Below are 114446 nucleotides of genomic sequence, written 5' to 3' on the forward strand. Positions count from 1 at the left end.
GCCGCAATCTTTGCCAGCGAGCCGCCGAATTTGCCGACCGCGGTCCGCGCGGCCGATACGATCACTACATCCGTCATGTTCAATCCCTGCGTTGAAATCAGTTCGTCGTTCTGACGCCGGCACGAGGCGGCTGCACGTGGCGATGGCGTGCGCCGGGCCATCCGGCGCGAGCGCGGCCGCATGCCGCCGCATGGCGGGCAGCATCCGTTCGCACCGGCGGCACGGCACACCGCGGCACGGGCAACCGTGCACGGTCGTCTTGCGGCGCACCGGGCGTTCGCCGGACCCCGCGTGGCACACGCGGCGTCCGGCGTCATCCGGCGCCGGTCAATCGTGTCGCGCCTGCGCGCGACACGCACTCACGCGGTTACGCTGCCGATTCGCGCGCAGCCGCTGCGTCCTTGCGGGCGGCGGCCGCCGTCTGCTTGGCGCCGCGCGTGGCCGTTTCGCTGACCGCATCGAAGCCGCTCTGCGCCGCTTCGAGCGCCTGACCCGTCGCCGCACGCACGGAGTCGGCCGCGGCGCTCGCCGCGGACAGCGCCGAATTCAGCGCGGCTACTACCGGCGCCGAGCCGGCCGGCGCATGCTTCGACAGTTCGCCGAGCACGTCCTTCAGACGCTTGTCGTTCTGCTCGTACTGCGCCTGCGCGACCTTCGCCCATTCGGACTGGGTCGACACCGCGATGTCGAACAGATGGCGGCCGTACGACACGACCTTGCCGGCCGCTTCCTGCGGCGCGGCAACCTGCTGCGCGAAGCCTGCGGCCGGGTTGTTGCCGTTGAACGCGTTCTTCAGCTTGTCCTCGTATTCCTCGAGCGCCGTCCTGGCCGCCTGCAGGTTGAGTTCGACGACGGCCTCGAAACCGTGGATCGCCGGACGGGCGATCGCGAACCAGGCGGCGATACCGGATTGATAATCGGCGGCGAGTTTTTCGGGGGCAAATACGGACATCGGGCACGCTCCTGTTAGCAATGCGAGAGACGACTTGAGAAAAAATGGAAGCTTGATCGACACCCGCTTCCTTATTGACAACCCGTCACCCATTTGGGCGCAGGCAGTTGAAGGAAGCCATTCTAGAGCGATTAATTGTCAATTAAGTGGCATTAATGATAGGTATAAACCCTTATTACCCTTTAGAGCGACCGCCGAAGCTTGCGGGGCGCCAACCTCGCAACCCTGATCTCACCTGCTCCGACCCGCAATGCATTTTTACCTTTTGCAGCATAGCGTAACCTGGTGTCGCGCAATATTTACCAATTCATTATTCTGCTTATTAGAAAACCGGCCCTCTTTGGAAATCAAAAACCATCTGTGAAATCGTTTTTCTGGATTTTCCATGAAATCGTTTTCGGCCTTATTAATAACGAATTCAATAATCGGACGAATTACGGGACGCGATAAAAAAAGGCCGCTTGAAGCGGCCCCGGTCGACGCGGTCGGGCGCGGGATCAGCCGGCCAGTTCGCGATGCAGCGCGCGAAACTCCTGCGCGAGCTTGTGCGTCGGCTCGAGATGGATCACCGGCGTCGACTGCTGATGCGATTCGCGGATCTTCACCGACGCGGACAACCGCGACGCGAGTACCGGCAACCCTTCGTCGACGAGTTCGTCGACCAGCCGTTGCGGCAGGCTCGCGCGCGGCTGGAACTGGTTGATGACGATCCCTTCCACCTCGAGCGCCGCGTTGTGGTCCTGCTGGATTTCCTTCACGTTCTCGAGCAGCGTGTACAGCGCGCGGCGCGAGAAATCGTCGCAGTCGAACGGGATCAGGCAGCGTTCGACCGCGATCAGCGCCGAGCGCGTATAGAAATTCAGCGCGGGCGGCGTGTCGATGTATACGGCGTCGTACATGTCGAGCTCGTTCAGCGCATCGCGCAACTTGTAGATCTTGTAGCGCGATTCGAGCTTGCCGTGCAGCGTGTCGAGATCCGGATGCGCAGGCATCACGTCGAGCCCGTCGAACGGGGTCGCGTGGATGAACGACGCGATGTCCACCGGACGGAAGTTGAAGGTCAGCGCGGTTTCGAAGAAGCCGGCGACGCCCGGTTGCGCGTCGGCCGCGGCGTCGCCGAGCAGGTAGCGCGTCGAGTTCGCCTGAGCATCGAGATCGATGACGAGCGTGCGCAATCCTTCGCTCGCACTGATCGCTGCCAGGTTGCAGACGATCGTCGACTTGCCCACGCCGCCCTTCTGGTTGAATACGACCCGCCGCATGGTGTCCCCTCGATCGAAACGTCGAAACGGCCAGCTTAGCCGGTCAATCATGGCGGCGGCGTGACGCGGGTCGAATTGGGCGCGACTTGTGCGGCAGCCGTTACCTGCGCGGCACCACGCCCGATACGTACCGGCTGCCGGGCACGCTCCACCGCCACGGCAGATCCTGGCCGACGCGAATGCCGATGCGCGGCCCGCCCGCCAGATCGGCGGGCGGCGCCATCCCGTCGTCGACGATCGCGAACCCTTCATGCGCGCCGACCAGGTCGACGCCATCCTGCGCGCCGCCGATCCCCATCGCCTGCGTCAACCGCGCCGGCCCGCGGCACAGGTCGCGATCGCGCGTCCGCGGCGGTCGCGCCGCACGCATCCGCTCGAGCCCGTGCAGCGGCTCCAGCGCGCGGATCAGCACGCCCGTTCCCGCGCCGTCCGGGCCGCACACGCAGTTGCAGCACCAGTGCATGCCGTACGTGAAATAAACGTAGAGGTGCCCGGGCGGCCCGAACATCGTCTCATTGCGCGGCGTCTTGCCGCGATAGGTGTGCGCGGCCGGATCGAGCGCGCCCGCATACGCTTCCACTTCGACGATGCGGCCGGCCCGGCCGTCCGCGGCCGCGAGGATCTTGTTGAGCAGCTGCGGCGCCACCTCGGTGGCCATGCGGTTGAAGAATGCGCGCGACACGATGGTGCCGGGCCATGGAGCCGCGGTCTTACTGCGTCGCATCGTGCTTCTCCGTCATCGCCGCGAGACGAAGCTCACGATACGCATCGACCAGATCGTCGAGCGCGAATGCGAGGTTTCTCCCGCTGGGGTTGGGCAGCACCCACACCCGCGCTTGCCGGATGCGCGATGGCTGCGATCCCCACGCGACTTCGCGCTGCCCCGACAGCGCCGAATACGCCGCCTTGCCGAGAAACGCGACGAAGCGCGGCGCATGCTGCGCGACCTTGTGTTCGAACGCGGCGGCCGCGGCCATGAATTCCGCGCGCGAAAGCTGATCGGCACGCGCGGTCGGTCGCGGCACCACGGCCGTCAGCCCGCAGCCGTAACGGAGTATCGCGCGATCGTCCTGCGGCGCAATTTCCGTCGGTGTGAAGCCTGCGAGATGGATCACGCGCCAGAAGCGGTTGTTTCTTCCCGCGAAGTGATGGCCGGTCGCGGCCGCGATCAGGCCGGGATTGATCCCGCAGAACAGGACGTCGAGACGGGGAGCGATGAGGTCGGGAAGTGCGTCAGCCACGTTTCATCCCGAGCGCGGCGGGCAGGCGCGACGTAAACGAAGCAAGGCCCGAAAACCCGGGCCAAGCGACTGGCTTGACTCGGACATTCGGGCCCATCGTGATGCGGGGGTGCGACTTGCGATCAGAACGGTTATACACACTAAAAATCGTTGGTAGGCCCCAGATGTGGCCGAGTGAATGGGTTTCAGCGGTCCGTAATACGTCGGAATGTTGGTAATTCCATGCCCCCCCTTTTTTGGGGCGAAAACCTGTCTCACCGTGCAAAGTTGTGGGTAGAGGCTTTGACGATGTCCAAGAGTAGACATTAAGCAAGAACGTGTCGGTTTTGCATTGCTGGAATGCCTGGGTCGGCCCTGCCCAGGGGACGGAAGGCTATCGCTTAACGCCTTTTGTGCGGTCTCGCCCGGGCTTCGGAAGTGGCGCGTTGAGCATAGTCAGAGTGACGCCCTTACGCTCTGCGTTCGTGGCCCACGTGACGAACTGCTCAAGCAGAAGCTGGTTTTCCTCCTCAAGCCGCTCGTTCTTGGCCTTGTATCGGTCCACTAATTCTAGCGCGGCCCGCAGGCGGTTATCCCGGGGCCGGCTGCCTGGGCTCGTCCGCGTGCCGCGTAGGGCGTCCTTTTTGAGCGAGAACGCGTTTGCAATCTCAGGGTACTCCGCGAAGGTGAAGCGCGAGTAACGAATACCTAAGGACTTTTCCACGACGTCTAACAGCAACTCCCATGTAAGTTTGCCGCTCCAGTCATCAAGGATGTCGATTACGGCCTTGATGCGTTGTTCGGTCAAGTCGGGGGAGCGAATCTTCCTCATTTCAGCGCCTCTCGTCCTGAAGTCGGGAGTACCTCGATACGTTGGCCGCATTCAGCAGTAATGAGCGGAGCGTTTGCCAAGTCGAGTTGAATTCGAGCTCCGGCAACCACCGACGCGTCCTCTAGGATGGACAGCAAGGCATTGACCCGCTCGAGCGTTGCTGTCTGATGCTTAACCCAATTGTCGGCGCCGTACTCTCTGTCATCCAGGGCTTCGCGAGCTTCCCTCAAGAGATATTCTGTCTCACTTCTCAGCAGACGCAGATTGGCCTCCTTATGCGCTTCGCCCTTGACGCACTCGTGTTCCTCACAGTTGATGCAATCCCGGTACATCTGACACGGTTCGCTGGCGAAGTTATGACTGCACCAGCCATATTCCGTCGTGTGCGCTGAGGCGATGCGCATCTCCTCGAATTCGCAACGCGCAATCAGGTCGCGGTCGCAAGCCGCTACCAGATTCACGGTAAATCCGGCCTTCAACGCCTCACTTATAGGCGCCTGCACCTCGTCCGAACTCATGTGGTCGTATGCTCGATTCTGCCTAATGTCCTTGCGACCAGAAAAGATTGCAATCTCTGTGCTGGTAAGGCCACCCATCTGTGCGAGCATATTCAGGTAATGTCTCAAACTATGGCTCTTGACCCGTATGGGTGAGCCGTCGTCCTCGGTGTAACCGAAGCGCTCAAAGATGGACGCCATCCTATTCTCGCCTCCGAGGTGATTCACGATGACGGCGTAGTCGACGCAACTGAACATGCAAAGGTACGGCGCCTTACGAGAATGCATCTCACTGGTCCTGACAACACCGACAGAGTCTTCACATTTGAGTTCGGGGTCTCCTGGAACGTAGGGGAACGTTGCTGGCAACATCGCGACAACCGTACGTTCAACGTCATCAAAGCGAAAGCCAATCCGCCGTCCATCCAGTTCCACTTTCGCAAGCGTGTGAGTGACCCGCCCCCAAAGAGAAGCTTGGTCGGTCAAGGTCTCATCGCCCCACAAGACCAGCGCCAATTCACGCATCGTCAGCACATCTTTGCGACGGAGGTGCGACGCAGCTGGATGCAGATAAATGGTCGTTGGATTAGCCGTGTACCAAGCAGCAAGCTGCTGAGCAGGCGTGGACAACCGAAGAAGATTTGCGAGCGCGTCTCTCGCGACCGGTACCATTTCGGAAGGAAGCCATTTCGTCGTGTCCGCAAACCCCTTTGACCCAGTCCAGCGTAGCCCCAGCTTTCCACGAAACTCGCCGTCGCCCTCAACGAGACAGTTACGCCGCAGCCGCACCACCTCATTTATGCGCTCCGGCGCGCACATCAATAACGCCATATAGCTGGAGACGAGCACATCCCGCGGTTCGATAGCCAGGCGGAAGATGTTGGCTAATGCGCGCAGTGCAGCCGCCGACGGCAGTCTCTCTTGTCGCGCCTCCAGTGCATGCTTCGAAATTCTGGACCCAAGCTCCTCCGGCTTCTTCATCCCATGAACCCATAGTTGCCGCAGTGAGATGAAGCCCTTGTCAGTCATCAGTTCCGCTATTAACTCAAGCTGCCCGGCGACGTGATGCGCAACTTTTGCGGTGAACTGCTTTTTGGCCAACTCGAGGGCTGTATCCAACACACCCGCATCAACGGCGGTCGGCCTGGAACCTCTACTCCATTCCCTCAAAGCCGCCTCGAGGCATCGAAGGGCGGCTATACGACAGCCGTGCGAAACAACTGGGCGCTTGTCTTGCAGGTAAATTAACGCCGCCTTGGCGAAGTCGAGAAACGGCTGCGGCATAGACGGCTCGCGAGCGCGAACACTGGCAGCCTCTAGGGTACTGAACACAACTCTTTGGACAACGTTATGGCCCTTCCGATATCCCACCTCCCAGATGTTCAATCCGAATTGCTTGTGAGCGCCTAGTACCTCGGCCTGGTTACACAACTCTACGAATGCCTTCAGGTTTGCTAAAGGGTCTAGCTCCGCACAAGGAGTGAAATGAAGGATGGTTGTGCTCACGAGTTCGCCTCCCCCCTGCGTTGCTCCCAAACGTAGGCACATTCGGCAATGACTTCCTGCACTGCAAGTATGGCGTCATCATTGACTGCCGCGAGCCGCTCGTCGCTTGCCCACTTTTTGCGTTCCACTTGCAGACGCAGGAGCACTTTGTCATGCGGAGCATCAAGCCACGGCTCGAACTTGAAGCAGGTATAGCAAGCGACCGGCTTGTTAAACGCGCACCCACCTCCCTTGCCCGCGCAACTGCCGACCGGCATCTTCGATACTCGAAAGTCAACAATGCGGCTACCCAGCGCGCCTTGGTGCGTTGAGTGCTTTTCGTCCTCCACCAACTGGCCTTTGAACGCGCGGGCAAGAGGGGCTAGCTGCTTACCCATGGCTTTGTCAATATTTTCGACAATCTTAGGTGACGCCTGAACATAGACGTCTACGTGTTGAAGGTCAACATGCCCCAGCCTGTCCGCAATGGTCGCCTTACTGGCACCTTCTTCGGCGAGACGGACGCCGAAGGTATATCGAAACCGCCTAGGAGCCACCGGAATAGGCGCGAACTGAAGGCGCTCGGTAGGCGGTGCAATCGCATTCAAAGTGGAACTGAACACCTGCGAGAGTGCCGAGCTAACACAGTGACCATAAAACAGGTCATCGTCGGCACGTCGGGCCTCTGTAGGTCCAAGCGGCATAACCACATCTGCCGGAAATAAGGCCGCCTCGTCACCGTGTCCCAACGCTTTGAGATTGTCGATGTAGTCTTTGGCGAGGCGCCCCGTCTGAGGGCTTAAGTCGAACTCTTTGAAAGACACGCGCGAGTGAACCTCTCGCGTCTTGACTTGAGGGAGGGAAAGGACGAAAAACCCATCGCGAATCGCCAGGTCCATCACTTTCAGGGACGCATATTGGGAGATACGGCCTCCGCAAGCAAACAGTAGTCGTGCCAGGAGGGCAACCCATTGCGATACTTCCCCGGTGCCATACGCCGTGTCAACTGCTTTGTACAGAGCCGTGTACTCCGCTTCGCTGAAGGGGCCTTTGGCCGGGTCTCGATTTAGGACGGCTCTTCCCCTTGCATTTCCGGGCTTACGTCGCTCACGAAGATACTTGATGCATTCTGGCTCGACGCCATACAGACCGAGCGCGCCCCATTTCTGAAGCAAGGTGTTCAAAACGCCCAGACGCCATTTCTCGTGGCTCCCGAGACGCGCCGCGTAATTCGATACCTCGGCAACCGTGATGGACGATAGCGACACTGACTGGTCTCGACGCACAAGGAAGTGATTGAACGCCTTAAATAAGTTAGATAGATGGCTAGTAGAGCTTCCTCTCGCAAAAATCAACAGAGTTTGCTTGAGTGGCTGTCGGAACGGCGCCAAATACCCATCGATACGGCGAAAGTCGATGTGTAGCCTGAAAGGCCCGTCAACCCATTCCCATACGTCCTCGTTCGGGTGGAACGCAACGCCCCGCTTCGTATACGCAGTTTCCGGCAGACCTATTGGCACGAGAGCGCCTACAGGCTCTCTACTCGTCTTGACCAAGTTGTGCATCGAGTCGCTCCTGTAGCTTCAACGCGACCTGCCGCCCCTTACGGGCAGTATGTCGACGAGTGTAGGTGGCTGCCATTGCCGAGTTGTCGCTCCAGCCCTGTTGCTCGTTGCGCGCCTTTTCCTCGACAGCATCGCTAAGCCCGAGTGCCTCCGCCTGCTCGGAGAATCGGTCGTTCCAGGTGTGACGCATCACGTGGCTTGTCATCCGCACCGATAACCCAGGACATGCCGTGCGCAATTGTGCGAACAGCTTATCGATACTCGACGGTGAGAGCGCCTCGCCCTCGTCAGAGACAAAGATTTGCGGGATTTTCCGGGCCGCCTTGATTGCACGACGCTCGGTGTTGATGAAGTTCCATAGCCTCTTCATGATGGCGGGCTTGAGCTCAATCTCCCGGTCGTACGTTTTCGTGTTGGGCTGAATTCGGCGAAGGTCTTCGGCGGCGTCCGCACGACGGATGATGCGCAGCTTCGGCTGATTGGAGTGCAGGTCTCCAATCTGCAGGCCCAAAAGTTCTCCGCGCCGCATCCCTGTTGCCAGAAGGAGTACAACAATCAGCCAGTTGCGCCGGCGGACGAACCGTCGCTCCCACGGGTTATCCGGAGAATCAGGGTGGACAATGGCCATAAGTCGGTCCTCCTCATCGTGAGTGAGGCCCACGCGGGCATTCAACTTGGCTCGCTTTGAAACTTCAGGGATATTTGCGCGGAATGCGATGAGAGCGTGTTTACTCTCCGCCTTGAGAGTCTCACGTTCGGACGCGGGAAACGAGCTTCCGACATAGTCGGACAGGAACGCTAGATAGTCAGCCATATACCTCAGCCGCGAGGCTTGGGTGGCGACATCAACCGCGTTGCGTTCCGCCTCGCCCCCCTTCCGACGCAGTCGAACACGCCGCAGGTTTATGACGTTGGGCGTGCCGTTGTCCGCTACCTCCTCGTCGAGGTCGTCCACCCGGAACTGCGCGGCAGACGCGAGCCGGTTAAGTTCGGGAATATCGAGAAATTGGCCCTTGGCCAAGCGGCCGAGCAGGTCCACCTTTGCTCTATCGAGCTCGCGGTACAGCAACGCCAAGGTCAGGCAAACAAAGTGGATGGTGTTTGCGGCTCGCCCTTTCTTTCTATATTTGTCCAGATACAGAGTGACTTCGTGAACCGGAAGACCATTCCGAATCTGCAAAACCGAATGACGTTCTCCGTTGCGAAAGCGAATACGCTTTGCGACGTACTTGGGCGTCAACATTTGATGGCCGACTGCTGAAAGAGCGAACTGCTTGCAGCACATCCAAGACGATTCCGGCCTTTCAGGTCGATTGCTTGCCACATCACATCCTCGCAAATGTACCCTCTCACAAATAGGCGAGGTGCCCTTCGGCAAAGAGGCCGCTTACAGCTTAAATTTCGACATAACTCGAATGAACGTTGCACCCACCGACCAATATAGCAAATACACGGCCTCAGTTCAAATATTTCAATTACTCTACAGCGAAGTGCTGACCGCGTGCACATGTCCCGACTTTAGGCGAACACTTCATGGTTCGGCGGGAGGCTTGTTAACTCATTAACGATATCCACGCCCGCTCGTTAATTAACATCCAGGTAGACATCGACGGCGAGAAATAGAGATTTTTCTCCAACGTATCAACAGGTTACCAATTGCTCATATCTATTGCCCGGTCATACTCGACTTGACGATGTTCGAAAGCCAATGAAACCACATTGACGAACGTATCGGATTAAAACCCATCAGAAACAGCAGCATGTCAACAGCCCCTTGCGTTTTGAATAAAAGAAGCTATATGGTGAGCGCTAGAATCCGACCCGCGATGATGCAGCGCTCTAGATTGACTGGCTCCAGTTCGTGACATCCGAGCCAAGCTCTTGTTGAGCCTCAGACAGGTCGGCTAAAGAGTTTCTCTCCCCGGCCGTTATCTTCGAAAGGCGCAAGTAGGACAATGTCGCCAAAACAGCCTCCTTAGGCCATACCGAGCTGCGGCAACTCGATGAGGAAATGCACTAATGAGCAACAACAATGCTGCGCGAGGATTCGAGACGATTGGCTTCAATTTCGGCCGTCTGATGTCACGTATCCTTTCGCTCGGGCACAAAGTGGTAGGCCGCGTGCTGGACTGGTGGATTTCCACGCCTGTGCAACGCGTGGCATTCATATGCTTCGCGCGCGTGAACGCCCTTTACATTACGCTTGCTTGTATGGTGACGACAAGCGCATATGCGTGGCTGAACCCCGGAAGCAACCTTGCAACAGCACTGCTGCTGGTGACCTTCTTGCCGCTGCAGAGCATGTACTTCCGGCTGAACCCCGGCAAGGCGTCGATGATTGTGACGTCCTGCTACGGCCGCGAGTTGCGCGTGCATCTGCCCGATACGAGCGTGCGCCCTCGCGATGTCGCGGTACTTCGCGCGCAGGTCGACGAACTAGTGCGCATCGCCCGGATATGCCATGCGCGTACGTTGACGTTCAATTCGCCGCTTTTGGCAGCGAAGTCCACGAGCATCCTCCTGGCGCGTACTCTGGCGCGGGCCGCGGCGAGCGCGAATGCGGACGTGCGCGTCGAGGTCGAGGAGCCGAGGGAAGTTCACGTCGTCTCACATGGCAACCTTTCGGTCTACGCGAACCGGTATGAGGCGCTGCGCGATGGACGCCTTGCCGTTGGCCCGCGTGGTAGGCTGATGAGCCGCAAGATGCAAGTGCGATTTAAGTAGCTCTCGAAACGCCACATCTCCAACTGCGGGGTGAGCGCATGGCATTTGCCGTCACCGCCGGCCGACGAGTCCCAACTTCCCAAGCTGAGAAGCCCGCCCGCGCCGCTCGGTGGAGCTACGCCTTCCCGAAAACGAGCAACTGTCTGCGTAAGCTCCGGAGTCGTTCGCGTCAGGTTATCGAACTCTGAGAGACTGACGGCAGGATTTGAAGCGGGGGCACGAAGCCTACATCAGCCGCCGCTACGGCAACGCGCCCCTGTGGTCCTTGCTCAACTATTCCGACGGCGATGCAGGGATTACGGTATAGCGAAGCTGTATCAGGTCGTCGTAAGAGTGCACCTTCTCACCGCCTCCGAAGCGACGATGCTCGCGTTTACTCCGAACGCGAACAGATATGTCGCGCTCCTCACCTATGTCGTCTGCAGTGAATTTATAACTCCACGTGTTTGAATCGGTCCAGCCGCTATCGGTGGTCTGGTGCAACGTCTTAAACTGGTACTCCAACGGTTCCTCTTTCGGGTCAATTGCCAGTGCCACGAAGTCGATACGTTGGCCAACTTGAACAGTTTTGCCCGTTGCACGAGGGTGTGGCCGCAGATTCCCATCAAATGCTATCGTCGTACCGAGACTGTCCTGCACCGACAGCATCTGTGCGTAGGGACTGTCGTCGGCGAAGAGCGTGCTTCGCTGATTGATGGACCCATCCAACTCGATGACTTGCTGGACGACCGACTTGAATTGAACGCGAATCGCAGAAAAGAGGCGGTCGATTTCTACGTCCTCTTCACTTCCACCAGGCAAGAAGTTGACCGATTCAGTCCAGACATCGGTGGGCGGTCGATTATCTCGGGATATTTGATAATTTGCCGATATCTTTGCGGAAGTCGCGTCGCTGAAATCGCAACCGATGGTCATTTTCAGACGCGCAAACTCGCGAATTTCATCTCTGCGTGGAACGGTCGCCTGCAACTCGCCGCCCCAATAGTAGTTGTCGACCTGCACGCCCACTCCAATGAAATTTGCATTTGTCAAGGCCTCACTGAGTCGAAGGAATATAGGTCGGAGCTTTTCGCGGATGCGCTCGCCGGTTTCGCTTAAACGCTGTTGATGCTCATTGCTCGCCGCTTGCGCCGTCTCCATCTGATATTTTGGTACGGCAAGGACCGGTGCAAGGTCGGACAGGTCGAGTTCTGCGGCGTCGGTCTTTAGCACGGGAGGGGATAACCATGCGTCAAGCTCGCGAGCAAAGGCAGCCATAGTTGGTCGTTCGCTCGCCACGTGCTTGGTTGCAGCTTCCAGAATTGCGTCAAGTAACGATGCACGAGCGTCCGATACATATGAACTTGCGCGTAGCGCTTCAACTGTTGTCGACAAAACTCCCGGAAGTGGGAAGTTCTGACCAGTTATTAGGACCCAGAGGGTTTTTGCAAGCGAGTACACATCTGCGGGCTCTCCGTCCGAGTCAGACGCGTCATTGAGCATCTCTGGCGCCATGTAGAAGACGGGGCCGATACGTTCACCTTCTAGCGTCAGAGACTCCTTACCCTCGAAATCCGCGAGACCGAAATCGCCTACCGTCCATTTCCCAGCGTACTTGAACAGATTATCGGGCTTGATGTCACGATGGGTGACTTCGAGTGCATGAATCTCAGTCAGAAGGTGTGCGATGTCCCGAATGCTAGTGACGACCTCCGCGAGAGTTGGCTTATCGCCCAATGCATCCATCATGGGTTGGGCTAGCTGCATCGCGAACCAAGCCGGACGTTCATCTGACGGCCTCTCAGGGATATCAAAATCGATAACTGGGATGCATCCAAGGTGCTCACATTTCTGCATCGCTGAGATTTCGTCACGGAACCGGGCGAGGCGCTGGGTGTCCCAACTTCTTGTTAGTATTTTGACGGCTGCGGTTTGTCCAGCATTCGTAGCCTTTACTACCCTGCCGTTTCCGCCTTTCCCCAATCTCTCGCCCAATTGCCAATTGCCTACCTTGGTCAGCGGTTTCCGTCTCGACGACATTGCTGTTTAGTCCCTTAGCTGTGGTTGAAGACGCAATGAATCTGCACGTTCGCCGAGTTTGATGTTGGCGTGCGTGTGTGATACGTTCCAAGAAATTATGCGCTCGTTCCACTATTCGACGTAACGAATTTGGCACCCTCCACGTGAGATGGGCGTAGTGTCTGCTGCGACTGGCCCGGGGCGGAGCTCTACATCGTGAGACGTTAGAGCCGAAGCGGCAATTTCCCGATATTTGCCGCAGCGACAATGTCGAGGTGTCACCGACGCAGGCCGTTTGTCCAGATGGTTCTCCGGGGCGGCTACGCGTGCTGGCACTTGACGGATGCGTACTTCAGTGAGTGAGAACGGCGACGTTCGGCGCAACTGCCTTGCTCCGTACCGCACACCAGAGGGGTTAGACCTTCCTGCAATCGATGGTAAGTCCATTAACTCTAGAACTACTTCGCCCTCGACGAAAAACGTTTGCGAGCGTTCGCGTTGGCCCGCGGGTGAAAACGAGGTGCGGAATACGTCGAAAGTGCAGAAGCGAGGGGCTAGAATCAAGTGCCATTTGCCTCCCTTCGACGTGATGCCATGACCATTTCCGAAGTTCTCGCAAAGCAGCTGCACGCACACAGTTCGGGGCCGTTTCTTTTCGCAGGTTCTGGTCTTTCTCGCCGATACCTCGGTCTAGATGACTGGGCAGGATTACTCCGCCGTTTCTGCAAGCACATCAAGCCATACGAGTACTATCTTTCGTCCGTAAATGGTGACCTGCCCGCCGTCGCTGCCGCAATGGCCGAAGACTTCCATGAGCTTTGGTGGACTCACGAGGCTTACGCGGTTAGCCGAGAGAAGCACTCGAAGAAAATCGGTGAGAGAACGGGGCCGCTTCGGGTCGAAATTTGCGACTATCTAAAGGGCGTCGGCGTTCCAGACCTTAGCCAGAGCGAGTTCGCGGATGAGCTCGACGCGCTAAGCCGCCTGAACGTTGACGGCATCATCACCACCAACTGGGATACGTTCCTTCAGACACTTTTTCCCGACTACAGGGTGTATGTCGGACAAGACGAGCTTTTATTCTCGAATCCGCAATCCATCGGTGAAATATACAAAATTCACGGCTGCGTCAATACGCCGCGAAGCTTGGTGCTTACGAGCGATGACTATGAGGATTTTAACGAGCGCAATGCATATCTGGCGGCGAAGCTCATCACGATTTTCGTCGAGCACCCCGTTATCTTCATGGGCTACTCACTAAATGACGAGAATATTATTTCACTGCTCAGAGCAATCTGCGCCTGCATCGGACCCGACAAGCTTCAGCAGCTCAACAACAACCTGATTTTTGTGCAGCGTGCTCGGGAAGGCGAGGATGACACGATTTCGCAAACCGTTATCGCCCTCGAGAAGACCCAAATCCCTATCACCTTAATTAGGGCGGGTTCATTCGTGGGAATCTATGAGGCTATCGAGTCGACGAAGAGAAAGATTCCTGCCCGCGTGCTTCGTTACTGCAAGGAGCAGCTATACGAACTCGTAAAATCGACCGAGCCTCATGGTAAGCTTGTTGTGGTCGACGTAGACCAGGTCAATGGGCGCGAAGACATCGAGTTCGTTGTAGGCGTCGGCGTGGCGGCGGAGAGAGAGGAAGAAGAGAGACGTCGCCTTGGGGATGTCGGCTATCGTGGCATTAAGCCAATCGACCTGTTCGAAGACGTCATTTTCAGAAACAAGGGTTACGAGGCGCGGCGTGTGCTTCTTGAGGCGATGCCGCAGGTATCGAAGGGCCTGAAGTATCTTCCGATTTTCTTTCTTTTGCGAGCCGCAGGCATCAATGATAGAGACGAATACCAGCTATCTGAATACGATGTGGACCGCTACGTCGACTTGACGCCCGCAGACTTCAAGGCAAAGAGTTTGGCAAAGGGGTACATGCGGAACTACCGCGGGTTGAGTGTCTCCGAGATGATTCAGAGGTTCACGCCGGAAATCGTTGCGCAGTATCTGCCGTTCGTTGACTGGAAGCGCGAAGACTACGCTGCTATTGGGCAGTTTCTTGCCGCGAACATTGACCGCTTCCAGACCTCGAACTATTCCACGGCGTTTCGTAAGCTGGCTTGCCTGTACGACCGTGCTATGTACGGATGGGAATAGGCGGGTAACAAATCCCGCATGAGCGAAGCGCTGGCGCACGTGGTGGGGGGGCGTAGGTTTTGTGTCTCGTTGAGCGTATGGCCCACTACGGTAGCACCGGACCATCAAGGGCCGTTGTATCCAGTTTCATCGGTCTAGCCCGGATTATTGATAAAATCTGCGAGAAGCATGTGTCATGATTCTCGAGCCGACGGCTCACAGTCTCGTAGAAGCTTGCACAATCCGTAAAGACAGGCGATGACGCTCCCCATGTAAGCGTTACGTAGGCTGGCTAACCTATCGGCCGCCGGCATAGTTCATACGATGCCCATAAAACTGGCGTTTAAAGACGAGAAGGTCCGAGCGGTGTGTGAGAGTCCGCGTTCGGCGAAGCTGAAGTACGGGGAGGTAGCTGGGCGGACAATTCATAGTCGGCTAGCGGACCTGCGCGCGGCCGATTCTCCGCTCAAGTACGTTGAATGGGGCTTCGGCAGATTCGACGAGGCAGCGCATGACCGAATTGTCATTCCAATCGACGACGAGTACCGTATGGTTGCCGAGGCCAACAATCGTCCTCCGCCAGGTGAGCCGGGAGCCCTAGACTGGGCGCAGGTAACGCGCGTGAAAATCTTGTCTATCGAGCGTACCAATGAGAGCTGACGCCGAATTTTCTCCCATGTGGGCCATTCCGCCTGGACGAACAATCAGCGATTTGATGAAGTCGCGAGGAGTTGCTTCAACGCACTTAGCGCAATCGGTCGATATGTCCGAGGACGACTTCGATGACCTCCTAGAGGGGAAATGCGCTCTCACGGCGCGTATCGCCAAAGGTTTAGAAGCGGAGCTTGGCGCGTCTGCCGGTTTTTGGTTGTGTCGAGAGGAACAGTATCGCGAGCAGCTTGCTATGCTGACCGATGGTGTCGACCCAGACAACGTCGAGTACCAAGGCTGGCTTAAAAGTCTTCCGCTCAAGCAGATGCAAGAGCTTGGCTGGGTCGAGCCGACTAGGGACAAGCGGGAGAGGCTTCGCCGATGCCTTGCGTTCTTCGATGTGCCGAACTTGGATGCTTGGCGTCGTTCGTATTCTGATACGAAAGGCGCGGCCGCGTTTCGTACGAGTGACACGTTCGAGGAGGACGAGGTCGCGACCGCAGCATGGCTTCGGCGGGGTGAACTCGAAGCAGAAAAAATTGAGTGTAAGAAGTGGAGTCCGGCACTCTTCAAAGCTCAGCTTCCGAAGATACGAGCACTGACCAATATTCCGAACCCTTCTGAATTTTTACCGAAGCTTCAGGAGCTTTGTGCTGAGGGCGGGGTTGCTGTTGTGATTGTGAAGGCCCCGAAGGGCTGTCGCGCGAGCGGCGCCACTTTCTTTGGTGGCCCCGACAAAGCTGTGCTGTTATTGTCGGTCCGATACCTCAGCGACGACCAGTTCTGGTTCTCTTTCTTCCATGAGGCGGGACACCTGGTTCTACATTGGGACGCCGACTTGATGATTCTCGAGACGTCGGACGGGCCCATGTCTCCCCAGGAAGAAGAGGCCAATAAGTTCGCCACGGAGCAACTTATTCCTCCTCACCTGCAGGCACGCCTGCCCGAGGCGTCAAAGTCGCTCAAGGGCATCATGAGGCTCGCTCGCGACGCCGGGGTATCGTACGGCATTGTCGTCGGACAGATGCAGTTTCGTGGCTTGGTCAGCCAAAAAATCTATAACAATTTGAAAAATCGCTACAAGTGGAATGCCATTTAGCCGCGGAACGGCTTGTACTTTGCGGGACTTTTTTGCCAATTGCAAAGTGAGTCCTCAATCACTTGCATGCCAACGCCCAGAGCCTTCTCGAGTTCGATTGCGAGTTCATCCAACTTCTTCTTCGAATAGGTCTTGTTGTCGACGGCGCCGCTGAAGAGTAGGCGCGCGCCGCGCTCCGGGCCCGTCGCATGAATGATGTACGCTGACGGAGGTTCGATATCTACAAGCCCAACTTTGGCAATCATCGTCAGGTAATCAAACTTGCCCGTTCGACCGAACTGCTGAACGGCCTTCATCTTTTTGTACAGGTAATCGAATAGCTTCTTGGGGTCGTCTCCCACCTCAGCTTTCGCATTTGCTATGAACGTCGCATGTGACCGCTTGGGGCCAATCCATGCGGCGTAGCTCTTGAGGACGATGTCTAGCTCTCCTCGACTTTCATACTTGCGGTGGTTTCCGAACGGGAAGTCACCCTTCTGAGCCTCGATGTCATCGAGGTGTTGATGAAGCCATAGAGTAAATTGATTTGGATTTCTTGAGAATTTATCCCAAGTCCAAGTGAATTTGTCATTGTAGGCACCGTAGACCATTCGCAAGAGACCATAGCCTTTCTTCAAGTGCTTGCCGCAGACTACGAAAAGAAATACCAGCCAAAACGCCTCGTCCACGTTACCATTGCGCATGTGATGAACCGCGGCACGCAGCGGGTCAAACATCTCCGCGTCCTTGGGGTCAAGACGTTTCAGAGAGATTGGCCGAGTTGCGATAGCCTTGATGTAGTCGATGCGCGCGACGCTATCGACGATTTGAGCGACCAAGGCTTCGCGCTCTTCCACTGTTGATATGCCGGGTAGAACCTTGCCGTTGATACGATACGCCGCAAGAATAGCGTCGAGCTTTTTGGTGAGAACTGGATTCTTCATGTTCGGGCCATCGACCGTGTTGGTTCTATCAACTATCGTTTGTTTGAGTCGGCGCTTGCTGGTTGCTGAGCATCGAGGGCAGCGCCATCAAACAACATCGGCGCAGAAGGCGCTGGCGCTTGACGCTGGCGTTTCGCAATGTGAATGTCGAAGACATTGGTCGTCATTTGCTCTTTGATGTCGACCAGCTTTTCCCGGTCTGTTTGACGAGCCCCTTTGCGAGAGTGGCGATACACCTGCAATAACCGGACAAGGTCGGCCCAATAGGGAGGAAGGTCGTCAAGCTTCGGTTGCTTCCCTTGCCGGACCTGGCGCTCGGCTTGTAGCACCTTCACTACCGTTGGCCAAGGGTCGCCTGCTGGCATGTGAGGCATTGAAACGCGTTCTTGGTAGCCCTCGTCGAGGTAGTCGAACACTGACTGGGTGTCTGTTACGTAGAGGTGAAGGCTGCCGACTGCGTGTTTGTATTGACCGACTTCGACTCCCAGGGAGCGAGCGATGAGTTCTTGCAGCATGGTGAACGCGAAGATGTCGTGGGGCAACCCCATGAAGGCATCATTCGAACGCATCATGACCATCGCATGTAGTTGATGGTCTCTGACGGTGAATTGCAGCGTGCACGTACAAGGAAGGTCTTTGCGCCTTTTCTCGAGGTTCTTGGCAAGGTCTTCCCCGTGGAAGAGCTGAATGACAGCCCGGCGCGACGGGGCGCTTGCCTGGAGTGTCCGGATTACGTTTTGTACTTGGTTGGGGGCGTTATCTGAGCCAAATAAGCGTGGGCCGTAGGCACCGAAAATCGTCTCATCGTCGTCAGAAAATTCCGAGTACGTCTTGATGTAATACTGGATGAAGTCCAGTCTGTCGGAGCCTGAGAGATACCAAAGGAATTCGCCTAAGCAACTGAAAACGGTATTTTTTCTTTCGCTTTGGCTTAGTCTGGCCCTCGGGTTTTTCAAGAGTAGAAGCGCACCATTTATTTCGGTTATGGCGCCTTTCGTTGGAACGATGTCACCTGCGCCGCGCTTTCTCAGAAGGCGACGATAAACCTTGTTCAGCAGGTCATCGATTGTGTCTGCGGTCAGGTACATGGCGAGAGCGGCACACCAGGCGTGGTCAGTCGCCTATGAAACCGCGAAAGTTGAGAAGGCGCAAAACTCAACGCTCACTCAAACAATCTTAACTGAGCGTTTGCTCTTGCGAGCGATTCTTGGAGTTCGAGTTTCAATTGGCGGCCACGCAAAACGAGCGTTCGTCGGTCGGCCTGCATCGCGCCTCGACTCAATGCTACGTCTCTAACTTCGACAGTGACGTCGTAATGCGGCAACGAGGCCTGCGCCTGGAACCAGCCCCGTTTCAGTCCCAGAGACGTCGCGAACCCGTGCAGTTCATCAAGCGAATCGGCAACCAAATGGCACCACTGGCGACCGCGCCACGCTATCCGAGCGTTGTCTACATAGACAGCCAAGGTCTCTCCTTCGCAAAAACCCTTTTACTTTTACTCTACTCCCCGAGGATGATACTCGAAATCACAACGGGACTGTTCTCGTGCTGTTCGCTGGTCGGTGCGGCGCACAATGCGTCTTCGGAGCTGCCGAGTTGATGAATTCCGGGTGCAAACTTCTGGTCAGGAAGCCTTCGGATACAGAGCCTCAGTAATTAGCATTCGATGCCGGCCCCTCGATGTACGCGTCTAGGCACACATCGCAGCCGGCAGAAAGTACTTTGGTACCTGGTAGTGCGCTACGACTTCTGACCCAAAGCCCAACCACGTGAAGGTTTGAATGAACCAGCCTCGGCGTCACCATTTCATCCCTCGCTTCTATCTCGATGGCTTTTGTGCCGATGACGCCCAACGACTCGCTGTCTATGACCGCGTTCGGAACGTGTACCGAGCTCAGCGCTCCTCAGAGGTTGCTCACCGGCGCGACTACTATGCGTACGAAGATGAGCAGGGCAACCGATTCTTTGATATCGAAGCGGCGCTTGGTGATGTGGAGACGGCTGCCAGTCACTCGATTCGGCGTGTCGATAATGGCGATGAGCTCACTGACGACCACCGGATGACGCTGGCAACGTATGTGGCGTTCCAGTACACACGAACACCAGCGTACGCAGCCTGGTTGGAGGCTTTTCGGGCGCATGGAGCTAGGCGTGAGGAGGTGGAGGCACTACCAGAACCGCCGGACCCGGGGGGTGACCGGGCGGAGGCCATTGGCGCGATGTTGCGGCATGCACCGAGATTTGCTCATGTTTTCCTGCGGCTGAACTGGACTATCTGGCATCGCGATTCGGAACGCATTTCCTTTGTTACTAGCGATAGCCCCGTTTGCCGGGTTTGGCGAGACCAGCCGGACGAGGGCGTATATGCCGGCGCTGGCTTCCTCGCGCCGGAGGTGATAACACTTCTTCCGTTGTCACAAGTGTCAACGCTGGCAATGTCTGGCATTGGCGACCGGCTTGACCGGAGGCATCTTACTCGCGACCAAGTGCGACGCGTGAATCTCGCGGTGGTGGACCAGGCACAGCACAACGTTTTTGGTAGAGACATGGCGCTTGTCGACAGCCTTGTCCGAGGAACTGGAATTAACAGACGTCAGTGGCGCCCTCCATTGGTCGCTGGCTAGACTTGGTTTGTGGAGCCGCGGATGCCTGCGCCGGCTCGTCCCGCGTGTCCGTGCGCGGCACGCTATGATTAGCGCCTAGGTGACTAGGTCGATTGGCTTTGTCTGTCTTCCCCTAGCGGAGCACACAGTGACTCGCCACAAGAAGAAACGTACGGCGCCTCAACCTCTCAAACCCGCCAGGCCGGTAAACGAGCGGGGTGCGACAAGCGAAACCTCGATTACCGTCGACGAGTTCACCCGGGAAGCAGAACTGCGGCGCAGTGAGGGCAACTGGGCGGGGTTGCTCGAACTGGGGGCGATGCCGATTTCGGCCTTTGCCCGGCAAGACCAGGAGCATGCGCATGTGCCGCTGCTTCTTTGCAAACTGCGTGGGCTGACCCAGCAGAAGGAATGGTATTCGGCCAGTCGGGGCGTTTCGCCAGTCGAGTTGCTCGAGATACTGGAAGAACTGCGGCGACGTGTGCCGGACTTCCACCTGAAGCCCGAATTCGAGTTCTACTATAGCCTTGACCCGTATGAGGTGAAGGGGTTGACCCGGGCGCTGGATGTCACGGTGCAGGCCTTTGCGCGGCACCCGAGTGCAACCTTGCTGCGGCATCTGCGGCGAGTGGTGTTGCGCCTGCACACAATGCAGGGCGATGACTGGGAGCAGGACTACACCGAAGAGGAGCGGGTCGCGCTTGACGGCTTGCCGGCTTTACTGCCCATTTTTCAAGACGCCTGTCGCGTGCTTGAGCAAACTGGCACGTCCGAGGAGGCTTTGCTTGCACGGATATTCCGACTCGACACGACGTCGCTGGATGTGGCGCCCGATGAGGTCGAAGCCCTTGTCGCTGAAATCCGTTCGCTTCCGACGCCGGGGATTGCTAGCCTCGATGCGGCGCACATGGATTCCGGCCCCAGCGGCTCGCTCACGGCGCTCGCGTGGGCCTTTCTGGTTGACGTGGCTCATACCGGACGAGACGGCTGGGGCGGGTTGGATGCCCGCTATCCGGATAGATTGGGCTTCGGCCTGTGTGACGGCCTGAAACTGTTGGTCAAGGCTGCCATTTCCACCGGGGAGGAAGCTGACCGGTTGTTGATTGCGGGCGTAACGAGGCTCTGTGCACAACCGGATGACATCAGGGACGAAAACGTACCCCCGTACTTGTACCTCTCGGGCAACGCCACCGAGGTGCTCGAGTGTGGTTTCAGCCTCGCGTCGATTCCCGACTTTGTTCTCCGGCTTATCGAGCACGCTCCTGCTACATTGCAACGCGGCGACGCGCTATTGACGCTGTATCACGTACTGGTGGCGAACAATCAGTACGCGCTCGTTGGCGAATATGCAGACACCCCCGTCGCGCTGCCCGAGCTGGACTGGCTGGCAGAGCAGTCGCCGTCCTTTGCCTGCTTGCTGGCCAGCGTCGCGCCGACTGACGGCCAGCGCGCGTTTTTCGCCGTCCAGTCGTTGCGTCGGTATATTGAGCGCGGTGAAACCTATCCAAGGCCTCCGGTGCTCGACTGGAAAACCACCGAACGCGAGCTGTCGGTCGACGAGCCTTCCGCCAACCGGATTCTCGCGGAGATGGAACGCGTGCTTGAATTGCGCGCGCTGATGGATGACAGCCACCGCAAGCGCTGGCACGACCTCGTGGCACCCGTGCTTGCTGCTGCGGCCGAAGCCTACGCGGACCTGGGTGCGTCACCCGCGTACCGGATGGTGCGGGCGCTGCATGATGACCTGCTCGATACGGCCCCCCTGGTGCTGGCCCAGCTCGAATACAAGGCGGGTGACACCGCCCAGGCCTTCATGTCCTATGGCAACTGTTTTGGTGGCCCGAATCAGGCAACCGCTGCTTCCGCCATGCAGGCGTTGATACAACAGGCGACGGCGTCTGAGTCGTTGCGCCACTTCCAGGCAGTGCTCACGGAAGGCCCTTGGGCGAGCATGCATGCGGCCGCAACGGCCCCGCTCGTGCAGAGCGTTCGCAAGCGGTTGAGCGAATGCGAGAAGCAGGAGCAATTCGAAAAGACGGCGCTGGCGCGTTGGCCGGCGTTAAGCCCCCAGGCCCGCAAAGTCCTCGCCGTGCTCGATACGGTCAACAGCTTTGCGAACTTCGAAGAGCTGGGCACCTATGCGGGCATGAGCGGGGAATGGGCGGGCCGTCACTACCGCCGGCTGCTTGCCGATGGCATGATATTCGAGACTGGCAACAGCTACCGGCTCAATCCGCATATCCGGCCGCTCGTTGCGCAGGAATCCCGGCACACCGTCATTTCGAAAATTATCCGCTCGGGTGGGACCAGCGCGGCCGTCAAGCAGGTGTTCAACAGCGAACGCGAGCACACCATCTATCGGGCCATGGTTCAACTGTGCCCCAACCATCTGGTGTTCCCGAACTGCTCGCTACAGAGCATTTTCAGCTACGAGCGGATGAAGGAGATGGTCACCTCCGAGGAGTTCTCGTACTACCTGATGGCCAGCGTCGACCTGGTCGTGGTGTCGACCACTACCTACCTGCCGCTGCTTGCTATCGAAGTGGACAGCATCTATCACGACACCGAGAAGCAGCTTGAGCGCGATGGCAAGAAGGACCGCATCTTCGAAGCGGGTGGCGTACCGCTCATGCGTCTCAGGCCGGTGGGCAGCCCGTCGGCCGACACCATTCGCAGTCAGGTGGCCGAACATATGGAGGAGCTGGTGCGAAGCGTCCGGCGGGATATGCCCGGCTACCAGCAGGCCGTTGCGTTGCTGGAGGACCTGACGGGCCTGGGGATTGGCGGTTAGCCGCCCGCGTTAGGCGCGGACGCGCAGCAGCGAATCAGCACGGAGAAAGCACAATGCGGGAAAACAGACCAAAGATTCTCGTCTACAAAAGAACGCATACGGGCGACCCCAACGAAAGCGGCCTCTTTGGATGTAATGATTGCATGGGACGGGTACGGAACTGGAGCTTCGACCATGTAATCGGTATTGGAGGAACGAGCCCCTGGCGTGGCGACGAAGGAATAGCGAAGAAAGTGAATTGGGTTGGGATGGGCAGGAAAGCGTACGACGTCACTCCCAACGGGCATGCAATATGGGCCTTTGAGCATTTCATTCTGCTTAACGAGAACGGGCCATTGCTTCAGTCAGACTACCCACTGCTTTACGAGCATATGCTGGAAACAAATCGACGCGTCATCAAATCTGACAGCGTGTTCGAAGATATGTTTGCGGAATTAATGACTATCTTGCATCTTGCGAGTGGTGCTCCACCATCGCCGGTGCTTGGTAAGGGAGAAATCGCGACGAAGCAATCTCATTGCCCTCCCCAGGTTCCCTTAACAAAATGCCAGAAACCAAAATTCTCTTCCTGCGGGTAGGAATCGACCGTGGCTGCGGCGGGAGGCTATCTCCCGTCGAAGCCGACGGCAAATTTGAATACGTGCCTATTCCGGAAGGTGCGCCGGTACACAATGCCATGAGATACGCTGACATTCCGTCGCGTCGGGGCGGCACTCTCGCGCAAGTCATAGGTATGGATGCCCCGGCTCACTATGACCCGGAGTTCGTAACATACAGCTATGGGGAGCCTGGTCATCCAAAGCGCTCCCAGCTATTAACCCTGAATCGTGGCGACTATCTCGTTTTCTATGCCGGCTTCCAGGGGGATGCCATCGCAACAGGGACTTGCTGTGTAATCGGCTATTTCGTAGTCCGTTCCGTGCATGCAATGAACCCAGAGCTTCCATGGCCACCAGACATCGCATCGCACCTAAACAATGCCCACTTTCGTCGCGTGCAACGTGAGGACAAGCTAGTGGTGGTTGAGGGAGATAAAGAACGCTCAAGATTACTCGAACGTGCTGTTCCAATATCAGATGGCGTGCAGCAGATAGTGCCCTCGGTCGCAAATACGGTGGGCTTCTCCGGTTCAGTTAAGCGTGCGATAGGCAGATGGGTTCCGGCGACGCACGTTGGCATTACAGCTTCTTGGCTCCGGGCTATGGCTTGACGAACATCAACGGGTTCATGGACGACGCCATCAGGCGCACTGCGATTCCTGCTGCGCGCCGGTGGCACTCGAGTGGGACGGTGGTGTACAGCTGCGCTACGGGAAAAAGCCCGTGATTGAGGGCATTGTGATACCTAACATGCCGATATAGAGTGACCGCAGTCGTAAGCCGGTGCATCAGGCTCGAAGCGACGGGGTTTCGGGGGCAAAAATGAACATGCGTTGGGTATCGGGCGGAATAGCCCTACTGGTTTCTGCACACGCCGTAGCTGGATTGTTCGGTTCGGACGGTAGCACCTACGAAGAATGCATGGAGGCAAGGCGCAGCGAAGTCAAAAACACCGCGCAGTACACCATTGCCGCCGATTACTGCCGCCAAAAGCACCCGCTGCCAAAGCTTGTAGACCCATTTGACCCAGCTACCGCGGTTCCCGAAGACCCGGTCGAACTGCATACGATTTCAGGGCTTGACCCAGCAAACGCAATAGCTAGGCCGGCTATCGCCGCGCTAGCGTTGACTCATGTCTCAGTGGCCCACGATGGGCAACAGTACGGTGGAGCAAGAAGTCCCGACTTCCGATGGTTTACCAGAGCGGACATTACCAACCGCAATCGATTCCCGCTGACTGCCATTTTGCTCGGTGTCACTCAACGCGGAACGAAGCGATGCGACTGGAGCGCGCAGCAATACACGGAGGTCTATCAATGCAATGGCTACGCCGGCAGCGGAATGAGCGGTAGCTTCAGATGCGATATCCCTGATAGCGAAAATCGACGCAACGCCGACTATTGCGTGGTGGGTCTGGGTATCACGAGTTCGCGCGCAGACCTCAATCGCTACTTGCCGGGAAAGTGAGTAAACCGCGATGCCCATGAAATGCCTGTCTCCGGACGGTCCGGTTCATGCGTTCGACTATTCCCGCGAGCGGTTCGAGCTGCTGCGCCTGAAGCACAACAGCCAGCGGCACCTGTCGTTCAAATGCTGCGCCGGGCAGGTGGGCCTCCGCGTCTCGTCGACGGGCTTTCAGCACTTCTACCATGTAAAGCGCGGCGGCTGCCGGTATGAAGGGGAGTCGCTTGAGCACCTGCAGGCGAAGGCGGCGATTGCACAAGCGGCTCGCCAGGCCGGCTGGTCAGTGGAACTCGAGGCGGAAGACGAGCAGGGCTGTTGGCAGGCTGACGTGCTGCTGAGCCGAGGCAGCGTTAGGCTCGCGTTCGAAGTGCAGTGGAGCGCCCAGACCTGGGCGGAAACGTTGCTGCGGCAGCAGCGCTATGCAGACAGCAAGGTCCAGGCCTGTGGCTGTTTCGTCGTCCGACGTATGAGCCGTCTGAGCAGACACCGGCCTTCCAGCTGCGAAAAGCCGACACGCCCAGTGGCTTCGAAGTGCTTGTCTCGCCGCCAAACGAGAAGTGGGTGCTGTCCCGGGACCCCGATGACTGGCGCGACATGGCGGCATTCGTGAGCAGCGCGCTGAATCGCGGTCTCAAGTTCGGGCTGGGGGCTGGTGCGCGGCGCTTCAGCCTGCAGTACGCGATGCACGAGGCCGAAAAACCCTGCGGGTGCGGTGCGGATGTCGTCGTTCCCTATTCACTGGTCGCCGTGCCGCTCGACCTCGCGGGCCACCGGCCGTATCGGTGGCACAAGAACCAACCCTGGCGCTATCCGCCCGCGTGGCTCCAGACGTTCTCCGAGCACTGCAATCAGACCACCCGGAAGCTCAAAATTGCCTACGCTACCGGGATAGACGCGCGCACCCGTCGCTTCGTCTGGTGCTGCGGGCAATGCCGCGCGCCGGTGCGAGTGGATGGCGCGACCCTCAGGCAGGTCACTGTCGCGGATACGGTGGTCAGCGCGCTGCCGGCGCCGAAGCCGCGGTCCCCAGAGGCCGAGTTCGCGAATCGCTGGTGGATAAATCCGGAGACGTCTGCTGGCTGAGCTGGCGGCACGGGGAGGAGCCCGCGTCGACTGAGACCATCTCGTCACCAGCTGTCGCCGTTGGTCATCGCCATCTGGCTGGCCGCCTCCGGGATTGAAGTGCTGGGCCATATCGGGATGGACCAGGACCCGGAGCGACCGTACAGCGGTCATATCATCGACATCGCTGCATCGGTCAGCGTCGAGCGTACCGGCCGCGTCTCGATTGCAGAATCGGACATCACGGTCCTTGAGACGAGAACCAAGAATGGTAAGCTCCGGCCGTTCTACAGCGCTGGGGCATTCGCGCGACGCATCTGCTCCGCTGTGGTCGAGGCTCTGGCCGTGATTGGTTCCGGGGCAAAGCCGTCCCGATTCGCTCGGCTGGCCAGACGTTTCCCTTTGGGTTAGGCTTTGGGCCGGACGTTATCGCGGCAAACAATAACCGAGGACAGCCGCGCTCGGACCACTACGGGGAACGACATGACAAGCATTGCTGAAATGGCAAGCGCAGAATTGGCCCGCATCGAGAAAGTGATTGCGGCCAAGGGTGATTTCCGCACGCGGCTAGCCGCTGCAGACCAGGGGTTGCCACAGTTTCAACCGCCTGAAATCTCTCCCGAAGCCGAGGATGTACCACCAGATTTTTTTTCGGCCGCCACGTCCGCCGCTACCTATCGCGAAATCTGGATGGCGAATTCCGGCGGCGAATTCCCTCGCTTTCGGACGGAGCGCGGCCACATTGATGACGCTCGCGCTTATGTCGAATCGCTGCTTGACGTAGACCTAAGCCGGGTGCGTATAGAAGTGGTTCCTGCTTCGGAATGGAACGCTGACGATGAGGCCGAGGGGGTGACGTTAAAAGGGGGAGCCAACAGCCACTTCATTTTTGTTCCTGAAGTGTGTGACTGCTACCCGACAGAGCTGCTCGTGCATGAGTTTGCGCATGCTGGTCACTTCACGGCGCAGCGCGCGAATGACGAGTATCCGTACTACTGGGTGAGCCCGGTCACGGCTGAGTTTGTCGCTCATTTTTGTCAATATAACTACCTTCTCGAACACCGACCCCGTATCGACCTGTATCGCGCACTCGGACAATTCGTCGCTGCAACGTATGCCCTTGCGATTGCTGCCGCCCATCCGAAGAACCGGACCTTCACCGAGTTCATTGCCGCCGCATCCTCGCGCGCCTTCAAAGAGGGCTGGCCGATGGACGCGCTAGAAGCTAACTTCAACTTGTACCTCAGCAACATCGACTATTTTCGCGCCCAACTCGCACGAGGCATCGCGGAAATCCTCTCAGTCGTTTTAGTAGACCACAAAGAAGGGATGAGGCGCTTTATTCGACTGGACCGTATCGATAGGAGCCTGATGGCGAAGCTCGAATCGGCTTTTCCCGAAGTCGATGTGCTGCACGCGTACAAGCAAATCGATGTTCGTCTTGCTGAACTGCTCAAACGCTTCCGCAACTGATGCCTCGACACCGTCGCGTGCGGCTCCTTGACCCGCGCGCGACGCGTCATCGTCTTGCCAACCCGGGTGAGCTGAGGCGCTGGCCAAGCTGCCAGTCTTCGCGCTGACGGCGTCTAGCCAACTCCGCCATCAACCACATGCCTCGCCAACTCGACGCGATTGAGGTAGCTCAGTTGCCGATGTCGCAAGCTCATGGCGCGCAAAGGACCACGAATCCTTTTGGATTTCCTACGCGGCGCGCGCGAGGTGGCCGGCATGCGGATGCGTGTCAGCGGTCATTTCCCATCATCATGCGAACGACGGACGGATTGGCCTGTGAAAGATGCTCTATTTCCACTAGGTAGCCGTATAGCTGGTGGAGCGCCAGGGCGATGGCGCATGACCGTGAATAGCCGCCCTCGCAATGGACGATGACCGACACCACGTCCGTCGGCAAGGTCTGGACGAAGGAGCGAATCGCCTGAGCCTGCTCCGCGGTGAACGCGTGGACGAGCTTGCCTCGCGACTTCTTTGAGAGACTCGGGCTCAGGAAATCGACGTCCGAGAAGCTCAGGCGCAGCAGATGGGCGAAGCCGTCGAGGCTGGCAAGCGGGCGCTCCGGCGCGGTGACCGAGATGACGGCAATCGACGGTAGCCGTGGCAGCTTCTCGGCATCGCCGCGCGGCAGCGCGAATACCTGGCGCGCGCCATTCGCCAGCGGCTTGTATAACTTGGCCACAACATCCTGAAGTCGCTGCGTCATCGCGCCTTGTTCGCACTCCGCTGGCGCTGCTTAACGGCTCTGTTAGCTTTGGCGCGCGTTGCGCGACACCGTCCCAACTCTTTGCGCAGCAAATCTATTTCTGCTTGCATGTTAGCGGCTCGTTATAGAAGCCGACCGGCTTCGTACCAATACGCGTAGCCCAAATCACCTCGGCCATCGCCAACTCGTGAATCTTGCGCAGGGCAATCTCTAGGTCGATGTGATTTTCTGAGTGCATCTTGTACTCCTCCGTAGACCTAGCATTCCGCGACGGAAAGGACAAGTACGCGCGGGCGAAGCCGATGCGATTTTGGCCTGTACAGCTTGCCGAAGATGCCTGATACCGCAGCGCCATCTCGCCGCGCACTGCGGCATCACCAGGTCAGCGAGCCGCCACAATTTTCTTTGAGAGTCCTGTCGCGCTAGTACGTTCCCGCGGAGGAGCGGCCCAGATTCCCGGCAATGCCGCTGCTGATATCTCGAGGTCGATGTCCAGCGGATAGTGCCGGAGGAGTAACAGCGCGGTGTCCCGAATTGCGTCGCACGCGGTGGTGTTGACGGGCGAACCAAGCATTTGCAAAAGCTTGCGCGCTTCGATGGCTGCCTTTGTACGCTCATATGCTGTGGTCATGGGATATTGCTCAATATACGTTGCAATCGCCTATGCAATCGCATGCGTAGGCCCGCAGCTTTCACTGGCTTATCCGTGCAAGTCGGCCGGACCCAGGTCGGCGATTGGGGCGATGCATTGGTCGCAATAGACGCGATGCCAATAGCCTTTCCGAAGTTCGCCTGGCTTGCCGCAGCTCTCGCATACCTGCCGAGCGCCCGTAACTGCGATTTGCACATGCGCTTGGATGCGCGATTCCACATCCGGGGGACACAACTGTCCACTGAGGAGAACTACCGTAAGCTCGCCGCCGACCTGTGTGATGTCGGCGCAGAGGGGAAGCGCGGGATAGGTGGCCCGTCCGTGCAAGAGTGCTCTATCCATCTGAGCGATTTGCTCCGGAAACTGGAGTTGCTCCCGCCACAAGGCGCGAAGCTCGGCCTCAATGTCGCGCGCCAGCGCTTCAACGATTGGGTACCAGCCAACGCCGCACTGAATACCAAAGTGCGAGATGTTCGCAAGGTACGACTCAGGATGATGCACCGCGCGAAAGAACAGCGGGAAGCAAGAAAACAGCTCGCGCTGCCTACTGTTCGCCATCCACATGCGGGGCTTAGGGTGCAGGTCTGTGTCCACGGGTTCAACCGTCTTCACCAGCCGGCGCACGGCCGGCGAGTTATCACACGACAGCGTGCGACGCAGTGCTCGAGAAGCAGTCACCAATAATTCTCCGTCGTCGACCTGCGGCGGAACGATGTCCTTCGCGAGGAGCGACCGTGAAAGTGAAGGTTGCTACCGGTGCGTGCGTCGCATGATGTTGACATTCGACGGTAGCGCGGCATCGCGAATCCGCGCGGTGGCAGGCGGAGGTTCGCTTTGCGAAATAGTCTATTTTGGACTATTCCAAAATCGCTTGCAACCTTGCGGCTCTTCGCATCGAGCCGCCAATGGAAAAATCTATCTACTCCCGCCGATACGCTTTGTTCGCGAAGCTGCTGCGAGCAGCTAGAGAAGAGGCGGGCTTTACACAAGAAGAGGTCGCAGCTCGCCTTGAGACCACTCAGACCTTCATTAGCAAGTGCGAGCGCGGCGAGCGCCGGCTGGATGTTATTGAACTGTGTAGCTGGTGTGAGGCTCTGGATATTCCGGCCAGCCAGTTCGTCGCTGAACTTGAGCAGAAGCTTTGACCGGCTGAGTGCGCTCATCGAGAACGGGCAGCATCATCTGAAAAAATGACCGTTGTCAGATGACGGTGCAATGCAAGTTCCCCGTGTGCACAACTCTGCTGCCCACACCACACGGGTGTGGACAGCCGCCCTGCGGGCGGTACCAGAGTTGCACACACTCGGACGTCTGACGCGCCGGCTTTGCCGGCTTGCCCAAATTGGAAGAAAGAAAATGCCACGCAGACGAATCCAGTCCGCGGAGGTCAATACGCGCTTGTATCCAGCCTAACCCACAATTTTCGGCAAGTACTCGTTTAGTCCACCCCGAGCTAGAGCCAAAAACACATGTGGGTAAAGAAAACGCCCGCCTTCACGAGGGAAAGCGGACGTTTATCAACAAAAAATACTCTTTGTCTGTTTTAGAACGGAATATCGTCGTCCATCTCGTCGAACCCGCCGCCTGCCGGCGCGCTCGGACGGCTCTGGCCGCCGCCACCCGCACCGCCACCCGCACCGCCACGCGTCGCGCCGCCGGCACGACCGCCGCCACCGCCGCGCTCCGCCTGCTCGCCGCGGCCGCCGCCACCACCGTAGCCGCCGCCATAACCGCCTTCGTCACCGCCGCCACCGCCGCCGCCCGAACCACCGCGGCCGCCGAGCATCTGCATCTGTTCGGCAACGATTTCGGTCGAGTAACGGTCCTGGCCGTCCTGGCCCTGCCACTTGCGCGTACGGATGCGGCCTTCGATATAGACCGACGAACCCTTCTTCAGGTATTCGCTGACGATTTCCGCCAGACGGCCGAAGAACGCGACGCGATGCCACTCGGTCATTTCCTTGAAATCGCCACTCGCCTTGTCCTTGTAGCGATCGGTCGTCGCGAGACGGATGTTCGCAACCGCGTCGCCGCTCGGCAGGTAACGGACTTCAGGATCGGCGCCGAGGTTGCCGACGAGGATGACCTTGTTGACGGATGCCATGTGTTTCTCCAGTAAATTCGATGCGGGGCCGCCCGCGAAAGCCGTCGGAGCGGCCCGCCGGGCGAGCCGGCGAACGCCGCCCGTGCCTGCCCGACGATCAGATTCAGGCCTTGCGCGGCGGCGCTTTCATGCTGGCCGCGATTATAAGCCACGCGGCAACGAGCCCCGAACACGTGTAGAACACCGTGTTCGCCCCGCCGTGCTTCAGCAGCCAGCCGCCCACGATGCCGCCGAGCGCGAGCCCGACCGATTGCGTGGTGTTGTAGACACCCGTGGCCGCGCCCTTGCGCGAACCCGGCGCGAGCTTCGACACGAGCGACGGCTGCGACGCCTCCAGGATGTTGAACCCGAGGAAGTACACGAACAGGATCGCCGCCACAATCAGAATGGTATGCGGTGCGCTGCCGAGCAACAATTGGCCGATCAGGATAGCCAGAATGCCGCCGAGCAGCACCGGCTTCATCTTGCCCCGCTTTTCCGCGACGATGATCGCCGGCACCATCATCACGAACGCGAGCCCCATCACCGGCAGGTAGACCTTCCAGTGCGCGGCGACCGGCAACCCGCCGTCCACCAGCAGGCGCGGCACGACGAGGAACAGCGCCGTCTGCGTCGCATGCAGCACCAGCACGCCGAAGTTCAGGCGCAGCAGCTCGACGTTGTGCAGCACCTCGGCGAACGGCGCGGGCACGTGCACGGGCTTGGCCGCGTCGGGCACGATCCACAGCACGACGCCGATCGCGAGGATCGACAGCACGCCGACGATCGCGAACAGTCCGCTCATCCCGACCCAGTGGAACACGATCGGCGCGCCGACGATCGCGACCGCGAACGACACGCCGATCGAGCCGCCGACCATCGCCATCGCCTTCGTGCGGTTCTGCTCGGAGGTCAGGTCGGCGATGAACGCGAGCACCGCGGACGACACCGCGCCCATCCCCTGGATCACGCGGCCGACGATGATCCACGTGATGTCGTGCGCGAACGCGGCGACGAAGCTGCCGAGCGCGAAGATCACGAGGCCCGTGGCGATCACCGGCTTGCGGCCGAACTTGTCGGACGCCCAGCCGTAGAAGATATAGAACAGCGACTGCGTGACGCCGTAGGCCCCGAGCGCGATACCGACGAGCAGCACGTTGTCGCCGCCCGGGATGGTTTTCGCGTAGACCGAGAACACCGGCATGATCATGAACAGGCCGAGCATGCGCAGCGCGAAGATCGCCGCGAGCGACGTGGTCGCGCGCAGTTCGGGCGCGGTCATGCGGGAAGACGTGGCAGACGGATTGGACATCGGGAATGAATTTCGAATGATCGGAATGTCCGCCCGGCGGCGGGCGGCGGAAGATCAGGACCGGCGGCCTGGCGGCCTTTCGGGCCACACGTCGGGGCCGGATGCAGGCGGCCTGCGGGCCGCCCGGAACGTGCGGCGCGACCGCTTTCCCCGGCGCAGGTGTCGCCTTGCTGCCACCTGCTGTAAAGGCTGGGGGCCGTAAACGACGGTCTCGAAAAGCCGTTATAGTAGCAGGTTTGGTTCCCTCCATTTTCGCCAGGTTCATGGAACAGATCCGTATCCGTGGGGCACGCACCCACAACCTGAAAAACGTCAATCTCGACTTGCCGCGCCACAAGCTGGTCGTGATTACCGGGTTGTCCGGGTCGGGCAAGTCGTCGCTCGCGTTCGATACCCTTTATGCCGAAGGCCAGCGCCGCTACGTGGAAAGCCTGTCCGCATACGCCCGCCAGTTCCTGCAGCTGATGGAGAAGCCCGACGTCGACCTGATCGAGGGGCTGTCGCCGGCGATCTCGATCGAGCAGAAGGCAACGTCCCACAATCCGCGTTCGACCGTCGGCACGGTCACCGAAATCCACGACTACCTGCGACTTTTGTACGCACGTGTCGGCACCCCGTACTGCCCCGACCACGACATCCCGCTCGAGGCGCAAAGCGTGTCGCAGATGGTCGACGCGGCGCTCGCGCTGCCCGAGGAAACCAAGCTGATGATCCTCGCGCCCGTCGTCGCGAACCGCAAGGGCGAGCACGTCGAGCTGTTCGAGGAGATGCAGGCGCAGGGCTTCGTGCGCTTTCGCGTGCGCTCGGGCGGCGGCGCCGCGAACGAAGGCGTCGCGAAGATCTACGAGGTCGAGTCGCTGCCGAAGCTGAAGAAGAACGACAAGCACACGATCGACGTCGTCGTCGATCGCCTGAAGGTGCGCCCGGACATGAAGCAGCGGCTCGCCGAATCGTTCGAGACGGCGCTGCGCCTCGCCGACGGCCGCGCGATCGCGCTCGAGATGGATACCGACCGCGAGCACCTGTTCAGCTCGAAGTTCGCGTGCCCGGTCTGCTCGTACTCGCTGCAGGAGCTCGAGCCGCGCCTGTTCTCGTTCAACAACCCGATGGGCGCGTGCCCGGAATGCGACGGCCTCGGTCAGATCACGTTCTTCGACCCGAAGCGGGTCGTCGCGCACCCGTCGCTGTCGCTCGCCGCCGGCGCGGTGAAGGGCTGGGACCGCCGCAACCAGTTCTACTTCCAGATGCTGCAGAGCCTCGCGGCCTTCTACGAATTCGACATCGACGCCGCGTTCGAGGATCTGCCCGAAAAGATCCGGAAGGTGCTGCTGTTCGGCTCGGGCAAGCAGACGATTCCGTTCTCGTACATCAACGAGCGCGGCCGCACGACGATCCGCGAGCACGTGTTCGAAGGGATCATCCCGAATCTGGAGCGCCGCTACCGCGAGACCGATTCGGTCGCGGTGCGCGAAGAGCTGTCGAAATACCAGAACAACCAGCCGTGCCCGTCGTGCGACGGCACGCGCCTGCGCCGCGAGGCGCGCCACGTGCGGATCGGCACCGGCGACCACGCGCGCGGCATCTATGAAATCAGCGGCTGGCCGCTGCGCGACGCGCTCGGCTATTTCGACGGGCTGACGCTCGAAGGCGCGAAGCGCGAGATCGCCGACAAGGTGATCAAGGAAATCGTCGCGCGCCTGACGTTCCTGAACAACGTCGGCCTCGATTACCTGTCGCTCGAGCGCAGCGCCGAAACGCTGTCGGGCGGCGAGGCGCAGCGGATCCGGCTCGCGTCGCAGATCGGCTCGGGCCTCACGGGCGTGATGTACGTGCTCGACGAGCCGTCGATCGGGCTGCACCAGCGCGACAACGACCGCCTGATCGCGACGCTCAAGCATCTGCGCGACCTCGGCAACTCGGTGATCGTCGTCGAGCACGACGAGGACATGATCCGCACGGCCGACTACGTCGTCGACATGGGCCCCGGCGCGGGCGAGCACGGCGGTATCGTGGTCGCCGAAGGCACGCCGAAGCAGGTGCAGTCGAACCCGCAATCGCTGACCGGCCAGTATCTGGTCGGCAAGCGCGTCATCGAGTACCCGGACGAGCGGCTCGCACCCGATCCGGAGCGGATGCTGCGCATCGTCGACGCGCACGGCAACAACCTGAAGCACGTCGATCTCGAACTGCCGGTCGGACTGCTGACCTGCATCACCGGCGTGTCGGGCTCCGGCAAGTCGACGCTGATCAACGACACGCTGTATCACGCGGTCGCGCGCCACCTGTACGGCTCGGCTGCCGAGCCGGCGCCGCACGAGGCGATCGAGGGCCTCGAGCACTTCGACAAGGTGATCAACGTCGACCAGTCGCCGATCGGCCGCACGCCGCGCTCGAACCCGGCCACGTACACCGGCCTGTTCACGCCGATCCGCGAGCTGTTCTCGGGCGTGCCGACCGCGAAGGAGCGCGGCTACGATCCGGGCCGCTTCTCGTTCAACGTGAAGGGCGGCCGCTGCGAATCGTGCCAGGGCGACGGCGTGCTGAAGGTCGAGATGCACTTCCTGCCGGACGTCTACGTGCCGTGCGACGTGTGCCACGGCAAGCGCTACAACCGCGAAACGCTCGAAGTGCAGTACAAGGGCAAGAACATCAGCGAAGTGCTCGACATGACGGTCGAGCACGCGTACGAGTTCTTCAGCGCGGTGCCGGTCATCGCGCGCAAGCTGAAGACGCTGCTCGACGTCGGCCTCGGCTACATCCGCCTCGGCCAGTCGGCCACGACGCTGTCGGGCGGCGAGGCGCAGCGCGTGAAGCTGTCGCTGGAGCTGAGCAAGCGCGACACCGGCCGCACGCTGTACATCCTCGACGAGCCGACCACCGGCCTGCACTTCCACGACATCGCGCTGCTGCTGGAAGTGATCCACCGGCTGCGCGACCAGGGCAACACGGTCGTGATCATCGAGCACAACCTCGACGTGATCAAGACGGCCGACTGGGTGATCGACCTCGGCCCCGAAGGCGGCGCCGGCGGCGGCCAGATCATCGCGCAGGGCACGCCCGAGCAGGTCGCGAAGACGAAGGCGAGCTTCACCGGCAAGTACCTCGCGCCGCTGCTCAAGCGTCCGACCCACAAAGTCGCGGCCGGCTGACGCCGTTCCGCCGGTTCCGCCCTTCCCCGCGCGCGGCGGCCCAGCCGCGCGCGTGTCGACGGCAGGCCGCCCCCTCGTTTTCCCTTCTGCGTTTACACCACGCGCCAAACGGCCCGTTTGCGGACCATAATGGCAGCTATACTTTACGGTCGTAAGGTTCGCCATCCGCACCAATCCGGTGCAGCATCGGGCGACCGGCATCGGGCGACCGGCATCGGGCGACCGGCATCGGGCGACCGGCATCGGGCGACCGGCATCGGGCGACCGGCGCTCTGCCTCGCGCTGCGCGGCACGACACACCGAGGGACAGGAATCCACGATGGAGAAGCAACAAGAGTCGCGCGACACGCAGAACCGCGAGCCGCACCTGCGCAGCGTGCGGCTGACGAGCGACTTGAGCCTGCCGAAGCTGTCGGCGCTCGAGATCGGCAGTTATCTCTTCGCGCTCGTCATGATGTGGCTCGTCCTCGAGCTCCGGCTGCTCGGCGGGATGCTGGCCGGCCTGCTCGTCTATCAGCTGATCCACACGATCGCGCCCGTGATCGAACGCCATACCACGAGCATGCGCGCGCGCTGGGTCGCTGTCGTGCTGCTGTCGATCGCGATCGTCGGCGGGCTCACCGGCCTGACGATCGGCATCATCGAGCATTTCGAGCACACGGTGCCGAACCTGCAGAGCCTGCTCGACCAGTTGATGCAGATCGTCGAGCAGACGCGCGCGCGCACGCCGGCGTGGATCGCCAATCTGCTGCCCGTCGACGTCGAACAGATGAAGACGAAGGCGGCCGTGCTGATGCATTCGCACATGGACCAGCTCCAGCAAAGCGGCAAGAGCGTCGCGCGCGGCTTCGGCCACGTGCTGTTCGGGATGATCATCGGCGCGATGATCGCGATCGGCGTCGAGCAGGGCAAGGTGCGCCGGCCGCTGTCGACCGCGCTCGTCACACGCGTGTCGCGCTTCGCCGATGCGTTCCGCCGCATCGTGTTCGCGCAGATCAAGATCTCGGCGATCAACGCGGCCTTCACCGGCATCTACCTGCTCGTCGCGCTGCCGATCTTCCACCAGCGGCTGCCGCTGTCGAAAACGCTCGTGCTCGTCACGTTCATCGTCGGCCTGCTGCCCGTGATCGGCAACCTGATCTCGAACACGCTGATCGTCGCGGTGTCGCTGTCGGTCAGCATGGGCACCGCGATCGCGTCGCTCGCGTTCCTCGTGGTCATCCACAAGCTCGAATATTTCCTGAACGCGAAGATCATTGGCGGCCAGATCGAGTCGCGCGCGTGGGAGCTGCTATTGGCGATGCTGATCATGGAAGCCGCGTTCGGGCTGCCGGGCGTGATCGCAGCGCCGATCTTCTATGCGTACCTGAAACGCGAGCTGTACCTGCTGCGGCTGATCTGAAGCCGCCCGCTCGCCAACGGCGAAAAAAATGCCGCGCCCGGTGAAGGGCGCGGCATTTTTGCTTCCGGAACCCGCTGTTCGGGTTGGCCGATCAGCGGAACACGACCGTCTTCGTCCCGTTCAGCACGATCCGGTGCTCGACGTGCCACTTCACCGCGCGCGCGAGCGTCACGCACTCGACGTCGCGGCCGATCGCGGTCAACTGGTCGGGCGTCATGCTGTGGTCGACGCGCTCGACTTCCTGCTCGATGATCGGGCCTTCGTCGAGATCGGTCGTCACGTAGTGCGCAGTCGCGCCGATCAGCTTCACGCCGCGGTCGAACGCCTGGTAGTAAGGCTTCGCGCCCTTGAAGCTCGGCAGGAACGAATGGTGGATGTTGATCGCGCGCCCGGCGAGCTGCTCGCACATGTTCGGCGACAGGATCTGCATGTAGCGCGCGAGCACGACGAGATCGGCCTGATGCTCGTCGATCACTTCCAGCACGCGCGCTTCCTGCGCCGCCTTCGCGGCATCGGACGACCCGCCGACCAGCGGGAAGTGATGGAACGGAATGTTGTAGCTCGCGGCGAGCTGGTAGAACTCCTTGTGATTCGACACGATCGCCGGAATCTCGATCGGCAACTGGCCGGTGCGATAGCGGAACAGCAGGTCGTTCAGGCAGTGGCCGATCTTCGACACCATGATCACGACGCGCGGCTTCACGGCCGCATCGTGCAGCTCCCAGCGCATCGAGAATTGTTCGGCAAGCGGCGCGAATTCCTTGCGAAGCGTGTCGAGCGCCGACGCGGCATCCACGCCGCCGCCGTCCTGCTCGAAGTGCACGCGCATGAAGAACTCGCCGGTGCGGCTGTCGCCGAACTGCGCGGAATCGAGGATGTTGTTGCTGCGCTCGAACAGGAAGCCCGAGACCGCATGGACGATGCCGTGCCGGTCGGGGCACGACAGTTTCAAGATAAAGCTGTGATCGGTCGGCATGACCGCTACTCCCATTGTTTCCGTATTCGTCAAATTGCCCGTTCGCGCCGCGCGGCGCGCGTCACGCGGCCGGTACGAACAGCGCGTCGATGCCGGCCGCGTCGGCCGCCGGAATCCAGCGGTGGCGCAGCAGCGTATCGAGCGTCGCGAGGCTCGCATCCATCGTCGCGCGGCCTTCGCGCAACCAGCCGATCACCTCCGGCACGCCGGCCAGCAGGTGTTCGGCCACTTCGCCGTCCTGGTTGCGCGGCGCGAAGTCGTGCGGCAGCGGCAGGTCGTACACGAAGATCAGTTCAGACTGCGTGCCTTCCGGCAGCGCGTTCAGCACCTGTACCGCGCGGCCCGCGATCGCACGCGCCGCCAGGTCGGCCGGAATGCCGGCTTCTTCCCAGCATTCCTTCGCGAGCGTCTCGTGAACGCCCAGCCCCCAGCCGATCCCGCCGGCGACGACGTTGTCGAGCATGCCGGGGTCCGTGGCCTTGGTCGCGCTGCGGCGGCCGAGCCACAGCTTCGGCGTGGCCGCGGCGGCCGGCTCGCCCGGCGTAACCGCGTATTCTACGATGCCGTTCACGTGCACCGCATAGGTCTGCGTGCCGAAGAAGCGCGACGCGGCGCGCTCGATGTACGCGAGCGGCGGATCGTCGAAGCGGTTGCGTATCGCATAGATCTCGTCGCGCCAGCCGGGAATCGCGCCTTCGGCGGCGAGCGCGCCGATCGCGCTGGCGAGCGCCATGCTGCGCGCGTCGACCGAATCGTAGCGCGCCGACAGCACGACCCGCTCGCCGGTCAGCTCGAACACGTCGGGCCAGCGCGCGAGCTTCGCGACGTCCCGGCGGCGCACCCAGCCGACCGCCTGGCCGGCGATCTCGAAGCGCAGGTGCGCGGCCGGATCGAAGCGGCGCGCGGCCGCGATGCAGGGAAACGTCATCGCGGTCAGTCCTTCAGCGCGACCCGGATGCCGATCGCGATGAACGTCGCGCCGGCGATCCGGTCGAGCCACACGCCGGCCTTCGGGCGACGCTTCAGCCACGCGCCGATCATGCCCGCGCCGACGCCGAACAGCGAGAAGACCGCGGCCGTCTGCAGCATGAACAGCGCGCCGAGCTCGAACATCTGCAGCGTCACGCCCTGCGCGCCGTGCGGATCGACGAACTGCGGCAGGAACACGACGAAGAACAGCGTGACCTTCGGGTTCATCAGGTTGCCGATCACGCTCTGCCGGAAAATCGCGCCGAGCGGCTGCGGCGGGCGCGCATGCGCATTCGCGAGGCCCTGGCTGCGCAGCGCCTTGATACCGATCCACACGAGGTACGCGGCGCCCGCGAGCTTCAGGATCTGGAACGCGACCGGCGACGAACGCAGCACGGCCGCGACGCCGAGCGCCGCGAGCGTCGTGTGGAACAGGATCCCCGCCGTGAAGCCGAGCGCGGCGACGAAGCCGGCCGCGCGGCCCTGCGAGATGCCGCGTGCGAGCACCTGCAGGTTGTCGGGCCCCGGCGCGAGCGTGATCGCGATCGACGTGGCGAGAAACAGCATGAAGTTGGGCATCGTGACCTCGCTGCGTAGCGTGACCCGGGTGAACCGGGCAAGCCGGGGCGGTACCCCGGGGCGGACCGGCGTTCAGTGGCCGGAGAATTCGGTAACGGTATAGACGGGCAGGCCGGCGTTGCGCAGCAGCGCGGAGCCGCCGAGATCGGGCAGGTCGATGATCGCCGCGCCTTCGACGACCACCGCGCCGAGCCGCTGCAGCAGGTTGCGCCCCGCCATCATCGTGCCGCCGGTCGCGATCAGGTCGTCCATGATGATCACGCGGTCGCCGGGGCGGCACGCATCTTCGTGGATCTCGACCGTCGCGCTGCCGTATTCGAGGTCGTACGATTCCGAACGGGTCTTGTACGGCAGCTTGCCGACCTTGCGGATCGGCACGAAGCCGACGCTCAGCTCGTACGCAACGATCGGCGCGATGATGAAGCCGCGCGCGTCGAGGCCCGCGACGTAATCGAGCTTCGCATCGACATAGCGTTCGACGAACAGGTCGACGAGGATGCGCAGCGCCTTCGGGCTCTGCAGCAGCGTCGTGATGTCGCGGAACTGCACGCCCGGCTGCGGCCAGTCGGGCACCGTGCGGATCTGGCTATGGATAAAGGCGACCGGATCGAGCGGTGCGCCCGACGACGAATGCGGCATGAAACTCTCCGAAAAAAACGGTGCGCGAAGATCGGGCACCGTTTCTGATCAATACGGGTCAGGTTGCGAATCGCGGCTCACGCGGCCGCGGCGGGCGGATCGCGCCGATGGCGCGACAACCGCTCCTCCGCGAGCGCGAGCGCCTCGGGCAGCCCGCGCAGCACCACGATGTCGCTCGCGCGCAGCTTGGTTTGCGGATCGGGTTCGACGCCGCGAATACCGTGCCGGCGGATCGCGGTGACTTCCAGCCCGAGCGCGTACAGCCCGAGTTCTTCCAGCGAACGCCCGACCGCGTCCGCGCGCGCATCGACCGGCACCGATTGTAGCCGCACCTGCTCGTGATCGTCGTCGTCCGCATCGTCCGCGCCGCGGAAATAGCCGCGCAGCAGGCTGTAGCGCTCGTCGCGCATCTCCTCGACGCGCCGCACGACCTTGCGCATCGGCACGCCGACCAGCACCAGCGTATGCGACGCGAGCATCAGGCTGCCCTCGACGATCTCCGGAATCACCTCGGTCGCGCCGGCTGCGAGCAGCTTCTCCAGATCGGCATCGTCGACCGTGCGCACGATCGCCGGCAGCGTCGGCTCGAGCTCGTGCACGTGGTGCAGCACGCGCAGCGCGGACGGCGTGTTCGCGTAGGTGATCGCGACGGCCGCCGCACGGTGGATACCGGCCGCGAGCAGCGACTCGCGGCGCGCCGCGTCGCCGAACACGACGGATTCGCCGGCCGTCGCGGCCGCGCTGACGCGATCGGGATCGAGGTCGAGCGCGACGTACGAAATGCCTTCCTGCTCGAGCATGCGCGCCAGGTTCTGGCCCGCGCGGCCATAGCCGCAGATGATCACGTGGCCGCGCTGCTTGAGGCTTTGCGTCGCGATCCGCGTCATCTGCAGCGATTGCTGCATCCACTCCGTCGACGACAGCCGCATCACGATGCGGTCGGCGTTCTGGATCAGGAATGGCGCGGCGAGCATCGACAGCAGCATCGACGCGAGGATCGCCTGCAGCAGCGTCGAATCGACGAGATGCCGGTCGAGGATCAGGTTCAGCAGCACGAAGCCGAATTCGCCGGCCTGCGCGAGGCCGATCCCCGTGCGCATCGCCACGCCCGGCGTCGCGCCGAACAGCCGTGCGAGCCCCGCGATCATCGTCGCCTTGAACAGGATCTGCCCGACGAAAAAGCCGAGCACGATCAACGGATGCTCCCAGATCACGCGCGGATCGAGCAGCATCCCCGTCGTCACGAAGAACAGGCCGAGCAGCACGTCGCGGAACGGCTTGATGTCCTCTTCCACCTGATGGCGGAACGGCGTCTCGGAAATGAGCATCCCCGCGATGAACGCGCCGAGCGCGAGCGACAGGCCGAAGCGGTCGGTGACGAACGCGGCGCCGAGCGTGACGAGCAGCAGGTTCAGCACGAACAGCTCCTGCGAGCGGCGCCGCGCGACGACGTTGAGCCAGCGCGTCATGAAACGCTGGCCGATGACCAGCAGCAGCGTGAGCGCGATCACGATCTTGACCGCCGCGAAACCGAGCGTGATCGCGAGATCCTTCGACGATTCGGCGCCGAACGCGGCGATCACGATCAGCAGCGGCACGACCGCGAGATCCTGGAACAGCAGCACGCCGAAGATGTTGCGGCCGTGCTCCGTCTCGATCTCGAGCCGCTCGGCGAGCATCTTCGACACGATCGCCGTCGACGACATCGCGAGCGCGCCGCCGAGCGCGATGCTGCCCTGCCACGTGATGTGCACCCAGCGCTCGAACAGCACGCCAAGCACGAGCGCGAGCACGAGGGTCGCGACGACCTGCAGCAGGCCGAGCCCGAACACGAGCCGCTGCATCGCCCTCAGCTTCGCGAGCGAGAATTCGAGGCCGATCGAAAACATCAGGAACACCACGCCGAATTCCGCGAGGTGCTCGGCCCGTTCGAGATCTGCCGCGACGCCGAATGCGTGCGGGCCGACCAGGATGCCGACGGTCAGGTAGCCGAGCATCGGCGGCAGGTTCAACGAGCGGAATACGACGACGCCCACCACCGAGGCCAGCAGCAGCAGCAGGGTCATTTCGAGCGGGGAAATCACAGGCGAAGCGTCCTCGTTCGTCGGGGCCACGGCAATGCGGGCGCGGGTGGTGGCGGTGGGCAGGCGACATCGGACGAGTCCGAAGGCGCGGCGCGGCGAACAAACGCCTTTGCTATACTCCGCGCATGATAGCGAAAATCAATGATGATCGGGCGCTCGCGCTCGCCCGCGACGTGCTCGACATCGAGGCGGACGCCGTGCGCGCGCTGCGCGACCAGCTCGACGGCGGCTTCGTCCAGGCCGTTGCGCTGCTGCTCGGCTGCCGCGGCCGCGTCGTGGTCTCCGGGATCGGCAAATCGGGGCATATCGCCCGCAAGATCGCGGCCACGCTGGCCAGCACCGGTACGCCGGCCTTCTTCGTCCACCCTGCCGAGGCCAGCCACGGCGACCTCGGGATGGTCACCTCCGACGACGTCTTCATCGGCATCTCCTATTCCGGCGAATCGGAAGAGCTCGTCGCGATCCTGCCGCTCGTGAAGCGGATCGGCGCGAAGTTGATCGCGATCACGGGCCGCGCGGGGTCGAGCCTCGGCACGCTCGCCGACGTGAACCTGAACGCCGCGGTCTCGAAGGAAGCGTGCCCGCTGAACCTCGCGCCCACCGCGAGCACGACCGCCGCGCTCGCGCTCGGCGACGCGCTCGCCGTCGCCGTGCTCGACGCGCGCGGCTTCGGCTCGGAAGATTTCGCACGCTCGCACCCGGGCGGCGCGCTCGGCCGGCGCCTGCTCACCTACGTGCGCGACGTGATGCGCTCGGGCGACGACGTCCCGTCCGTCGGGCTGAATGCAACGCTGTCGGACGCGCTGTTCCAGATCACCGCGAAGCGCCTCGGCATGACGGCCGTGGTCGACGCCGACGGCAAGGTCGTCGGCATCTTCACGGACGGCGACCTGCGCCGCGTGCTCGCGCGCGACGGCGACTTCCGCACGCTGCCGATCACCGAAGTCATGACGCGCGACCCGCGCACGATCGCGCCGGATCACCTGGCGGTCGAGGCCGTGGAACTGATGGAGCGCCACCGGATCAACCAGATGCTGGTCGTCGATGCCGACGGCGCGCTGATCGGCGCGCTGAACATGCACGACCTGTTTTCGAAGAAGGTGATCTGATGAGCGCAGCGCTGACTGCGGCCGAACGCGCAAGCCGCGTGAAGCTGATGATTTTCGACGTCGACGGCGTACTGACCGACGGCGGCCTGTTGTTTACAGCGGCCGGCGACGCGATGAAGTCGTTCAATTCGCTCGACGGCCACGGCGTGAAGCTGCTCGGCGAAGCCGGCATCGCGACCGCGATCATCACGGGCCGCCGCTCGGACATCGTCGCGGCGCGCGCGAAGGAAATGAAGATCGCGCACCTGTTCCAGGGCGTCGAGAACAAGCTTGCCGTGTTCGCCGACCTGATCGCGTCGCTCGGCCTGACGGCCGACGCCTGCGGCTACATGGGCGACGACTGGCCCGACCTGCCGGTCATGCTGCGCTGCGGCTTCGCAGCGGCCCCCGCGAACGCGCACCCCGAGGTGATCGCCCGTGCGCACTGGGTCGCCGAAGCCCGCGGCGGCCACGGCGCCGTGCGCGAGGTCTGCGATGCGATCCTGCGCGCGCAGCGCCGCTACGACGCGCTGCTCGCCGCCGCCTGCGGAGCCTGACCGATGAGCACGCATTTCCGCTGGACCCAGATGCTGCCGCTCGCCGCGGTCGCCGCGCTCGCGGGCGTCACCTGGTGGCTGCTGCAGGCCACGCTGCCGCCGCCCGGCGAGGGCGCCGCGCAGCCGAAGCGCCATACGCCCGACTACTTCGCGGACAACTTCTCGGTCACCGAGCTCGACCAGTCCGGCACGACCCAGTACCGGCTGACGGCCGCGAAGCTGGTCCATTACGAAGACACCGAAAGCAGCGACCTGACCGATCCGGCCATGCGCGCGTTCCAGCCCGGCAAGCCCGTCGTGACGACCACCGCGAAGCGCGGCACCGTCAACGGCGACGTGTCGATCGTCGATTTGTACGACGATGCGCGCATCCTGCGCGCGGCCGGCGGCGGCGATCCGCAGATGCAGGCCGATTCCCAGCATTTCCGGATCTTCGTCAATGACGATGTGATCCAGACCGAAAAGCCGGTTAAACTTCAGCGCGGCCTGTCGCTCGTCAACGCGACCGACGGCATGAAGTACAACAACGTCACCCGGGTCATCGAGCTTTACGGCAACGTGCGCGGCACGATCGCCGCGGCGGACACGTCCGGCGGCTCGAAAGGTCAACCCAAGTGACGCATCCCTCACGTGACTGCATGAACGAACCGTTCCCTCGACAGATTTCCGGCGGCGCTGCGCGCGCCGTCCGCGCCGCGCTCGCCGCGACGCTCGTGGCGCTCCCGCTCGTCGGGCTGGCGCCGCTCGCCCATGCCGAGAAGGCCGACCAGAACAAGCCGATCAACGTCGAGGCCGACAACCTGACCTACGACGATCTGAAGCAGGTCACGGTCGCGACCGGCAACGTCGTGATCACGAAGGGCACGATCATCATCAAGGGCGATCGCGTCGAAGTGCGCCAGGACCCGGAAGGCTACCAGTACGCCACCTCGTTCGGCAGCGGCAAGAAGCACGCGACGTTCCGCCAGAAGCGCGAAGGCCTCGACGAATACATCGACGGCGACGCCGAGCGCATCGACTACGACGGCAAGCAGGACCTGACCACGCTGACCACCGCCGCGACCGTGCGCCGCCTGCAGGGCACGTCGACCGTCGCCGATACCGTGCACGGCAGCGTGATCACGTATGACGGCCAGCGCGACTTCTACACCGCGAAGGGCGGCAAGGACGTCGCGGCGCCGGGCAACCCGAACGGCCGCGTGCGTGCGATGCTGTCGCCGAAGAACGGCGGCCCCGCGCCGCTGAACGGGGCGCCGGCCAAGCTGTCGCCGTCGACCACGATCCAGGGAGCGCCCGGCCAATGAACGCGCTCCCGAACCGCCAGCCGGCCGGCACCACGAGCTCGCTCGTCGTCCGCAACCTGAAGAAGCGCTACGGCTCGCGCACGGTCGTCAAGGACGTGTCGCTCGACGTGAAGAGCGGCGAGGTCGTCGGCCTGCTCGGCCCGAACGGCGCCGGCAAGACCACGTCGTTCTACATGATCGTCGGCCTCGTGCCGACGGACGCAGGCGAGATCTCGCTGAACGGCAGCTCGATCGGCCTGCTGCCGATCCACAAGCGCGCGTCGCTCGGCCTGTCGTACCTGCCGCAAGAGGCGTCCGTGTTCCGCAAGCTGACCGTCGAGGAGAACATCCGCGCGGTGCTCGAGCTGCAGCACGGCGAAGACGGCAAGCGGCTGTCGAAGGACGCGATCTCGTCGCGCACCGAAGCGCTGCTCGACGAGCTGCAGATCGGCCATCTGCGCGAGAACCCCGCGCTGTCGCTGTCGGGCGGCGAACGGCGCCGCGTCGAAATCGCGCGCGCGCTCGCGACCAACCCGAGCTTCATCCTGCTCGACGAACCGTTCGCCGGCGTCGATCCGATCGCGGTGCTCGAGATCCAGAAGATCGTCAAGTTCCTGAAGCAGCGCAACATCGGCGTGCTGATCACGGACCACAACGTCCGCGAAACGCTCGGCATCTGCGACCACGCGTACATCATCAGCGACGGTTCGGTGCTGGCCGCCGGCGCGCCGAGCGAAATCATCGAAAACGAAAGCGTGCGCCGCGTGTACCTCGGCGAACACTTCCGCATGTAACTTTCTCCTCGTGGCTGGCTGCACCCCGCCCGGCATCGCCGCGCGGAGCCGCGCCCCGCTTGCATCCACGCCCGCGGCCATGCCCGCGGCCAGGCGGCGCGCCGCGCGTAATCGCGGATGGCTCAATGCGCCTGGGTCGTGGCAAACTGCCGGTATGACTCCCTCCTTGCCATGAAAGCCAGCCTCCAACTTCGCCTGTCGCAACATCTGGCGCTGACGCCGCAGCTGCAGCAGTCGATCCGGCTCCTGCAGTTGTCGACGCTCGAATTGCAGCAGGAAGTCGCGATGGCCGTCGCGCAAAACCCGCTGCTCGAGAACGACGACGAATGGATCGCGAGCCCGCTGCGCGTCGCGGCGGACGGATCGCTGATCGCGCAGACGCCGCCCGCACAGAACACCGAGCCCGCCACGACGAACGGCAGCGGCACGTCCAGCGATCGCGCGGAGCGCGACGAGCCGGCCGGCGCCGACGAATACGACGGTTACGGGTCCAGCGACGGCAACGACGGCCCGCAGTGGAACCTCGACGAATACGGCCGCTCGGGCGGCGCGTCCGACGACGACGACCTGCCGCCGCTGCAGGTGCAGGAAGCCGCGACGTCGCTGCGCGACCACCTGTCCGCGCAGTTGCGCGTCACGCAGGCCGGCCCGCGCGATCGCGCGCTCGTGATGTTCCTGATCGAATCGCTCGACGACGACGGCTACCTGACCGCCACGCTCGACGAAGTGCTCGCCGACCTGCCGCCCGAACTGGAAATCGACTGCGACGAACTGAACGCGGCGCTCGCGCTGCTGCACAGCTTCGACCCGGCCGGCGTCGGCGCGCGCTCGGCCTCCGAATGCCTGAAGCTGCAGTTGCTGCGTCTCGATCCGTCCCCGACGCGCACGCTCGCGCTCGACATCGTGTCGCAGCATCTCGAACTGCTCGCCGCCCGCGACTTCACACGGTTGCGCAAGCACCTGAAGGCGAGCGACGACGCGCTGCGCGACGCGCATGCGTTGATCCGCTCGCTCGAACCGTTCCCCGGCGCCGCATACGGCAAGGCCGAGGCCGACTACGTCGTGCCCGATATCATCGTGAAGAAGGCCGGCCAGGGATGGCTCGCGGAGCTCAATCCGGAGGTCGTGCCGCGCCTGCGGATCAACAACCTGTACGCGAACATCCTGCGCAACAGCCGTGGCGATCCGTCGGCCGGATCGCTGAAGCAGCAGCTTCAGGAAGCGCGCTGGCTGATCAAAAACATCCAGCAGCGTTTCGACACGATCCTGCGTGTCGCGCAGGCTATTGTCGAGCGTCAGAAGAATTTCTTTGCGCACGGCGAAATTGCCATGCGCCCCTTGGTTTTGCGGGAAATAGCTGATACGCTGGGCCTACACGAGTCGACTGTCAGCCGTGTGACAACCGGGAAGTACATGCTGACCCCGTTCGGGACGCTCGAATTTAAGTACTTCTTCGGATCTCACGTTTCGACCGACACCGGTGGCGCCGCCTCGTCGACCGCCATCCGAGCCCTCATCAAGCAACTGATAGGAGCTGAAGACCCAAAATCGCCACTTTCGGACAGCCGCATTGCCGAGCTGCTGGCAGAACAGGGTTTCGTGGTCGCGCGCCGCACGGTTGCGAAATATCGCGAAGCCCTCAAGATCCCGGCAGTGAATCTGCGCAAGTCTCTTTAAGCCTGCTGCCTGCCCGGCGGCAGGCGTGTTCCGGCCACCGCGCACACGGGGAACAGGCCGGGCGACCTGTCCGCGATACGCCGCCTCGTGCGGCACGGGCAAGTCGACCGGAGCGCCGCCTCGATGCGGCCGGGTGGTCACTCGCTTGGAGAAGCACTATGAACCTGAAGATCAGTGGACATCATCTCGAAGTCACGCCTGCAATTCGCGAATACGTGATCACCAAGCTGGACCGGGTGCTACGGCATAGCGATCAGGTGATCGATGGCACTGTGATCCTCTCGGTCGACAACCACAAGGAAAAGGACAAGCAGCAGCGCGCGGAAATCAATCTGCACCTGAAGGGCAAGGACATCTTCGTCGAAAGCGCGAACGGCAACCTGTACGCCGCGATCGATCTGCTGATCGACAAGCTGGATCGCCAGGTCGTCAAGCACATGGAGCGCCTGCAAACGCACGCGCACGACCCGATCAAGCTGCAGCCGTCGATCGACCAGATCGAACTGCCGCCGCAATAACCGTCACTGCAACACGCACGCCGCCCGGTTCGCCGGGCGTTTTTTTTGCGACTCCCGAAGGTGCAACCGGTCGGTCCGTGCTGCGCCACGCACGCGGCTGTGCTCTATAATGTTCCGGTTATCGCCGGGGGGTGTTGGATGCGGTAGCGGCGTTGCAGGTTGCCATGCCACATGCCTTGATATCGCCGAACATGGAAAATCAGTCCGCCGCCGCAAGGAGACCCCAGGCCGCCCAATCGCCTGCCAACATGAATCGCCTAGCCAAAATCCTGCCCATAGAGAACGTCGTCATCGACCTCTCGGTCACCAGCAAGAAACGCGTCTTCGAACAAGCCGGGCTGATGTTCGAGAATCAGAACGGCATCGGCCGCAGCACCGTCACGGACAACCTGTTCGCACGCGAGCGCCTCGGTTCGACCGGGCTCGGCGAAGGTGTCGCGATTCCGCACGGCCGCATCAAGGGCCTCAAGCACCCGCTCGCCGCGTTCGTCCGCCTCGCCGATGCGATCCCGTTCGAAGCGCCCGACGGCCAGCCGGTCGGCCTTCTGATCTTCCTGCTCGTCCCCGAGCAAGCTACCCAGCAGCACCTCGAGATCCTGTCGGAAATCGCGCAACTGCTGTCCGATCGCGACGCACGCGAGCGTCTGCACAACGAAACGGATATCGCCGAGTTGCATCGCCTGCTCACTCAGTGGCAACCTTGAGTTGTTCCGGGCGGAATATTTCCCCGTACCAGGCGGCACGCGCCGCCGTCCAGGGCCGCCCGGCGCCGGCCCGGCATGGCGACGTCCGTCGCCGCGCGCCCGCACCGGCCCATTGGAGTGACGAGAGTCATGGATACGTCCAGCATCAACGCCCAGAGCATCTTCGACGACAACGCAGCCACGCTGAAACTGAGCTGGCTGACGGGGCATGAAGGCTGGGAACGCGGCTTTTCGGCCGACACCGTCGGCAACGCAACATCGAGCGCCGACCTCGTCGGCCACCTGAACCTGATCCATCCGAACCGGATCCAGGTGCTCGGCGAAGCCGAAATCGACTACTACCAGCGACAGACCGACGAAGACCGCTCGCGCCACATGGCCGAGCTGATCGCGCTCGAACCGCCGTTCCTCGTCGTCGCCGGCGGCGCCGCGGCGCCGCCCGAACTGGTGCTGCGCTGCACGCGCTCGTCCACACCGCTGTTCACGACGCCGATGTCGGCGGCCGCGGTGATCGACAGCCTGCGGCTCTACATGTCGCGCATCCTCGCGCCGCGCGCGACGCTGCACGGCGTGTTCCTCGACATCCTCGGGATGGGCGTGCTGCTGACCGGCGATTCGGGCCTCGGCAAGAGCGAGCTCGGCCTCGAGCTGATCAGCCGCGGACACGGCCTCGTCGCCGACGACGCGGTCGACTTCGTCCGTCTTGGCCCCGATTTCGTCGAAGGGCGCTGCCCGCCGCTGCTGCAGAATCTGCTCGAAGTGCGTGGCCTCGGCCTGCTCGACATCAAGACGATCTTCGGTGAAACCGCGGTGCGACGGAAAATGAAGCTGAAGCTGATCGTCCAGCTCGTGCGGCGCCCCGACGGCGAATTCCAGCGCCTGCCGCTCGAAAGTCAAACCGTCGACGTGCTCGGTTTGCCGATCAGCAAGGTCACGATCCAGGTCGCGGCGGGCCGCAACCTCGCGGTGCTCGTCGAGGCGGCCGTCCGGAACACGATCCTGCAGTTGCGCGGAATCGACACGTTGCGCGATTTCATGGATCGACAACGACTCGCGATGCAGGATCCCGACAGTCAGTTCCCCGGCAAACTGGTGTAACCCGCACGCGCCCGGCCGCGCAACGCCGACGCGTCGAGCCGGTGCTATGATGAAACGTCAGGATTCTCCGTTCCCATGCGCATCGTCCTCATTACCGGCATCTCCGGCTCAGGCAAGTCCGTCGCGCTGAACGCGCTCGAAGACGCAGGCTATTACTGCGTCGACAACCTGCCGCCGCACGTGCTCCCCGAACTCGCCCGCTACCTCGCCCAGGACGGCCAGCGCCGGCTTGCGGTCGCGATCGACGCGCGCTCCAGCGCGTCGCTCGATGAAATGCCCGGCCTGATCCGCGAGCTGTCCCGCGAGCACGACGTGCGCGTGCTGTTCCTCAACGCGAGCACCCAGGCGCTGATCCAGCGCTTCTCCGAAACGCGCCGCCGCCATCCGTTGTCCGGCTCGCGGTCGCACGATGCGGACGTCGGCCTGCTGTCGTCGCTCGAGGAAGCGATCGAGCGCGAGCGCGAGCTCGTCGCGCCGCTCGCCGAATTCGGCCACCAGATCGATACCAGCACGCTGCGCGCGAACGCGCTGCGCACCTGGGTCAAGCGCTTCATCGAGCAGAAGAACAACGACCTGATGGTGATGTTCGAATCGTTCGGCTTCAAGCGCGGCGTGCCGCTCGACGCCGACCTGATGTTCGACGTGCGCGCGTTGCCGAACCCGTACTACGACCACCAGTTGCGCCCGCTCACCGGGCTCGACCAGCCGGTCATCGCCTTTCTCGACGCACTGCCGATCGTCCATCAGATGATCGACGACATCCATGCGTTCCTGATGAAATGGCTACCGCACTTCCGCGATGACAACCGCAGTTACCTGACCGTCGCCATCGGCTGCACGGGCGGCCAGCATCGCTCGGTGTTCATCGCGGAAACGCTCGCCGCGCGCCTCGCGCGCGACGCGAACGTGATCGTGCGGCATCGTGACGCGCCAGTGGATGTCGACGCGTCGTCGCGGCTCGTCTCCGAGGTCGATCGACCCTAGCGACACCCGCCCCCACGCCCGCGCGCCATGTCCTCCCTCTCGACCACCCTGATCGACCTGCCGCTGTTTCCGCTGCACACGGTGCTGTTTCCGGGAGGGCTGCTCCCGCTCAAGGTGTTCGAGGCACGCTATCTCGACATGTCGCGCGCATGCCTGCGCGACGATGCGCCGTTCGGCGTGTGCTTGCTCAAGAGCGGGCCCGAAGTCGCGCAGGACGGCGCGGTGTCGGTGCCCGAAACCATCGGCTGCATGGCGCGCATCACCGAATGCGATACCGGCGAGTTCGGGATGCTGTATCTGCAGGCGGTCGGCACGCAGCGTTTCGAGCTGCTGTCGTATCGCGTCGAAAGCAACGGGCTGCTGGTCGGCATCGCGGAGCCGCTGCCCGACGACATCCCGCTCGAAGGCGAACAGGCGCTCGCGCAGTTCGGCTCGTGCGCCGAGGTGCTCGAGCGCATCATCGACGCGCTGAAGAAGTCCGATCCGGAGAAAATGCCGTTCGGCGAACCGTTCCGCCTCGACGATCCGAGCTGGGTATCGAATCGCCTCGCGGAACTGCTGCCGCTCGACCTGCGCGCGCGGCAGAAGCTGATGGAGTTTCCGGACGTCGGCGCGCGCATCGACGCCGTGCACCACGTGCTCGACCGGCACGGCTGGCTGTAACGCCGCAGGCTCCGTCGCGCAGCGCACCTGCCCGGCGCACGCCTGCCTGCGCGACGGCACAGCCGCGGCAATCAGGCGCCTTCCCGAACGCGGCCCGCGCCGCGCCCTACGCCGTTCGTTACAGCAGCGGCCCGCTCAGCGCATCGAGCAGCTTGCGCACGGGCGCCGGCACGCCGTACGCGTCGAGCCGGCTCAGCGGCACCCATGCGGTGTCCGCGTCCCGCGCCGGCGACGGCAGGCCCTTGCCCCCCGTCAGATCGCTCAGCCGCGGCTCGATTTCGAGCCGGAAATGCGTGAACGTATGCGTGAGCGGCGCGAGCGGCACCGTGCCGCCGCCGCCGAAGCCGCGAGCGAGATCCGCGAGCGCGGCATCGCCGTCCGCTTGCGGCAGGCTCCACAGTCCGCCCCAGATGCCGGTCGGCGGCCGGCGCTCGAGCAGCACGGCGTCGCCGTCGCGCAGCACGAGCATCCAGGTCTTGCGCGTCGGCACGGCCTTCTTCGGCCGCGCGGCCGGCAGTTCGCGCTGACGGCCGGTCGATTGCGCGACGCAGTCGCCCGCGAACGGGCAGCGCGCGCAGTCGGGTTTGCCGCGCACGCACAGCGTCGCGCCCAGATCCATCAGCCCCTGCGTATACGCGCTCACGTCGGCCGCGTTCGCGGCGTCGGGCAGCAGCGATTCGGCGAGCGCCCACATGTCGTTCTCGACGCGCTTCTCGCCCGGAAAGCCCTCGACGCCGAATACCCGCGCGAGCACGCGCTTCACGTTGCCGTCGAGGATCGTCGCGCGCGCGCCGTACGCAAACGACGCGATCGCGGCGGCCGTCGAGCGACCGATGCCCGGCAGTTCGGCCAATGCGTCGGGGGTCGCCGGAAACGCGCCGCCGTGCTCGGCGACGACGACCTGCGCGCAGCGGTGCAAATTGCGCGCGCGCGAGTAGTAGCCGAGCCCCGCCCACAGCGCCATCACGTCGTCGCTCGGCGCGGCCGCGAGCGCGGCGACGTCGGGGTAGCGGTCGAGAAAACGCGTGTAATACGGAATGACGGTCGATACCTGCGTCTGCTGCAGCATGATTTCCGACAGCCAGATCCGGTACGGATCGCGGGTGTTCTGCCACGGCAGGTCATGGCGGCCATGCTCGCGCTGCCACGCGACGAGACGCGTGGCGAACGTGCGGTGCAGCGGCGTGACGGGGAACGGAGCGGGGGCGATGCGGGGCAGCTTCAAGTTTGTCTGATGGCGGAAAAGGGTTTCAACGCTGGCACGTCGGGCAGAAATAGGTCGATCGCTGGCCCTGCACGATCTGGCGGATCGATGTGCCGCATACGCGGCACGGCTGGCCGGCGCGATCGTAGACGAAGCAGTCGAGCTGGAAGTAGCCGCTTTCGCCGTTGCTGCCGACGAAATCGCGCAACGTGCTGCCGCCGCGCTCGATCGCGTCGGCGAGCGTCGCGCGTACCGCATCGGCCAGCCGCTCGTAGCGCGGCAGCGACACCTTGCCGGCGGCCGTCGTCGGCCGGATGCCGGCGCGAAACAGGCTCTCCGACGCGTAGATGTTGCCGACGCCGACAACCATGTCGCCCGCGAGCAGCGCCTGCTTGACCGATACCGTGCGGCCGCGTGTACGCGCATGCAGCAACGCGCCGGTGAACGCCGGCGAGAACGGCTCGACGCCGAGGCTCGCGAGGAGCGGATGCGCATGCACGTCGCCTGCGTCGCGCGGATGCCAGAGTACGGCGCCGAAGCGGCGGGGATCGCGGAACCGCAGCACGAATTCGTCGAAGATCCAGTCGATGTGGTCGTGCTTCGCCGCGACCGGCACGCCAGTTGCGGGCAACACGCGCAGCGTGCCGGTCATCCCGAGATGGACGATGAACCAGCCCGCATCGACCTCGAACAGCAGGTACTTGCCGCGGCGCTCGACGGCGAGCACCTCGCGCGCGCGCAACTGTTCGGCGAGCCCCGCCGGCACGGGCCAGCGCAACATCGCGGTACGGACGTCGACACGCTCGACGCGGCGGCCCGCGACAAAGGGCTCGATGCCCCGGCGCGTGACTTCGACTTCTGGCAACTCTGGCATGTTTTGCGGGTCTGAGGCTACGGTCTGTTTACATAGGAACGCGAGCGCTGCCACGAGAACGGCCGCGCTCGCGGCGCCCCCGAACGAGACGCGGGAATGCCCGAAATCGCCCGCCCGGCAGCACGCGAGACGGGCGATTTCGGGCATTCGCATGGGGATTCCACAGGTAAGCGGACCCTATCACGATCGTGCGTGTATTGTAGCGAGCGCGTTACAATCGGTTGAAACATCGAACGGATTTCCATGACCCTGCCCTCGAAGCTGCTTCAGAAGCGCCCCGCCGCCGTGCGCGGCGCGCGCGCCTTCCCGGTCCGCCGTGCAATCGGTGCCGCGCTGCTTGCCGCCTGGACCCTCACCGCCTTTCCGGCCCACGCGCAGGATCCGGCCTCGGACGACGCGGAGCCGCAGGGCGCGTTCGAGCATGTGATGCCGGACGAGCAGAAGAATCTCCCCGGCGTGCCGCTGACGAGCCAGATCGTCTACCAGGTGCTCGCCGCCGAGGTCGCGCTCCAGCGCAACCAGCCGGCACCGGCCTACCAGACCTACCTCGCGCTTGCCCGCGACACGCGCGATCCGCGCATGGCGCAGCGCGCGACCGAAATCGCGCTCGGCGCGCAGAGCCCGGCCGACGCGCTGTCCGCCGCGAATCTGTGGCGCCAGTACGCACCGGATTCGAACCGCGCGTCGCAGGTCGACGCCGCGCTGCTGGTGCTCGCCGGCAAGCCGGCCGACGCGCAGCCGATGCTCGCGCGCGAGCTGGCCCGTGCGACCGGCGACACGCGCGGCCCGGCGATCCTCGCGCTGCAGGCGCTGCTCGTGCGCGGCCCCGACCGCGTCGGCGGCCTCGCGGTGCTGAAGGACATGTTGAAGAACGACATGAATCGCCCCGAGGCGCAGCTCGCGATCGCGCGGCAGCAGCTCGCGGTCGACGACAAGGACGGCGCCGCGCAGTCGCTGAAGCAGGCGCTGCAGATTCGCCCCGATTACCTGCCGGCGGCGCTGATGCTGTCGCAAATGGGGCCGGCGGAACGCGCGGCGGGCATCGCGTCGTTCGAGAAGTATGTTCAGCAGAATCCGAAGTCGCGCGACGCACGGCTCGCGCTGTCGCAGCTCTATCTCGCCGACGATCGTCTCGACGACGCACAGAAGCAGTTCGAGACGATGCGCAAGCTCGACTCGAAGGATCCGACGCCGCTGATGGCGCTCGCGCTGATCAAGATCCAGCAGAAGAAGCTCGACGAGGCGACCGGCTACCTGAAGCAGTACGTGCAGCTCGGCGACAAGCAGCCGAATCTCGACGTCGGCCAGGGCTACATCTACCTCGCGCAGATCGCGATCGACCAGAACAACGACGCGCAGGCGTCGCAATGGCTCGACAAGGTCGACCAGACGAGCCAGCACTACCTGCCCGCGCAGATCACCCGCGCGCAACTGCTGCAGAAACAGGGCAAGACCGACGAGGCGCGCAAGGTGCTCGACAACCTGCCGATCACGGATCCGCGCGACGCGGCCGTGGTGGCGCGCACCGATGCGTCGATCCTGTTCACGGCGAAGCGCTATCCGGAAGCGGAGGCGCGGCTCGGGCAGGCCGTCCAGGACTTCCCGGACGATCCCGACCTGCGCTACGACTACGCGATGGCGGCCGAAAAGACGGGCCACTATGCGACGATGGAAAAGCAGTTGCGCGAGCTGATCCGTACGCAGCCCGACAACCCGCAGGCCTACAACGCGCTCGGCTATTCGCTCGCCGACCGCAACCAGCGCCTGCCCGAGGCCAGCAAGCTGATCGACAAGGCGATGGCGCTCGCGCCGAACGACGCCTACATCATGGACAGCCTCGGCTGGGTGAAGTACCGGATGGGCGACACGGCCGGCGCGACGAAGGTGCTGCAGCGTGCATACGAACTGCAGCCGAACGCCGAAATCGGCGCGCATCTCGGCGAGGTGCTTTGGAAGAGCGGCGCGCAGGACGACGCGCGCAACGCGTGGCGTGCCGCGCAGAAGCTCGAGCCCGACAACGAAACGCTCGTGCAGACGCTGAAACGCCTGCAGATCAACGGCCTCTGATGCGGATGTTCCCGATGTTTTCCCTGTCCTCCCGCGCGTGGCGTACGCTCGCCGCGGCCAGCGCGGCGCTCGCGCTCGCCGGCTGCGCGAGCACGCCGCCGTCGGCCGGCACGCCGGCGGGCGCCGCCCTGCAGACGGCGGCAACGCATGCGTACCACGGCCGCTTCGCGGTGCGGTACGACGATCGTCTCGGCAACCCGCAGAACGTGTACGGCAACTTCGACTGGCAGGAACACGGCGACGACGTGTCGCTCGAACTGCGCAGCCCGCTCGGCCAGACGCTCGCGGTCGTGAAAGCGACGCCGCACGCGGCGTCGCTCGAATTGCCGAACCGTCCGACCCAATATGCGCCGGACGTCGGCGACCTGATGCAGAAGACGCTCGGCTTCGAGCTGCCGCTCGCGGGCCTGCGCTACTGGCTGCTGCCGAGCGCCGCGCCCGCGACGCCCGCGGAAACCGTGCGCGACCCGGCCGACGGCACGCGCATCAAGCAGCTCCGCCAGGACGGCTGGACGATCGACTACCTTGCCTACGCGGATGCCCCGGCCACGGGCGTCAAACGCGTCAACCTCGTGCGCGCGACGCCGCCGCTCGACATCAAGCTCGTGCTCGATCAGTGAGCACGCGCGCCTAGCCCCCGATACCCGCATGACCGATTCGACCCGCTCGCTGCGCAACTGCCTGGCGCCCGCGAAACTCAACCTGTTCCTGCACATCACCGGTCGCCGCCCGAACGGCTATCACGATCTGCAGAGCGTATTCCAGCTGCTGAACTGGGGCGACACGCTGCACTTCACGCGGCGCGACGACGGCCGCGTCGCACGCGTCACCGACGTGCCCGGCGTGCCCGAGGAAAGCGATCTCGTCGTACGCGCGGCCAACCTGCTGAAAGCGCATACGGGCACCGCGCACGGCGTCGACATCGAGATCGACAAGATCCTGCCGATGGGCGCCGGTCTCGGCGGCGGCAGCTCCGACGCGGCGACGACGCTGCTCGCGCTGAACCGCCTGTGGCAACTCGATTTGCCGCGCGCCGAACTCCAGTCGCTCGCGGTCAAACTCGGCGCCGACGTCCCGTTTTTTATTTTTGGAAAAAATGCGTTCGCAGAGGGTATCGGAGAAGAATTAGCTGAGGTAGAATTGCCGACTCGCTGGTTCCTGGTTGTGACGCCACGCGTTCATGTCCCGACCGCTGAAATATTTTCAGATGAGTTGTTGACAAGAGATACGAAGCCCGTCACAATTGCTGACTTTCTTGCACAGCAAACCAGCGATGCGGGATGGCCAGATAGCTTCGGCCGGAACGATATGCAGGAAGTTGTAACAAGGAAGTACGCGGAAGTTGCGCAGGTGGTCAAATGGTTGTATGATGTGACCCCCGCGAGGATGACCGGCTCCGGAGCAAGCGTGTTTGCAGCGTTTCACGGCAAGCACGAGGCAGAAGCGGCGAAAGCCAGACTGCCCGCCAGTTGGAATGGCGCAGTTGCCGAGAGCCTGAACGAGCATCCGCTCTTCGCTTTCGCGTCATGAAGTTTTACTTTGCCGAACGGCCTACACGAGTTCGGTGAAGTTATCAGTTAAGTGTAGGGGAGTCGCCAAGTTGGTCAAGGCACCGGATTTTGATTCCGGCATGCGAGGGTTCGAGTCCTTCCTCCCCTGCCAAAAATTTTCCCGCATTTCCCGCCCAAGCCTGAAGCAGGTGCACGATGAGCAGCCACAGCCATGATGGCCTGATGGTCTTTACTGGCAACGCGAATCCCGCGCTCGCCCAGGAAGTCGTCAATATCCTTGGTATCCCCCTCGGCAAAGCGATGGTCAGCCGTTTCTCCGACGGCGAGATCCAGGTCGAGATCCAGGAAAACGTGCGCGGCAAGGACGTCTTCGTCCTGCAATCCACGTGCGCACCGACGAACGACAACCTGATGGAACTGATGATCATGGTCGATGCGCTCAAGCGCGCATCCGCCGGCCGGATCACTGCAGCCATCCCCTACTTCGGCTATGCGCGTCAGGATCGCCGCCCGCGTTCGGCGCGCGTCGCGATCTCGGCGAAGGTCATCGCGAACATGCTGGAAATCGCCGGCGTCGAGCGGATCATCACGATGGATCTGCACGCCGACCAGATTCAAGGCTTCTTCGACATTCCGGTCGACAACATCTACGCCACGCCGATCCTGCTGGGCGACCTGCGCAAGCAGAACTACTCGGATCTGCTCGTCGTGTCGCCGGACGTCGGCGGCGTGGTGCGTGCCCGGGCACTCGCGAAGCAGCTCAACTGCGATCTCGCGATCATCGACAAGCGTCGCCCGAAGGCGAACGTCGCCGAAGTGATGAACATCATCGGTGAAGTCGAAGGCCGCACCTGCGTGATCATGGACGACATGGTCGATACGGCCGGCACGCTCTGCAAGGCCGCGCAAGTGCTGAAGGACCGCGGTGCGAAACAGGTGTTCGCGTACGCGACGCACCCGGTGCTGTCGGGCGGCGCCGCAGATCGCATCGCCGCATCGGCACTCGACGAGCTGGTCGTGACCGACACGATTCCGCTGTCGGCCGAATCGCTGGCGTGCTCGAAGATCCGCTCGCTGACGAGCGCGAGCCTGCTGGCCGAGACGTTCTCGCGGATTCGCCGCGGCGATTCGGTGATGTCGCTGTTCGCGGAATCCTGATCGCGAAACGACGGAACAAAGTATGCGCGGAAAGCGAAGCGGCAACGCTTCGCTTTTTGCACAATCGGACGGGATAGACGAAACCCCGGCCGTTTCATCGGGGGCCGCTTGATGGCCCCGTTTCACTGCCTGGTCGCGGGCAGCCATTGGAGAATCACATGAAAGTCGTCGCTTTCGAGCGCCAACAGCAAGGTACGGGTGCGAGCCGCCGCCTGCGCAACGCCGGTAAGACCACGGGTATCGTCTACGGTGGCGAAGCCGCCCCGCAAAAGATCGAACTCGATCACAACGCCCTGTGGCACGCCCTGAAGAAGGAAGCCTTCCACTCGTCGATCCTCGACCTCGAAGTGGCCGGCCAGTCGCAACAGGTTCTGCTGCGCGACGTGCAATACCACCCGTTCAAGCAACTGGTGCTGCACGTGGACTTCCAGCGCGTCGACGCGAAGAAGAAGCTGCACACGAAGGTGCCGCTGCACTTCCTGAACGCTGAAGTCAGCCCGGCCGTGAAGCTGTCGAGCGCAGTCGTTTCGCACGTCGCGACGGAAATCGAAGTCGAGTGCCTGCCGGCTGCCCTGCCGGAATTCCTCGAAGTCGACCTGTCGAAGATCGAAGCCGGTCAATCGCTGCACGCGAAGGACATCGCGCTGCCGAAGGGCGTCGCGCTGGTCGCGCACGTCGACGCGGAAAACCCGGTCGTCGCATCGGCGACGATCCCGGCTGGCGCCGTGTCGGACGCAGCAGACGAAGGCGAAACGCCGGCTGCCTAAGCGGCCGCTCACGCGCCCAATCGATCCGTTTCACGAAACGGTCGACGCAACCCGCCGCGGCCTGCCCGGCGGGTTTTTCTTTTTCTGCGCCCAGGCGGCAGCCGCCGCCTTCGAAACGTCATGATCAAACTGATCGTCGGCCTCGGCAATCCCGGGGCGGAATACACCGCGACACGCCACAACGCCGGCTTCTGGCTGATCGACCAGCTCGCCCGCGAAGCCGGCACGACGCTGCGCGACGAGCGCCGCTTCCACGGCTTCTATGCGAAAGCGCGCCTGCACGGCGAGGAAGTCCACCTGCTCGAGCCGCAAACCTACATGAACCGTTCCGGCCAATCGGTCGTCGCGCTCGCGCAATTCTTCAAGATCCTGCCCGACCAGATCCTCGTCGCGCACGACGAACTCGACCTGCCGCCCGGCACCGTGAAGCTGAAGCTCGGCGGCGGCAGTGGCGGCCACAACGGCCTGAAGGACATCTCCGCGCACCTGTCGTCGCAGCAGTACTGGCGGCTGCGGATCGGCATCGGCCATCCGCGCGACCTGATTCCGGAAAGTGCGCGCGCCGGCGCGAAGCCCGACGTTGCGAACTTCGTGCTGAAACCGCCGCGCCGCGAGGAACAGGACGTGATCGACGCATCGATCGAGCGCGCGCTCGCCGTGATGCCGATGGTCGTCAAGGGCGAACTCGATCGCGCGACGATGCAACTGCATCGCAACTGACCGCCCGTCGCACCGGCCCGGTGCATCGGCCGTTCGGCGCAACCGGGCGGCCTCGCTCGCCCCACCGCGGCGCGCACATGCGGTACTCTCGACGTTTTGCCCGACAGGAGCCATGCGGTGAGCCGTTACTGGAGCGACGTCGTTCAGCAACTCGTGCCTTACGTGCCGGGCGAACAGCCCGCACTCGCGCATCCCGTCAAGCTGAACACCAACGAGAATCCCTATCCGCCGTCGCCGCGCGTCGTCGCGGCGATCGCGCGCGAACTCGGCGACACCGGCGACACGCTGCGCCGCTACCCGGACCCGGTCGCGCGCGCGCTGCGCGAGACGGTCGCGGCCCATCACCGCATCGCGCCCGAGCAGGTGTTCGTCGGCAACGGCTCCGACGAGGTGCTCGCGCACGCGTTCCAGGCGTTGCTCAAGCACGACCGGCCGCTACGCTTTCCCGACATCACGTACAGCTTCTATCCGACCTACGCGCGCCTGTACGGCGTCGAGACCACGGTCGTACCGCTCGCGGACGATTTCTCGATCCGCGTCGACGACTATCTCGACGACGCCGGCGGCGTACTGTTTCCGAACCCGAATGCGCCGACCGGGCGCGCGTTGCCGCTCGCTGACGTCGAGCGGATCGCGGCCGCGAATCCGTCGTCGGTCGTCGTGATCGACGAAGCGTACGTCGATTTCGGCGCGCAGTCGGCCATCACGCTGATCGACCGTCATCCGAACCTGCTCGTCGTGCATACGACGTCGAAGGCACGCTCGCTCGCGGGCATGCGCGTCGGCTTCGCGTTCGGCGATGCGGCGCTGATCGACGCGCTGAACCGCGTGAAGGACAGCTTCAACTCGTATCCGCTCGACCGGCTCGCGCAGGTGGCCGCGCAGGCCGCCTACGAGGACGCCGATTATTTCCACGCCACCTGCCGGCGCGTGATCGACAGCCGGGCGCGGCTCACGCATGCGCTCGACGCACTCGGCTTCGAGATCGTGCCGTCGGCCGCGAATTTCGTGTTCGCGCGCCATCCCGCGCACGATGCGGGCACGATCGCGGCGAAGCTGAAGGAACGGGAAATTTTCGTGCGGCACTTCCGGCTGCCGCGAATCGACCAGCACCTGCGCATCACCGTCGGCACCGATGCCGAATGCGATGCGCTCGTCGCGGCGTTGCACGAGCTGCTGGCCTGACACGAAAGAACCGGCGCCGGGCGGCGCCGATCCGAAAGCGCGACGCGCGCGAGCCCATCGAGGCGCGCGCGTCAGCGCAGGATCACGATGCGTCGTCGCCCTTGGCGGCGATCAACGCGTGATACTTCTCCATCAATTGCGCGTGCGATTCGTCATGCTGCGGATCGCGCGGAATGCATTCGACCGGACACACCTGCTGGCACTGCGGTTCGTCGAAATGGCCGACGCACTCGGTGCACTTGTTCGGGTCGATCACGTAGATCTCCGGGCCCATCGAAATCGCGCCGTTCGGGCACTCGGGCTCGCACACGTCGCAATTGATGCACTCGTCGGTAATCATCAAAGACATACTGATCTCACTTCTTCAGGCCGCCGGCCGGCTTCGCAACGAAACCGGCCGGCGCCGCGTCACGCGGCAGGGCCTCCGATCGCGGCGACCTTCTCGGTCAGCCACTTCTCGACGGACGGGAACACGAACTTGCTGACATCGCCGCCCAATTGCGCGATTTCGCGCACGATCGTTCCCGAGATGAACTGGTACTGGTCGGACGGCGTCATGAACATCGTCTCGACGTCGGGCAGCAGATAGCGGTTCATGCCCGCCATCTGGAACTCGTATTCGAAATCGGACACGGCGCGCAGCCCGCGCACGATCACGCGCGCATTGTTGACCCGGACGAAATCCTTCAGGAGGCCGGTGAAACTCATCACCTTCACGTTCGGATAATGACCGAGCACCTCGTTCGCAATCGTCAGACGTTCTTCGAGCGAGAAAAACGGCTTTTTCGCGCGGCTGTCGGCGACACCCACCACCAGCGTATCAAAAATGCTCGACGCACGCCGCACGAGGTCTTCGTGCCCGCGCGTCAGCGGATCGAACGTACCGGGATACACGGCGACTACCATGTCGCTCCTCCTGTCATCACGCAAACGGGATGGCAGCCGTGCGATGCGCACGCCGCTGCCGAGATGGGCATGCGTCGCCTTTGCGGCGCGCCGCCTCGTATGGAACGCGCATTATTCATCATTTTCGCGCCGCAGCAAATGATAGTGAACCGCACCGGCCTTGCCGTGCCTCGCCACCTGCCAGCCCGAGAGCGCGTCGTGCGCGGCCGGATCGAGTTCCGCCCCCGTTTCGACGTACAGCGCGCCGCCGGCCGCGACGAGCGGCGCCGACAACGCGATCGCGCGCTCGAGCGCGGCCAGGTCGTCGAACGGCGGATCGAGGAACACGACGTCGAACGCGCCCGGCGTGAGCCCGGCCGCGAGCCGCAGCGCGTCGGCCTCGGCGATCTCGACCGAGCGGGCACCGAGCTTGTCCTTGATCGCACGAAGCTGCTGCGCGGCGCGCGGATGGCGCTCGACCATCACGACGCTCGCCGCGCCGCGCGACGCGGCCTCGAAGCCGAGCGCGCCGGTGCCCGCGAACAGGTCGAGGCAGCGCCACCCGTCGAGATCCTGGCCGAGCCAGTTGAACAGCGTCTCGCGGACGCGATCGGGGGTCGGGCGCAGGCCGTCGAGATCGAGCACCGCGAGCGGCGTGCGTTTCCAGTCGCCGCCGATGATGCGGATCGTGTGCGGCTTGCCGCGGCCAGGGGTGGCCGCCGGGCGGCCGGAAGAGGAACGGGACATACGGGATATCGACAACGGAGGGACCGGGCGCGCGCAGGGGGCGCCGCCAAACAGGCGCACGTTACCACAGCGGCGACGCGCACTGGCGCGAGCGCCACGCCGCACTGATAAAATGCACGGTTTCGGCCGCCGTGCGCCGCGCCCGCGCGAACGCAGAACGGCCCGTCCGGCGCCCCCGCCCTCGGCGGCGGCCCGCCCTCTTCCCGACGCCAGACCATGTTCAGTTTCTTCAAACGATTCAAGAAAACGCAGGAGCCCGATCCGGCGGAATCGCAATCGGCCGACGCGCAGCAAGCGGACGAAGCGTCCGACGCCGACGCGCGCGCGACGCCGCCCGCGGCCGACGTGCCGCAGGCGCCCGCGCAACCGGCCGCGCCAGCCGTCGTGATGACGGTCACGCCGACCAACGACGGCCGCGACGAAGTCGTCGAGACGGTCGAGATCGTCCCGCCGCCGCAGCAGGACGCGTCCGCGAAGAAGTCGTGGCTCGCGCGCCTGAAAACAGGTCTCGCGAAGACGGGCTCGAACATCACCGGCGTCTTCGTCAACACGAAGATCGACGAGGATCTGTACGAGGAGCTCGAAACCGCGCTGCTGATGTCCGACGCGGGCGTCGACGCGACCGAATACCTGCTCGGCGCGCTGCGCGAGAAGGTGCGCGCGGGCCGGCTGACCGATCCGCAGCAGGTGAAGAATGCACTGCGCGACCTGCTCGTCGAGTTGCTGACGCCGCTCGAGAAATCGCTGATGCTCGGCCGCGCGCAGCCGCTCGTGATGATGATCGCCGGCGTGAACGGCGCGGGCAAGACGACCAGCATCGGCAAGCTCGCGAAGCATCTGCAGAGCTTCGACCAGTCGGTGCTGCTGGCCGCCGGCGACACGTTCCGCGCGGCCGCGCGCGAACAGCTCGCGGTCTGGGGCGAACGCAACAACGTGACGGTCGTGCAGCAGGAAAGCGGCGATCCGGCCGCGGTGATCTTCGACGCGGTCAGCGCCGCGCGCGCGCGCAAGATCGACGTGATGATGGCCGACACGGCCGGCCGCCTGCCGACGCAGCTCCATCTGATGGAAGAGCTGAAGAAGGTGAAGCGCGTGATCGCGAAGGCGCACGATGGCGCGCCGCACGAAGTGCTGCTGGTGATCGACGCGAACACCGGCCAGAACGCGCTCACGCAGGTGAAGGCATTCGACGACGCGCTGGGCCTCACCGGCCTGATCGTCACGAAGCTCGACGGCACCGCGAAGGGCGGGATTCTCGCGGCGATCGCGCGGCAACGCCCGGTGCCCGTCTACTTCATCGGCGTCGGCGAGAAGGTCGAGGACCTGCAGCCGTTCAGCGCGGCGGAATTCGCGGACGCGCTGCTCGGCTGAACGCCGCCGGCTCGCGTCGCACCTCGCACAGGGCGCCTTCGGGCGCCCTTTTTCATGCGCGCCCGGTCGTTGCCCGCCACGGGCGCCGCGCTCATTCCGCGTCGGGTTGCACGCCGGGCTCGGCGGCCTTGAACGCATCGATCGTCGCCGCATGATCGACGATCCGCTGGATCGTCGGGAAACGCGTCGTGTCGATCGAGAAGCGGTTCGCGTTGAACACCTGCGGCACGAGGCATATGTCGGCGAGCGTCGGCGTGTCGCCGAAGCACAGCGTGCCGGTGCGCGGATCGTTCGCGAGACGCGTCTCGAGCGTTTCGAAGCCGGCCTCGATCCAGTGCCGGTACCACGCGTTCTTGGCGTCCTCGGGCACCTTCAGCGTGTGCTTCAGGTACTTGAGCACGCGCAGATTGTTGAGCGGGTGGATTTCGCATGCGATCTGCAGCGCCACCGCGCGCACGTACGCGCGATCGACCGGCTGCTTCGGCAGCAGCGCGGGATCGGGATGGGTTTCGTCGAGATATTCGATGATCGCGAGCGACTGCTGCAGCGTCGCGTCGCCATCGATCAGCGTCGGCACGACCGCATCCGGATTCAGCGCGCGGTACGCGTCCTTCAGTTGCTCGCCGCCGTCGCGCAGCATGTGCACGGGTGCGTAGTCGAACGGCAACTGCTTGAGGTTCAGGGCAATCCGCACGCGGTACGACGCGGAACTGCGGAAATAGCTGTAGAGCTTCATGGGATGTCTCTCGTAGTCGTATTCGGCCGGCAACGGCACGGGCGCGGCGCAGCCGATGCGCGCGTCGCCGGGAACCAGAGTGTAGCGCGGCGCGATGCGCGGCCGCGCCCGTGCGATACTCGGGGCATTCCTGATCGCTTGCCGCGCGGCCCGATGCCGGCCGCCCGCCCCACGCCCCGATGACCGCTCCCCACGATCCCGCCGCCGCGCCGTTCCCTTGCGCCCGCTTCATCAAGGAAATCGGCCGCGGCCCGCACGGCGCACGCGCCCTGTCCGCCGAGGACACGTTCGAGCTCTATCGCGCGATGCTCGATGCGCGCGTGTCGGATGTCGAACTCGGCGCGATCCTGATCGCCTATCGGCTGAAGGGCGAATCCGCCGACGAACTGGCCGCGATGCTCGCCGCCGCGCAGGCATCGTTCGAGCCCGTGCACGTGCAGGACGCCGCGTTCCGGCCGGTGTCGATCCCGAGCTACAACGGCGCGCGCAAGCAGCCGAACCTCGTACCGCTGCTCGCGCTGCTGCTCGCGCGCGAAGGCGTGCCGGTGCTGGTGCATGGAGTGGAATGCGATCCGGGTCGCGTGACGAGCGCCGAGATTTTCTCGGCACTGTCGCTCGCGCCGTCGACGTCGCACGATGCGATCGAGGACACGCTCGCCGAACGCCGGGTCGCGTTCGCCCCGATCGACGTGCTGGCGCCGCGCATCGCGCACCTGCTGTCGATGCGCCGCGTGCTCGGCGTGCGCAATTCGACGCATACGCTCGTGAAGATCCTGCAGCCGTTCGCGCCGGCCGGGCTGCGGCTCGTCAACTACACGCATCCGCCGTACCGCGACAGCCTCGCGCAGTTGTTCCGCGACCATCCGGACGCCGCGCTGGGCGGCGCGCTGCTCGCGCGCGGCACCGAAGGCGAAGCGGTGGCCGACACGCGCCGCCAGGTGCAGGTCGACTGGCTGCACGACGGCGTGTGCGACACGCTGATCGACGCCGAGCGTTCGTCGAGCGATGCACCGCCCGTCGCCCTACCCGAATCGCGCGATGCGGCGACCACGGCCGCGTGGACGGACGCCGTGCTGCGCGGCGAGGTGCCGGTGCCCGACACGGTGGCGCGACAGGTCGCGACGATCGTCCGGATCGCCCGCGTCGCGCGCTGAGGGCGCCGCGGCGACCCGCCCCTTTATCCCGACATTTGACACGCGAGCGCATCCTGGCATAGAGTGGCCGTCATGCGTTCCTTTCCGAACACCCTCCGAATTACCTCCGGCCGCCTAGCGCGGCCGCTATCGCTACGACTAGCCTAAGGCTGTCGTAGCGCCGTGTGCCGTCCGCACGGTCCTCCCAGCAGTTCCTCGCAGTACCCCTCTCGTAATTTTTACAACCCGAAGTCGTCAGCATTCGTCCGTCCATCCGTCGGCCGATTCGCGAAGATCATCCGCATCCGCGGCGCCATCGCGCGCCGGATGCGAGGCAGCGCCTACCGCCGCCCTGCCGCCCGTCTTCGCTCGCGACTTGAGACCCGAGGTCCAGAAGATGATGCGCAACCCGCAAGACAAGTACCGTCCGTTCGAGCCCGTCCGCCTCAATGGCCGCCGCTGGCCCGCCCGCACCATCGAGCGCGCGCCCGTATGGATGAGCACCGACCTGCGCGACGGCAACCAGTCGCTGATCGAGCCGATGAGCATCGAGCAGAAGCTCGAGTTCTTCGAAATGCTGGTCGCCATCGGGTTCAAGGAGATCGAAGTCGGTTTTCCGTCGGCGTCGCAAACCGACTTCGATTTCGTCCGCAAGCTGATCGACGACGAGCGGATTCCCGACGACGTGACCATCGAAGTACTCGTGCAGTCGCGCGAGGACCTGATCGCGCGCACGTTCGAGGCGCTCGAAGGCGTGCCGCGCGCGATCGTGCACCTGTACAACGCCGTCTGCCCGTCGTTCCGCCGCATCGTGTTCGGGATGTCGAAGAACGACGTGAAGGCGCTCGCGATCGACGGCACGCGCATCATCAAGGAACACGCGGCCGCGCGCCCCGATACGCAGTGGACTTTCCAGTACTCGCCGGAAACCTTCAGCATGACCGAGCTGACGTTCGCGCGCGAGATCTGCGACGCGGTCGCGCAGACGTGGCGCCCGACCCGCGACCACAAGATGATCGTCAACCTGCCGGCCACCGTCGAGGCCGCGAGCCCGAACGTATTCGCCGACCAGATCGAATGGATGGACCGCAACCTCGCGTATCGCGACAGCATCGTGCTGTCCGTGCATCCGCACAACGATCGCGGCACCGCGGTCGCGGCGGCCGAACTCGCGCTGCTCGCGGGCGCCGACCGCATCGAAGGCTGCCTGTTCGGCAACGGCGAGCGCACCGGCAACGTCGATCTCGTCACGCTCGCGTTGAACCTCTACACGCAAGGTATCGACCCGGGCCTCGACTTCTCCGACATCGACGCCGTGCGCCGCGTCGTCGAGCGCTGCAACCAGATCCCCGTGCATCCGCGCCATCCGTACGCGGGCGACCTCGTGTTCACCGCGTTCTCGGGCTCGCACCAGGACGCGATCCGCAAGGGCTTCGCGCAGCAGCGCCCCGACGCGATGTGGGAGGTGCCGTACCTGCCGATCGACCCGGCCGATCTCGGCCGCAGCTATGACGCGGTGATCCGCGTGAACAGCCAGTCCGGCAAGGGCGGCGCGACGTTCCTGCTCGAACGCGGGATGGGCTTCACGCCGACCCGCCGCGTCCAGATCGAGTTCAGCCATGCGGTGCAGACGCTCGCCGATGCGTCGGGCGAGGAAGTGACGGGCGACGCGATCTGCGCGCTGTTCGCACGCGAATTCTTCGAGACCGACGGCCCGGCCGCGCGCCACGGCAACGACGCGCGCTGGCAGAACCGCGAGATCGCAGCGGCGCCTGCCGCCGAGGCGACGCCCGACGACGCCGTGCGGCATTTCGCCGCGGCATTTGCGGCGGCCGCCGGCGTCGCGATCGACGTCGCATCGTGCGAATACACGCGCGCCGCGGACGGCCGGATCGCGGTATCGGTCGGCTGTCGGGTCGGCGAGGCGCCGCTGCGGCACGGTGTCGGCATGCACGCCGATGCGGCGAGCGCAGCGCTCGATGCGGTCGTCAGCGCGATCAACCGCTCGGCGTGGCACTGCGCGGACCGCCGCGCGGCGGCCTGAGCGCGGGCTTCGATGCAGGGTTGAAACGTCAGCGAGCGGTGCGTGACCGCCCGTGCGCCGCGCGATCCGCGCCGCACGAGGCAGCAAAAAGCGGCTCACAAGGCCGCTTCGGTCGAGGCATGAAAAGGAGCGCCACCCGCGCTCACGTCTCGGTCGCGCACCGCGTCGCCTGCCACGCGAACAGGGACCAGCGGCCCTGGGCGTGCGTGTGGACGGACGTATAGGCAATCGGGAAGACGAGGCCGCCGTTGTTCGTTTCCATCTCGATCAACGCGCGCCCGGTGACGACGCAGGTCTCGTCGCCGACCGGCAGCACGTCCTGCGACTGGATTTCGATCTGGCGATAGCGGCGGCGGCCGGCGACGATGGCGTCGATGAACTGCTGCTTGGTTTCGCGTTTGCCGTTGGTGTGGACGAAAAACACCTTGTCCGACAACAGCGCGTCGAGCGCCTCGCCGTCGCCGTCCACCATCGCCCGGAACCGGTCGCGCTCGAGCGCGCGGATCGCATCGACCACCTTCGCCATCGCCTGACTCCTCGGCAACGCGCCCGCCTTGCACGGGCGTACGGATCAGAAGTTGTACTGCAAGTAGAACTGGTGGAAATTTATACCAGGATTCGGCTCTTTGATACCCGCGTTAGACACATGTTCGAAACGGTAGCCGACCTGATATTGTTGCCGTTGCCCGAACTGCACGCCCACGCCGCCGGTCGGCGCGAACTGGAACGCGGTCGACAGCGAGAAATTGTTCGAGATCGTCGGGTGCGTCAGAAGCCGGACGCCGCCGCCCGCCTCGATGAACGGGCGAATCTCCCCGCTACTCTTGATGAAACGGAACATCGGCGTGACGCCGAACTCGCCGATGCTGCCATGGACGTTGCCGCCCGTGTGCCAGTAGCCGGCGTGCCCTTCGACGACGAACGCGAAGTGCCACCCTCCGATTTCCCACCAGTTCCAGCCCGGATCCCACACCACGCCGATATCGGCCTTGTCGATCCCGCGACGATCCGAAAACCCGCCGCCCGCCTGGATCCCCCATCGATCCGCGAAAGCCGCACCCGATCCACCCAGAAGAGATGCTGCCAGCATCGCATGCAGCACCAGCCGGCTGCGGGGCCGGCGATTCTTCTTATTGTTCATCTGACACTCCAACTTTGTGGGTTGAATGGAGCCTGCCGCAACGGCCGGGCCCGAGCGAACTGAATGGTATGGTAAAGGACTTTTCGGATCGGCATCACGAAGCGAAATAGCTTGCTTCCAAAAAGACAAAAATCGAAATCGTCTACCGATTCCCATCGAAAACAATGGCTTACGGAACTTCGTGCCACGCCCCTTGTCGGAAGATAGACTATCGACTCGACCGATTCGATAGAAAAATGGGGAACTCGGATGCCCCCGCCTGCTCTAAGGAATTAGCACTCACCTTGCGGGAGTGCTAAGATGACTTCCGGAATCTCATCCGAGACCGGGGTTTGTCCCTGATTCCAAAGGAGTTTTTAGTGAGCAACGCCCTGACCCTCCCGAACACCCTGAGCCCGACGCCGGCCAAGGCCGAATCGGCAGGCTCGCTGGCGCTCGCAGCCCACTCGATGTTGCCCGGCCAGCTCGGCAACATCGACGCGTACATCCAGGCCGTCAACCGCATTCCGCTGCTGACCGCCGAGGAGGAACGCCGGTACGCAACCGAATTCCGCGAAGACAACAACCTCGACGCGGCGCGCCGCCTCGTGCTGTCGCACCTGCGTCTCGTCGTGTCGATCGCGCGCAACTATCTCGGCTACGGCCTGCCGCACGGCGACCTGATCCAGGAAGGCAACATCGGCCTGATGAAAGCCGTGAAGCGGTTCGACCCGGCGCAAAACGTGCGCCTGGTGTCGTATGCGATTCACTGGATCAAGGCCGAGATCCACGAGTACATCCTGCGCAACTGGCGCATGGTGAAGGTCGCGACGACGAAGGCGCAGCGCAAGCTGTTCTTCAACCTGCGCAGCCACAAGAAGAGCATGCAGGCGATGACGCCCGAGGAAATCGACGGCCTCGCGCAGGAGCTCAACGTCAAGCGCGAGGAAGTGACCGAGATGGAAACGCGCCTGTCGGGCGGCGACATCGCGCTCGAAGGGCAGGTGGAAGACGGCGAGGAATCGTACGCGCCGATCGCCTACCTGGCCGACTCGCACAACGAGCCCACCGCCGTGCTCGCCGCGCGCCAGCGCGACATGCTGCAGACGGACGGCATCGCGCAGGCGCTCGACGCGCTCGACGCGCGCAGCCGCCGCATCATCGAGGCGCGCTGGCTGCACGTCGACGACGACGGCTCGGGCGGCTCGACGCTGCACGATCTCGCCGCGGAGTTCGGCGTGTCGGCGGAACGTATCCGCCAGATCGAAGCGAGCGCGATGAAAAAAATGCGCACCGCCCTCGCCGAATACGCGTAAATCCCCGACGATTCAGAGCGCTTCATCAAAAACCGCTGCCCGACCGGCAGCGGTTTTTTTCATCCGTTTTCCACTGCTTTTCATCCGCTTTTCAGCGCCTTTCGCGCTCGCTTCTTCGCCGATTAATTGACCTGATTCATCGGGTATTACGTCATTTGCGGCGCCCTTCCGCATAACCTTGATCTGCCTCAATTTTTACCCCATGTTTCGCGACGGTCTGCCGCAGCGCAGCACTCGGCATCGGAAAGCCGTCCTTTTAAAATTGGCATGTCAGGCGCAAAAGGATTAAAACAGCTTCACGGCCGTCATAAATCCGACGTAAAGTCGCCCCCAATCCGACCTAAATCGATTCAGGATAATCGCCTTGATCTCGATCAATAAAGAGCCTGCATCGCCTTCGCGGCCGGCCGGCACGATCGGCTGGCGCGCGCGCATCGCCGCGTGGGCACGCGGGCCGACCCTCGCCCGCGACATCACCCTGGTGCTGATCGTCAAGCTGATCCTCCTGATGTCGCTCAAATACGCATTCTTCAATCATCCGCAGGCCGAGCACATGTCGTTGCCGCCTGCCGCCGTGGCCGAGAAGCTGCTCTCGGTGCCGGCGCCTGCATCTACCGAGGGAGACCACCATGATAAGTAGCGAAGTCGTCGATCTGTCGCGTCTGCAGTTCGGCATCACGGCGCTCTACCACTTCCTGTTCGTGCCGCTGACGCTCGGCCTGTCCTGGCTGCTCGTCATCATGGAAGCGGTCTACGTGATGACCGGCAAACAGGTCTACAAGGACATGACCCAGTTCTGGGGCAAGCTGTTCGGGATCAACTTCGCGATGGGTGTGACGACCGGCATCACGCTCGAATTCCAGTTCGGCACGAACTGGTCGTACTACTCGCACTACGTCGGCGACATCTTCGGCGTGCCGCTCGCAGTCGAAGGCCTGATGGCGTTCTTCCTCGAATCGACGTTCGTCGGCCTGTTCTTCTTCGGCTGGAACCGCCTGTCGAAGGTCAAGCACCTGATCGTCACGTTCCTCGTCGCGCTGGGCTCGAACCTGTCGGCTCTGTGGATCCTCGTCGCGAACGGCTGGATGAACAACCCGGTCGGCGCCGAGTTCAACTACCAGACGATGCGCATGGAGCTGACGAGCCTGTTCGACGTGCTGTTCAACCCGGTCGCGCAGGTGAAGTTCGTGCATACGGTGTCGGCCGGCTACGTGACGGCCGCGATGTTCGTGCTCGGCGTGTCGTCGTGGTACCTGCTGAAGAAGCGCGACGTCGACTTCGCGCTGCGCTCGTTCGCGGTCGCGGCCGGCTTCGGCCTCGCGGCGACGCTGTGCGTGATCGTGCTCGGCGACGAATCGGGCTATACGACCGGCGAAGTGCAGAAGATGAAGCTCGCCGCGATCGAATCCGAATGGGAAACGCAGCCGGCGCCCGCCTCGTTCACGCTGATCGGCATTCCGAACCAGGAGGAACAGCGCACCGACTACGCGATCAAGATCCCGTATGCGCTCGGCCTGATCGCGACGCGCTCGATCGACGAGCCGGTGATCGGCCTGCGCGAGCTCGCGAAGCACAGCGAGGAGCACATCCAGAGCGGGATGGTCGCGTATGGCGCGCTGCAGAAGATCAAGGAAGGCGACACGAGCGACGCGACCCGCGCACTGTTCGACCAGCACAAGCAGTATCTCGGCTACGGGTTGATGCTCAAGCAGTTCACGCCGAACGTGGTCGACGCGACGCCCGAGCAGATCAAGGCCGCCGCGCAGAAGACGATCCCGCCGGTCGCGCCCGTGTTCTTCTCGTTCCGGATCATGGTGTTCCTCGGCTTCCTGTTCCTCGCGACCTTCGCCGCTGCGTTCTGGTTCTGCGCGCGCCGCGAACTGCTGCAGGACAACCGCCGCTGGTTCCTCCGCTACGCGGTGTGGGCGATCCCGCTGCCGTGGCTCGCCGCGGAATTCGGCTGGGTCGTCGCCGAACTCGGCCGCCAGCCGTGGACCATCGCCGGCATCCTGCCGACGCACCTGTCCGCGTCGAGCCTGCAGCCGAGCGACCTGTACCTGAGCCTCGCCGGTTTCATCGCGTTCTACACCACGCTGTTCGTCATCGAGATCAAGCTGATGTTCAAGTACGCGCGCCTCGGCCCGTCGTCGCTGCATACCGGCCGCTATCACCACGAACTCGCCGCAGCCGGCGAGCGGGCCGCAGTCTGAGCACGCCCTCGCAACCGAACAAGGAATCGCTATGGACTATGCAACTCTCAAGCTGATCTGGTGGCTGCTCGTCGGCGTGCTGCTGATCGGCTTTGCCGTCACCGACGGCTTCGACATGGGCGCGACCGCGCTGCTGCCGTTCCTCGGCAAGACCGACGAGGAGCGCCGCATCATCATCAACACCGTCGGCGCGACGTGGGAGGGCAACCAGGTGTGGCTGATCACGGCCGGCGGCGCGATGTTCGCCGCGTGGCCGCTCGTCTACGCGGCGTCGTTCTCCGGCTTCTACTTCGCGATGCTGCTGGTGCTGTTCGCGCTGTTCTTCCGGCCGGTGGGCTTCGACTACCGCAGCAAGCGGCCCGACCCGCGTTGGCGCGCGGGCTGGGACTGGGGCCTGTTCGTCGGCGGCTTCGTGCCGGCGCTGGTGTTCGGCGTCGCGTTCGGCAACCTGCTGCAGGGCGTGCCGTTCAAGTTCGACAGCGACCTGCGCGTGACCTACTACGGCGGCTTCTGGGCGCTGCTGAACCCGTTCGCGCTGCTGTGCGGGCTCGTCAGCCTCACGATGCTCGTCGCGCACGGCGCCGCGTTCATCAAGATGAAGACCGACGGCGCGATCGCGCGCCGCGCGTCGATCGCGCTGCGCGTCGCGTCGTTCCTCGCGGTCGTGCTGTTCGTGCTGGCCGGCGTGCTGGTGGCGTCTTACATCGGCGGCTTCCACATCACCCACGCCGCGCCGACCGACACCGTCGCGAACCCGCTGCTCAAGGACGTCGCCGCCGGTTCGGGCCTCTGGCTCGCGAACTACGGCGAATATCCGTGGATGATCGCGGCGCCCGTCGTCGGCATCGCCGGCGGCGTGCTCGCGCTGCTGCTCGCCGGCTCGAAGCAAGAAAAGACGGCGTTCTTCTGCACGGGCCTGATGATCGTCGGCGTGATCCTGACCGCGGGCTTCTCGATGTTCCCGTTCATCATGCCGTCGTCGCTCGACCCGCGCAGCAGCCTGACCGTGTGGGATTCGACGTCGAGCCACATGACGCTGCAGGTGATGCTGTTCGCGGTGATCGTGTTCCTGCCGATCATCCTGCTCTACACGAGCTGGGTGTATCGCGTGATGCGCGGCAAGGTCACGCACCAGACGCTCGAAGAGAACAAGCACTCGATGTACTGATGCATTGAACCGGGCGGGGCGCACGCGCCCTCGTCCACCGTTTCGCAAGGAGTCGAATCATGTGGTATTTCAGCTGGATTCTCGGTATCGGCGTCGCGCTGTCGTTCGGCATCGTCAACGCGATGTGGCTCGAAGCGCGGCAGAAGCCGCAGGAAGCGCCGATGCGCGCGCGCCGCGACTGACGGCATCGACGCGCGATACGCGCGCGGCCGAGCGCGCGCGCCGCCGCCGTCAGGAAAGGAAAGAACCTCGCTTCGCGCGAGGTTTTTTTTCGTCCCGGCCGCGCGGGCAGGTGCCGTACGTCGATGCCAATTTAGCGCCAGATTGATACCACTTGAATACCAATAAAAGGTTTCATAAGATCGTTGGACACGGCCGCTAACAGGCCGATTCCTTCCGGGTGGGGGAGACATGCGAATTCCATATATGGCGTGCGCCTGCGCGCCGTGTCGACGTCCGTGTGCGAGAGCGCGCGCCGTCGTCGCGACCGTGCGCGGCCGGACGAATGCCGCCGGCTGCCGCCGCCCCGCCGGCGTGGCGATTGCCAACTGCCGCCGATGAATCCGCGCCCGCCGCCGCGCCGGTCCGACCGGCACGCATGCCCGCCACCCGTTCCGTAACGCACGCTTCCGCGTGCCGAATGCGCGCGGGGCACCCGCATCGCCCCGCGTGCTGGTATCGCCCGCAGCTCCACTGAAAGACCCGCTCGCAGCGACGTCGCGTCACGACGCCGCTACGCCCCCTTTTTCTCAGGAGTTCGAATGAAACCTACCTTGCCCTCCCTCATTGCCGGTCTGCTGATCGCGGTGCTGTCGCCGGCCGCGATCTCGGCGGCGTCGACGCCGGCGTCGGCCGCCGCCGGCGCGAGCGCCGGCGCCGCCCAGGCGGCCGGTCTCGCGGCGCTGCTGTCGGACGGCCTCGCGTTGCGCGTGGCCGTCGACAACAACCACGCGGCCGCGGCCGGCGTGCCGTGCGCCGATCTCGGCGCCGACGGCGCCGCCTGCGCGACGGGCCGCCTGATCCTGCAGAACCGCGGCCACCGGGCGATCGCCGACGGCGGCTGGAAGCTCTACCTGCACAGCATCCGCCGCCTGCTGCGGATCGATCGTCCGGGCTTCGCGCTGCGGCGGCTCACCGGCGACCTGTACGAACTGACGCCGCAGCCGGGCTCGGTGCGGCTCGCGCCCGGCGAGCGCATCGAGCTGCCGTTCGTCGCCGAATACTGGCTGCTGCGTTACAGCGACGTGATTCCGCGCCCGTATGTCGTCGTCGACGGCGCGCCGCCGGCCGTGCTGCGCTACGACGACACCGACAACGAACTGCGCTACGTCGAATCGCTGCCGGCCGACGCGCAGAACAACTCGACCGGCAACGCGCCGCCGGTGGCCGCCCGCCCCGATCCGGGCCGCGCGCTGCCGAGCGTGAAGCGCGAACAGCCGCTGCCCGGCACGCTCGATCTGCGCGGCGTCGAACTCTCGCTGCCGGACCTGCCGGACGCCCAGGTCGCGGCGCTGCGCGAGCGCGCGACGACCCTCGGGCTCGACGGCGCGCGCGTGCCGGTTCGCGGCGCACTCGCGCCGCGCCGGCTGCCGGCCGACCTCGCGACACCGGGCGGCTACCGGCTCGCGATCGGGCCGCGCGGCGTGCTGATCGAAGGCTACGATCGCGCGGGCCTCTACTACGGCGTGCAGACGCTCTTCTCGCTCGCGCCGGCCGGCGGCGGCCCGATCCCGGCGATGCTCGTCGAGGACGCGCCGCGCTTCACGCATCGCGGCATGCACGTCGATCTCGCGCGCAATTTCAAGCATCCGGCGACGCTGCGCCGCCTGATCGACCAGATGAGCGCGTACAAGCTCAACCGCCTGCACCTGCATCTGTCCGACGACGAAGGCTGGCGCATCGAGATTCCCGGCCTGCCCGAGCTGACCGAGATCGGTGCACGCCGCTGCCACGACCCGAGCGAGACGCGCTGCCTGCTGCCGCAGCTCGGCTCCGGCCCCGACAACCGCTCCGGCGGCGGCTACCTGACGCGCGACGACTACGTGGCGCTCGTGCGCTACGCGGCCGCGCGCTTCGTGCAGATCATCCCCGAGATCGACATGCCCGCGCATGCACGGGCGGCCGTCGTGACGATGGAGGCGCGCTACCGGCGGCTGCATGCGGCCGGCCGCGAGCAGGAGGCGAACGCGTATCGGCTGCTCGACCCGCAGGACACGACGAACCTGACGACGGTGCAGTTCTACGACCGGCGCAGCGACCTGAACCCGTGCGTGCCGGGCGCGCTCAACTTCGCGTCGAAGGTGATCCGCGAGATCGCGGCGATGCACACGGACGCGCAGGCGCCGCTGCAGACCTGGCACTACGGCGGCGACGAAGCGAAGAACATCTTCCTCGGCGGCGGCTTCCAGCCGCTGAACGGCACCGATCCGAACAAGGGGCGCATCGACCTGGCCGCGCAGGACAAGCCGTGGGCGCGGTCGCCCGCGTGCACGGCGCTGCTCCAGCGCGGCGAGATCAAGTCGATCGACGAGCTGCCGACGCGTTTCGCGAAACAGGTGAGCGCGGCGGTCAACGCGAACGGGATCGGCACGATGGCCGCGTGGCAGGACGGCATCAAGCATGCGAACGGGCCGCAGGATTTCAGCACGCGCCACGTGATGGTGTCGCTGTGGGACACGATCTTCTGGGGTGCGTCGGACAGCGCGCGCGACCTGAGCGGCAAGGGCTACCTGACGGTGCTCGCGCTGCCCGACTATCTGTACTTCGACTTCCCGTACACGCTCAATCCGCGCGAGCGCGGCTACTACTGGGGCTCGCACGCAACCGACGAGTACAAGGTATTCTCGTTCGCGCCGGAGAACCTGCCGCAGAACGCCGAAGTGATGGGCGACCGTGACGGCAACCCGTTCGAGGTGACGGGCACGGGGGCCGCGCCGCGCATCGAAGGCATGCAGGGCCAGGCGTGGGGCGAAGTGATGCGCAACGATACCTTCCTCGAATACATGGCCTATCCGCGGCTGCTCGCGCTCGCGGAGCGCGCGTGGCACCGGGCCGACTGGGAGCTGCCGTATGTGGCCGGCGTGCGCTTCAAGCGCGGTGACACGCACCACGTCGACATCGCCGCGCTGCAGCGCGACTGGGCCGGCTTCGCGACGCTGCTCACGCAACGCGAATTGCCGAAGCTCGACCGCGCCGGCGTCGGCTACCGGAAGCCGACCTTCACGCTGACGAATCCGTGAACGGCTGAAGGCATCCGGCGATGCGCGATGCGGGCAAACGCATCGCGCATCGCCCGCCCCAAAAAGAAAAAACGGCTTGCGACGCATACGTCGCAAGCCGTTTTCTTTTGACCGCCTGCCCGAGTCCGCCGCGCGGATCGATCAGGCCGGCTTCACCGCATCACGCCGGTTGTGCGGCCGTGCCGCCGCCCGACGGCGGCAGGCGCGCGCCGAGCTGTTCGGCATAGCGCGCCGCCGCGTTGCCGCAGACGATGTGGAACGTGTCGAGCGACACCCATGCGACGTCGAGCGTGCCGAGACGCTCGCGATCGACCGCCGACGGATCGCGCACGACCACACGCAGGCGCGTGGCGGCCACCACCTCGAGCGACGCGACGTTGGTCGCCCCGCCGAACACCGCGAGCCAGCGGGCCGGCTCCGGATCGAGCGGCCCGGCGGCCGCGCCCGTGACGGGCTGCGCGGCAGCGCCGGTTGCCGCCGATGCGGCACCGGCCGCGCCGCCGCCGATCGCGGCACGCATCTCGTCGGCGATGATGTCGGCCTCGGGCCCGATGATCACCTGCACGCTGTTGCCGCCGCGCTTGAGCACGCCGCGTGCGCCGATCGACTTCAGTTCCGGCTCCGATACCTTCTCCGGATCGACGACGGTCAAGCGCAGGCGCGTCGTGCACGCATCGACGACCGACAGGTTGGCCGCCCCGCCGAGCGCGGCGATGTAGCGTTGCGCGCGCGGTGCGGCAGCCGTTGCAGCCACGCCCGGCGCGACGAAGCCGCCCGAAGCGTACGATTGCGCGGCTGCGTCGGTCGATGCCGGCTCACGGCCCGGCGTGGCCATGTTGAACTTGCGGATGAAAAAGCGGAACAGTCCGTAGTACGCGGCGCCATACGCGATGCCGAGCGGAATCGCGATCCAGCCCTTCGTCGACAGCCCGTAGTTCAGCACGTAGTCGATCGCGCCGGCCGAGAACGTGAAGCCGAGCTTCACGCCGAGGATCTGGCAGATCGCGAGCGACAACCCCGTCAGCACCGCGTGGATCACGTACAGCACCGGCGCGAGGAACATGAAGCTGAACTCGATCGGCTCGGTCACGCCGGTCAGGAACGACGTCAACGCCATCGAGAACAGCAGGCCGCCCACCATCGCGCGGCGCTCCTTCGGCGCTTCGTGCAGCATCGCGAGACACGCCGCCGGCAGGCCGAACATCATGATCGGGAAGAAGCCGGCCATGAAGGTGCCCGCGGTCGGGTCGCCCGCGAAGAAGCGGTGCAGGTCGCCGTGCACGATCTCGCCGCCGGCGGGCGGCGTGAAGTTGCCGAACACGAACCACGCGAGCGAGTTGATGATGTGGTGCAGGCCGGTGACGAGCAGCAGACGGTTCAGGAAGCCGAACACGAACGCACCGATCGCGCCCGCCGTCGTCAGCCACTGGCCGGCCGCATCGATCGCATGCTGGATCGGCTGCCACACGTACCCGAACGCGATGCCCAATATCACGCAGACCAGCCCCGTGATGATCGGCACGAACCGCTTGCCGCCGAAGAACGCGAGGTAGTCCGGCAGCTTGATGTCCTTGTAGCGGTTGTACAGCAGGCCCGCGACGACACCCGCGATGATCCCGGACAGCACGCCCATGTTCAGCTTGGGATCGATGTCCTTCATGATCGCGGTTTCGATCAGGTAACCGATCGCGCCCGCAAGCGCCGCCACGCCGTTGTTGTCCTTCGCGAAGCCGACCGCCACGCCGATCGCGAACAGCAGCGGCAGGTTGTCGAAGATCGCGCCGCCGGCGTCGGCGATCATCTTGATGTTGAACACATCCGGCTGGCCGAGCCGCAGCAGGATGCCGGCGACCGGCAATACCGCGATCGGCAGCATCAGCGCCCGACCCAGGCCCTGTATCTTCAGAAACGGGTTCCCGTCCATTCAGTCCTCCAATCCATGTCTCGTCATTAAGCGTCGTTGACCTAATTGCTTTCGTAGTAAAACGGGTCGCGCGCCCCCCGTCGACGTCAGTCGAGCGGCCAGACCTCGCGGCTTGCTGCCCTTACCGCCTGTGCCGAATCGAGCGCGAGCAGATCCTGCGCGCGCTGACGGCACAACTGGTAATCGAGACGGCGCACACGCGCCTTGATGCCCGGCACCGACACCGGGTCGACCGACAGTTCGGTCACGCCGAGGCCCACCAGGACCGGCACCGCGAGCGGATCGCCGCCGAGCGCACCGCACACGCCGACCCACTTGCCGTGCTTTGCCGCGCCGCGCACCGCGATGTCGATCAGGCGCAGCACGGCCGGATGCAGGCCGTCGGACTGCGCGGCCAGGTCGGCCTGGCAGCGGTCCATCGCGAGCGTGTACTGGGTCAGGTCGTTGGTGCCGATCGACAGGAAATCCGCGTGCTGCGCGAGCTGGTCGGCCAGCAGCGCGGCCGACGGCACCTCGATCATCACGCCGACCTCGATCGGCTCGGTACGGCCCTGCGCGCGCGCGAATTCGTCGATGCGCTTTCTCAACCGCACGAGTTCGCCCGCGTCGGTCACCATCGGCAGCAGGATGCGCACCGCGCCGAACGGCTTCACCGCGAGCAGGCCCTGCAATTGATCGTCGAGCAGATCGGGGCGCACCTGCGCGAGACGGATGCCGCGCAGGCCGAGGGCCGGGTTCGGTTCGGGCGGCAGCGTCAGGTAGTCGACTTCCTTGTCCGCGCCGACGTCGAGCGTGCGGATGATCGCCGTGCGGCCCTGCAGCGCGTCGACGATCGACTGGTAGCTCTGCCGGTGTTCGACCGCCGTCGGCGCGGCCTGGCGATGGATGAACATCAGCTCGGTGCGCAGCAGACCGACCGCGTCCGCGCCGTTGTCGACCGCGGTGTTCGCGTCGTCGAGCGTCGCGATGTTCGCGGCGACTTCGATCGCGCGGCCGTCGACCGTCGCGGCCACCTCGCCGGCCTGTTGCCGGTTCGCCTCGCGCACGCCGTCCAGGCGCTGGCGCTCGTGCCGCGCGCGCTCGACGTCGAGCGCGGTCGGCGCGTGTTCGAGCCGGCCCGCGCTCGCATCGACGACGACCTGCGTGCCGTCCGGAATCGCGTACAGCGCGTCGCCGACCGCCACCAGCGCCGGGATGCCGAGCTGCCGCGCGATGATCGTCGCATGCGACGTCGCGCCGCCGCGCGCCATCACGAGCGCGGTCACGCGCTCGCGATCGAGCGACGACAGGTCGGACGGCGTGAACTCGTCGGCCGCGAGCACGGCCTCGTCGGGCAGCGCACGCGCGGCGCCGTTCGTGTGGCCGAGCGCGCGCAGCACGCGTTTCTCGATGTCGCGCAGGTCGGCCGCGCGTTCGGCGAGCAGCGCGTCGTCGAGCTTCGACAGCGTGTCGATCTGCGTGCGGATCGTCGCGCGCCATGCGAAGCCCGCGCCCTTGCCGAGGCTGATCAGGTCGCGCGCCGCGTCGAGCAGCGTCGGGTCCTCGAGCAGCACGCGATGCACCGCGAAGATGCCCGCTTCGCCGACCGCGCCGCGCGCCGAGGCGTTGCGCACCGTTTCGCCGAGTTCGGCGTCGACCGCCTTCAGGGCCTGATCGAGCCGGCGGCTTTCCGCGGCTGGCGTGCCGGTCGCCTGTTCGGGCGGCACGATGTCCGCATCGTCGAGACGCACCAGCGTGCCGACCGCGATGCCGGGCGACGCGCATACGCCGGCGAGCGTGTTCGGATCGATGGGCGCGCCATCGCGCGGTGCGCCGGTGTGGCGTGCGACCGTCTGCGGCGCGGGCGATTTCAGCCGCGCCGGCTGTTCCTCCACTTCGCCGTGCGCTTCGCGCAGCAGCTCGTGCTCGACCGCATCGACGGCCTGTTGCGCGTGCGCGCCGCGGCCGACCAGTTCGACCGTCGCGCCTTCGCCGGCGCCGAGGCCGAGCAGGCCGACGACGCTCGCGATCGACGCCTTGCGGCCGTCGAACAGCACATCGACGGTCGCGTCGAACCCGCGCACGGCTTCACGCGCCCGTGCGGCCGGCCGCGCATGCAGGCCGCCCGGCTGCGCGAGCACGATCTCGCGGCGCACTTCGTTGTGCGCGGCAGCACCAGCCTGCGCCGCCTGCGCGGCGGCGTCGCCCTTGCCGCGCAGCGCGAGCAACGGCGTCTCGCCGGCGGTCGCGAAACCGCTCGCGCGATCGACGACCTCGAACGCGTCGGAATTCGCGATCGCGATCACCGACACGAGCGAATGCGCGTGGCGCGCCACCGCGTCCTGGTCGAACTCGATCAACAGCGCACCCGCTTCGACGCGCGCGCCGGCTTCGACGTGCGCGATGAAGCCCTGCCCGTTCAGCTCGACGGTGTCGATGCCGATGTGCAGCAGCACTTCCGCGCCTTGCGGCGTCGTGATCGTCACCGCGTGGCCGGTGCGCGCCAAATGCGACACGACGCCCGCGCACGGCGCGACGAGCCGGCCCGCGAGCGGGTCGACGCCGATGCCGTCGCCGAACATCCCGCCGGAGAACACCGGATCGGGCACGTCGGCCAGTGCGACGATCGGCCCCGTCAACGGGCTGAGCAGAACGATCTGATCGTGGGTGGGGCTCTTCAACTGGGATTCCTCGGCGCGTCTCATCGGCTTTCTCGGCTATCAGTGCGTTTCTGTCACTTTGTTCAGGTGGCGCGGCGTGTCGGGATTGCGGCCGCGCGCGACGGCGAGATCCGCCGCCATCACGTAGAACGAAAGAATGGCGGCGATCGGGTCGAGCGCCGAATGGGCGGACTGCGCGAGCGGCAGCACGGTGCCCGATACGCCGGGCGTGCCGGCGGGCGCCGCGAGCAGCACGGCGGCGCCGCGTGCGCGCATGTCCGCGGCAAGCTGCAGCAGGCCGGCCTGCTCGGGCCCGGGCGGCGCGAACACGAGCAGCGGATAGTCGCGGTCGATCAGCTCCATCGGGCCGTGACGGACTTCGGCGCTCGAGAACGCCTCGGCCTGGATGCCGGACGTTTCCTTCAGCTTCAGCGCGGCTTCCTGCGCGATCGCGAGGCCCAGGCCGCGGCCGATGACGATCATCCGCTCGACGCCCGCGAGCGCCCCGACGGCCTGCGACCAGTCGAGCCGGCCGGCCTGCGCGAGCACGTCGGGCAGGCCGCGCAGCGCGGTCATCAGCGCGGCGTCGCGCTGCCAGTACGCGACGATCTGCGCGGACAGCGACAGCATCGCGATATAGCTCTTGGTCGCGGCGACCGACAGCTCGGGGCCGGCAAGCAGCGGCAACTGGTGCTCGCACGCGTCGGCGAGCGGCGACGGCAGCACGTTCACGGCGGCGACGGTGCGTGCGCCGGCTTCGCGCAGCGCGGCCATCGTATTGACGAGGTCGGGGCTCTTGCCCGACTGGGAAAAGGCGATCGCGAGCTGGTCCTGCACCTTCAGCGGCGCCTGCTGCAGCGTCGCGACCGACATCGGCAGCGACGCGACCGGCACGCCGAGGCGGCTCATCGTCAGGCTCGCGAAATAGCTGGCGGCGTGATCCGAGCTGCCGCGCGCGACCGTCAAGGCGACGGCCGGCGGGTGATCGAGCAATTGGCCGGCGAGCGCTTCGACGCGCGCGGTGTCGGCGATCTGCGCGGCGACGACCTGGGCGGACTCGCGCGCTTCCTTAAGCATATTCGACAATCGATTCTCCTTCGACGTAGGTCGCGGTGAGGTTCAGGTCGCGATCGAACACCGCGAGGTCGGCCCATGCGCCGCGCTCGAGGCGGCCTCGATCGGCGACGCCGAGGTAGTCGGCCGCGTAGCGCGACATCCGGTTCGACACGTCGGCGATCGGCAGGCCGAGCGACACGAGGTTGCGCAGCGCCTGGTCCATCGTCAGCGTGCTGCCGGCGAGCGTGCCGTCGGCGAGCCGCACGCCGCCGAGGCACTTCGTCACGTGCTGGCTGCCGAGCCGGTATTCGCCGTCGGGCATGCCGGTGGCGGATGTGCTGTCGGTCACGACGTACAGGCGCGGGATCGCGCGCAGCGCCGCGCGAATCGCGCCCGGGTGGACGTGCAGCAGGTCGGGAATGATTTCCGCGTATTCGGCGTGCGCGAGCGCCGCGCCGACGAGGCCCGGGTTGCGGTGATGCAGCGGCGACATCGCGTTGAACAGATGCGTGAAGCCGCATGCGCCGTGCTTGAGCGCGGCGACCGCGTCGTCGTAGGTCGCGAGCGAGTGGCCGAGCTGCACGCGCACGCCGCGCGCGGCCATCTCGCCGATGATCTCGATGTGGCCCGCGATTTCCGGTGCGAGCGTGACGACGCGGATCGGCGCGATCGACAGGTACTTCAGCACCTCGTCGAGCGCGGCCGACACGGCCGCGTCGGGCTGCGCGCCGAGCTTGCCGGGGTTGATGTACGGCCCTTCGAGATGCACGCCGAGCACGCGCGCGCCGCCCGGCGTGCGGGTGCGCGCGACGGCGCCGAGGTTCGCGACGACCTCCATCAGCTCGTCGCGCGGCGCGGTCATCGTCGTCGCGAGCAGGCTCGTCGTGCCGAATTGCGCGTGCGTGCGGACGATCGTTTCGATCGCGTCGCCGCCTTCCATCACGTCGGCGCCGCCGCCGCCGTGCACGTGCAGGTCGATGAAGCCAGGCAGGATGTACGGTGCGTCGTTCTGCGCGGGATCGACGGGCACGCCGTCGAGCGTGGTGATGCGACCGTTCTCGCTATCGAGCGAACCGTGAATCCAGCCGTCGGGGGTGAGGATGTTGCCAGTCAGCATGACGTTCTCTTGATGATCCGGTGACGCGGGCATCCGCGTCGTGATTTGCCAATTCGTTGCGATTCATCGCGCGCGATTGCGTTCCATCGCGCGTGGTGCGCCGGCAGTCTCCCGCGTCAGCGTTTCAGTTCGGCGACGAAGTCGTAGTAGTCGTCGCGGCAATACGTTTCGCTCATTTCGATCGCGCGCTGGTCGGCGCCGTAGCCGATCCGCGTGATCACCAGCAGGGCCGAGCCCGGCTTCACCGCCATCCATTTCGCGATCGCGTGCGTCGCGTTCGCCGCGCGAAAGTGCTGCAGCGCGCGCACGACGGCCATACCGCGCGCGTCGAGATATTCGTACAGCGACGCGCCGAGCGCCTGCGGATCGGGCACCACCGCGGCGGGCAGCGTCGAATGCTCGACGGCCATCACGATGCCGTCCGCGCGGCGCAGCCGTTCGAGCCGCGCCACCGTCGCGCCGGGCGCGAGGCCGAGATGCGTGGTCTCGTCGCGGCTCGCGGCGCGCAGCGTGCGCGACAGCCACACCGAATCGGGCACGAAGCCGCGCTGCCGCATCTTCGCGGTGAAGCCGACGAGATGCGACAGCGGATCGGCGACACGCGGCGTGATGAAGCTGCCCGCGCCGCGCGCCCGCTTGATCAGTCCCTGCTCGACCAGCAGCGCGAGCGCCCGACGCGCGGTGATCCGCGACACGCCGACCGACACCGACAGCAGCCGCTCCGACGGCAGCGCCTCGCCGGCCCGCCACGCGCCGGCGTGGATCGCGCTCGCCAGCTTGCGGGCGAGCTGCAGATAGAGCGGCGTATCGTCGAGGGGATCGGGCGCCAGTTCGGACCAGCCGGTTTCCATGTGCCTCCGCGTGTCGGACGACGATCTCGGACCGTCGAAAGTGAACGCATTATATAACCACCATAATACCAGTCAACGAACTGGTATTAGCACCGCGAAAATCGCCGAAAGCCTTGCACGGCAAGCGTTTTAGCGCCGGAAAAGCCTTTGTTTACAACGCGTCGCAGGATAGGGATTTACCCGGGGTGGTATGCAAGGGGACAGTTACCGGGTGGGATTCAGGCGTGTTTCGGGAGTGGATATGAGACCGGAATAGAACCAATTGAGCCAACTGGTATGCATCGCGTGGCGATGTGCCGCCGGGCCGGCGGTTCGCGTCAGGGGAGTCGTTCGGGGGCCGTGGGCGGCGGCGGAATGTCAGTGGAATTCGCGGCTCGACGTGCGCAGGCCGCCGAGCAGCGGCGTCAGATCCTCGAAATGCTGCGCGACGAGGTGTCTTACATCGCTCACGACCTGCCACACGCCGGACGCCGCAAGCAGTTTCGAATCGAGTGTTTCGCGACGCTGCCGCGCGAGCAGTTCGGGCCGGACGATCACGTTCACGCAGCCCGTTTCGTCTTCGAGCGTCATGAACATCACGCCTTTCGCGGTGCCCGGCATCTGCCGCGCGGTCACGAGCCCGCACGCGCGGGCGAGCCGGCCGTCGGGGCGATCGCGCAGTTCGGCCGCGGACGACAGCCGCCGCGCGCGCAGCGCCGGCCGCAGCAACGCGACGGGGTGGCGGTTCAGCGTGAGGCCGGTGGTGTCGTAATCGGCGAGGATCTCGTCGGCTTCGGACGGCGCGCCGAGCGCGGGCTTGTCCGGTTCGTCGATCGGCGCGGCGGCGAGCAGGTCGCGCTCCGGCGCCGCGGCGACCGCTTGCCATAGCGCATCGCGGCGATGGCCGGCGAGCGTCGCGAGCGCGTTCGCGGCGGCGAGCGCTTCGAGGTCGCGCCGTTCGAGCTGCGCGCGGCGGGCGAGTTCGTCGACGCTCATGAACGGGCCCACTACGCGCGCGGCTTCGATGCGGCGCGCGGCGGCTTCGCCGAAGCCGCTCACGAGCGACAGGCCGAGCCGCACGGCCGGCTGGCCGTGTGGCGACGGCTGGCCGGGCAGCGCTTCGAGCGATGCCTCCCAACCGCTTTGCGTCACGTCGATCGGCAGGACCTGCACGCCGTGGCGCTTTGCGTCCTGCACGAGTTGCGACGGCGGATAGAAACCCATCGGCTGGCTGTTCAGCAGCGCGGCGAGGAAGATCGCCGGTTCGTGGCATTTGAGCCAACTGCTCGCGTACGCGAGTTTCGCGAAGCTCGCGGCGTGGCTTTCGGGGAACCCGTATTCGCCGAAGCCCTTGATCTGCTCGAAGATCTGTTCGGCGAATTCGCGTGTGTAGCCGCGGGCCAGCATGCCGTCGACGATCTTGTCGTGGTAAGGGCCAAGATCGCCCCGGCGCTTCCACGCGGCCATCGCACGACGCAGCTTGTCGGCTTCGCCGGGTGTAAAGCCGGCCGCGACGATCGCGATCTGCATCACCTGTTCCTGAAAGATCGGGATGCCGAGCGTGCGTTCGAGCACTTCCTTCAGCGCGTCGCTCGGATAGGTGATCTTCCCTTTCTCCTCCCCCGCCTTGATCCTGCGCCGCTTCAGATACGGATGCACGGCGCCGCCCTGGATCGGCCCGGGGCGCACGATCGAAACCTCAATCACCAGATCGTAATAGTCGCGCGGCCGCAGCCGCGGCAGCATCGACATCTGCGCGCGCGATTCGATCTGGAACACGCCGACCGTATCGGCGCGGCAGATCATGTCGTAGGTCGCTTCGTCGTCCTGCGGAATGTGCTTCAGCGTGAACGGCTTGCCGTCCTTCGCCGGGCCGCGCCACGCGGTGCGCAGGTCGAACGCGCGATGCAACGCCGACAGCATGCCGAGCGCGAGCACGTCGACCTTCATCAGCCCGAGTGCTTCGAGATCGTCCTTGTCCCACTGGATCACGCGCCGCCCGTCCATCGCCGCGTTCTCGACCGGCACGAGCCGCGTGAGCTTGCCGCGGCTGATCACGAAGCCGCCCGAGTGCTGCGACAGATGACGCGGAAAGTTGAGCAGGCGCCCCGCCAGTTCGGCCCATGCGCGAATGATCGGCGTCGCCGGATCGAGCCCGACCGACGCGAATTGCTGCAGCAGATCGCGGCTGCCGTCGAACCAGCGATGCCCCTTCGCGACACGGTCGACCAGCATCGGATCGACGCCGAGCGCCTTGCCGGTTTCGCGCAGCACGCCGCGCGGACGATACGTCGAGACGGCGGCCGCGAGCGCCGCGCGGTCGTGTCCGTATTTCTGGTAGATGTGCTGAATCACTTCTTCCCGACGCTGATGCTCGAAGTCGACGTCGATATCCGGCGGCTCGCCGCGCTCCACGCTGATGAAGCGCTCGAACAGCATCGTGCTTTGATCCGGATTGACTTCGGTGATGCCGAGGCAATAACAGACCACCGAGTTCGCGGCCGACCCGCGCCCTTGGCACAAGATGTTCCGGCTGCGCGCGTATTTGACGATGTCGTAGACGGTCAGGAAGAACGGTTCGTACTCCAGCTTTGCGATCAGGGCAAGCTCATATCGAATCTGCTTCGCCACTTTCGCCGGCACCCCATTCCAATAGCGTCGAGCGACACCTGCCCACGTCTCCTGCTTCAGATAACTGGTCGGCGTGTGCCCGCGCGGCACGAGTTCGAGTGGATATTCATACTTCAACTCGTCGAGTTCGAAATCGCATGCATCGAGAATCGCACACGTCTCCGCGATCTCCGCCGACGAAAACAGCTTCGCGATCCGCCCGCGCGAACGCAGATGCTGTTCCGCGTTCGGTGCGAGCGCATGGCCGCATTCCGACACCGGCATCCCGACGCGGATCGCCGTCATCACGTCCTGCAGCAGCTTGCATGAACGTTTGTGCATCGTCACGTCGCCCAGCGCGACGACGCGCACGCCGCGCCGCTCGCCGGCCTCGCGAATTTCGTCTCGCTGCACACCATCCCACGCACGCTGCAACTGCACGAGCCCGAGCCGCGCACGCTCGCCGAACGTCGCGCGAAACCACGCGACCTGCGCATCGAGCACGTTCGCCCGCACCGGGTACGTGGGCACGAGAATCGCGAAGCAATCGGGCATGCCGCGCAAATGTGCAAACTCCGTCGGCGGCGCCGACAGCATTCGCGGCGTCAGCGTGTACGTCCCCTTCGGCGCCGCCATCCGCCGCCACGAAATCAGCTCGGACAGGTCGCCGTACCCCTCACGGTTCTGCGCGAGCAACACGAGCCCGAACGCGCCGGGCCCCGGATCGTAGCCGGGCGGAACATCGTCCGGCGTCACCTCGAAGTACGAACCGACGATCAACGGCAGCCCGGCCGCTTTCGCCGCGACATGCATGCGCGGCGCACCCGCGAGCGAGCATTCGTCGGTGATCGCGATCCCGCGATAGCCGAGTTCCACCGCGCGCTCGACCAGTTCTTCCGCATGCGACGCGCCATGCAGGAACGAAAAGTTCGAGCGGCAGAACAACTCCGCGTAATCGGGCAGCACACTGAATTCCGTACTCATCGCCGCTCACCCGAACAGCCCATGCAGAAACCAGTGCGGGTCCGCCTGGCTGCTCGTCCGTTCCCTGAATACCCAGTAGCACGCGCCCTCTTCGTCCTGCGCGACGCAGTAATCACGCGCGACCAGTTGACCGTCGAACCACCCGGCCTCGATCCGCTCCGGCGACGACATCATCCGCAGCGGCGTATGGAACACCGGCCGCTCGCCGCGCATCAGCAACGGCAGCGGTTCGGCGAGCAGCCACGCGGGACGCGGCGGCACGGCCGGCGGCCCGCCGGCCGGCTTGCCCGCCTGCGCATCGAGCGGCAGCCAGCGGTTCGCCACCTCGGGCCGGTAATCGGCGACGGGCGCCGCGCGCAATACGTTCTCCGCGCCGAGCCGGGCGACCAGCAGTTCGAACAACCGCTCGCGGGTTTCCCGCGTCCCGCCCGGCTCGGGAAAGAGATCGTCGGCCGGCGGCGCGACCGATTCGACGCGCGTGGCCTTCAGGCGCACCGCGATCACCGCGGCCGGCAACTCGACACGTGCGAGCCGCTCGCCGAGCAGCCGCATGAAATGCGCGTCGTCGCGCACGGGTGCGGCAAACGCGAGCTCGAGCGGCGTCGGCGGCACGGCCTGACGGCCGCGCTCGTGCTCGAGCTCGAACGTCATCGCGGCCAACGACAATTGCCGCGCGGCCAGCCAGCCGCACAGCTGCACGACGAGCCGCCGCGCGGCGAACAGCACGGCTTCCGCGTATTCGACGCGCTCCGGCAATTCGAGCCGCACGTCGAACACGGGCGGCACCGCCATCCACGCGAGCGGCTCGACCGCTTCGCCGTACGCACGATCGAGCGCGGCCAGCAGCGCGGGACCGCAGCGCCGCTGCAGCCCCGCGCGCGGCAGGCGGCGCAGATCGGCGAGCGTGCGGCAGCCGAGGCCGTCGAACCAGCCCGCATACGGACGCGCATCGGGCAGCAGCACACAGGGCAGCCGGTCGAGCGTGCGGACGAGCGAGGCCTGGCGCGCGACGCGGCGCCGGATGCGCGCTCGCGCCGACGTGCGTGCGAGCAGCCACGCGCCGCGCCCGGTCGGCGCGGCGGACAGGCGCGCCGCATAGCCGAGCGCCGCGAGCGTCGCGCGCACCTGGCGGCACAGCGACGGCAAGCCGCCGAACAGGCGCAGGCTCGGACCGACGTCGACGATCAGCGTGGCTTCGTCGTCGAACGCAACGCACGGCGAAAAGCGCAGCAACGCGAGCGCGACCGCGCGCAGCGCATCGGCTTCGCGGGCGGGATCGCGTTCGACGAGCTGCGTGTCGGGCGCAAGCGTGAGCACGCCGCCGCGCTTCATGCCCGCACGCACGCCCTGCCGGCGCGCGGCCGCATCGGCAATCAGCACGACACCCTGCTCGAGCACCGCACTGCCGGCCTCGCCGGCGGCTGCGTCAGACGGCGGCGGGACGCACACGTCGAGCGGCAGGCGCGGCAGATGGATGCCGAGCAAGACGCGCATAGCGGCTCTCCACGATGGGCGACGGCAAATCGAGCACGAGCGGCTCGCTACGCGCAGGCCCGCGACGCTTGACGATGTCGAGCGACACGCCGCCCGGCACCGGATACAGCGCGACGCGCAGCACGGCCGGCGACGGCTGCCGCGCGGCCGACATCGGGCGCAGCATCACGAACAGCGTGTCGCCCGTGCGCGCGGCCGCGAGATGCAGGCGCCGCAGCGCATCGGGCCGCGCGTCCTGCCAGAGCAGCAGTGCGCCGCAACAGCCGGTCTTGAGCGCCTGCTCGGCGGCCCACAGCGCATCGGTGCGACTGCCGGCGCGCAGCCACAGCAGCGTGTCGGCCGGCACGCCGAGACTGGCGAGCGCGGTGGCATGCGGCGACTGCGGCGGCGCGACGAGCGCGAGCGGCCGCCGGATGCTGACGCTGCGGGCAAGCGCGGGCGCGAGCAACCGCATCTCGCCGCAACCCGGCTGCGCGGCCAGCAGTTCGACGAGGCCGCCGACCGGCCAACCGCCGCCCGGCAGTTCGGCGGACAGCGCCGCGAAGCCCGTATCGATCGTGCGCAGACCGCCGCGCGCAAGCTGCGAGCCGCGCCACAGCGACGGATGAAGGGTTTCGGGGGACAGGGATGACGCGGACATCATGCGGCTCGATGCTGTATGGATATACAGTATAGAGGATCGTGCCGGGCGCTGTCAGGTCTCAACAAAAAGGGACATGCAGATCGTCGGAAGGCCCGGGAGGGCCGGAACGCACGCGTCCGCCGCTGCGAAATCGAAGGTCGCGCCGACGCGACGGAACGGCCGTATTCCGCATACGAAAACGGACCGCTCGACCGACGCCAAACCTGCGCGCCGGCCGGGCGGCCCGAACAGCCGTCCGGTCGATCGGCCCGGATCAGCCTGAATCAGCCGGGATCCGGCGAAAGCAGCCGGGAACACCCGAGAGACCAGCCAAAACAGCCGAAAGCAGCCCAAATCACCCCAGCAACAACGCGTCGTCGTCGAGCTGCTCGTGCCGCACCTTCTCGAACATCTGCAGCAGGTCCGGCACGTCGAGTCCCTTGCGCTGGTCGCCCGACACGTCGAGCACGACCTGCCCCTGGTGCAGCATCACCGTGCGATCGCCGTAGTCGAGCGCCTGGCGCATGCTGTGCGTGACCATCATCGTCGTCAGCTTGCTCTCGGCGACGATGCGCGCGGTCAGCTCCAGCACGAACGCGGCCGTCTTCGGGTCGAGCGCGGCCGTGTGCTCGTCGAGCAGCAGGATGCGCGACGGCCGCAGCGACGCCATCAGCAGGCTCACGGCCTGCCGCTGCCCGCCCGACAGCAGCCCGATCCGGTCGGTCAGCCGGTTTTCCAGCCCGAGGTTCAGGAGCCGCAGCTTGTCGCGGAACAGCTCGCGCGACGGGCGATCGAGCGCGGCCCGGAAACCGCGCCGCACGCCGCGCGCCATCGCGAGCGCCATGTTCTCCTCGATCGTCAGCGCCTCGCAGGTGCCGGCCATCGGATCCTGGAACACGCGCGCGACGAGGTGCGCGCGGTCCCACGCGGCCTTGCGCGTCACATCCGCGCCGTCGATCGCGATGCGCCCCGCATCGACGCGCTGATCGCCGCTGACCGCATTGAGGAAGGTCGACTTGCCGGCGCCGTTCGAGCCGATCACCGCGACGAACTGGCCGTCGGGAATCTCGAGCGACAGCCCGCGCAGCGCGCGCGTCTCGATCGGCGTGCCGGGATTGAACGTGAGTTTCAGGTCTTGTGCGGACAGCATGTCATGCCCCTCCGTTCTTGCGCGCGAACAGCTTCTTGCGCGTCGCCGGCAGCACCAGCGCGATCGTGACGAGTGCGGCCGTCACGAGGTTCAGGTCCTGCGCCTTCAGACCGATGAATTCGCTGTTCAGCGCGAGCGCGATGAAGAAGCGGTAGACGATCGCGCCGAGCACGACGGCGAGCGTCGTCAGCACCAGCCGGCGTGCGGGCAGCAGCGTCTCGCCGATGATCACCGCGGCCAGCCCGATCACGATCGTGCCGATCCCCATCGAGATGTCCGAGCCGCCCTGCGTCTGCGCGAACAGGGCGCCCGCGAGCGCGACGAGCGCATTCGACAGCGCCATCCCGGCGAGTGTCGCGCGACCGGTCGCGATGCCTTGCGCACGCGCCATTCGCGGATTCGCGCCGGTCGCGCGCATCGCGAGGCCGAGCTGCGACGAGAAGAACCAGTCGAGGCCGAGCTTCGCGACCACGACGACGATCGCGAGCAGCGCCGGGCGCAGCACGTAATCGGGCATCCAGTCGGGCTGCAGCACGGTGAACAGCGTCGGCTCGGTGATCAGCGGCACGTTCGGCCGGCCCATGATCCGCAGGTTCACCGAGTAGAGCGCGATCATCATCAGGATGCTGGCGAGCAGATCCATGATCTTCAGGCGCACGTTCAGCCAGCCGGTGACGAAGCCAGCCAGCGCGCCCGCGACGATCGCAAGCGCGGTCGCGGAAAACGGGTCGTAGCCGGCCGAGATCAGCGTCGCGGCGACGGCGCCGCCGAGCGGAAAGCTGCCGTCGACGGTGAGGTCGGGGAAGTTGAGGATGCGAAACGAGATCAGCACCCCGAGGGCGACGAGGCTGAAGATCAGGCCGATCTCCAGTGCGCCCAGAAACGAGAACAGAGACATGATGGGAAAATCCTGTTGCTTCCCGGCCGGACGTGTACGGCCGGGCGAAGCGAACGGGCGGCCCGGGTGGGAGCCGCCCGTCCGGCGATGTCGTCGAGGCCCGGATCGGGCCGGCAAGCGCGGCGGTCGGGCCGCGGGCTTACTTGATGACCGTCTTCGCTTCCTTCACGAGATCCGGCGCCAGCGTGACGCCCTGCTTCGCGGCCGCGCCCGTATTGACGAACAGTTCGAGGTTGCTGCTCGTCTCCGACGCGATCGCGCCCGGCTTCTCGCCCTTCAGGATGCGCGCGACGACCTTGCCGGTCTGCCGGCCCAGATCGCCGTAATTGATGCCGAGCGCCGCGATGCCGCCGCGCTTCACGCTGTCGGTGTCGCCCGCGACGAGCGGAATCTTCGCTTCGTTCGCGACCTTCACCAGCGCTTCGTACGCGGACACGACGTTGTTGTCGGTGTTCGTGTAGATCACGTCGACCTTGCCGATCAGGCTCTTCGCGGCCGGGCCGATGTCGACGGTGCGCGGTGCGGCCGCTTCCTTCAGCGCCATTCCCTGCTTCGCGAGGAGCTCCTTGAGCTCCTTCACGACGACGACCGAATTCGCCTCGCCCGGGTTGTAGACCATGCCGACCGTCTTCGCATTCGGCACGACGCGCTTGATCAGCGCGACCTGGCGGTCGAGCGGCAGCTTGTCGGATACGCCCGTCACGTTGGTGCCCGACGGCCCCCAGCCCTTCACGAGCTGCGCGGCGACCGGGTCGGTCACGCCCGAGTAGACGACCGGCACGCTCTTCGTCGCCGCGACGACCGACTGCGCGGCCGGTGTCGCGATCGCGACGATCACGTCGGGCTTGTCGCCGACGAACTTGCGTGCGATCTGCGCGGCCGTGCCCGTGTTGCCCTGTGCGCTCTGGTATTCCCACTTGAGCTTGTCGTCGCCGTAACCTTGCGCCTTCAGTTCGGCGCGCACGCCGTCGCGGATCGCATCGAGCGCCGGATGGTCGACGATCGACAGCACCTTGACCGTCTGTGCGTGCGCGGCGCCGGCCAGCGCGAGTGCGGCGACGCCGGCCGTGATCGAACGGATCGCGAAAGTCTTGAAACGATTCATGGGTGAGTCTCCCCCGTATTGTGTCGGTTCTGGATGATGGATTCCCGCCGCCGTCGGGCGGGCGCCCGCCGCACGTGCGAGACGCGGGCGATTGGCCCGCGCACGCTCCGGGAAAGCGTGCGGCGGCGAACGCACGAGGATACCATTTCCGCAGACCACCGCCTGACTCCGCGCTTTCGCGCGAGCGGCCGATGCGCGGCGCCGCCGCGCCCCCATGAAATGCCTGGAAAGCCCGGCTGGCGGCGCTTCGCGCCGGTCCCGGCGCAACGCGCCAGCCGCGCTCGCGGCTTTACGTTATGCTGTCCGCCGACCCGATCCACACCATCGGAGGGGACATGAAACGAACGATTCGTGCGATCGCCTTCGCGGCCGTCGCGCAGGCGCTGCCGGGCGCGGCATTCGCGCTGACCGACGGCAGCGCGCAATATGACGACTGCATGCTCAATGCGCTGCGCGAAAGCCGCAACGGCGCCGCCGCGCAGTTGATCCAGCGCTCGTGCGACGCGCTGTACCGCAACAACGCGATGCTGCTGCCGCGCGAGCGGCGCGTTCACGAGTGCATCGTGCAGTCGCTGCCCGGCGTGCGCGACAACTACGCGATCCAGCAGATCATGGCGATCTGCTCGCGGCGCGGCGAGATGTAGGATCGGCGCGCGCCTGCCGCACCAATGAACAAAGGGCCTGCGCGAGCAGGCCCTTTTCGTTCAGCGGTCCGACCGGTGAGCGGCGTTCAGAACGACGCGACCATCGAGCCCTTGAACTGCTTCTTGATGAATTCCTTCACTTCCGGCGACTGGTACGCCTTGACCAGCTTCTTCACCCACGGCTGATCCTTGTCCTTCGCGCGCACGGCGATCAGGTTCGCGTACGGGCTCGTCAGCGATTCGAGCGCGATCGCGTCCTTGGTCGGCTGCAGGTTCGCGGCCAGCGCGTAGTTCGTGTTGATCACGGCCGCGTCGACGTCCGACAGCACGCGCGGCAGTTGCGCGGCGTCGAGTTCGGAGATCTTCAGCTTCTTCGGGTTCTCGGCGATGTCGAGCACCGTCGCGTTGTTGCCGCCCGTGCCGGCGCCCGATTTCAGCTTGATCACGCCTTGCGTCTGCAGCAGCAGCAGCGCGCGGTTTTCGTTCGACGGATCGTTCGGCACCGCGAGCTTCGCGCCCTGCGGCAGATCCTTCAGCGACTTGAACTTCTTCGAGTACACGCCGATCGGCGAGATGTAGGTCAGGCCCGCGCTGACGATCTTGTAGCCGCGCTGCTTCACCTGGCTGTCGAGGTAGGGCTGGTGCTGGAAGCTGTTCGCATCGAGGTCGCCCGAGTCGAGCGCCGCATTCGGCTGCACGTAGTCGTTGAACTCGACGACCTTCACGTTCAGGCCTTCCTTCTCTTTCGCGACCTTCTGCACGACTTGCCACACTTCCGAATCCGGGCCGGCGACCGTGCCGACCTTGATCACCTTGTCTTCGGCGTGCGCGCCTGCCGACAGCGTCAGCGCGGCACCGGTGGCCAGCACGGAAAATACCTTCAGGAGACTGCGACGCTTCATCTGTTTCTCGCTTTCTTGCTTACTTGAAATGGGGCGCGATACGGGTATGCCCCGACTCGCAGGAAGGGCCAAATGGTGTCACAGGATCGGCGGGAAGTGAAATACATCCCGCTCATATGGGTATGCACCCGCGCAGTGCCGGCGGCCGACGCACGACTCGGCCGTTAGTTGCAGTTTTTCTCGACGCATCGGTCCATCGCCGCATCGGCCCATCGGTCCATCGGCCGACACGCGTCACGCCGCCACCGTCTCGTCGGCAACCTTCGCGCCGAAGGCCGGTTCGGCCGCCCGCGCACCGGCCCCGCGCGGCGACGGGCCGCCGGCATCGCCGACCCGGAACGCGCCGACCGCATCGCGCAGCCGCGCGGCCTGTTCCTGCAGCGACGCGGCCGCCGCGGCGGCTTCCTCGACCAGCGCCGCGTTCTGCTGGGTCACCTGGTCCATCTGCGTGACCGCGCGCCCGACCTGCGTGATGCCGCTCGCCTGCTCCTCGGATGCCGCCGCGATCTCGCCCATGATGTCGGTCACGCGCGCGACCGCCTGCAGGATCTCGCCCATCGTCGTACCGGCCTGGCCGACCAGCGTCGAGCCGTTGCGCACGCGCTCGACCGAATCGACGATCAGCGCGCGGATCTCCTTCGCTGCCGTCGCGCTGCGCTGCGCGAGCGAGCGCACCTCGCCTGCGACCACCGCGAAGCCGCGGCCCTGCTCGCCCGCGCGCGCAGCCTCGACCGCCGCGTTCAGCGCGAGGATGTTGGTCTGGAATGCGATGCCCTCGATCACGCCGATGATGTCGGCGATCTTGCGCGAGCTGTCGTCGATCTCGCCCATCGTGCCGATCACGCGGTTCACGACGTCGCTGCCCGTGCGCGCGATGTCCGACGCGTTGTTCGCGAGCCCGCTCGCCTGCCGCGCGTTGTCGGCATTCTGCTTCACCGTCGCGGTCAGTTGCTCCATGCTTGCGGCCGTTTCCTCGAGCGACGCGGCCTGCTCCTCGGTGCGCTGCGACAGGTCGTCGTTGCCGGCCGAGATCTGGCGGCTCGCCGACGCGATCGCTTCGGCCGACTGGCGAATCCCGCCAATCGTCGCCTGCAGCCGCGCCTGCATGTCGTGCATCGCGGCCATCATGCTCGTGCGGTCGCCCGCGCGCACCGGCACCGGCTGCGTCAGGTCGCCCTGCGCGATGCGCGTCGCGAGCGCGGCCGCTTCGTCAGGCTCGCCACCGAGGCTGCCGCGCACGTTGCGGATGATCACCAGCATCGCCGCGCTGATCACGAGGCCGATCACGAACACCACGGCCAGATGGCCAAGCAGCGTCCGGTAGTAGACGGTGTCGATGTCCTTCAGGAACACGCCGCTCGAGATGTTCCAGTCCCACGGCGCGAACCGCGTGACGTAGCTGATCTTCGGTACGGCCGTCTCGCTGTGCGGCAGCCGCCCGCGATATTCGGCGAAACCGCTGCCGGTCGCCTTCGCCGCGTTCAGGATCGTCACGAACAGCGGCTTGCCGTCCGGATCGAGATAGTCGCCGACCTGCGTGTCGACGAGCTTCGGCAGCGTCGGATGCATCAGCACGACCGGCTTCGAATCCATCACGAACACGTAGCCCGAATCGCCGTAGCGCATCGCGGCGAGGCGCGCGAGCGCGTCGCGCTTCGCGTCGGCCTCGGGCAGCGCGCCGTTCTGCGCGAGCGTGTAATAGGCCTTCACGATGCCCGCCGCCGAGTCGACGAGATTCGCGATGCCGGCCTTGCGTTCGGCGAGCATCGTCGCGCGGGTCTCGTAGGCGCTCCATGCGCCGACGCCCAGGAGACCGATCCATACCAGCGCAAGCGCGAGCCACAGCTTGCGATTCAAACTCATTCTGCTCATCTGCGTGCCTCTGTCGATGTCGATGCATCCGGCGCGCGAACGGCCTGCCGCGCGCAAACGGTTGCCCTTTCATTTACGGCAACGAGGCTTGCATCTTGAATACGCGCGGCCGCGGCGAACCGGCGATCGACGGGCACGGCGCCCGTCGCGAGGCCGCGCCGGCGCGACAGACCGCGTCCGCTGTGCTAAAAAGACCGGCCGGCCGGCGCGCGAAGCGCCGGCATCATTCCAGGGCCATCCATGTACGTCATCGACATCCACTACACCGCGTCGCTCGAGCGCATCGACGACGCGCTCGAACGCCACCGCGCGTACCTGCAGCCGCAGTTCGACAAGGGCATCTTCATCGCGGCGGGGCCGAAGGTGCCGCGCGAAGGCGGCATGATCCTCGCGGCCCGCATCGATCGCGACGCGCTCGACGCGATCCTCGAGACCGACCCGTTCGTCACCGAGGGGCTCGCCACGTATCGCGTGACGGAATTCCGGGTCACGCGCGCCGCCTCCGGCTTCAACGTGCCGGCGCTGCCGTAACGCGACTTCGGCGCAACGCGCGCGCATGTCGACGCGCCGCCCGGCGGGCAGCGCATGCGCACCACGATGAGAAAGGGAAAACGCGACGGCGCAGAACGGCCGTCACGCGAAACGCCGGGCCGGGCGCCCGGCGGCCGCCGGTCAGTCGACCAGCAGCTTCAGGTCGTGGACCCACGGAGCCGGGCCCTGGCCGTCGCGCACGAACAGGCGCAGCTTGCCGTCGCGGTCGAACACGTAGCTCGCGGCCGTGTGATCCATCGTGTAGCTGCCGGGCGTCTTGCCGGGCACCTTCGCGTAGTACACGCGGAAATCCTTCGTGACCTTCTTGAGCTGCGCTTCGTCGGCCGGCCGCAGGCCGATGAACGACGGATCGAACGCGGGCACGTACTGGCCGAGCAGCGCCGGCGTGTCGCGCTCCGGATCGACGGTGACGAACAGCACCTGCACGCGTTTCGCGGCATCCGGCCCGAGCTGCTTCAGCGCTTCGGACAATTCGGCCATCGTGGTCGGGCACACGTCCGGGCAATGCGTATAGCCGAAGAACATCACGACCGCACGGCCCTTGAAGTCGGCGAGCGTGCGGATCTTGCCGGTCGTATCGGGCAGCGAGAAGTCGCTGCCGAACTGCGTGTTGCCGGTGATGTCGAGATTCTGGAATTTCGGCGCGTTGTCGCATCCGGCGAGCAGCAGCGCTGCCGTGAATGCGCACGCGAGCATCCAGCCTTGGCGCGCGCGGCGCCCGAACCGTGATTGGAGCATTGCGTTCAAACCGTGCGGTTACACGCCGAGCAGCGGGCGTGCATAGTGATCGACGAGCAGCGCCGCGAACAGCAGCGACAGATAGACGATCGAGTAGCGGAAGGCCTTGCGGGCGAGCTCGTCCGAATAGTCGCGATGGATCTTCCACGCATACGCGAGAAACACCGCGCCGAGCAGCACCGCGCTCGTCAGGTAGACGGCCCCGCTCATCCCGGAAATGAACGGCATCAGCGCGACCGCGAACAGGATCACCGTATACAGCAGGATGTGCAGGCGCGTGAACTTCTCGCCGTGCGTGACGGGCAGCATCGGCAGCCCGGCGTTCTCGTAATCCTTGCGGCGATAGAGCGCGAGCACCCAGAAATGCGGCGGCGTCCAGACGAAGATGATCAGCACGAGGATCCACGCGTCGCCCGGCACCGCGCCGGTGACCGCCGCCCAGCCGAGCGCCGGCGGCATCGCGCCCGACGCGCCGCCGATCACGATGTTCTGCGGCGTCATCGGCTTGAGCAGCAGCGTGTAGATCACCGCGTAGCCGACGAACGTCGCGATCGTCAGCCACATCGTCAGCGGGTTCGTGAACGTATAGAGCGTCCATGCGCCGACGCTGCCGAGCACGGCCGAGAACAGCAGGATCTGCGGCGTCGTGATCTCGCCGCGCGCGGACGGGCGCCACGCGGTGCGGCGCATCATCGCGTCGATCTTCTGCTCGACGAGGCAGTTGATCGCGAACGCGGCGCCGGCCAGCAGCCAGATGCCGACGGTGCCGCCGATCAGCACATGCCACGGCACCATGCCCGGTGTCGCGAGGAACATGCCGATCACCGCGCAGAACACCGCGAGCTGCGTGACACGCGGCTTCGTCAGCGCCATGTACTGGGAAAAGCGGCTACCGGGCGATTGGGAGAGGGTGCTTTGCATGGGGGCGGTCACGCCGGGGCGGCGTCGCGCGCAGGCTGCGCGACACGGCCGGGGCGGCTTGAAAGGATGCGAAAGTTTAACATGACGACAAGCAGCAACAGGATCGCGGCCCCGCCGTTGTGCGCGACCGCGACCGGCAGCGGCCACTGCAGCACGATGTTGGTCAGGCCCGTCACGAACTGCAGCAGGACGACCAGCAGCACGCCGTTCGCGGGCCGCCGCAGCGATTCGAAGCGGCGCATCTTCAGCGCGAACGCGACCAGATAAGCGACCACGACGAACGCGAACGTGCGGTGCGTCCAGTGGATCGCGACCAGCGCGTCCTGCGTGATCGCGTCGCCGTCCTTCGTCATCCCGAGCGCGCGCCACAGGTGAAAGCCGTGCTGGAAATCCATCGGCGGAATCCACTGGCCGTTGCAGGTCGGGAAGTCGGTGCACGCGAGCACCGCGTAGTTGGTGCTGACCCAGCCGCCGAGCGCGATCTGCACGACCAGCAGCACGAGCGCCGCGAGCGCGGCCGCCCGGTAACGCCCGGCCTCCGGGTCATGCGACGGCAGCGGCGTCTGCCGCGCCGCGAGCCAGCCCAGCGTGCCGAGCAGCGTGAGGCCGAGCAGCAGGTGGATCGTGACGATCACCGGCTGCAGCTTCATCGTGACCGTCCATGCGCCGAACGCGCCCTGCACGAGGATCAGCAGCAGCAGGCTCGTCGGCCACCACGGCGACACGTGCAGCGGGCGGCGGCGCAGCCGCGCGGCCCACGCGATCGCCACCTGCGCGATGATCAGCACGCCGATCGCCATCGCGAAATAGCGGTGGATCATCTCGATCCACGCCTTCGTCATGCTGACCGGCCCGGTCGGCATCGCCTGGTGCGCGGCCGTGATCGCCGCATACGCGATGAACGGCGACGACGTGCCGTAGCAGCCGGGCCAGTCGGGGCAGCCGAGCCCCGAATCGGTCAGCCGCGTGAAGCCGCCGAACATCACGAGGTCGAGGGTCAGGAACGTGGTGATCCACACGAGCTTGCGGAACTTGTCGTCGTCGGCCTTCACCCACACGTACGACAGCGGCAGCAGTGCGATGCACAGGCCGATCAGGCCGAGTTGCAGTAGATACGACATCGGAATGGTGCCTCGTCCTCTTGCCTCAACCGATACTCGACCACTTCAGCAGCTTCGTCACGTCCGACTTGATCTTGCTGGGATTCGGGTCTTTCGGGAAACGCATCATCAGGTTGCCGTTCGGGTCGACCATGTAGATGTGGTCGCTGTCCTTCGTGCCGGCATCGGCCGGCAGCCACGCGGCCACCGCGGCCGGATCCGCGACGAGCCGGCGCGTGTCCGGATACGCGTCCAGCACCTTTTGCGGCGTCGGGCCCGCATCGCTGCGCAGCCATACCATCGTGATCCGGTGCCGTTCGCCCGCCTGCGTGACGCGGATCTGGCGCATGAAATAGAGCTTGCGCGCGCAGGCGTCGTCGCACGCGCTGCGGTCGGTCATCACGAACAGCCAGACACCGCGCAGCGACGACAGCGGCACCGTCTTGCCGGTTTCGTCGGTGACCTGCAGATCCGCCGGGATCGGGCGCTGCGGCTCGATCAGCGTGCCGTAATTCGTCGATCCACCCTTCGGCTTGATCACGTAATAGGTGAAGTACGACGCGATCATCGGTGCGGCGCACACGAGACCCAGCAGCACGAGCATCCAGCGGCCGCGCTTGCGGGCCTCGGGCGACATCGGCGCTACGGCCGGACCTTGACGGGAAGATTGCATGGACAAATCAGACCTCTCGAAACGAACCCGCGGCGCCGACGCCGCGTCCTGGCATGACGCTCACGCGCCGGTCGACTTCTTCGCCGCACGCCGCGCGGCGTACAGGCCGAAGCCGAGCGCGGCCGCCGCCATCGCCCACCACTGAAACATATAACCGTAATTGCGCTCGACGCCGGTCGTCGCCGCCGGCCAGTCGCGCACGAGCTTGTCGCCGTCGTCGCTCGTCTGCTGGATCACGAACGGCTGCAGCGGCAGCCCGGTTTCCTTCGCATACGCGGCGACGTCGAGGTTCTGGCGGATCTTCTGGTGCGCGGCCGACCCGCCTTCGCCGAGCTCGAACGCGCGCGACGCATCGGCGCGCGCGATGCCGACGATCTCGACCTCGCCCGCCGGCGTCGCGAACGGCTCGATCGCCGTGCGATCGGCGATGTTGCGCGGCAGCCAGCCGCGATTCACGAGCACGACGCCGCCGCCCGTGAGTTTAAACGGCATCACGACGTAAAAACCCGGCTGGTCGTTATACGGCCGATTGTCGAGGAACACCGCTTGCTCGGGCACGAAACGGCCTTTCGCCCGCACGCGGTGAAACTCGATCGACGCGAGCGGAACCGGCTGCGCGCCGAGATCGACCGGCGCCGCCTGCTCGTAGCGCGCGATGCTCGCCTGCAGCGCCTCCTTCTGGTGCGCACGGTCGCGTTGCCAGAAACCGAGACGGATCGTGACGGCGACGACGACGAGGATCAGCAGCGCAGGCAGCCAGCGAATCTTCATCGTGCGGCCCGCCCGGCACGTGCGCGAAAGCGAAGTGCGATAATTATCCTCTTCCTTTCGAATTGCCGTCGTCCGGTTCGTGTCATGCACATACTCGTTCCCATCGCCTTCGTCCTCATCATTGCCAGCATGGGCTCGGCGCTCTACTTCATGATGCACGACCGCGGCCATACGAAGCGCATGGTCTGGTCGCTCGCCACCCGCGTCGGGTTGTCGGTGTCGCTGTTCCTGTTCATCCTGTTCGCGAACTGGATGGGCTGGATCCATTCGACCGGCCTGCCGATCGGACGTTGATGCCGTTGCCGCGCCGGCTGCCGCGACCGCTGTGACATTTCGCCGCACGGCCGCGCCACCAAGCAAAAGCGCCGCCTGACTGAGTCGCGGCGGCGCCGGGGCGGTGTCGGCCGCGGCTTCGCCGCCGTGCCCACACACCAATGAAAACGGCCCGCGCATCGCTGCGCGGGCCGTTTTTCCATTTACAGCCAGTAGACGACGACGTACAGGCCGAGCCAGACGACGTCGACGAAGTGCCAGTACCACGCGGCGCCTTCGAACGCGAAGTGATGATCGGGCTTGAAGTGGCCGCGGATCATCCGCACCAGCACCACCGCGAGCATCGTGCCGCCGAGGAACACGTGGAAGCCGTGGAAGCCGGTCAGCAGGAAGAACGTCGAACCGTACACGCCCGAGTTCAGCGTCAGGTTCAGTTCGTTGTACGCGTGGTAGTACTCGAAGCCCTGCAGGAACAGGAAGCAGATCCCGAACACGAGCGTCGCGGCCAGCCACGCAATCGCCTTCTTGCGATGATCGTCGCGCAGCGCGTGGTGCGAGATCGTCAGCGTCACGCCCGACGACAGCAGGAGCGCGGTGTTCAGCGTCGGGATCGGCCACGGGCCCATCGTCTTGAAGTGACCGGCGAGCGCGGCGGGGCCTTCGTTCGGCCACACGGCGGAGAAGTCCGGCCAGATCAGCTTGTAGTCGAGGCTGCCGAGCTGGTGCAGCGCGATTTCACGCGCATAGAACAGCGCGCCGAAGAACGCGCCGAAGAACATGACTTCCGAGAAGATGAACCAGCTCATGCTCCAGCGGTACGACTTGTCGACGTTCTTGCCGTAATGACCGCCTTCCGATTCGGCGATCGCGTCGCCGAACCAGTGATACAGCGTGAAGAGCAACCACAGCAGGCCGAGCAGCGCCGTAAACGGCGCCCAGTCGTGACCGTTGATCCACAGCGCTACCGACCCGAGCATGACCAGCAGGCCGATGGCCGCGCTGATCGGATGCTGCGACGGATGCGGCACGAAATAGTACGGGGTCTGGTTTTGACCGCTCATGCTTGATTCTCCACTTCAGTCCAATTTGTGTACCGGAAACGCTCCGGCTTTATTTCTTGCGCGGCGAGACTGCCGCCGCTCTTTCCTGCACGCCGCGCCGTAGCGCCGCGCACTGCATTCTTTCGTGGCCGCGGGCCGCCAGCCGCGCGCCGCTCGCCTCAGCCCACGACGGCACGCACGATCAGGATCAGCACGCCGATGAACACGCCGGCCGCGATCAACGCGACGATCAGCACGTGCAGCGGATTGAGCTGCGTCGCATCGGCCTCCAGGTCGCGCCGCTTGCGCACCCCGAAGAACGACCACAGCACCGCTCTCAGCGCCTGACCGAACGTTCCGCTCCGCTTGACCTCCGTCATCGCCCCGCCTCCGTCTTCATGCGTCCGGCTTCGCCGCACCCTGCGCCGCCGTACTGCGCTGCGCCGGGGCCGGCGTGGCCGGTGTATTCAGTTCGAAGAACGTGTACGACAGCGTGATCGTCTTTACGTCCTTCGGCAATTTCGGGTCGATCACGAACACCACCGGCATCTTGCGCGACTCGTTCGCGGTCAGCGTCTGCTGCGTGAAGCAAAAGCACTCGATCTTCTTGAAGAACTCCGTCGCCTGCTTCGGCGCGTAGCTCGGAATCGCCTGCGCGACGACCGGCCGGCCCTGCCCGTTCGTCACGTCGTACACGATCGTCGTCAGTTCACCCGGATGCACGTCGAGACTGTTGTGCTCCGGCTTGAACCCGAGCGGCCCGCGTGCGTTCGCGTCGAACTCGACCGACACCGTGCGGCTATAGTCGACCTGCGAGTTCTTCACCTCGCGCTCGCTGACATCGCGCTGCACCAGGTTGTTGATACCGGTGATCTGGCAGATCGCCCGATACATCGGGATCAGCGCGAAGCCGAAACCGAACATCAGCCCGGCCACGACGAAGAGCTTCACCAGCATCGAACGATTGAACGCACGATCCACGGCGCCCTCTTCCGGCTTCGACATACGACGACTTCCTCGCTACTGCGTCAATTACTGCATCAGTGGGTGGACAGCCACCACTGCTTGATCACGACACCCACAAAAAAAACGGCGGCGATGACGAGCAGGGTGAGGCCGAGCCGCTTGTTGCCCGCGCGGATCTGCTCGGGCGTTCGTCTTTCTTGTGGATTCCTGGTCATCTGCAACTTCGCTGAAACTTCGCTGATCCATCGATTCGGCGCCCGCCGCTGCCTGCCTGTGCGGCAGGCAGCGGCGGAACGCCGGGTGACACTTACTCGACGTGCGGCGGTTGCTCGAACGTGTGGAAGGGAGCCGGGCTCGGCACCGTCCACTCGAGGCCGGTCGCGCCGTCCCACGGCTTGTCCGACGCCTTTTCCAGCTCGCCGCCGCCGCGGTAGGCCGGCAGCGCGACCGCGAACAGGAAGTACACCTGCGCGAGGCCGAAGCCGAATGCGCCGATCGTCGCCACCTGGTTGAAGTCGGTGAACTGCGCCGGGTAGTCCGCATAGCGGCGCGGCATGCCCGCGAGACCGACGAAGTGCATCGGGAAGAACGTCAGGTTGAAGAAGATCATCGACGCCCAGAAGTGGATCTTGCCGCGCGTCTCGTTGTACATCCAGCCCGTCCACTTCGGCGCCCAGTAGTACCAGCCCGAGAACAGCGCGAACAGCGAGCCGGCCACCAGCACGTAGTGGAAGTGCGCGACCACGAAGTAGGTGCCGTGATACTGGATGTCGAGCGGCGCCATCGCGAGCATCAGGCCCGTCAGGCCGCCGAACGTGAACACGAACAGGAAGCCGATCGCGAACAGCATCGGCGTTTCGAACGTCATCGAGCCGCGCCACATCGTCGCGAGCCAGTTGAACACCTTCACGCCCGTCGGCACCGCGATCAGCATCGTCGCGTACATGAAGAACAGCTGGCCGGTGACCGGCATGCCCGTGGCGAACATGTGGTGCGCCCAGACCATGAACGACAGGATCGCGATCGACGCCGTCGCGTACACCATCGAGCTGTAGCCGAACAGCGTCTTGCGCGCGAACGCCGGGATCACCTGCGACACGATCCCGAACGCCGGCAGAATCATGATGTACACCTCGGGGTGGCCGAAGAACCAGAAGATGTGCTGGTACATCACCGGGTCGCCGCCGCCTGCCGCGTTGAAGAACGACGTGCCGAAGTGGCGGTCGAACAGCACCATCGTGATCGCGCCTGCCAGAACCGGCATCACGGCGATCAGCAGGTACGCGGTGATCAGCCACGTCCACGCGAACATCGGCATCTTCATCAGCGTCATGCCCGGTGCGCGCATGTTCAGGATCGTCACGACGATGTTGATCCCGCCCATGATCGACGACGCGCCCATGATGTGGACCGCGAAGATCGCGAAGTCCATGCCCGGGCCCATCTGCGTCGACAGCGGTGCGTACAGCGTCCAGCCGGCGGCCGTCGCGCCGCCCGGCGCGAAGAACGAACCGACCAGCAGCACGGCCGCGACCGGCAGCAGCCAGAAGCTGAAGTTGTTCATCCGCGCGAACGCCATGTCGGATGCGCCGATCTGCAGCGGAATCATCCAGTTCGCGAAGCCGACGAAGGCCGGCATGATCGCGCCGAACACCATGATCAGGCCGTGCATCGTCGTGAGTTCGTTGAAGAACTCCGGACGCATGATCTGCAGGCCCGGCTCGAACAGCTCGGCACGGATGCCGAGCGCCATCACGCCGCCCGACAGGAACATGATGAACGAGAACAACAGGTACAGCGTACCGATGTCCTTGTGGTTGGTGGCGAACAGCCAGCGACGCCAGCCGTGCGGGGCTTCGTGCGCGTGGTCGTCGTGCGCGTGGTCCGCGGCTACGTCGTGCCCGATGCTAGACATGAGAATCTCCTAATGCGAATACGTCGACTAACTCAGCGACACGTCAAGCCGCCGGGCCGATCTCGACACGCCGGGCTTCCTTCGCGTCAGCCCCGCCCGTGATCGTTTCCGGCTTTTTGAGAATGATGTGGTCTTCCGCCACGCCTGCTGCCTTCAGCGCATCGCGCACGGCCTGGGCCCGATGCTTCGCCAGTTCGGCGTTCGCGTCGGCCGAGCCGGTCTTGTCGGTGAAGCCCGACAGCGCGAGCTTCGCGTCCGGATGCGCCTTCGCATAGTCGACCGCAGCGGCGATCGCCGCCTTTGCGTCGGCCGGCAGCACGCTCTTGCCCGTCTCGAAGTAGATCGTCGACAGTGCGGCCGATGCCGCTGCCGCCGGCTGCTCGGCGCCCGACGCGGCTTGCGCCGGTGCCGAAGCCGCTTCTGCCGGTGCCGCGCCCGCCGTGTCTTCCGGCATCTTGCCGTTGCGTGCGTCGGCCACTTGCTTCGGCTGCAGCAGGTCGTTCTTGTGGTTGCCCCACGAGTTGCGTTCGTACGTGACGACCGAAGCGATGTCGAGGTCCGACAGCGATGCCCACGACGGCATCGCGCCCTTGCCGTGCAGCACGCGCTCGACGTGGGCCGCGATCGGGCCGTTCACGATCGGGCTGCCGTCCATCGCCGGGAACGCGCCGAGGCCCTTGCCGTTCACCTGGTGGCAGGCCGCGCAGTTCGCCTTGTACACTTCCTCGCCGTGCGCGACGAGTTCGGCCATCGTGTAGACCTTGTTTGGATCGACCGCCGCGCTGGCGAGCTTCGCCTTCTGCGCGGTGACCCACTTCGCGTAGTCGTCGTCCGACAGGACTTCGACCACGACCGGCATGTACGCGTGTTCCTTGCCGCACAGCTCGGTACAGAAACCGCGGAACGTCCCGACCTTGTCGGCCTTGAACCACGTATCGCGCACGAAGCCGGGGATCGCATCCTGCTTCACGCCGAACGCGGGCACGTACCACGAGTGGACGACGTCGTTCGCGGTCGTGATGATGCGGATCTTCTTGTTGACCGGCACGACGAGCGGATTGTCGACTTCCTGCAGATAGGTGTCGGTGATCGGCTTCTTGCCCATCACTTCGTCGCGCGGGGTGGTCAGCGTCGACAGGAAACCGATGCCCTCGCCCGGGCCCTTCACGTAGTCGTAGCCCCACTTCCACTGGTAGCCGGTGACCTTGATCGTGAGATCGGCGTTCGTCGTGTCCTTCATCGCGACGACGGCCTTCGTCGCCGGCAGCGCCATCAGCACGACGATGACGAACGGCACGATCGTCCAGATGATCTCGACGGTCGTGCTTTCATGGAAATTGGCGGCCTTGTGGCCCTTGGATTTGCGGTGCGCGAAGATCGAATAGAACATCACGCCGAACACGCCGACGAAGATCACCGTACACAGGATCAGCATCATCGTGTGGAGATCGTAGAGCTCCTCGGCGATTTTCGTGACCGGCGGCTGAAAGTTGATCTCGTTGACACGGGGGCCGCCCGGGCTATCACCGACCGCCAGGGCCGCACCGGCAAAGAGCAATCCGCTGCATGCCAGCACGCCCGCGAGGGCTCGCTTGATTGTTTTCATAGCATCCTTACCCAAAATTTCCATTCAAACCCTCCCCCGTCGCAAGCCGCCGGCCCGTTCCGGCCGATGGCTGCGCCTCGTCAGCCGCAGCGCCTGAGCGATACGCGCAGTTCGTCGGCGAACTGCGCACGCTTGTACTGCGCGAGATGCTGCCCGATTACGACGGTCTGCCCGCGCGACACCAGCCGAATCGGATCGCGTGGCGTCGCACCCGGCTCGACCCGCACCCAGCGCGGGTTGAATTCGATCTGCGTGAGCCGCTCCGCATCCATCCGCTCGATCACGAGCCGGTGCGGAAACAGCCTGATGCGCTCGTAATCGACCGCATGGCGAGCATAGATCGCAAATGCGACACCCACCGCCAGCAACTCGATGCCGGTGAAGGGCATGACGAGCCAGGCCCCTCTCCACATCAGCAACGCCGCGATCGCCAGCGAGAAGCCCGCGAGCGACGCGTAAAACAGCACGAACTGGCGTGGCGACACCGAACAGTTGCGTTTCATGAGCCAATCTTCGAGGATCGGTTCGCTGTCCGCCGTCTCCGCCAAAACCCTCGCTGCTTCCATCGCCGCCTCACGCGAATGGCATGCGATGCATGCCTGCATCGGACTCGTCGCCCCGTATTGCGGGGACCCCGGGACGACAAGCTGACGCATTATAGGCGGGTTCAATGGCATCCACAAGCAAGCGCCTATCGCCCGCCAAGCCAAGCGCGACAAGCTTTTCGGCCGTTTTAGCCGCCAATTCGACCCCGCTTTGCGCCGCTAATTTCAGACATAACAAAACCCCTCTTTACCGCTTTACCGATTCTTCGGACGCCCCTTGCCGATGTCCTCGATGCGCACGATCCCGTGCCCTTCCGCGGTCGTGCGCGGCACGGCCTTCCACGCGTGGCCGTAGATCACCTCGAAGGTCAGCGGAATGGTGCCGTCCTCGCGCCGGCGCGCGTCCAGCGCGTCGCCGAGCGCCGCGCGAAAGCGCCGCGTCGCGTGCCGCGGCACCGTGCGCTCGAACGGATAGGCGCCCCAGCGGCGCACGTCGGCCAGCAGGGAATCGGCGGATTTGTAGGTGACGGTCAGCACTTCCTGGTCCATCACGGGAATCTCGAAGCCGCTCTCGACGAGCATGTCGCCGAGGTCGTGCATGTCGACGAAATCGATCACACGCGCGGCGGGCGGCGCGATGCCGAGCGCCGCTTCGGCGTCCGCGCAGGCCGCGCGCAGCTCGCGCAGCGTGTCGGGGCCGAGCGTGCTGAACATCAGGAGCCCGTTCACGCGCAGCACGCGCTGCCATTCGGGGAAGACGGTATCGGGACGCGAATGCCAGTGGAGCGCGAGATTCGACCAGATCAGATCGAACGCGCCGCCCGGGAACGGCAGCGCGGCGAAGTCGGCCTGCGCGACGCGCGGGCCGCGCTGGCCCAGCGCCCGGCCGAGCGACGCCGGCAGCCAGCGGCGCCAGGAGGTCTGCTCGACTTCGCGCTGACCGGCCCGCGCGAGCATTGCGCCGGACAGGTCCACGCCGAACACCGGCGCTTCCGGAAAGCGCGCGCGCAGCGCCGGGAGATCGTCGCCCGGGCCGCAGCCCGCATCCAGCACGGCCGCGGGGCTCACCTTGATGTATTCGAGGCGCTCGTTCATCCGCTGCGCGATCTCGCGCGGCAGGAACGCAACCGCATCGAACGTGGCGGCACGGCGGTCGAAGATCCGCCGCAGGCGCCTGGCGTCATTGGCCGGACGGCCGGTTGAAGTCGAAGCTGGGGACATGTCGGGCACACTGGCGAAGAGCCCGAAGTATACTCGCTCGCCTCGCAAGCTTCATTGAGGCGGCATGCCAGGAGTGTTGCGATGGTCCGCGGTTCCGCCGAACGCTCGGTGCGCGTCGTTTTGTCGCATGTCGGAACATGGGTCGCGCGCGTTGCCGCGGTCGCGTTGCCGAACCGGTGCGCACTATGCGGCAATTTGTCACACATCGTGATTTGCGGCGCCTGCGATGCCGCGTACTGGAATGAAGCGCGGCTGCGCTGCGACGTCTGCGCGCTGCCGCTCGGCGTCGGGCACGCGCGATCGTCCGGCGGCAGTCGCCCCGGCGCCGGCCGCGCGGCCGCGTACCGGTGCGACGCGTGCCGCACCGCGCCGCCGCCGTTCGACGCGACGCTCGCGCTCGCCGATTACCGCGCGCCGCTCGACGGGCTCGCGCGCGGCCTGAAGTTTCATGCGCGGCTCGCGCTCGGCGGCGAATTCGCGGCCCGGCTCGCACGGCTGGTCGACGATACGCGTGATGCACGCGGCTTCGATCTCGTCGCGCCGGTGCCGCTGTCGCACCGGCAGCTCGTCGCGCGCGGCTACAACCAGGCGTGGGCGATCGCGCGTCCGCTCGCGCGCAGGCTCGGCGTGCGGGCGGAGGCTGCCTTGCTCGCGCGCGTCGCCGACACCGCGCCGCAGTCGCGGCTCGACCGGCACGCACGACGCGACAACGTGATGGCGGCTTTCGCGGTGGCAGGCAGCGTCGCCGGTCGCCACATCGCGCTCGTCGACGACGTGATGACGTCCGGCGCGACGCTCGCGGCGGCCGCGCAGGCGTTGAAGGCGGCGGGCGCCGCGCGCGTGACGAATCTGGTTGCGCTGCGCACCGCCAGGGATTAATTAGATAGAGAAGCCGGCCGCCCGCGTGCGGCCGTCACGAACCGGCCGGCCGGATGCACGCGCGCGCTGCGCCGCTCCGGCCGCCCCAGCCCAACCGAAACATGTTCAACGTCGTTCTCGTCGCCCCCGAAATTCCGCCGAACACCGGCAACGTGATCCGCCTGTGCGCGAACACCGGCGCGCGCCTGCACCTGATCGAGCCGCTCGGCTTCCCGCTCGACGACGCGCGGATGCGTCGCGCCGGCCTCGACTATCACGAATATGCGCAGATGCGCGTGCACCGCGACTGGGACGCGTTCGTCGCCGCCGAAGCGCCGGAGCCTGCGCGGATGTTCGCGTTCACGACGCGCGGCTCGGGCCGCTTCCACGATCGTGCGTTCCTGCCCGGCGACTGGTTCGTGTTCGGCTCCGAAACGCGCGGCCTGCCCGCCGAGCTGCTCGAACGCTTTCCGAACGAACAGCGCGTGCGCCTGCCGATGCGGCCGGACAACCGCAGCCTGAACCTGTCGAACACGGTCGCGGTGGTCGTGTTCGAGGCGTGGCGTCAGGCCGGCTTCGAAGGCGGCGCATGACGCGCGACGTTCAGCGCGGCTCGATCCGCGCGAGCCGCGCGCGATACAGGTCGTAAATGTCGGACGAGAAGCACGCGAACACCACGCGTGCGAGAGTCGGCGCCTGCGGCAGCATTTCGATCACCGTGCCGACTGCGATGTCGACGGCCTGCTCGGCCGGATAGCGGTAAATCCCGCAACTGATCGCCGGAAACGCGATCGACGTCGCGGCAACCTCTTCGGCCAGCTCGATCGCGCGCCGGTAGCACGATGCAAGCAGCTCGGCCTCGCCGCGCGCGCCGCCATACCATACCGGGCCGACCGCGTGGATCACGTAGCGCGCGGGCAACCCGTGGCCGCGCGTGAGCTTCGCGTCGCCGGTGTCGCAGCCGCCGAGCGTGCGGCACTCGGCGAGCAGGCCGGGGCCGGCCGCGCGGTGAATCGCGCCGTCGACACCGCCCCCGCCGAGCAGCGAGCCGTTCGCGGCGTTGACGATCGCATCGACGTCGAGCGTCGTGATGTCGACGACCTGCGCATCGAGCGTGGTGGAATGGATTTGCAGCATGACGACCTCGCGGAACGCAGGAGACGCTTCAAGCGTAGTCCGCTTTGGCGCCGCGTGCCCGGCGCACCCGTGCCGGGCGATCCCGCCGGGCCTACTCCGCGCGCGCGTCGCGGCGCAGCAGACCGCTGACCGCGTCGCGCGGTGCGATGCCGTCGAACAGCACACCGCACACCGCTTCCGTGATCGGCATTTCGATCGACTGCGCGCGCGCGAGCGCCAGCACGGCCTGCGCGCAGCGCACGCCTTCGGCCACGTGGCCGAGCGCGCCGAGGATGTCGTTCAGCGTGCGGCCGGCCGCCAGTTGCAGGCCGACCGTGCGGTTGCGCGACAGGTCGCCCGTCGCGGTGAGGATCAGGTCGCCGAGGCCCGTGAGGCCCGTGAAGGTTTCCGCGCGGCCGCCGAGCGCCACGCCGAGCCGCGACATTTCGGCGAGGCCACGCGTGATCAGCGCGGCGCGCGCGTTCAGCCCGAGACCGAGCCCGTCGGAAATGCCGGTCGCGATCGCCAGCACGTTCTTCACTGCGCCGCCGACCTCGACACCGACCACGTCGTCGCCCGTATAGATCCGCATCGCGCCGTGATGGAACGCGGCGAGCGTGCGCTCGCGGCATTCGACCGACGTGCTCGCCACCGTCAACGCGACGGGCAGCGACTGTCCGACCTCGCGCGCGAAGCTCGGCCCCGACAGCACGCCGTTGCTCCGCTGTTCGGGCAGCTCGGCCGCGATCACCCGATGCGGCAGCAGATGCGTGTCGGCCTCGAAGCCCTTGCAGACCCAGACGATGTGCGCGGGCACGCAGCCTGCGTCGCGCATCGCGCGACACAGCGTGCGCAGCCCGGCCACCGGCGCGGCGATCACGCACAGCGCGTCGTCCGCGGCGCCATGCGCGAGCGCGGCGCCGAGATCGGCGTCGTAGCGCAGCGCGTCAGGCAGCGCGATGCCGTCCAGATAGCGGGAATTTTCGTGCCGGGCCTGCAGCCCGGCGATGAGCGCGGCGTCGCGCGCCCACAAAAGCGTATCGTGCCGCGCGGCCAGATGGCCCGCGAGCGCGGTGCCCCAGGCACCGGCGCCGAGAACGGCTACTTTCATACCCAGCACCGGTCCGAACGAAACGTCAGTTCAGCGTCGTGCCATTCGGCGCGCCGTTCGGCGCACCTGCTGCGCCGCCGGCCTGCTGCTGAAGCTGCGCGAGACGCTGCTCGTACAGCGCCTGGAAGTTGATTTCCGCCAGGTGGATCGGCGGGAAGCCGGCACGCGTGATCGCGTCGGCAATGTTCGAGCGCAGGTATGGGAACAGGATCGTCGGGCACGCGATGCCGACGAGCGGGTCGAGCTGTTCGTCCGGAATGTTGCGAATATCGAAAATGCCGGCCTGCTTCGCTTCGATCAGGAACGCGACCTTGTCCTTCACCTTCGCGGTGACGGTACCCGACACGACGACTTCGAAGACGCTTTCCGCGAGGCGGTCGGCCTTGACGTCGACTTCGACTTCAACCGACGGCATGTCCTGCTCGAGGAAGATCGCCGGCGAATTCGGCTGCTCGAGCGACATATCCTTCAGGTAGACGCGCTGGATGTTGAAGAACGGTTGGTTTTCGACGTCGGACATGGTGTTTCCCTAAAAGTGGTGACGGGGCGGCCCGGCTGTGCGCCGGCCGCCACGGATGAATCCTGCGCGCCCAAGCCGCGGCGCGGCCGGCGGCCATTCTGCCCTAATCAGGCCGCTTGCAGAAGCGGCACGAGGCCGCCTTCGCGGTCGAGCTTCGACAGATCGTCGTAGCCGCCGACGTGCGTGTCGCCGATATAGATCTGCGGCACCGTGCGGCGCCCCGTGCGCGTCATCATTTCCTCGCGGCGGGCCGGATCGCGGTCGATCAGCACCTTTTCGATCTGCTCGACACCGCGCAGCTTCAGCAGGCGCTCGGCCTGCATGCAATACGGACACACCTGCGTGCTGTACATCAAAACCTTGTTCACTTCGCCACTCCTTGTTTGACGACCGGCATCCCGGCCTGCTGCCAGGCGGCCACGCCGCCTTCGAGCACGTGCACCTCGGCATAACCCGCCGCCTCGACCTCGCGCGCCGCCTTCTGCGACTGCTGGCCGTTCTGGCAGACGAGCAGCACCGGGGTGCTCTTGTTCTTCGCGACCTGCGCAATTTTCGCGCCGATCTCGCCCGCCGCGACCTGACGCGCCGACGGCAGGTGGCCGGCGGCGAAATCGGACGCGGCGCGCAGGTCGATCACGACCGCGTTGCGACGGTTGATGAGCTGCGTCGCCTCCGCGGCGGACAGGCCGCCGCGACCGCGGCGCAGGGCGGGCCATGCGAGCAGGCCACCGGAAACCACCAGGATCGCGATCAGGGCCAGGTTGGTGTAATTGGTAAAGAACGTCACGGAATTCCGCCGAAAGAAGAGAAATCGGATGAGGACAATCCCGCCATTATAAAATAACCGCCTTGCGCGATGGCGGGCCCGGTCCGGGCGCCGCGCGACGCGCCCCGCTTCCCTTCACTACCGACCGCAAGATCCATGTACAAACTCGTTCTCATCCGCCACGGCGAATCGACGTGGAACAAGGAAAACCGCTTCACCGGCTGGGTCGACGTCGACCTGACCGAACAGGGTCGCAACGAGGCCTACCAGGCCGGCGAATTGCTCAAGGAGGCCGGCTACACGTTCGACATCGCGTATACGTCGGTGCTCAAGCGCGCGATCCGCACGCTGTGGCACGTGCAGGACAAGATGGATCTGATGTACCTGCCGGTCGTCCACTCGTGGCGCCTGAACGAGCGCCACTACGGCGCGCTGTCGGGCCTGAACAAGGCGGAAACGGCCGCGAAGTTCGGCGACGAGCAGGTGCTCGTGTGGCGCCGCAGCTACGACACGCCGCCGCCCGCGCTCGAGCCGACCGACGAGCGCGCGCCGTTCGACGATCCGCGCTATGCGAAGGTGCCGCGCGAGCAATTGCCGCTCACCGAGTGCCTGAAGGACACGGTTGCGCGCGTGCTGCCGCTGTGGAACGAATCGATCGCGCCGGCGGTGCGCGCCGGCAAGCAGGTGCTGATCGCCGCGCACGGCAATTCGCTGCGCGCGCTGATCAAGTATCTCGACGGCATCTCGGACAGCGACATCGTCGGCCTGAACATCCCGAACGGCGTGCCGCTCGTCTACGAACTCGACGAGAACCTGAAGCCGATCACGCACTATTACCTCGGCGACCAGGAAGCGATCGCGCAGGCGCAGGCCGCCGTCGCGAAGCAGGGCAAGGCGGGCTGACGCCCGGCGCGGCGGGCAAGCCGCGTTCCGCCGCGGCGTGCCGGGCCAGGCCTCGAACCCCTGGCCGCACGCCGCGCGAACCTTCGCGGCCCTGCCGCGGTCGAATCCGCTTTCGAACCCCGCAGCGCGCCCGGCGGTGCCTCGCCGGGCCCTCTGCGGCCTTTTCGACGCTTTTCGCGCCGTTCCACTGAGTTATCGGACGAACAGTTATACTTGTCCGCTACATCCCCGCTACCGCCACGCGCTTCCCGACCGCACCA

Annotated in this window: 109 protein-coding genes and 1 tRNA gene; 48 read left to right on the forward strand and 62 right to left on the reverse strand. The window is 65.0% G+C overall.

Annotated features, from left to right (window positions below; genetic code table 11):
- Positions 1-367 precede the first annotated feature (367 nt).
- From phaP to WT24_RS19765, 8 genes are all read right to left on the reverse strand, one after another.
- The gene (gene phaP / locus WT24_RS19730) at positions 368-952 is read right to left on the reverse strand and encodes a TIGR01841 family phasin (protein WP_059506684.1); all 585 of its coding nucleotides are present in this window, start codon (positions 950-952) and stop codon (positions 368-370) included.
- A gap of 497 nt (positions 953-1449) precedes the next feature.
- The gene (locus WT24_RS19735) at positions 1450-2214 is read right to left on the reverse strand and encodes a ParA family protein (RefSeq protein ID WP_034208399.1); all 765 of its coding nucleotides are present in this window, start codon (positions 2212-2214) and stop codon (positions 1450-1452) included.
- Between the two features lie 100 nt (positions 2215-2314).
- Entirely contained in the window at positions 2315-2938 is a 624-nt protein-coding gene (locus tag WT24_RS19740) for a DNA-3-methyladenine glycosylase (protein ID WP_060035651.1), read from the reverse strand.
- Entirely contained in the window at positions 2925-3455 is a 531-nt protein-coding gene (gene mug / locus WT24_RS19745) for a G/U mismatch-specific DNA glycosylase (RefSeq protein WP_060035652.1), read from the reverse strand. Before mug ends, WT24_RS19740 begins: the two co-directional genes overlap by 14 nt.
- Before the next feature lie 373 nt (positions 3456-3828).
- Positions 3829-4266 (reverse strand): hypothetical protein, encoded by a 438-nt coding sequence (locus tag WT24_RS19750; protein ID WP_059839721.1) that lies wholly within the window; start codon positions 4264-4266, stop codon positions 3829-3831.
- Positions 4263-6047, reverse strand: a complete 1785-nt coding sequence (locus tag WT24_RS19755) for an integrase (protein WP_257127528.1) — start codon at positions 6045-6047, stop codon at positions 4263-4265. The genes WT24_RS19750 and WT24_RS19755 overlap by 4 nt, the downstream gene beginning before the upstream one ends.
- Before the next feature lie 218 nt (positions 6048-6265).
- Complete coding sequence (locus tag WT24_RS19760; protein WP_060035656.1) at positions 6266-7813, reverse strand: site-specific integrase; 1548 nt, start codon at positions 7811-7813, stop codon at positions 6266-6268.
- On the reverse strand, positions 7788-9098 hold the full coding sequence (locus WT24_RS19765; RefSeq protein WP_257127530.1) for a site-specific integrase: 1311 nt from the start codon (positions 9096-9098) through the stop codon (positions 7788-7790). Before WT24_RS19765 ends, WT24_RS19760 begins: the two co-directional genes overlap by 26 nt.
- Before the next feature lie 734 nt (positions 9099-9832).
- On the opposite strand from WT24_RS19765, the gene WT24_RS19770 reads away from it, so the two are divergent.
- Positions 9833-10537 (forward strand): hypothetical protein, encoded by a 705-nt coding sequence (locus WT24_RS19770; protein ID WP_156441843.1) that lies wholly within the window; start codon positions 9833-9835, stop codon positions 10535-10537.
- Between the two features lie 273 nt (positions 10538-10810).
- Here WT24_RS19770 and WT24_RS19775 read toward each other — a convergent pair whose 3' ends face one another.
- Complete coding sequence (locus tag WT24_RS19775; RefSeq protein ID WP_082742240.1) at positions 10811-12556, reverse strand: protein kinase; 1746 nt, start codon at positions 12554-12556, stop codon at positions 10811-10813.
- Positions 12557-13129: 573 nt separating this feature from the next.
- Here WT24_RS19775 and WT24_RS19780 point away from each other — a divergent pair.
- Positions 13130-14692 carry an SIR2 family protein gene (locus WT24_RS19780; protein WP_060035664.1) on the forward strand — a complete coding sequence of 521 codons (1563 nt, stop codon included), beginning with the start codon at positions 13130-13132 and terminating at the stop codon, positions 14690-14692.
- Positions 14693-15320: 628 nt separating this feature from the next.
- Entirely contained in the window at positions 15321-16421 is a 1101-nt protein-coding gene (locus WT24_RS19785; protein ID WP_060035665.1) for an ImmA/IrrE family metallo-endopeptidase, read from the forward strand.
- On the opposite strand, the gene WT24_RS19790 is transcribed toward WT24_RS19785, so the two are convergent.
- The 3 genes from WT24_RS19790 to WT24_RS33175 form a co-directional block, all read right to left on the reverse strand.
- Positions 16418-17344, reverse strand: coding sequence for a hypothetical protein (locus WT24_RS19790; RefSeq protein ID WP_060035666.1), 927 nt, complete (start codon positions 17342-17344; stop codon positions 16418-16420). The two genes, WT24_RS19785 and WT24_RS19790, sit on opposite strands and share 4 nt — an antisense overlap.
- 32 nt (positions 17345-17376) lie before the next feature.
- Entirely contained in the window at positions 17377-18432 is a 1056-nt protein-coding gene (locus WT24_RS19795; RefSeq protein WP_060035667.1) for a thymidylate synthase, read from the reverse strand.
- 74 nt (positions 18433-18506) lie between these two features.
- Positions 18507-18809, reverse strand: coding sequence for a DUF4031 domain-containing protein (locus WT24_RS33175; RefSeq protein ID WP_082742241.1), 303 nt, complete (start codon positions 18807-18809; stop codon positions 18507-18509).
- Positions 18810-19125: 316 nt separating this feature from the next.
- Here WT24_RS33175 and WT24_RS35850 point away from each other — a divergent pair, with 316 nt between their 5' ends.
- The 8 genes from WT24_RS35850 (at position 19126) to WT24_RS19825 (ending at position 27336) form a co-directional block, all read left to right on the forward strand.
- Positions 19126-19968: a DUF4238 domain-containing protein gene (locus WT24_RS35850; RefSeq protein WP_082742242.1), complete on the forward strand. Its 843-nt coding sequence runs from the start codon at positions 19126-19128 to the stop codon at positions 19966-19968.
- 127 nt (positions 19969-20095) lie between these two features.
- Positions 20096-22738, forward strand: coding sequence for a DUF2726 domain-containing protein (locus tag WT24_RS19805; RefSeq protein WP_060035669.1), 2643 nt, complete (start codon positions 20096-20098; stop codon positions 22736-22738).
- Positions 22739-23282: 544 nt separating this feature from the next.
- Complete coding sequence (locus WT24_RS34505) at positions 23283-23948, forward strand: hypothetical protein (RefSeq protein ID WP_156441844.1); 666 nt, start codon at positions 23283-23285, stop codon at positions 23946-23948.
- Between the two features lie 211 nt (positions 23949-24159).
- Positions 24160-24804 (forward strand): hypothetical protein, encoded by a 645-nt coding sequence (locus WT24_RS34510; RefSeq protein ID WP_156441845.1) that lies wholly within the window; start codon positions 24160-24162, stop codon positions 24802-24804.
- Positions 24805-24820: 16 nt separating this feature from the next.
- Positions 24821-25411 (forward strand): competence protein CoiA family protein, encoded by a 591-nt coding sequence (locus tag WT24_RS19810; RefSeq protein WP_179949377.1) that lies wholly within the window; start codon positions 24821-24823, stop codon positions 25409-25411.
- Entirely contained in the window at positions 25396-25884 is a 489-nt protein-coding gene (locus WT24_RS19815) for a hypothetical protein (protein ID WP_156441846.1), read from the forward strand. Before WT24_RS19810 ends, WT24_RS19815 begins: the two co-directional genes overlap by 16 nt.
- Positions 25885-25944: 60 nt before the next feature.
- Entirely contained in the window at positions 25945-26274 is a 330-nt protein-coding gene (locus WT24_RS19820; protein ID WP_060035672.1) for a hypothetical protein, read from the forward strand.
- Positions 26275-26346: 72 nt separating this feature from the next.
- On the forward strand, positions 26347-27336 hold the full coding sequence (locus tag WT24_RS19825) for a hypothetical protein (RefSeq protein ID WP_156441847.1): 990 nt from the start codon (positions 26347-26349) through the stop codon (positions 27334-27336).
- A 268-nt stretch (positions 27337-27604) separates the two neighbouring features.
- Here WT24_RS19825 and WT24_RS19830 read toward each other — a convergent pair whose 3' ends face one another.
- From WT24_RS19830 to WT24_RS19840, 3 genes are all read right to left on the reverse strand, one after another.
- Positions 27605-28078 carry a hypothetical protein gene (locus tag WT24_RS19830; protein WP_060035674.1) on the reverse strand — a complete coding sequence of 158 codons (474 nt, stop codon included), beginning with the start codon at positions 28076-28078 and terminating at the stop codon, positions 27605-27607.
- A gap of 382 nt (positions 28079-28460) precedes the next feature.
- On the reverse strand, positions 28461-28709 hold the full coding sequence (locus WT24_RS33185) for a BPSL0761 family protein (RefSeq protein WP_082742243.1): 249 nt from the start codon (positions 28707-28709) through the stop codon (positions 28461-28463).
- Between the two features lie 69 nt (positions 28710-28778).
- Positions 28779-29408: a hypothetical protein gene (locus WT24_RS19840; RefSeq protein WP_156441848.1), complete on the reverse strand. Its 630-nt coding sequence runs from the start codon at positions 29406-29408 to the stop codon at positions 28779-28781.
- 227 nt (positions 29409-29635) lie between these two features.
- On the opposite strand from WT24_RS19840, the gene WT24_RS19845 reads away from it, so the two are divergent.
- On the forward strand, positions 29636-29875 hold the full coding sequence (locus tag WT24_RS19845) for a helix-turn-helix domain-containing protein (protein WP_059838334.1): 240 nt from the start codon (positions 29636-29638) through the stop codon (positions 29873-29875).
- Positions 29876-30273: 398 nt separating this feature from the next.
- Here the strand turns inward: WT24_RS19845 and WT24_RS19850 are convergent, their stop codons facing one another.
- Together WT24_RS19850 and WT24_RS19855 are read right to left on the reverse strand one after the other, a co-directional pair.
- Positions 30274-30834 carry a single-stranded DNA-binding protein gene (locus tag WT24_RS19850; RefSeq protein WP_060035677.1) on the reverse strand — a complete coding sequence of 187 codons (561 nt, stop codon included), beginning with the start codon at positions 30832-30834 and terminating at the stop codon, positions 30274-30276.
- Positions 30835-30937: 103 nt separating this feature from the next.
- On the reverse strand, positions 30938-32125 hold the full coding sequence (locus tag WT24_RS19855; RefSeq protein ID WP_059506675.1) for an MFS transporter: 1188 nt from the start codon (positions 32123-32125) through the stop codon (positions 30938-30940).
- A gap of 263 nt (positions 32126-32388) precedes the next feature.
- On the opposite strand from WT24_RS19855, the gene uvrA reads away from it, so the two are divergent.
- Both uvrA and WT24_RS19865 read left to right on the forward strand, forming a co-directional pair.
- Complete coding sequence (gene uvrA / locus WT24_RS19860; protein WP_060035678.1) at positions 32389-35274, forward strand: excinuclease ABC subunit UvrA; 2886 nt, start codon at positions 32389-32391, stop codon at positions 35272-35274.
- 319 nt (positions 35275-35593) lie between these two features.
- A complete protein-coding gene (locus tag WT24_RS19865) occupies positions 35594-36676 on the forward strand; it encodes an AI-2E family transporter (RefSeq protein ID WP_059506671.1) in 1083 nt (360 codons plus the stop codon).
- Positions 36677-36767: 91 nt separating this feature from the next.
- On the opposite strand, the gene purU is transcribed toward WT24_RS19865, so the two are convergent.
- From purU to WT24_RS19890, 5 genes are all read right to left on the reverse strand, one after another.
- Entirely contained in the window at positions 36768-37652 is an 885-nt protein-coding gene (gene purU, locus WT24_RS19870; RefSeq protein WP_059506669.1) for a formyltetrahydrofolate deformylase, read from the reverse strand.
- Between the two features lie 61 nt (positions 37653-37713).
- Complete coding sequence (locus WT24_RS19875; protein ID WP_060035679.1) at positions 37714-38580, reverse strand: DUF4743 domain-containing protein; 867 nt, start codon at positions 38578-38580, stop codon at positions 37714-37716.
- Positions 38581-38585: 5 nt separating this feature from the next.
- Positions 38586-39200, reverse strand: coding sequence for a LysE family translocator (locus WT24_RS19880; protein WP_059506667.1), 615 nt, complete (start codon positions 39198-39200; stop codon positions 38586-38588).
- A 72-nt stretch (positions 39201-39272) separates the two neighbouring features.
- Positions 39273-39839, reverse strand: a complete 567-nt coding sequence (locus WT24_RS19885) for an adenine phosphoribosyltransferase (protein WP_034178636.1) — start codon at positions 39837-39839, stop codon at positions 39273-39275.
- Between the two features lie 77 nt (positions 39840-39916).
- Positions 39917-41923, reverse strand: coding sequence for a monovalent cation:proton antiporter family protein (locus WT24_RS19890; RefSeq protein WP_059506665.1), 2007 nt, complete (start codon positions 41921-41923; stop codon positions 39917-39919).
- A 125-nt stretch (positions 41924-42048) separates the two neighbouring features.
- Here WT24_RS19890 and kdsD point away from each other — a divergent pair, with 125 nt between their 5' ends.
- The 11 genes from kdsD to WT24_RS19945 all read left to right on the forward strand — a co-directional run bounded on the left by kdsD (position 42049) and on the right by WT24_RS19945 (position 51289).
- A complete protein-coding gene (gene kdsD / locus WT24_RS19895; RefSeq protein WP_059781478.1) occupies positions 42049-43032 on the forward strand; it encodes an arabinose 5-phosphate isomerase KdsD in 984 nt (327 codons plus the stop codon).
- Positions 43032-43568: an HAD family hydrolase gene (locus WT24_RS19900; protein ID WP_059506661.1), complete on the forward strand. Its 537-nt coding sequence runs from the start codon at positions 43032-43034 to the stop codon at positions 43566-43568. Before kdsD ends, WT24_RS19900 begins: the two co-directional genes overlap by 1 nt.
- Positions 43569-43571: 3 nt before the next feature.
- Positions 43572-44186, forward strand: coding sequence for an LPS export ABC transporter periplasmic protein LptC (gene lptC / locus WT24_RS19905; RefSeq protein WP_059506659.1), 615 nt, complete (start codon positions 43572-43574; stop codon positions 44184-44186).
- Between the two features lie 20 nt (positions 44187-44206).
- On the forward strand, positions 44207-44872 hold the full coding sequence (gene lptA / locus WT24_RS19910; protein WP_006483139.1) for a lipopolysaccharide transport periplasmic protein LptA: 666 nt from the start codon (positions 44207-44209) through the stop codon (positions 44870-44872).
- Positions 44869-45645: an LPS export ABC transporter ATP-binding protein gene (gene lptB, locus WT24_RS19915; protein ID WP_059506655.1), complete on the forward strand. Its 777-nt coding sequence runs from the start codon at positions 44869-44871 to the stop codon at positions 45643-45645. Before lptA ends, lptB begins: the two co-directional genes overlap by 4 nt.
- A gap of 171 nt (positions 45646-45816) precedes the next feature.
- Entirely contained in the window at positions 45817-47322 is a 1506-nt protein-coding gene (locus WT24_RS19920) for an RNA polymerase factor sigma-54 (protein ID WP_060035680.1), read from the forward strand.
- Positions 47323-47480: 158 nt separating this feature from the next.
- Positions 47481-47840, forward strand: coding sequence for a ribosome hibernation-promoting factor, HPF/YfiA family (hpf, locus tag WT24_RS19925; RefSeq protein WP_006477786.1), 360 nt, complete (start codon positions 47481-47483; stop codon positions 47838-47840).
- 191 nt (positions 47841-48031) lie between these two features.
- Positions 48032-48544 (forward strand): PTS sugar transporter subunit IIA, encoded by a 513-nt coding sequence (locus WT24_RS19930; protein WP_027806888.1) that lies wholly within the window; start codon positions 48032-48034, stop codon positions 48542-48544.
- A gap of 129 nt (positions 48545-48673) precedes the next feature.
- Complete coding sequence (gene hprK / locus WT24_RS19935) at positions 48674-49642, forward strand: HPr(Ser) kinase/phosphatase (protein ID WP_006483133.1); 969 nt, start codon at positions 48674-48676, stop codon at positions 49640-49642.
- A gap of 75 nt (positions 49643-49717) precedes the next feature.
- Entirely contained in the window at positions 49718-50626 is a 909-nt protein-coding gene (rapZ, locus tag WT24_RS19940; RefSeq protein ID WP_006477783.1) for an RNase adapter RapZ, read from the forward strand.
- A 27-nt stretch (positions 50627-50653) separates the two neighbouring features.
- Positions 50654-51289: an LON peptidase substrate-binding domain-containing protein gene (locus tag WT24_RS19945; RefSeq protein ID WP_034208417.1), complete on the forward strand. Its 636-nt coding sequence runs from the start codon at positions 50654-50656 to the stop codon at positions 51287-51289.
- Positions 51290-51407: 118 nt separating this feature from the next.
- Here WT24_RS19945 and mutY read toward each other — a convergent pair whose 3' ends face one another.
- Entirely contained in the window at positions 51408-52514 is a 1107-nt protein-coding gene (gene mutY, locus WT24_RS19950) for an A/G-specific adenine glycosylase (RefSeq protein WP_060035681.1), read from the reverse strand.
- A gap of 25 nt (positions 52515-52539) precedes the next feature.
- Complete coding sequence (gene mutM / locus WT24_RS19955) at positions 52540-53367, reverse strand: bifunctional DNA-formamidopyrimidine glycosylase/DNA-(apurinic or apyrimidinic site) lyase (RefSeq protein WP_059506649.1); 828 nt, start codon at positions 53365-53367, stop codon at positions 52540-52542.
- 243 nt (positions 53368-53610) lie between these two features.
- On the opposite strand from mutM, the gene WT24_RS19960 reads away from it, so the two are divergent.
- The 8 genes from WT24_RS19960 (at position 53611) to hisC (ending at position 60775) form a co-directional block, all read left to right on the forward strand.
- A complete protein-coding gene (locus tag WT24_RS19960; RefSeq protein WP_059506647.1) occupies positions 53611-55434 on the forward strand; it encodes a tetratricopeptide repeat protein in 1824 nt (607 codons plus the stop codon).
- The gene (gene lolB / locus WT24_RS19965; protein ID WP_060035682.1) at positions 55434-56054 is read left to right on the forward strand and encodes a lipoprotein insertase outer membrane protein LolB; all 621 of its coding nucleotides are present in this window, start codon (positions 55434-55436) and stop codon (positions 56052-56054) included. Before WT24_RS19960 ends, lolB begins: the two co-directional genes overlap by 1 nt.
- A gap of 28 nt (positions 56055-56082) precedes the next feature.
- Positions 56083-56964 carry a 4-(cytidine 5'-diphospho)-2-C-methyl-D-erythritol kinase gene (ispE, locus tag WT24_RS19970; protein WP_060035683.1) on the forward strand — a complete coding sequence of 294 codons (882 nt, stop codon included), beginning with the start codon at positions 56083-56085 and terminating at the stop codon, positions 56962-56964.
- Between the two features lie 55 nt (positions 56965-57019).
- Positions 57020-57096, forward strand: a tRNA-Gln gene (locus WT24_RS19975).
- Between the two features lie 44 nt (positions 57097-57140).
- Positions 57141-58103 carry a ribose-phosphate pyrophosphokinase gene (locus WT24_RS19980; protein WP_006483739.1) on the forward strand — a complete coding sequence of 321 codons (963 nt, stop codon included), beginning with the start codon at positions 57141-57143 and terminating at the stop codon, positions 58101-58103.
- Positions 58104-58261: 158 nt separating this feature from the next.
- A complete protein-coding gene (locus tag WT24_RS19985) occupies positions 58262-58870 on the forward strand; it encodes a 50S ribosomal protein L25/general stress protein Ctc (RefSeq protein ID WP_034208424.1) in 609 nt (202 codons plus the stop codon).
- A 120-nt stretch (positions 58871-58990) separates the two neighbouring features.
- Positions 58991-59590, forward strand: a complete 600-nt coding sequence (pth, locus tag WT24_RS19990; protein WP_048246979.1) for an aminoacyl-tRNA hydrolase — start codon at positions 58991-58993, stop codon at positions 59588-59590.
- Between the two features lie 117 nt (positions 59591-59707).
- Complete coding sequence (hisC, locus tag WT24_RS19995) at positions 59708-60775, forward strand: histidinol-phosphate transaminase (RefSeq protein WP_059506641.1); 1068 nt, start codon at positions 59708-59710, stop codon at positions 60773-60775.
- Between the two features lie 82 nt (positions 60776-60857).
- On the opposite strand, the gene WT24_RS20000 is transcribed toward hisC, so the two are convergent.
- From WT24_RS20000 to rsmD, 3 genes are all read right to left on the reverse strand, one after another.
- Positions 60858-61124, reverse strand: a complete 267-nt coding sequence (locus WT24_RS20000) for a YfhL family 4Fe-4S dicluster ferredoxin (protein ID WP_059506639.1) — start codon at positions 61122-61124, stop codon at positions 60858-60860.
- A 59-nt stretch (positions 61125-61183) separates the two neighbouring features.
- Positions 61184-61681: a pantetheine-phosphate adenylyltransferase gene (gene coaD / locus WT24_RS20005; RefSeq protein WP_027785472.1), complete on the reverse strand. Its 498-nt coding sequence runs from the start codon at positions 61679-61681 to the stop codon at positions 61184-61186.
- A 111-nt stretch (positions 61682-61792) separates the two neighbouring features.
- Complete coding sequence (gene rsmD, locus WT24_RS20010; protein ID WP_060035684.1) at positions 61793-62407, reverse strand: 16S rRNA (guanine(966)-N(2))-methyltransferase RsmD; 615 nt, start codon at positions 62405-62407, stop codon at positions 61793-61795.
- 216 nt (positions 62408-62623) lie between these two features.
- On the opposite strand from rsmD, the gene ftsY reads away from it, so the two are divergent.
- Positions 62624-63778 (forward strand): signal recognition particle-docking protein FtsY, encoded by a 1155-nt coding sequence (gene ftsY / locus WT24_RS20015; protein WP_059795510.1) that lies wholly within the window; start codon positions 62624-62626, stop codon positions 63776-63778.
- A 91-nt stretch (positions 63779-63869) separates the two neighbouring features.
- On the opposite strand, the gene maiA is transcribed toward ftsY, so the two are convergent.
- Positions 63870-64514 carry a maleylacetoacetate isomerase gene (gene maiA / locus WT24_RS20020; protein ID WP_060035685.1) on the reverse strand — a complete coding sequence of 215 codons (645 nt, stop codon included), beginning with the start codon at positions 64512-64514 and terminating at the stop codon, positions 63870-63872.
- 179 nt (positions 64515-64693) lie between these two features.
- Here maiA and ybiB point away from each other — a divergent pair, with 179 nt between their 5' ends.
- Both ybiB and leuA read left to right on the forward strand, forming a co-directional pair.
- A complete protein-coding gene (gene ybiB / locus WT24_RS20025; protein ID WP_059506631.1) occupies positions 64694-65668 on the forward strand; it encodes a DNA-binding protein YbiB in 975 nt (324 codons plus the stop codon).
- 376 nt (positions 65669-66044) lie between these two features.
- The gene (leuA, locus tag WT24_RS20030) at positions 66045-67691 is read left to right on the forward strand and encodes a 2-isopropylmalate synthase (RefSeq protein WP_060035686.1); all 1647 of its coding nucleotides are present in this window, start codon (positions 66045-66047) and stop codon (positions 67689-67691) included.
- 142 nt (positions 67692-67833) lie between these two features.
- Here leuA and WT24_RS20035 read toward each other — a convergent pair whose 3' ends face one another.
- On the reverse strand, positions 67834-68217 hold the full coding sequence (locus WT24_RS20035; protein WP_059506627.1) for a nuclear transport factor 2 family protein: 384 nt from the start codon (positions 68215-68217) through the stop codon (positions 67834-67836).
- A 45-nt stretch (positions 68218-68262) separates the two neighbouring features.
- The gene (gene pagL, locus WT24_RS20040) at positions 68263-68832 is read right to left on the reverse strand and encodes a lipid A 3-O-deacylase PagL (RefSeq protein WP_034208431.1); all 570 of its coding nucleotides are present in this window, start codon (positions 68830-68832) and stop codon (positions 68263-68265) included.
- Between the two features lie 359 nt (positions 68833-69191).
- On the opposite strand from pagL, the gene rpoH reads away from it, so the two are divergent.
- The gene (rpoH, locus tag WT24_RS20045; RefSeq protein WP_059506625.1) at positions 69192-70127 is read left to right on the forward strand and encodes an RNA polymerase sigma factor RpoH; all 936 of its coding nucleotides are present in this window, start codon (positions 69192-69194) and stop codon (positions 70125-70127) included.
- Positions 70128-70139: 12 nt separating this feature from the next.
- On the opposite strand, the gene WT24_RS34515 is transcribed toward rpoH, so the two are convergent.
- The gene (locus WT24_RS34515; protein WP_156441849.1) at positions 70140-70319 is read right to left on the reverse strand and encodes a hypothetical protein; all 180 of its coding nucleotides are present in this window, start codon (positions 70317-70319) and stop codon (positions 70140-70142) included.
- A 172-nt stretch (positions 70320-70491) separates the two neighbouring features.
- Here WT24_RS34515 and cydP point away from each other — a divergent pair, with 172 nt between their 5' ends.
- The 5 genes from cydP (at position 70492) to WT24_RS20070 (ending at position 76744) form a co-directional block, all read left to right on the forward strand.
- A complete protein-coding gene (gene cydP / locus WT24_RS20050) occupies positions 70492-70767 on the forward strand; it encodes a cytochrome oxidase putative small subunit CydP (RefSeq protein ID WP_059781456.1) in 276 nt (91 codons plus the stop codon).
- Complete coding sequence (locus WT24_RS20055; RefSeq protein WP_060035687.1) at positions 70757-72337, forward strand: cytochrome ubiquinol oxidase subunit I; 1581 nt, start codon at positions 70757-70759, stop codon at positions 72335-72337. The genes cydP and WT24_RS20055 overlap by 11 nt, the downstream gene beginning before the upstream one ends.
- Before the next feature lie 31 nt (positions 72338-72368).
- The gene (gene cydB, locus WT24_RS20060; protein ID WP_059506619.1) at positions 72369-73505 is read left to right on the forward strand and encodes a cytochrome d ubiquinol oxidase subunit II; all 1137 of its coding nucleotides are present in this window, start codon (positions 72369-72371) and stop codon (positions 73503-73505) included.
- Positions 73506-73564: 59 nt separating this feature from the next.
- Positions 73565-73687 carry a cytochrome bd-I oxidase subunit CydX gene (gene cydX / locus WT24_RS20065; protein ID WP_060035688.1) on the forward strand — a complete coding sequence of 41 codons (123 nt, stop codon included), beginning with the start codon at positions 73565-73567 and terminating at the stop codon, positions 73685-73687.
- A gap of 579 nt (positions 73688-74266) precedes the next feature.
- On the forward strand, positions 74267-76744 hold the full coding sequence (locus WT24_RS20070) for a family 20 glycosylhydrolase (RefSeq protein WP_060035689.1): 2478 nt from the start codon (positions 74267-74269) through the stop codon (positions 76742-76744).
- Positions 76745-76904: 160 nt separating this feature from the next.
- On the opposite strand, the gene nagE is transcribed toward WT24_RS20070, so the two are convergent.
- The 11 genes from nagE to WT24_RS20125 all read right to left on the reverse strand — a co-directional run bounded on the left by nagE (position 76905) and on the right by WT24_RS20125 (position 93173).
- Positions 76905-78668 carry an N-acetylglucosamine-specific PTS transporter subunit IIBC gene (nagE, locus tag WT24_RS20075; protein ID WP_059506615.1) on the reverse strand — a complete coding sequence of 588 codons (1764 nt, stop codon included), beginning with the start codon at positions 78666-78668 and terminating at the stop codon, positions 76905-76907.
- Between the two features lie 86 nt (positions 78669-78754).
- Complete coding sequence (ptsP, locus tag WT24_RS20080; protein ID WP_060035690.1) at positions 78755-81352, reverse strand: phosphoenolpyruvate--protein phosphotransferase; 2598 nt, start codon at positions 81350-81352, stop codon at positions 78755-78757.
- A 15-nt stretch (positions 81353-81367) separates the two neighbouring features.
- On the reverse strand, positions 81368-82384 hold the full coding sequence (locus WT24_RS20085; protein ID WP_059506611.1) for an SIS domain-containing protein: 1017 nt from the start codon (positions 82382-82384) through the stop codon (positions 81368-81370).
- Complete coding sequence (gene nagA, locus WT24_RS20090) at positions 82377-83480, reverse strand: N-acetylglucosamine-6-phosphate deacetylase (protein WP_059506700.1); 1104 nt, start codon at positions 83478-83480, stop codon at positions 82377-82379. Before nagA ends, WT24_RS20085 begins: the two co-directional genes overlap by 8 nt.
- 116 nt (positions 83481-83596) lie before the next feature.
- A complete protein-coding gene (locus WT24_RS20095) occupies positions 83597-84331 on the reverse strand; it encodes a GntR family transcriptional regulator (RefSeq protein ID WP_059506609.1) in 735 nt (244 codons plus the stop codon).
- Between the two features lie 357 nt (positions 84332-84688).
- On the reverse strand, positions 84689-87904 hold the full coding sequence (locus tag WT24_RS20100) for an error-prone DNA polymerase (protein ID WP_060035691.1): 3216 nt from the start codon (positions 87902-87904) through the stop codon (positions 84689-84691).
- 6 nt (positions 87905-87910) lie between these two features.
- Positions 87911-89398: a DNA polymerase Y family protein gene (locus WT24_RS20105; protein WP_060035692.1), complete on the reverse strand. Its 1488-nt coding sequence runs from the start codon at positions 89396-89398 to the stop codon at positions 87911-87913.
- Positions 89331-90038, reverse strand: a complete 708-nt coding sequence (imuA, locus tag WT24_RS20110) for a translesion DNA synthesis-associated protein ImuA (protein ID WP_060035710.1) — start codon at positions 90036-90038, stop codon at positions 89331-89333. Before imuA ends, WT24_RS20105 begins: the two co-directional genes overlap by 68 nt.
- 337 nt (positions 90039-90375) lie before the next feature.
- Positions 90376-91170 carry an ABC transporter ATP-binding protein gene (locus tag WT24_RS20115; RefSeq protein ID WP_059795495.1) on the reverse strand — a complete coding sequence of 265 codons (795 nt, stop codon included), beginning with the start codon at positions 91168-91170 and terminating at the stop codon, positions 90376-90378.
- A 1-nt stretch (position 91171) separates the two neighbouring features.
- The gene (locus tag WT24_RS20120) at positions 91172-92068 is read right to left on the reverse strand and encodes an ABC transporter permease (RefSeq protein ID WP_059506601.1); all 897 of its coding nucleotides are present in this window, start codon (positions 92066-92068) and stop codon (positions 91172-91174) included.
- Positions 92069-92207: 139 nt separating this feature from the next.
- The gene (locus WT24_RS20125) at positions 92208-93173 is read right to left on the reverse strand and encodes an ABC transporter substrate-binding protein (protein ID WP_059506599.1); all 966 of its coding nucleotides are present in this window, start codon (positions 93171-93173) and stop codon (positions 92208-92210) included.
- Positions 93174-93508: 335 nt separating this feature from the next.
- On the opposite strand from WT24_RS20125, the gene WT24_RS20130 reads away from it, so the two are divergent.
- A complete protein-coding gene (locus WT24_RS20130; protein WP_059506597.1) occupies positions 93509-93817 on the forward strand; it encodes a VF_A0006 family four-cysteine protein in 309 nt (102 codons plus the stop codon).
- Positions 93818-93903: 86 nt separating this feature from the next.
- On the opposite strand, the gene WT24_RS20135 is transcribed toward WT24_RS20130, so the two are convergent.
- A complete protein-coding gene (locus WT24_RS20135) occupies positions 93904-94719 on the reverse strand; it encodes a MetQ/NlpA family ABC transporter substrate-binding protein (protein ID WP_059795494.1) in 816 nt (271 codons plus the stop codon).
- 234 nt (positions 94720-94953) lie between these two features.
- A complete protein-coding gene (locus WT24_RS20140) occupies positions 94954-96591 on the reverse strand; it encodes a methyl-accepting chemotaxis protein (protein WP_059795492.1) in 1638 nt (545 codons plus the stop codon).
- A 240-nt stretch (positions 96592-96831) separates the two neighbouring features.
- On the opposite strand from WT24_RS20140, the gene WT24_RS20145 reads away from it, so the two are divergent.
- Entirely contained in the window at positions 96832-97122 is a 291-nt protein-coding gene (locus tag WT24_RS20145) for a YciI family protein (protein ID WP_059506591.1), read from the forward strand.
- 141 nt (positions 97123-97263) lie between these two features.
- On the opposite strand, the gene WT24_RS20150 is transcribed toward WT24_RS20145, so the two are convergent.
- The 5 genes from WT24_RS20150 to WT24_RS20170 are packed head-to-tail and all read right to left on the reverse strand — an operon-like array spanning position 97264 to position 101346.
- Entirely contained in the window at positions 97264-97881 is a 618-nt protein-coding gene (locus tag WT24_RS20150) for an SCO family protein (protein WP_059506588.1), read from the reverse strand.
- Between the two features lie 18 nt (positions 97882-97899).
- Positions 97900-98802 (reverse strand): heme o synthase, encoded by a 903-nt coding sequence (gene cyoE / locus WT24_RS20155; protein ID WP_059506586.1) that lies wholly within the window; start codon positions 98800-98802, stop codon positions 97900-97902.
- An 8-nt stretch (positions 98803-98810) separates the two neighbouring features.
- Positions 98811-99923: a heme A synthase gene (locus WT24_RS20160; RefSeq protein WP_060035693.1), complete on the reverse strand. Its 1113-nt coding sequence runs from the start codon at positions 99921-99923 to the stop codon at positions 98811-98813.
- Positions 99924-99948: 25 nt separating this feature from the next.
- Positions 99949-100575, reverse strand: a complete 627-nt coding sequence (locus WT24_RS20165) for a hypothetical protein (protein ID WP_060035694.1) — start codon at positions 100573-100575, stop codon at positions 99949-99951.
- A 60-nt stretch (positions 100576-100635) separates the two neighbouring features.
- Positions 100636-101346: an SURF1 family protein gene (locus WT24_RS20170; RefSeq protein WP_060035695.1), complete on the reverse strand. Its 711-nt coding sequence runs from the start codon at positions 101344-101346 to the stop codon at positions 100636-100638.
- 84 nt (positions 101347-101430) lie between these two features.
- Between WT24_RS20170 and WT24_RS20175 the strand changes: the two genes are divergently transcribed.
- Complete coding sequence (locus tag WT24_RS20175) at positions 101431-101640, forward strand: twin transmembrane helix small protein (RefSeq protein WP_006752055.1); 210 nt, start codon at positions 101431-101433, stop codon at positions 101638-101640.
- A 182-nt stretch (positions 101641-101822) separates the two neighbouring features.
- Here the strand turns inward: WT24_RS20175 and WT24_RS20180 are convergent, their stop codons facing one another.
- The 8 genes from WT24_RS20180 to WT24_RS20210 form a co-directional block, all read right to left on the reverse strand.
- Complete coding sequence (locus WT24_RS20180) at positions 101823-102680, reverse strand: cytochrome c oxidase subunit 3 (protein ID WP_034208451.1); 858 nt, start codon at positions 102678-102680, stop codon at positions 101823-101825.
- Between the two features lie 158 nt (positions 102681-102838).
- The gene (locus tag WT24_RS20185) at positions 102839-103039 is read right to left on the reverse strand and encodes a DUF2970 domain-containing protein (protein WP_027785505.1); all 201 of its coding nucleotides are present in this window, start codon (positions 103037-103039) and stop codon (positions 102839-102841) included.
- Between the two features lie 16 nt (positions 103040-103055).
- Positions 103056-103664, reverse strand: coding sequence for a cytochrome c oxidase assembly protein (locus WT24_RS20190; protein WP_012329268.1), 609 nt, complete (start codon positions 103662-103664; stop codon positions 103056-103058).
- 35 nt (positions 103665-103699) lie between these two features.
- The gene (locus WT24_RS34960) at positions 103700-103840 is read right to left on the reverse strand and encodes a cytochrome oxidase small assembly protein (RefSeq protein WP_006486385.1); all 141 of its coding nucleotides are present in this window, start codon (positions 103838-103840) and stop codon (positions 103700-103702) included.
- A gap of 92 nt (positions 103841-103932) precedes the next feature.
- The gene (gene ctaD / locus WT24_RS20195; protein WP_006477731.1) at positions 103933-105540 is read right to left on the reverse strand and encodes a cytochrome c oxidase subunit I; all 1608 of its coding nucleotides are present in this window, start codon (positions 105538-105540) and stop codon (positions 103933-103935) included.
- Positions 105541-105583: 43 nt separating this feature from the next.
- Complete coding sequence (gene coxB, locus WT24_RS20200; protein ID WP_060035696.1) at positions 105584-107170, reverse strand: cytochrome c oxidase subunit II; 1587 nt, start codon at positions 107168-107170, stop codon at positions 105584-105586.
- 56 nt (positions 107171-107226) lie between these two features.
- Positions 107227-107751, reverse strand: a complete 525-nt coding sequence (locus WT24_RS20205) for a DUF2244 domain-containing protein (RefSeq protein ID WP_052100358.1) — start codon at positions 107749-107751, stop codon at positions 107227-107229.
- Positions 107752-107946: 195 nt separating this feature from the next.
- A complete protein-coding gene (locus WT24_RS20210; protein WP_059506577.1) occupies positions 107947-108912 on the reverse strand; it encodes a methyltransferase domain-containing protein in 966 nt (321 codons plus the stop codon).
- An 81-nt stretch (positions 108913-108993) separates the two neighbouring features.
- Between WT24_RS20210 and WT24_RS20215 the strand changes: the two genes are divergently transcribed.
- A complete protein-coding gene (locus WT24_RS20215) occupies positions 108994-109791 on the forward strand; it encodes a ComF family protein (RefSeq protein ID WP_060035697.1) in 798 nt (265 codons plus the stop codon).
- A gap of 101 nt (positions 109792-109892) precedes the next feature.
- Complete coding sequence (gene trmL, locus WT24_RS20220; RefSeq protein WP_059506573.1) at positions 109893-110363, forward strand: tRNA (uridine(34)/cytosine(34)/5-carboxymethylaminomethyluridine(34)-2'-O)-methyltransferase TrmL; 471 nt, start codon at positions 109893-109895, stop codon at positions 110361-110363.
- A gap of 10 nt (positions 110364-110373) precedes the next feature.
- Here the strand turns inward: trmL and WT24_RS20225 are convergent, their stop codons facing one another.
- The 5 genes from WT24_RS20225 to WT24_RS20245 all read right to left on the reverse strand — a co-directional run bounded on the left by WT24_RS20225 (position 110374) and on the right by WT24_RS20245 (position 113304).
- Positions 110374-110907, reverse strand: a complete 534-nt coding sequence (locus tag WT24_RS20225) for an O-acetyl-ADP-ribose deacetylase (protein ID WP_059795486.1) — start codon at positions 110905-110907, stop codon at positions 110374-110376.
- Positions 110908-110998: 91 nt separating this feature from the next.
- Positions 110999-111997, reverse strand: a complete 999-nt coding sequence (locus tag WT24_RS20230) for an NAD(P)H-dependent glycerol-3-phosphate dehydrogenase (RefSeq protein ID WP_059795484.1) — start codon at positions 111995-111997, stop codon at positions 110999-111001.
- Positions 111998-112022: 25 nt separating this feature from the next.
- A complete protein-coding gene (gene secB, locus WT24_RS20235; protein ID WP_059506567.1) occupies positions 112023-112517 on the reverse strand; it encodes a protein-export chaperone SecB in 495 nt (164 codons plus the stop codon).
- 107 nt (positions 112518-112624) lie between these two features.
- Positions 112625-112885: a glutaredoxin 3 gene (gene grxC / locus WT24_RS20240; RefSeq protein WP_006477722.1), complete on the reverse strand. Its 261-nt coding sequence runs from the start codon at positions 112883-112885 to the stop codon at positions 112625-112627.
- Positions 112882-113304 (reverse strand): rhodanese-like domain-containing protein, encoded by a 423-nt coding sequence (locus tag WT24_RS20245; protein ID WP_059506565.1) that lies wholly within the window; start codon positions 113302-113304, stop codon positions 112882-112884. The genes grxC and WT24_RS20245 overlap by 4 nt, the downstream gene beginning before the upstream one ends.
- 135 nt (positions 113305-113439) lie before the next feature.
- Between WT24_RS20245 and gpmA the strand changes: the two genes are divergently transcribed.
- Positions 113440-114186 carry a 2,3-diphosphoglycerate-dependent phosphoglycerate mutase gene (gene gpmA / locus WT24_RS20250; RefSeq protein ID WP_059506563.1) on the forward strand — a complete coding sequence of 249 codons (747 nt, stop codon included), beginning with the start codon at positions 113440-113442 and terminating at the stop codon, positions 114184-114186.
- Positions 114187-114446 lie beyond the last annotated feature (260 nt).

It is taken from the genome of Burkholderia sp. MSMB1078WGS (assembly GCF_001528895.1).
Classification (GTDB): Bacteria; Pseudomonadota; Gammaproteobacteria; order Burkholderiales; family Burkholderiaceae; genus Burkholderia.

Coding starts and splice junctions, on each gene's coding strand:
- rsmD (WP_060035684.1), bottom strand. CDS start 62,407: ATGTCCCGTTCCTCTTCCGGCCGCCCGGCGGCCACCCCTGGCCGCGGC.
- WT24_RS34510 (WP_156441845.1), top strand. CDS start 24,160: ATGAACATGCGTTGGGTATCGGGCGGAATAGCCCTACTGGTTTCTGCA.
- WT24_RS20035 (WP_059506627.1), bottom strand. CDS start 68,217: ATGGCGAAGGTGGTCGATGCGATCCGCGCGCTCGAGCGCGACCGGTTC.
- WT24_RS19815 (WP_156441846.1), top strand. CDS start 25,396: ATGGCGGCATTCGTGAGCAGCGCGCTGAATCGCGGTCTCAAGTTCGGG.
- WT24_RS19795 (WP_060035667.1), bottom strand. CDS start 18,432: ATGTACCTGACCGCAGACACAATCGATGACCTGCTGAACAAGGTTTAT.
- mutM (WP_059506649.1), bottom strand. CDS start 53,367: ATGCCAGAGTTGCCAGAAGTCGAAGTCACGCGCCGGGGCATCGAGCCC.
- WT24_RS19885 (WP_034178636.1), bottom strand. CDS start 39,839: ATGCCGCATTCGTCGTCGGGCGCACCGCTCGATCCGGTCGCCTTTATC.
- WT24_RS19735 (WP_034208399.1), bottom strand. CDS start 2,214: ATGCGGCGGGTCGTATTCAACCAGAAGGGCGGCGTGGGCAAGTCGACG.
- WT24_RS19960 (WP_059506647.1), top strand. CDS start 53,611: ATGACCCTGCCCTCGAAGCTGCTTCAGAAGCGCCCCGCCGCCGTGCGC.
- WT24_RS19750 (WP_059839721.1), bottom strand. CDS start 4,266: ATGAGGAAGATTCGCTCCCCCGACTTGACCGAACAACGCATCAAGGCC.
- WT24_RS20145 (WP_059506591.1), top strand. CDS start 96,832: ATGTACGTCATCGACATCCACTACACCGCGTCGCTCGAGCGCATCGAC.
- WT24_RS19980 (WP_006483739.1), top strand. CDS start 57,141: ATGAGCAGCCACAGCCATGATGGCCTGATGGTCTTTACTGGCAACGCG.
- WT24_RS20135 (WP_059795494.1), bottom strand. CDS start 94,719: ATGAAGCGTCGCAGTCTCCTGAAGGTATTTTCCGTGCTGGCCACCGGT.
- WT24_RS20185 (WP_027785505.1), bottom strand. CDS start 103,039: ATGACGGAGGTCAAGCGGAGCGGAACGTTCGGTCAGGCGCTGAGAGCG.
- ftsY (WP_059795510.1), top strand. CDS start 62,624: ATGTTCAGTTTCTTCAAACGATTCAAGAAAACGCAGGAGCCCGATCCG.
- WT24_RS20230 (WP_059795484.1), bottom strand. CDS start 111,997: ATGAAAGTAGCCGTTCTCGGCGCCGGTGCCTGGGGCACCGCGCTCGCG.
- WT24_RS20085 (WP_059506611.1), bottom strand. CDS start 82,384: ATGCTTAAGGAAGCGCGCGAGTCCGCCCAGGTCGTCGCCGCGCAGATC.
- WT24_RS19930 (WP_027806888.1), top strand. CDS start 48,032: ATGGAAAATCAGTCCGCCGCCGCAAGGAGACCCCAGGCCGCCCAATCG.
- WT24_RS19865 (WP_059506671.1), top strand. CDS start 35,594: ATGGAGAAGCAACAAGAGTCGCGCGACACGCAGAACCGCGAGCCGCAC.
- gpmA (WP_059506563.1), top strand. CDS start 113,440: ATGTACAAACTCGTTCTCATCCGCCACGGCGAATCGACGTGGAACAAG.
- cydB (WP_059506619.1), top strand. CDS start 72,369: ATGGACTATGCAACTCTCAAGCTGATCTGGTGGCTGCTCGTCGGCGTG.
- WT24_RS19855 (WP_059506675.1), bottom strand. CDS start 32,125: ATGTCCAATCCGTCTGCCACGTCTTCCCGCATGACCGCGCCCGAACTG.
- WT24_RS19780 (WP_060035664.1), top strand. CDS start 13,130: ATGACCATTTCCGAAGTTCTCGCAAAGCAGCTGCACGCACACAGTTCG.
- WT24_RS20160 (WP_060035693.1), bottom strand. CDS start 99,923: ATGTCGTATCTACTGCAACTCGGCCTGATCGGCCTGTGCATCGCACTG.
- WT24_RS33185 (WP_082742243.1), bottom strand. CDS start 28,709: ATGACCACAGCATATGAGCGTACAAAGGCAGCCATCGAAGCGCGCAAG.
- WT24_RS19785 (WP_060035665.1), top strand. CDS start 15,321: ATGAGAGCTGACGCCGAATTTTCTCCCATGTGGGCCATTCCGCCTGGA.
- WT24_RS19985 (WP_034208424.1), top strand. CDS start 58,262: ATGAAAGTCGTCGCTTTCGAGCGCCAACAGCAAGGTACGGGTGCGAGC.
- lptB (WP_059506655.1), top strand. CDS start 44,869: ATGAACGCGCTCCCGAACCGCCAGCCGGCCGGCACCACGAGCTCGCTC.
- WT24_RS20175 (WP_006752055.1), top strand. CDS start 101,431: ATGCACATACTCGTTCCCATCGCCTTCGTCCTCATCATTGCCAGCATG.
- WT24_RS19770 (WP_156441843.1), top strand. CDS start 9,833: ATGAGCAACAACAATGCTGCGCGAGGATTCGAGACGATTGGCTTCAAT.
- WT24_RS19945 (WP_034208417.1), top strand. CDS start 50,654: ATGTCCTCCCTCTCGACCACCCTGATCGACCTGCCGCTGTTTCCGCTG.
- WT24_RS20205 (WP_052100358.1), bottom strand. CDS start 107,751: ATGCAGGCATGCATCGCATGCCATTCGCGTGAGGCGGCGATGGAAGCA.
- WT24_RS20225 (WP_059795486.1), bottom strand. CDS start 110,907: ATGCTGCAAATCCATTCCACCACGCTCGATGCGCAGGTCGTCGACATC.
- WT24_RS35850 (WP_082742242.1), top strand. CDS start 19,126: ATGAACCAGCCTCGGCGTCACCATTTCATCCCTCGCTTCTATCTCGAT.
- WT24_RS20095 (WP_059506609.1), bottom strand. CDS start 84,331: ATGGAAACCGGCTGGTCCGAACTGGCGCCCGATCCCCTCGACGATACG.
- WT24_RS20170 (WP_060035695.1), bottom strand. CDS start 101,346: ATGAAGATTCGCTGGCTGCCTGCGCTGCTGATCCTCGTCGTCGTCGCC.
- coxB (WP_060035696.1), bottom strand. CDS start 107,170: ATGGAAATTTTGGGTAAGGATGCTATGAAAACAATCAAGCGAGCCCTC.
- lptC (WP_059506659.1), top strand. CDS start 43,572: ATGAGCACGCATTTCCGCTGGACCCAGATGCTGCCGCTCGCCGCGGTC.
- WT24_RS19850 (WP_060035677.1), bottom strand. CDS start 30,834: ATGGCATCCGTCAACAAGGTCATCCTCGTCGGCAACCTCGGCGCCGAT.
- cydX (WP_060035688.1), top strand. CDS start 73,565: ATGTGGTATTTCAGCTGGATTCTCGGTATCGGCGTCGCGCTGTCGTTC.
- WT24_RS20165 (WP_060035694.1), bottom strand. CDS start 100,575: ATGCAATCTTCCCGTCAAGGTCCGGCCGTAGCGCCGATGTCGCCCGAG.
- WT24_RS20105 (WP_060035692.1), bottom strand. CDS start 89,398: ATGCGCGTCTTGCTCGGCATCCATCTGCCGCGCCTGCCGCTCGACGTG.
- WT24_RS19920 (WP_060035680.1), top strand. CDS start 45,817: ATGAAAGCCAGCCTCCAACTTCGCCTGTCGCAACATCTGGCGCTGACG.
- WT24_RS19775 (WP_082742240.1), bottom strand. CDS start 12,556: ATGTCGTCGAGACGGAAACCGCTGACCAAGGTAGGCAATTGGCAATTG.
- rapZ (WP_006477783.1), top strand. CDS start 49,718: ATGCGCATCGTCCTCATTACCGGCATCTCCGGCTCAGGCAAGTCCGTC.
- WT24_RS19875 (WP_060035679.1), bottom strand. CDS start 38,580: ATGACGTTTCCCTGCATCGCGGCCGCGCGCCGCTTCGATCCGGCCGCG.
- WT24_RS20115 (WP_059795495.1), bottom strand. CDS start 91,170: ATGCTGTCCGCACAAGACCTGAAACTCACGTTCAATCCCGGCACGCCG.
- WT24_RS20150 (WP_059506588.1), bottom strand. CDS start 97,881: ATGCTCCAATCACGGTTCGGGCGCCGCGCGCGCCAAGGCTGGATGCTC.
- kdsD (WP_059781478.1), top strand. CDS start 42,049: ATGATAGCGAAAATCAATGATGATCGGGCGCTCGCGCTCGCCCGCGAC.
- WT24_RS20070 (WP_060035689.1), top strand. CDS start 74,267: ATGAAACCTACCTTGCCCTCCCTCATTGCCGGTCTGCTGATCGCGGTG.
- phaP (WP_059506684.1), bottom strand. CDS start 952: ATGTCCGTATTTGCCCCCGAAAAACTCGCCGCCGATTATCAATCCGGT.
- lptA (WP_006483139.1), top strand. CDS start 44,207: ATGAACGAACCGTTCCCTCGACAGATTTCCGGCGGCGCTGCGCGCGCC.
- lolB (WP_060035682.1), top strand. CDS start 55,434: ATGCGGATGTTCCCGATGTTTTCCCTGTCCTCCCGCGCGTGGCGTACG.
- WT24_RS20215 (WP_060035697.1), top strand. CDS start 108,994: ATGGTCCGCGGTTCCGCCGAACGCTCGGTGCGCGTCGTTTTGTCGCAT.
- pth (WP_048246979.1), top strand. CDS start 58,991: ATGATCAAACTGATCGTCGGCCTCGGCAATCCCGGGGCGGAATACACC.
- nagE (WP_059506615.1), bottom strand. CDS start 78,668: ATGGACGGGAACCCGTTTCTGAAGATACAGGGCCTGGGTCGGGCGCTG.
- imuA (WP_060035710.1), bottom strand. CDS start 90,038: ATGTCCGCGTCATCCCTGTCCCCCGAAACCCTTCATCCGTCGCTGTGG.
- WT24_RS19900 (WP_059506661.1), top strand. CDS start 43,032: ATGAGCGCAGCGCTGACTGCGGCCGAACGCGCAAGCCGCGTGAAGCTG.
- pagL (WP_034208431.1), bottom strand. CDS start 68,832: ATGAACAATAAGAAGAATCGCCGGCCCCGCAGCCGGCTGGTGCTGCAT.
- WT24_RS20210 (WP_059506577.1), bottom strand. CDS start 108,912: ATGTCCCCAGCTTCGACTTCAACCGGCCGTCCGGCCAATGACGCCAGG.
- cyoE (WP_059506586.1), bottom strand. CDS start 98,802: ATGCAAAGCACCCTCTCCCAATCGCCCGGTAGCCGCTTTTCCCAGTAC.
- leuA (WP_060035686.1), top strand. CDS start 66,045: ATGATGCGCAACCCGCAAGACAAGTACCGTCCGTTCGAGCCCGTCCGC.
- WT24_RS20100 (WP_060035691.1), bottom strand. CDS start 87,904: ATGAGTACGGAATTCAGTGTGCTGCCCGATTACGCGGAGTTGTTCTGC.
- WT24_RS19765 (WP_257127530.1), bottom strand. CDS start 9,098: ATGTGCTGCAAGCAGTTCGCTCTTTCAGCAGTCGGCCATCAAATGTTG.
- WT24_RS20130 (WP_059506597.1), top strand. CDS start 93,509: ATGAAACGAACGATTCGTGCGATCGCCTTCGCGGCCGTCGCGCAGGCG.
- WT24_RS20055 (WP_060035687.1), top strand. CDS start 70,757: ATGATAAGTAGCGAAGTCGTCGATCTGTCGCGTCTGCAGTTCGGCATC.
- WT24_RS20180 (WP_034208451.1), bottom strand. CDS start 102,680: ATGAGCGGTCAAAACCAGACCCCGTACTATTTCGTGCCGCATCCGTCG.
- coaD (WP_027785472.1), bottom strand. CDS start 61,681: ATGGTAGTCGCCGTGTATCCCGGTACGTTCGATCCGCTGACGCGCGGG.
- WT24_RS19790 (WP_060035666.1), bottom strand. CDS start 17,344: ATGAAGAATCCAGTTCTCACCAAAAAGCTCGACGCTATTCTTGCGGCG.
- ispE (WP_060035683.1), top strand. CDS start 56,083: ATGACCGATTCGACCCGCTCGCTGCGCAACTGCCTGGCGCCCGCGAAA.
- WT24_RS20125 (WP_059506599.1), bottom strand. CDS start 93,173: ATGAATCGTTTCAAGACTTTCGCGATCCGTTCGATCACGGCCGGCGTC.
- purU (WP_059506669.1), bottom strand. CDS start 37,652: ATGCCGACCGATCACAGCTTTATCTTGAAACTGTCGTGCCCCGACCGG.
- nagA (WP_059506700.1), bottom strand. CDS start 83,480: ATGCTGACTGGCAACATCCTCACCCCCGACGGCTGGATTCACGGTTCG.
- ctaD (WP_006477731.1), bottom strand. CDS start 105,540: ATGTCTAGCATCGGGCACGACGTAGCCGCGGACCACGCGCACGACGAC.
- ybiB (WP_059506631.1), top strand. CDS start 64,694: ATGACCGCTCCCCACGATCCCGCCGCCGCGCCGTTCCCTTGCGCCCGC.
- secB (WP_059506567.1), bottom strand. CDS start 112,517: ATGTCCGACGTCGAAAACCAACCGTTCTTCAACATCCAGCGCGTCTAC.
- WT24_RS20190 (WP_012329268.1), bottom strand. CDS start 103,664: ATGTCGAAGCCGGAAGAGGGCGCCGTGGATCGTGCGTTCAATCGTTCG.
- ptsP (WP_060035690.1), bottom strand. CDS start 81,352: ATGAGACGCGCCGAGGAATCCCAGTTGAAGAGCCCCACCCACGATCAG.
- WT24_RS20140 (WP_059795492.1), bottom strand. CDS start 96,591: ATGAGCAGAATGAGTTTGAATCGCAAGCTGTGGCTCGCGCTTGCGCTG.
- hpf (WP_006477786.1), top strand. CDS start 47,481: ATGAACCTGAAGATCAGTGGACATCATCTCGAAGTCACGCCTGCAATT.
- WT24_RS20000 (WP_059506639.1), bottom strand. CDS start 61,124: ATGTCTTTGATGATTACCGACGAGTGCATCAATTGCGACGTGTGCGAG.
- uvrA (WP_060035678.1), top strand. CDS start 32,389: ATGGAACAGATCCGTATCCGTGGGGCACGCACCCACAACCTGAAAAAC.
- WT24_RS19740 (WP_060035651.1), bottom strand. CDS start 2,938: ATGCGACGCAGTAAGACCGCGGCTCCATGGCCCGGCACCATCGTGTCG.
- WT24_RS19880 (WP_059506667.1), bottom strand. CDS start 39,200: ATGCCCAACTTCATGCTGTTTCTCGCCACGTCGATCGCGATCACGCTC.
- WT24_RS19845 (WP_059838334.1), top strand. CDS start 29,636: ATGGAAAAATCTATCTACTCCCGCCGATACGCTTTGTTCGCGAAGCTG.
- WT24_RS19810 (WP_179949377.1), top strand. CDS start 24,821: ATGAAATGCCTGTCTCCGGACGGTCCGGTTCATGCGTTCGACTATTCC.
- hprK (WP_006483133.1), top strand. CDS start 48,674: ATGGATACGTCCAGCATCAACGCCCAGAGCATCTTCGACGACAACGCA.
- trmL (WP_059506573.1), top strand. CDS start 109,893: ATGTTCAACGTCGTTCTCGTCGCCCCCGAAATTCCGCCGAACACCGGC.
- maiA (WP_060035685.1), bottom strand. CDS start 64,514: ATGAAGCTCTACAGCTATTTCCGCAGTTCCGCGTCGTACCGCGTGCGG.
- WT24_RS19755 (WP_257127528.1), bottom strand. CDS start 6,047: ATGCCGCAGCCGTTTCTCGACTTCGCCAAGGCGGCGTTAATTTACCTG.
- WT24_RS34960 (WP_006486385.1), bottom strand. CDS start 103,840: ATGACCAGGAATCCACAAGAAAGACGAACGCCCGAGCAGATCCGCGCG.
- WT24_RS19825 (WP_156441847.1), top strand. CDS start 26,347: ATGACAAGCATTGCTGAAATGGCAAGCGCAGAATTGGCCCGCATCGAG.
- WT24_RS34505 (WP_156441844.1), top strand. CDS start 23,283: ATGCCAGAAACCAAAATTCTCTTCCTGCGGGTAGGAATCGACCGTGGC.
- WT24_RS19830 (WP_060035674.1), bottom strand. CDS start 28,078: ATGACGCAGCGACTTCAGGATGTTGTGGCCAAGTTATACAAGCCGCTG.
- WT24_RS19760 (WP_060035656.1), bottom strand. CDS start 7,813: ATGCACAACTTGGTCAAGACGAGTAGAGAGCCTGTAGGCGCTCTCGTG.
- WT24_RS20120 (WP_059506601.1), bottom strand. CDS start 92,068: ATGTCTCTGTTCTCGTTTCTGGGCGCACTGGAGATCGGCCTGATCTTC.